Origin of the sequence: Marinomonas sp. S3726 (assembly GCF_000967665.1) — a bacterium.
In the GTDB taxonomy this organism is placed as follows: Bacteria; Pseudomonadota; Gammaproteobacteria; order Pseudomonadales; family Marinomonadaceae; genus Marinomonas.
Window position 1 is genome coordinate 230685 of sequence record NZ_JXYC01000012.1, and the last position, 115343, is coordinate 346027.

Annotated in this window: 93 protein-coding genes (2 of these 93 cut by a window edge); 58 read left to right on the top strand and 35 right to left on the bottom strand. The window is 38.1% G+C overall.

The window, feature by feature from the left end:
* The 5 genes from TW85_RS11700 to TW85_RS11720 form a co-directional block, all read right to left on the bottom strand.
* Positions 1-63, bottom strand: the start of a protein-coding gene (locus tag TW85_RS11700; RefSeq protein WP_046017293.1) for a type III PLP-dependent enzyme. 1107 nt of this gene lie to the left of the window's left edge; only the first 63 of its 1170 coding nucleotides appear in the window; the start codon lies at positions 61-63; the stop codon falls past the left edge of the window.
* A gap of 16 nt (positions 64-79) precedes the next feature.
* Entirely contained in the window at positions 80-673 is a 594-nt protein-coding gene (locus TW85_RS11705; protein ID WP_046017294.1) for a GNAT family N-acetyltransferase, read from the bottom strand.
* Between the two features lie 205 nt (positions 674-878).
* Positions 879-2156: a SidA/IucD/PvdA family monooxygenase gene (locus TW85_RS11710; protein ID WP_046017295.1), complete on the bottom strand. Its 1278-nt coding sequence runs from the start codon at positions 2154-2156 to the stop codon at positions 879-881.
* Between the two features lie 6 nt (positions 2157-2162).
* On the bottom strand, positions 2163-3797 hold the full coding sequence (locus TW85_RS11715) for an AMP-binding protein (protein WP_046017296.1): 1635 nt from the start codon (positions 3795-3797) through the stop codon (positions 2163-2165).
* Positions 3798-3831: 34 nt separating this feature from the next.
* Positions 3832-6912 (bottom strand): condensation domain-containing protein, encoded by a 3081-nt coding sequence (locus TW85_RS11720; protein WP_046017297.1) that lies wholly within the window; start codon positions 6910-6912, stop codon positions 3832-3834.
* A gap of 452 nt (positions 6913-7364) precedes the next feature.
* Here TW85_RS11720 and TW85_RS11725 point away from each other — a divergent pair, with 452 nt between their 5' ends.
* On the top strand, positions 7365-8720 hold the full coding sequence (locus TW85_RS11725) for an MATE family efflux transporter (protein WP_046017298.1): 1356 nt from the start codon (positions 7365-7367) through the stop codon (positions 8718-8720).
* A gap of 317 nt (positions 8721-9037) precedes the next feature.
* On the opposite strand, the gene TW85_RS11730 is transcribed toward TW85_RS11725, so the two are convergent.
* From TW85_RS11730 to TW85_RS11740, 3 genes are all read right to left on the bottom strand, one after another.
* Positions 9038-11113: a TonB-dependent receptor gene (locus TW85_RS11730; RefSeq protein ID WP_046017299.1), complete on the bottom strand. Its 2076-nt coding sequence runs from the start codon at positions 11111-11113 to the stop codon at positions 9038-9040.
* Positions 11114-11384: 271 nt separating this feature from the next.
* Positions 11385-12113: a thioesterase domain-containing protein gene (locus tag TW85_RS11735; RefSeq protein WP_046017300.1), complete on the bottom strand. Its 729-nt coding sequence runs from the start codon at positions 12111-12113 to the stop codon at positions 11385-11387.
* A gap of 54 nt (positions 12114-12167) precedes the next feature.
* Positions 12168-13412, bottom strand: coding sequence for an MFS transporter (locus tag TW85_RS11740; RefSeq protein WP_046017301.1), 1245 nt, complete (start codon positions 13410-13412; stop codon positions 12168-12170).
* Positions 13413-14272: 860 nt separating this feature from the next.
* Between TW85_RS11740 and TW85_RS11745 the strand changes: the two genes are divergently transcribed.
* Positions 14273-17746 carry a condensation domain-containing protein gene (locus TW85_RS11745; protein WP_046017302.1) on the top strand — a complete coding sequence of 1158 codons (3474 nt, stop codon included), beginning with the start codon at positions 14273-14275 and terminating at the stop codon, positions 17744-17746.
* On the top strand, positions 17743-20892 hold the full coding sequence (locus tag TW85_RS11750) for an AMP-binding protein (protein WP_052702116.1): 3150 nt from the start codon (positions 17743-17745) through the stop codon (positions 20890-20892). Before TW85_RS11745 ends, TW85_RS11750 begins: the two co-directional genes overlap by 4 nt.
* Positions 20893-20938: 46 nt before the next feature.
* Here the strand turns inward: TW85_RS11750 and TW85_RS11755 are convergent, their stop codons facing one another.
* Positions 20939-22153 carry a phosphoribosyltransferase family protein gene (locus tag TW85_RS11755; RefSeq protein WP_046017303.1) on the bottom strand — a complete coding sequence of 405 codons (1215 nt, stop codon included), beginning with the start codon at positions 22151-22153 and terminating at the stop codon, positions 20939-20941.
* A 571-nt stretch (positions 22154-22724) separates the two neighbouring features.
* On the opposite strand from TW85_RS11755, the gene TW85_RS11760 reads away from it, so the two are divergent.
* Positions 22725-23723: an Ldh family oxidoreductase gene (locus tag TW85_RS11760; protein WP_046017304.1), complete on the top strand. Its 999-nt coding sequence runs from the start codon at positions 22725-22727 to the stop codon at positions 23721-23723.
* A gap of 140 nt (positions 23724-23863) precedes the next feature.
* On the opposite strand, the gene TW85_RS11765 is transcribed toward TW85_RS11760, so the two are convergent.
* Positions 23864-24619 carry an IclR family transcriptional regulator gene (locus TW85_RS11765; RefSeq protein ID WP_157196938.1) on the bottom strand — a complete coding sequence of 252 codons (756 nt, stop codon included), beginning with the start codon at positions 24617-24619 and terminating at the stop codon, positions 23864-23866.
* Between the two features lie 187 nt (positions 24620-24806).
* Here TW85_RS11765 and purU point away from each other — a divergent pair, with 187 nt between their 5' ends.
* Genes purU through TW85_RS11795 form a run of 6 tightly spaced genes read left to right on the top strand, consistent with a single transcriptional unit; the run spans position 24807 to position 31665 of the window.
* Complete coding sequence (gene purU / locus TW85_RS11770; protein WP_046017441.1) at positions 24807-25661, top strand: formyltetrahydrofolate deformylase; 855 nt, start codon at positions 24807-24809, stop codon at positions 25659-25661.
* Positions 25662-25679: 18 nt separating this feature from the next.
* Positions 25680-26543, top strand: a complete 864-nt coding sequence (gene folD / locus TW85_RS11775) for a bifunctional methylenetetrahydrofolate dehydrogenase/methenyltetrahydrofolate cyclohydrolase FolD (protein WP_046017306.1) — start codon at positions 25680-25682, stop codon at positions 26541-26543.
* Between the two features lie 45 nt (positions 26544-26588).
* Entirely contained in the window at positions 26589-27836 is a 1248-nt protein-coding gene (locus TW85_RS11780; protein WP_046017307.1) for an FAD-dependent oxidoreductase, read from the top strand.
* A gap of 9 nt (positions 27837-27845) precedes the next feature.
* A complete protein-coding gene (locus TW85_RS11785) occupies positions 27846-28157 on the top strand; it encodes a sarcosine oxidase subunit delta (RefSeq protein ID WP_046017308.1) in 312 nt (103 codons plus the stop codon).
* A complete protein-coding gene (locus tag TW85_RS11790) occupies positions 28154-31075 on the top strand; it encodes a 2Fe-2S iron-sulfur cluster-binding protein (protein ID WP_046017309.1) in 2922 nt (973 codons plus the stop codon). The genes TW85_RS11785 and TW85_RS11790 overlap by 4 nt, the downstream gene beginning before the upstream one ends.
* Positions 31075-31665, top strand: coding sequence for a sarcosine oxidase subunit gamma (locus TW85_RS11795; RefSeq protein WP_046017310.1), 591 nt, complete (start codon positions 31075-31077; stop codon positions 31663-31665). Before TW85_RS11790 ends, TW85_RS11795 begins: the two co-directional genes overlap by 1 nt.
* Before the next feature lie 161 nt (positions 31666-31826).
* Here TW85_RS11795 and TW85_RS11800 read toward each other — a convergent pair whose 3' ends face one another.
* Positions 31827-32198: a hypothetical protein gene (locus TW85_RS11800; protein ID WP_046017311.1), complete on the bottom strand. Its 372-nt coding sequence runs from the start codon at positions 32196-32198 to the stop codon at positions 31827-31829.
* A gap of 520 nt (positions 32199-32718) precedes the next feature.
* Here TW85_RS11800 and TW85_RS11805 point away from each other — a divergent pair.
* The 8 genes from TW85_RS11805 to TW85_RS26335 all read left to right on the top strand — a co-directional run bounded on the left by TW85_RS11805 (position 32719) and on the right by TW85_RS26335 (position 43662).
* Positions 32719-33033 carry a hypothetical protein gene (locus TW85_RS11805; RefSeq protein WP_046017312.1) on the top strand — a complete coding sequence of 105 codons (315 nt, stop codon included), beginning with the start codon at positions 32719-32721 and terminating at the stop codon, positions 33031-33033.
* 457 nt (positions 33034-33490) lie between these two features.
* The gene (locus TW85_RS11810) at positions 33491-34177 is read left to right on the top strand and encodes a PAS domain S-box protein (protein WP_046017313.1); all 687 of its coding nucleotides are present in this window, start codon (positions 33491-33493) and stop codon (positions 34175-34177) included.
* Between the two features lie 544 nt (positions 34178-34721).
* A complete protein-coding gene (locus TW85_RS11815; RefSeq protein WP_052702118.1) occupies positions 34722-38660 on the top strand; it encodes a protein kinase in 3939 nt (1312 codons plus the stop codon).
* A 2-nt stretch (positions 38661-38662) separates the two neighbouring features.
* Positions 38663-39196 carry a hypothetical protein gene (locus tag TW85_RS11820; protein WP_046017314.1) on the top strand — a complete coding sequence of 178 codons (534 nt, stop codon included), beginning with the start codon at positions 38663-38665 and terminating at the stop codon, positions 39194-39196.
* Positions 39197-39213: 17 nt separating this feature from the next.
* Positions 39214-40407 carry an amidohydrolase family protein gene (locus TW85_RS11825; protein ID WP_046017315.1) on the top strand — a complete coding sequence of 398 codons (1194 nt, stop codon included), beginning with the start codon at positions 39214-39216 and terminating at the stop codon, positions 40405-40407.
* A 4-nt stretch (positions 40408-40411) separates the two neighbouring features.
* Positions 40412-42592, top strand: a complete 2181-nt coding sequence (locus TW85_RS11830; protein WP_046017316.1) for a YcaO-like family protein — start codon at positions 40412-40414, stop codon at positions 42590-42592.
* A 99-nt stretch (positions 42593-42691) separates the two neighbouring features.
* Positions 42692-43549, top strand: a complete 858-nt coding sequence (locus tag TW85_RS25470; RefSeq protein WP_052702120.1) for an FHA domain-containing protein — start codon at positions 42692-42694, stop codon at positions 43547-43549.
* The gene (locus TW85_RS26335) at positions 43525-43662 is read left to right on the top strand and encodes a hypothetical protein (protein WP_202904857.1); all 138 of its coding nucleotides are present in this window, start codon (positions 43525-43527) and stop codon (positions 43660-43662) included. The genes TW85_RS25470 and TW85_RS26335 overlap by 25 nt, the downstream gene beginning before the upstream one ends.
* 53 nt (positions 43663-43715) lie before the next feature.
* Here the strand turns inward: TW85_RS26335 and TW85_RS11840 are convergent, their stop codons facing one another.
* The 5 genes from TW85_RS11840 to bhcA all read right to left on the bottom strand — a co-directional run bounded on the left by TW85_RS11840 (position 43716) and on the right by bhcA (position 49280).
* A complete protein-coding gene (locus TW85_RS11840; protein WP_046017317.1) occupies positions 43716-44576 on the bottom strand; it encodes an isocitrate lyase/phosphoenolpyruvate mutase family protein in 861 nt (286 codons plus the stop codon).
* Between the two features lie 212 nt (positions 44577-44788).
* Entirely contained in the window at positions 44789-45775 is a 987-nt protein-coding gene (bhcD, locus tag TW85_RS11845) for an iminosuccinate reductase BhcD (RefSeq protein WP_046017318.1), read from the bottom strand.
* A 67-nt stretch (positions 45776-45842) separates the two neighbouring features.
* Entirely contained in the window at positions 45843-46991 is a 1149-nt protein-coding gene (gene bhcC, locus TW85_RS11850; protein ID WP_046017319.1) for a 3-hydroxy-D-aspartate aldolase BhcC, read from the bottom strand.
* A 96-nt stretch (positions 46992-47087) separates the two neighbouring features.
* On the bottom strand, positions 47088-48059 hold the full coding sequence (gene bhcB, locus TW85_RS11855; RefSeq protein ID WP_046017320.1) for a beta-hydroxyaspartate dehydratase BhcB: 972 nt from the start codon (positions 48057-48059) through the stop codon (positions 47088-47090).
* Positions 48060-48098: 39 nt separating this feature from the next.
* Positions 48099-49280 carry an L-aspartate--glyoxylate aminotransferase BhcA gene (gene bhcA, locus TW85_RS11860; RefSeq protein WP_046017321.1) on the bottom strand — a complete coding sequence of 394 codons (1182 nt, stop codon included), beginning with the start codon at positions 49278-49280 and terminating at the stop codon, positions 48099-48101.
* Positions 49281-49592: 312 nt separating this feature from the next.
* Between bhcA and TW85_RS11865 the strand changes: the two genes are divergently transcribed.
* The 8 genes from TW85_RS11865 (at position 49593) to TW85_RS11900 (ending at position 59700) form a co-directional block, all read left to right on the top strand.
* A complete protein-coding gene (locus TW85_RS11865) occupies positions 49593-50357 on the top strand; it encodes an IclR family transcriptional regulator (protein ID WP_046017322.1) in 765 nt (254 codons plus the stop codon).
* Positions 50358-50496: 139 nt separating this feature from the next.
* Positions 50497-50928 (top strand): heme-binding protein, encoded by a 432-nt coding sequence (locus TW85_RS11870; protein WP_046017323.1) that lies wholly within the window; start codon positions 50497-50499, stop codon positions 50926-50928.
* Between the two features lie 260 nt (positions 50929-51188).
* Positions 51189-52253 (top strand): linear amide C-N hydrolase, encoded by a 1065-nt coding sequence (locus TW85_RS11875; protein ID WP_046017324.1) that lies wholly within the window; start codon positions 51189-51191, stop codon positions 52251-52253.
* A 225-nt stretch (positions 52254-52478) separates the two neighbouring features.
* A complete protein-coding gene (locus tag TW85_RS11880; RefSeq protein ID WP_046017325.1) occupies positions 52479-53441 on the top strand; it encodes a pentapeptide repeat-containing protein in 963 nt (320 codons plus the stop codon).
* Between the two features lie 186 nt (positions 53442-53627).
* Positions 53628-54899 (top strand): aminotransferase class I/II-fold pyridoxal phosphate-dependent enzyme, encoded by a 1272-nt coding sequence (locus TW85_RS11885; RefSeq protein ID WP_046017326.1) that lies wholly within the window; start codon positions 53628-53630, stop codon positions 54897-54899.
* A 378-nt stretch (positions 54900-55277) separates the two neighbouring features.
* The gene (locus tag TW85_RS11890; protein WP_046017327.1) at positions 55278-57161 is read left to right on the top strand and encodes a methyl-accepting chemotaxis protein; all 1884 of its coding nucleotides are present in this window, start codon (positions 55278-55280) and stop codon (positions 57159-57161) included.
* Between the two features lie 481 nt (positions 57162-57642).
* Positions 57643-58008: a VOC family protein gene (locus tag TW85_RS11895; RefSeq protein ID WP_046017328.1), complete on the top strand. Its 366-nt coding sequence runs from the start codon at positions 57643-57645 to the stop codon at positions 58006-58008.
* 303 nt (positions 58009-58311) lie between these two features.
* Complete coding sequence (locus TW85_RS11900; RefSeq protein ID WP_046017329.1) at positions 58312-59700, top strand: hypothetical protein; 1389 nt, start codon at positions 58312-58314, stop codon at positions 59698-59700.
* 59 nt (positions 59701-59759) lie between these two features.
* Here the strand turns inward: TW85_RS11900 and TW85_RS11905 are convergent, their stop codons facing one another.
* The 4 genes from TW85_RS11905 to TW85_RS11920 all read right to left on the bottom strand — a co-directional run bounded on the left by TW85_RS11905 (position 59760) and on the right by TW85_RS11920 (position 63195).
* Complete coding sequence (locus tag TW85_RS11905; protein WP_046017330.1) at positions 59760-60677, bottom strand: DMT family transporter; 918 nt, start codon at positions 60675-60677, stop codon at positions 59760-59762.
* 126 nt (positions 60678-60803) lie between these two features.
* Positions 60804-61514 (bottom strand): AraC family transcriptional regulator, encoded by a 711-nt coding sequence (locus tag TW85_RS11910; RefSeq protein WP_046017331.1) that lies wholly within the window; start codon positions 61512-61514, stop codon positions 60804-60806.
* A gap of 88 nt (positions 61515-61602) precedes the next feature.
* Positions 61603-62793 carry a DNA alkylation repair protein gene (locus TW85_RS11915; protein WP_046017332.1) on the bottom strand — a complete coding sequence of 397 codons (1191 nt, stop codon included), beginning with the start codon at positions 62791-62793 and terminating at the stop codon, positions 61603-61605.
* Positions 62794-62871: 78 nt separating this feature from the next.
* A complete protein-coding gene (locus TW85_RS11920; RefSeq protein ID WP_046017333.1) occupies positions 62872-63195 on the bottom strand; it encodes a hypothetical protein in 324 nt (107 codons plus the stop codon).
* A 104-nt stretch (positions 63196-63299) separates the two neighbouring features.
* Here TW85_RS11920 and TW85_RS11925 point away from each other — a divergent pair, with 104 nt between their 5' ends.
* The 4 genes from TW85_RS11925 to TW85_RS11940 all read left to right on the top strand — a co-directional run bounded on the left by TW85_RS11925 (position 63300) and on the right by TW85_RS11940 (position 66449).
* Complete coding sequence (locus TW85_RS11925; protein WP_046017334.1) at positions 63300-64031, top strand: WYL domain-containing protein; 732 nt, start codon at positions 63300-63302, stop codon at positions 64029-64031.
* A 157-nt stretch (positions 64032-64188) separates the two neighbouring features.
* Positions 64189-65298 (top strand): hypothetical protein, encoded by a 1110-nt coding sequence (locus TW85_RS11930; RefSeq protein ID WP_046017335.1) that lies wholly within the window; start codon positions 64189-64191, stop codon positions 65296-65298.
* A 189-nt stretch (positions 65299-65487) separates the two neighbouring features.
* Positions 65488-66054, top strand: coding sequence for a flavodoxin family protein (locus tag TW85_RS11935; RefSeq protein WP_046017336.1), 567 nt, complete (start codon positions 65488-65490; stop codon positions 66052-66054).
* Positions 66055-66092: 38 nt separating this feature from the next.
* Positions 66093-66449 (top strand): DUF5329 family protein, encoded by a 357-nt coding sequence (locus TW85_RS11940; protein ID WP_202904858.1) that lies wholly within the window; start codon positions 66093-66095, stop codon positions 66447-66449.
* A 239-nt stretch (positions 66450-66688) separates the two neighbouring features.
* On the opposite strand, the gene TW85_RS11945 is transcribed toward TW85_RS11940, so the two are convergent.
* A complete protein-coding gene (locus TW85_RS11945; protein ID WP_046017338.1) occupies positions 66689-68674 on the bottom strand; it encodes a methyl-accepting chemotaxis protein in 1986 nt (661 codons plus the stop codon).
* Between the two features lie 339 nt (positions 68675-69013).
* Entirely contained in the window at positions 69014-70489 is a 1476-nt protein-coding gene (locus TW85_RS11950) for an HD domain-containing phosphohydrolase (RefSeq protein WP_046017339.1), read from the bottom strand.
* Positions 70490-70849: 360 nt separating this feature from the next.
* Between TW85_RS11950 and TW85_RS11955 the strand changes: the two genes are divergently transcribed.
* The 6 genes from TW85_RS11955 (at position 70850) to TW85_RS11980 (ending at position 76801) form a co-directional block, all read left to right on the top strand.
* The gene (locus TW85_RS11955; protein WP_046017340.1) at positions 70850-71209 is read left to right on the top strand and encodes a nuclear transport factor 2 family protein; all 360 of its coding nucleotides are present in this window, start codon (positions 70850-70852) and stop codon (positions 71207-71209) included.
* Between the two features lie 109 nt (positions 71210-71318).
* Positions 71319-72524, top strand: a complete 1206-nt coding sequence (locus tag TW85_RS11960) for a bifunctional alpha/beta hydrolase/OsmC family protein (RefSeq protein ID WP_046017341.1) — start codon at positions 71319-71321, stop codon at positions 72522-72524.
* Between the two features lie 92 nt (positions 72525-72616).
* Positions 72617-73630, top strand: coding sequence for a YafY family protein (locus TW85_RS11965; RefSeq protein ID WP_046017342.1), 1014 nt, complete (start codon positions 72617-72619; stop codon positions 73628-73630).
* A 122-nt stretch (positions 73631-73752) separates the two neighbouring features.
* On the top strand, positions 73753-74148 hold the full coding sequence (locus TW85_RS11970) for a RidA family protein (protein WP_046017343.1): 396 nt from the start codon (positions 73753-73755) through the stop codon (positions 74146-74148).
* Between the two features lie 854 nt (positions 74149-75002).
* The gene (locus TW85_RS11975) at positions 75003-75719 is read left to right on the top strand and encodes a M35 family metallo-endopeptidase (RefSeq protein ID WP_046017344.1); all 717 of its coding nucleotides are present in this window, start codon (positions 75003-75005) and stop codon (positions 75717-75719) included.
* A gap of 623 nt (positions 75720-76342) precedes the next feature.
* Positions 76343-76801, top strand: a complete 459-nt coding sequence (locus TW85_RS11980; RefSeq protein ID WP_046017345.1) for a DUF302 domain-containing protein — start codon at positions 76343-76345, stop codon at positions 76799-76801.
* 90 nt (positions 76802-76891) lie between these two features.
* Here TW85_RS11980 and TW85_RS11985 read toward each other — a convergent pair whose 3' ends face one another.
* A complete protein-coding gene (locus TW85_RS11985; RefSeq protein ID WP_046017346.1) occupies positions 76892-78937 on the bottom strand; it encodes an MFS transporter in 2046 nt (681 codons plus the stop codon).
* Positions 78938-79344: 407 nt separating this feature from the next.
* Between TW85_RS11985 and TW85_RS11990 the strand changes: the two genes are divergently transcribed.
* Positions 79345-80631, top strand: coding sequence for a DEAD/DEAH box helicase (locus TW85_RS11990; protein WP_046017347.1), 1287 nt, complete (start codon positions 79345-79347; stop codon positions 80629-80631).
* Between the two features lie 68 nt (positions 80632-80699).
* On the opposite strand, the gene TW85_RS11995 is transcribed toward TW85_RS11990, so the two are convergent.
* From TW85_RS11995 to TW85_RS12005, 3 genes are all read right to left on the bottom strand, one after another.
* Positions 80700-82589 (bottom strand): methyl-accepting chemotaxis protein, encoded by a 1890-nt coding sequence (locus TW85_RS11995; RefSeq protein WP_046017348.1) that lies wholly within the window; start codon positions 82587-82589, stop codon positions 80700-80702.
* Between the two features lie 660 nt (positions 82590-83249).
* Entirely contained in the window at positions 83250-84326 is a 1077-nt protein-coding gene (locus TW85_RS12000; protein WP_046017349.1) for an MJ1255/VC2487 family glycosyltransferase, read from the bottom strand.
* 12 nt (positions 84327-84338) lie between these two features.
* Positions 84339-84860 (bottom strand): phosphatase PAP2 family protein, encoded by a 522-nt coding sequence (locus tag TW85_RS12005; RefSeq protein ID WP_046017350.1) that lies wholly within the window; start codon positions 84858-84860, stop codon positions 84339-84341.
* A 176-nt stretch (positions 84861-85036) separates the two neighbouring features.
* On the opposite strand from TW85_RS12005, the gene TW85_RS12010 reads away from it, so the two are divergent.
* The gene (locus tag TW85_RS12010; RefSeq protein ID WP_046017351.1) at positions 85037-85696 is read left to right on the top strand and encodes a peroxiredoxin; all 660 of its coding nucleotides are present in this window, start codon (positions 85037-85039) and stop codon (positions 85694-85696) included.
* A gap of 220 nt (positions 85697-85916) precedes the next feature.
* On the opposite strand, the gene leuA is transcribed toward TW85_RS12010, so the two are convergent.
* The gene (leuA, locus tag TW85_RS12015) at positions 85917-87572 is read right to left on the bottom strand and encodes a 2-isopropylmalate synthase (protein ID WP_046017352.1); all 1656 of its coding nucleotides are present in this window, start codon (positions 87570-87572) and stop codon (positions 85917-85919) included.
* A 191-nt stretch (positions 87573-87763) separates the two neighbouring features.
* Here leuA and TW85_RS12020 point away from each other — a divergent pair, with 191 nt between their 5' ends.
* Complete coding sequence (locus tag TW85_RS12020) at positions 87764-88255, top strand: Lrp/AsnC family transcriptional regulator (RefSeq protein ID WP_046017353.1); 492 nt, start codon at positions 87764-87766, stop codon at positions 88253-88255.
* A gap of 150 nt (positions 88256-88405) precedes the next feature.
* Positions 88406-89020 carry a GTP cyclohydrolase II gene (gene ribA / locus TW85_RS12025; protein WP_046017354.1) on the top strand — a complete coding sequence of 205 codons (615 nt, stop codon included), beginning with the start codon at positions 88406-88408 and terminating at the stop codon, positions 89018-89020.
* A 103-nt stretch (positions 89021-89123) separates the two neighbouring features.
* Here ribA and TW85_RS25475 read toward each other — a convergent pair whose 3' ends face one another.
* On the bottom strand, positions 89124-89939 hold the full coding sequence (locus TW85_RS25475) for a transporter substrate-binding domain-containing protein (protein WP_052702122.1): 816 nt from the start codon (positions 89937-89939) through the stop codon (positions 89124-89126).
* Between the two features lie 61 nt (positions 89940-90000).
* Positions 90001-91302 (bottom strand): DEAD/DEAH box helicase, encoded by a 1302-nt coding sequence (locus TW85_RS12035; protein WP_046017355.1) that lies wholly within the window; start codon positions 91300-91302, stop codon positions 90001-90003.
* A 200-nt stretch (positions 91303-91502) separates the two neighbouring features.
* Here TW85_RS12035 and TW85_RS12040 point away from each other — a divergent pair, with 200 nt between their 5' ends.
* Together TW85_RS12040 and TW85_RS12045 are read left to right on the top strand one after the other, a co-directional pair.
* Positions 91503-92066 carry a DUF1415 domain-containing protein gene (locus TW85_RS12040; RefSeq protein ID WP_046017356.1) on the top strand — a complete coding sequence of 188 codons (564 nt, stop codon included), beginning with the start codon at positions 91503-91505 and terminating at the stop codon, positions 92064-92066.
* Positions 92067-92130: 64 nt separating this feature from the next.
* Positions 92131-92964, top strand: coding sequence for a S1-like domain-containing RNA-binding protein (locus TW85_RS12045; RefSeq protein WP_046017357.1), 834 nt, complete (start codon positions 92131-92133; stop codon positions 92962-92964).
* A 62-nt stretch (positions 92965-93026) separates the two neighbouring features.
* Here TW85_RS12045 and TW85_RS12050 read toward each other — a convergent pair whose 3' ends face one another.
* Entirely contained in the window at positions 93027-94268 is a 1242-nt protein-coding gene (locus TW85_RS12050) for a methyl-accepting chemotaxis protein (protein ID WP_046017358.1), read from the bottom strand.
* A 231-nt stretch (positions 94269-94499) separates the two neighbouring features.
* A complete protein-coding gene (locus TW85_RS12055; protein ID WP_046017359.1) occupies positions 94500-95429 on the bottom strand; it encodes a 2-dehydropantoate 2-reductase in 930 nt (309 codons plus the stop codon).
* Between the two features lie 91 nt (positions 95430-95520).
* Between TW85_RS12055 and TW85_RS12060 the strand changes: the two genes are divergently transcribed.
* Entirely contained in the window at positions 95521-96003 is a 483-nt protein-coding gene (locus tag TW85_RS12060; RefSeq protein ID WP_046017360.1) for a YajQ family cyclic di-GMP-binding protein, read from the top strand.
* 345 nt (positions 96004-96348) lie between these two features.
* Here the strand turns inward: TW85_RS12060 and TW85_RS12065 are convergent, their stop codons facing one another.
* Positions 96349-96651, bottom strand: coding sequence for an MGMT family protein (locus tag TW85_RS12065; protein WP_052702124.1), 303 nt, complete (start codon positions 96649-96651; stop codon positions 96349-96351).
* 46 nt (positions 96652-96697) lie between these two features.
* On the opposite strand from TW85_RS12065, the gene TW85_RS12070 reads away from it, so the two are divergent.
* From TW85_RS12070 to groL, 3 genes are all read left to right on the top strand, one after another.
* Positions 96698-97165 carry an FxsA family protein gene (locus tag TW85_RS12070; RefSeq protein WP_046017361.1) on the top strand — a complete coding sequence of 156 codons (468 nt, stop codon included), beginning with the start codon at positions 96698-96700 and terminating at the stop codon, positions 97163-97165.
* A gap of 130 nt (positions 97166-97295) precedes the next feature.
* Positions 97296-97583: a co-chaperone GroES gene (locus TW85_RS12075; RefSeq protein ID WP_046017362.1), complete on the top strand. Its 288-nt coding sequence runs from the start codon at positions 97296-97298 to the stop codon at positions 97581-97583.
* A 55-nt stretch (positions 97584-97638) separates the two neighbouring features.
* Positions 97639-99285, top strand: a complete 1647-nt coding sequence (groL, locus tag TW85_RS12080) for a chaperonin GroEL (protein ID WP_046017363.1) — start codon at positions 97639-97641, stop codon at positions 99283-99285.
* A gap of 172 nt (positions 99286-99457) precedes the next feature.
* Here groL and TW85_RS12085 read toward each other — a convergent pair whose 3' ends face one another.
* From TW85_RS12085 to TW85_RS12095, 3 genes are all read right to left on the bottom strand, one after another.
* On the bottom strand, positions 99458-100411 hold the full coding sequence (locus TW85_RS12085; RefSeq protein ID WP_343251976.1) for a LysR family transcriptional regulator: 954 nt from the start codon (positions 100409-100411) through the stop codon (positions 99458-99460).
* 181 nt (positions 100412-100592) lie between these two features.
* Positions 100593-101645, bottom strand: a complete 1053-nt coding sequence (locus TW85_RS12090; protein ID WP_046017364.1) for a methionine synthase — start codon at positions 101643-101645, stop codon at positions 100593-100595.
* A 26-nt stretch (positions 101646-101671) separates the two neighbouring features.
* On the bottom strand, positions 101672-102655 hold the full coding sequence (locus tag TW85_RS12095; RefSeq protein ID WP_046017365.1) for a DUF1852 domain-containing protein: 984 nt from the start codon (positions 102653-102655) through the stop codon (positions 101672-101674).
* A 500-nt stretch (positions 102656-103155) separates the two neighbouring features.
* Here TW85_RS12095 and TW85_RS12100 point away from each other — a divergent pair, with 500 nt between their 5' ends.
* From TW85_RS12100 to TW85_RS12155, 12 genes are all read left to right on the top strand, one after another.
* Positions 103156-103881 (top strand): EAL domain-containing protein, encoded by a 726-nt coding sequence (locus tag TW85_RS12100; RefSeq protein WP_046017366.1) that lies wholly within the window; start codon positions 103156-103158, stop codon positions 103879-103881.
* A gap of 165 nt (positions 103882-104046) precedes the next feature.
* A complete protein-coding gene (locus tag TW85_RS12105) occupies positions 104047-106284 on the top strand; it encodes a FimV/HubP family polar landmark protein (RefSeq protein WP_046017367.1) in 2238 nt (745 codons plus the stop codon).
* On the top strand, positions 106277-107104 hold the full coding sequence (gene truA / locus TW85_RS12110) for a tRNA pseudouridine(38-40) synthase TruA (RefSeq protein ID WP_046017368.1): 828 nt from the start codon (positions 106277-106279) through the stop codon (positions 107102-107104). The genes TW85_RS12105 and truA overlap by 8 nt, the downstream gene beginning before the upstream one ends.
* On the top strand, positions 107088-107708 hold the full coding sequence (locus TW85_RS12115) for a phosphoribosylanthranilate isomerase (RefSeq protein ID WP_046017369.1): 621 nt from the start codon (positions 107088-107090) through the stop codon (positions 107706-107708). Before truA ends, TW85_RS12115 begins: the two co-directional genes overlap by 17 nt.
* Positions 107698-108906, top strand: coding sequence for a tryptophan synthase subunit beta (trpB, locus tag TW85_RS12120; protein ID WP_046017370.1), 1209 nt, complete (start codon positions 107698-107700; stop codon positions 108904-108906). Before TW85_RS12115 ends, trpB begins: the two co-directional genes overlap by 11 nt.
* Position 108907: 1 nt before the next feature.
* On the top strand, positions 108908-109717 hold the full coding sequence (gene trpA / locus TW85_RS12125) for a tryptophan synthase subunit alpha (protein WP_046017371.1): 810 nt from the start codon (positions 108908-108910) through the stop codon (positions 109715-109717).
* A 30-nt stretch (positions 109718-109747) separates the two neighbouring features.
* Positions 109748-110608: an acetyl-CoA carboxylase, carboxyltransferase subunit beta gene (gene accD, locus TW85_RS12130; protein WP_046017372.1), complete on the top strand. Its 861-nt coding sequence runs from the start codon at positions 109748-109750 to the stop codon at positions 110606-110608.
* A gap of 4 nt (positions 110609-110612) precedes the next feature.
* Complete coding sequence (gene folC, locus TW85_RS12135; RefSeq protein WP_046017373.1) at positions 110613-111848, top strand: bifunctional tetrahydrofolate synthase/dihydrofolate synthase; 1236 nt, start codon at positions 110613-110615, stop codon at positions 111846-111848.
* A 25-nt stretch (positions 111849-111873) separates the two neighbouring features.
* The gene (locus TW85_RS12140; RefSeq protein WP_046017374.1) at positions 111874-112461 is read left to right on the top strand and encodes an SPOR domain-containing protein; all 588 of its coding nucleotides are present in this window, start codon (positions 111874-111876) and stop codon (positions 112459-112461) included.
* A gap of 74 nt (positions 112462-112535) precedes the next feature.
* A complete protein-coding gene (locus TW85_RS12145) occupies positions 112536-113069 on the top strand; it encodes a CvpA family protein (RefSeq protein WP_046017375.1) in 534 nt (177 codons plus the stop codon).
* Between the two features lie 122 nt (positions 113070-113191).
* Positions 113192-114700 (top strand): amidophosphoribosyltransferase, encoded by a 1509-nt coding sequence (gene purF / locus TW85_RS12150; RefSeq protein ID WP_046017376.1) that lies wholly within the window; start codon positions 113192-113194, stop codon positions 114698-114700.
* Positions 114701-114805: 105 nt separating this feature from the next.
* Positions 114806-115343, top strand: the 5' portion of a protein-coding gene (locus tag TW85_RS12155) for an O-succinylhomoserine sulfhydrylase (protein WP_046017377.1). It continues 635 nt past the right edge of the window; only the first 538 of its 1173 coding nucleotides appear in the window; the start codon lies at positions 114806-114808; its stop codon lies off the right edge, out of view.

Sequence of the window (115343 nt, forward strand, 5' to 3'; positions counted from 1 at the left end):
AGTGCTGATTAAGCGATCAAGGTCTGTCTTAATGTTTGAATGAAAATAATCTGGAAGTTTCATAAAAATACTTACTCCATTACAGGTATTTTTGATAGCAAGGAGACTGACGGAAGTCATCTCGGCTTAAGAAATACAGAGAGGCTTTCTTCTCAGGCAGTTGAAATTTCTTTTGTTCAACTAGGCCCAAATCAGGTGCGGCACGTTGAAAAGGAACCACTTCACAGTCAGGTTCACAGATCATTTTCTGAGTATCTGGGTTGCTACTAAAAATAAATTGAGCAAATAGAGTCAGTACAGGGCGAAAATGGCCCAAACCTAATACATCGAGTTCACCTAGCAACAGGTGTATTCCCATGTCATTCTCATCAGATTCATAATAACGATTCAGACGGTCTCTATGACATTCATAAATTTCTACATAGCCAATAGGTCTGTCATCAATCATGATGAAATAAAGACGCTGATGATCATCAACCAACATTTTTTCAAACATGACTTCAAGCTCTAATTTTGGCTTGTTCATTTGCCATTGTGGAATAACATGTTCTGTATGCATCCATTTATGCAGTAAAGGTAAATCCTCTGGGTAGCTAATTTGCTTTAAGCCATATTTATGATGATTCATCGCAAGGCTGAAATTATTGGGTAATTTGCGTGATATCGTTTGCATAAGTTCTTCTCGATTTTGCTTATTCTTTTTAGTTGCTTAAGTGGCCAACAATACTGTTATGGAAATGTCACTTTCTAAAACCAACTTAAGCGATTAAATGTTTAAACAAGTGCCTGCTTAAACTGTGTCTATTTCAGTTTGAGAGCCAACAAATCCAGTTGTTTTAGGGACTTGTTGGCCTGGATTTATTTACAAAGAGTGATACCTATTCAGGTAAAAACTCTTGGAAACAGATTCGCTTCTCAACTGGATAGACTTCCTTGTTTAAGATTTTGTTGATAATAATGGCGTTACGGAAGCAACTCATACCAAGATCTGGTGCTGAAATGCCATGGGTATAGAGGCCTAGGTTTTGTACAAAAACTGTTTTGTCATCATTGACGGCATAGTCTTCACTTAGGTCTAAACGTTCTTTTTCATCCCAATTAAGATATTGGGCAATAGGCATGAGGCATTTTGGTTTCTTGAACTCATAGCCTAACGATAAAATGACGACTTCAGAATCCATTTCGAAATCTTTTTGAGCATCCTGTCTTGTGCAAGAGAGGGAGAACTTTCCATCTTGATAAGATAGAGAGTTCACCTGTGTATCGGTAATTAAGCGTGAGTCAAAATCAGGCTTTTTGGATTTGATGTACAAGGTGTCATAGATCTGATTAATCAAATCAGTGTTTATGCCTTTATAAAGCATATCTTGGCTATTAATCACCTCATCACGCTTGTTAGCAGGTAGATTATAAAAATGCTTGGTGTATTCTGGCGATGTCAGTTCTAGGGTGAGCTTGTTGACATCGATAGCAAAGAACCTTTCAGATCGTGTAACCCAGTTGAGCTGATATTTATGCTCATCAATTTCATTTAACAGATCATAATAAATTTCAGCGCCACTTTGCCCACTACCAACTATGGTTATGGATTTCTTGTTTTTATAATCAGCTTTGTGTTCTATGTAATCGGCACTTGAATGTAGCTCTTGTTTAAAGCCTTTACAGAAATCTGGAACAATTGGCGTTGTACCTGTACCGACTACAAGGTGCTTAGCTTGAACAACTGTGAGTTCATTCGCACTGTTACGTGTTTCGACTGTATAAATTTTGGATGCTTCATCATAGCTAATGGTTTGAACATCTTGATCGAAACGAAGGTTTTCAAGCTGCTCACATGCCCATTTGCAATAATCATTATATTCAGAACGTAAAATGAAAAAGTTCTCACGAATATAATATTGATAGATTAACCCTTGATCCTTCAAATAATTTAAAAAAGAAAACTTACTTGTAGGGTCTGCAAAGGTAACCAAATCTGCAATAAAAGGAATCTGCAATGTGCTCCATTCGGGCATGATGCCTGAATGCCAATCAAACTCAGGCTTTTTATCAAAAAAGAGGGTTCGCATCTCAGTTAATGGCTCTGTCATACAAGCTAAACTCAGATTAAATGGACCTACACCTATCCCTACAATGTCATAAACTTCACTTTTCATTTTCTGCTATCCTCTAGCTTTATTAGTCGACAGGCCTTTGTTGACCTTTCCAACTTGGGTATATGTGAAATCGTCTACTAATTCGATCTCGTCTGGTAATTTGTATTCGGCAATTTTCTTTTGCATCAAAAATACCCGAACATCCCTGAGTGAAAGCTGGCTAGTTGGCTCCTTTAGAATGATGGAGGCTTTTGTTCGCTCGCCTAACAGAGAGTCTTTTACACCCACAACAGAAACGTCTTTTACCTGGGCGTGAGATAAAATCAGGTTCTCAATTTCACTTGGTGTGATCTTTTCACCTGCTCTGTTGATTTGTTCCTTTTCCCTACCTGTAACCACTATGTTGTTATTACTATCTAGGTAGCCAATATCTCCTGTGATATAAAAACCCTCTTTATTAAAACTACGGGAATTAACCAGAGGGGAGTTGTAATAACCATTGATGGTGTAAGGGCCACGGGTCAGAATGAATCCAGCTGATTCATTAGGAAGAGGGCTCCCTTCTTCATCCACAATGAGAATTTCATCGTCTTTACTTAACGCCTTGCCTTGCGTAAATAAGACGGTATTACTGTGATCATCAAGGCGGGTGAAGTTAACAAGGCCTTCTGCCATGCCATACACTTGTTGTAGTTTGGCTCCAAGCTTTTGATCAATTGCTTCAGCAAGCTCTGGTAATAACTTCGCGCCGCCAACTTGAATAACCTCTAGGGTTTTAAGGTCTGCTTGTTCAAGTTGAGGTGAATTGATCCATAAATTTATCAATGAGGGCACAAGTGACACCTGAGTAATGCCATGCTTTTCTATCAGAGAAAAACAGTTTTTAGGGCTTGAGTCTGTACTTAAAAATACACTCGCACCTGAATAAAATGCCCCTAAAAAGCCTGGAGAACTCATAGTGAAGTTATGCATAACAGGCAAAACGATAAGCTGCTTTGTGCTAGCGCTTAAATCTGTTACTTCAACACTCTTCTTGACTGAATAGAGATAGTCTGCATGGGTTCTTGGGATGAGTTTTGGTAACCCCGTCGTACCACCAGAGAGTTGAAGAAAAGCCACTGAGTGTGGGCTTGCTTCATATTTTGGTACGAGCATTGTTTTGTCATTAATACAGCTAAAAGCCTGATCAATGGATGAGCTACTTTTGATGGTTTGTCTAAACCATAAATTTAAGTTCGGCATAGTAAAGCCAAAACTTATGTCCATCGCATCCGTGGTAGGCTGATTTTCTTGATTGATCTTGATATAGCCTACGGCACGGCTATTAATCGCAATATTTTCAATTTCATAAGCACCATGACCGTTTAAACAAAAAACAGGTCTAGCACCTATGTAATATAAACCGAATAAGACCACGAAGAACTCAACAACATTAGGTGACTGAATCACCACAAAGTCTTCTGCTTTAATGCCTTGCTGGTGCAGATAGCTGCCATAAGAAGCGGCATAGTGATAAAGCTCATCATAGGACAGGCTTTTATCATCTTGGCAAATTGCTAGCTGATTGCCATATTGTTTACGTATCCGATCAAGCAGCTGTATATGGTTTTCGTTCTCCCAATAACCAGACGCTTGGTAATATTCCGCTCTATCTTGAGGGAAAGGTACAAAACCATTTTTAATATCATTCTCTAGGAACATGGTGTTAATCCTTGTCGTTTAGCAAATACAGTAATTACAAAACTTTGTTAGCAAGCGCTCTTCTAACATCTCTAATTGAGATATCCGCCTGCCTTTCTTGATTGGCAAGAGACTCAATTACGGTTTGCGTTGTAGACTTGATCAATTCAACTTGATCCTGACTGTAGCTACTCATGCGATAGGCTAATACCACTCTGAAAGCGGCTTCGATTGAGTTTGGATCCTCATAGGCTTCAAAGTGCAAACCAAATTTGGCTATGCTGCGTTCTGGTTCTAGTAGATCAAAACCAATACTACGGCCGTCGTTTAGTTCAATTGCCGTGTTAAGGACATTTTTTTGATGGTACTGAATATAGACTTCACATAGGTTGTCTGTTGCGAGTTCTTCTGGCTTGGCAGCAACCGCGTGCTCAACAGTGACAAAGGGCACATTACTGTGAGCAAGTGAGCTAATAATCGTCTCTTTTACCTGACAAACTAATTGGTTGATACTCAGCTCTTCATCAAACTGGACCTGATTCATCACGACATTGGTGAAAAGCCCAACAGTATCTTGGAATTTAGGATTATCACGGCCAAAAGCTGACGTGCCTATGGTGATTTTCTTACTGGCGCCAAGGTAGTAAAGCGCAAGCGAGAAGGCCGAAAAAACAACATGGAACATGGATGATTTATTAGACTTAGCCAGCTGATTTAATCCATCGGCAACGTCTTTACCAAATGAGAATTCAATCCAACTGCCTTGATCTGTTACTTGGTACTCTGCACCATCTTGATAGAAAAGAGGGCGAGCTGGTGGCACTTTTCCTAGTTGTTGCTTCCAGAACTCAAGCTCCTGTTCCATCTCAGATTCTTTAGTTTGTTCTGAAACATATTGAGGAAATTGAGCGGGTACGCTTTCCCATTTAGGTTCAACACCACTGACGTATTCTTTATAGGCGAAAAACAGATCGCTTATGAGTATGCCTGCTGACCATTCATCAAAGGTCATGTGATAAATTAGTAATGAGAGGAAGTGTTCACCTTTCTCGTTATGGAGAAAACGTACGCGAACAGGGATTTCATTAATAAGGTCAAAACTGTAATTAGCCTCAAAAGCTAATAGATTTTCTGCCGACTCGTTACCTTGAGTCGCTGATGAGAAAAACCACTGATAATCATCGAGGCGAGTTGCTGGAATAATTCGTTGTAGTACGGTGCCATCTTCTTCAGGTAATAGCAGGGTACGCAATGCATCATGGCGCATAAGCACATTTGTAAAGGCTTTATGAAAAGCATCTTCGTCGACCTCTTCAGCAAACTTAAGTGTAAAAGGAATATTGAAGATAGGATTCTTTCCTAATTCGATTAGGTCCATCCAGGTATTCTGTACGTATGTGTGCGGGACTATGATTTCTTGATCTATGCCTACCTGCGCTAAGTGAGAATCTTGCTCTTCTATTTTTGTTGCATGCTCTGCAAGCCCTATTGCGGTTGGCGCATTAAAAAAGTCTGCAATTTTTACTTCAATTTGATGTTGGCTTTTTAACTTGCCTATGACTCTTGTGGCTAACAGAGAATGTCCACCTAGTTCAAAAAAGTCATCATTAGCTGAGATGTCATTTTGGTCTAAGACGGTTTTGAATTCTTCAATAATAGCTTTAATAAGCTCATGGTTATTAGTTGAACTTTTTGTGTCTGTATTATCCGTTCGATTTACTTCAGATAAATTATCGAAATTGTTATTCGAACTTGTAAATAAAGAGGGTATTACTCTTTTGCTATCAATCTCGGCTTTATCAATAAACCCAATAAATTGTTCTAGTAAAAAGTAGCCAATAGTAGGGGATAGCAAGTCACCGGTTGTGAGTTCGAACCTGATGTGATCGTTTTGCTCAAACTGAATGGCTAAGGTGAGGTCATAGTCAGACGATATTGGTGGTATGGTTAAGTTTGAAACTCTTATACCATCGAGTGTTAGGTAATCGCTTGCATCATCGACTTGTGTTACCAAAATATTAGGTAAATCGTTACGGCGAGTTTTGGTTGCTGAAAATATCTGCTCAATGGAGAGGTTATTCGACATACCGTTAAGCAAGTTGTTTCGTAGATCCAAAATAGCAGTTTGTATATCGGTATTTTCAATTCTAACAGGGATGACATTAGAGCTAGATTTGATCTGATCCAATCCAGTAATTTCTTGATGATCAACGATAGGGATAATGATATCCACTGACGTCTGATCTAGTAATTGATTTAGATAAAGCCCAAATAAGGTTAGCAAAGCCTGGAAGGGTGATGTTTGGCTTGCTTGTGCTAAGGCATCAGCTTTAGTTGTCGATGTTCTGCTATAGAAGCGATTGGCTTTAAAGACCTGTGACGCTTTATCATGACTTGTAACTTGCTTAACAAGCGGAATCTTACCTTCTGCTTTAAAGAACAAAGAGGGAAGCTGAGTTTTATTTAGGCCATTAGGATGTGTGTTAGCCCAATAAGATTCAAGTTTATTTGTATTTTGTTGAGCGTGCTCAATTTTTTTTGTGTTTGCAGTATTAGTGAAATGCACATCTTTATAATGAGAGCTGATAGCATTAAAAATAGGCTGCCAAGCTGTGTCATCAAGAAGAATATGGTGACCAAGTAGGCCTAATACGTTTTCGTCTTCAGTTTTATTAAATAGCCAAAACTTAATTGCTGCATCCTTGGCTAAATCAAGCGGCTGCTTTTGTTGTTCTAGTAAGAAATTTATAACTTCTTCATCGCCTGATGCAGCAACTTCTTCGATAATGATGCTTTCAGGGTCAAGCTTGTGTTTTATTAGCTCGCCTTCTTCATCCAGTTTATAAACTTGATTGAGGTTGGTATTGCCTTGATAAATCTTTTTTAGAGCATTTATTAAGCGTGGAGCATCTAGTGCACCAGATAATTTAAACGCGGCTGTAAAAGGGCCTGCTGAAGAGAGTGGGTCTTGTTGGTGTAACATCCAAGCTCTTTCTTCTGATAATGAGAGCTGGCCATTATTTTTAATTTGGTTAGTTGTATCTATTGCTTGGCTTTCATCAATCAAGCCTAAACTAGCTATTTCTTTTTCAAATTCACTAAGCTCTAGTGGATCTAAAATTAATCCTTCATTCATACCTTTGAACCCTATTAACCTTGTTATAGAAAATTCTTTTTTCTAAGGGTGTTGCATCCTATCTTGTGCAAGTTGCCCCTGATTCCATGTCATTTTTGCTGGGGGTTACCTGACTTAAACGTGTTTTTTGATAAAACGTTTAATGACTAGCTTGAAGGTATATTACTTAATTTTTTTATTAAAAGATAGTGATTCTCATTTGCATTATCGTTTGTATTAGGTGTTTTTTTTAATATAAAATACACAAATGGACTGACTTAGTTCAAAGCTTGATCTAGCTCAGTATTTTGTAGGAAGAAGAGGTAGGCCATGTTGGAACAAGTGATTGCTTGAAAAGTGGTTTTCGCCTGTGTTTTGAAAATAGCTTTGTGATTAGTTGCTTTGAACTGCCTGCCTCCTTTATGCCTTGTTTGTCCAATTTTAAGCACTGTATTATTAAAAGGAAATTTTAAATGTCGGTTTTTTCGAGTACCTATCGGCCATTGTTAAGTCTGGCCTTACCCTTAATTTTTATACAAATATGTCAGGCTTCTTTGGGGTTGGTTGATACCATGGTAGCTGGTCAATACCATTATCATGACTTGGCCGGCGTTGGCTTAGGCAGTGCAATGTGGACTCCTGTGTTCATTCTGTTAACAGGAATAATGTTTGTATTAGTGCCTAAAGTTTCCGGGTTGTTGGCTGCAGGTCAGCATGATGAAGTGCAACGTGTTTTTCTTCGTGGTAAAAAAGTTGCTTTTGTTTTGTCTATCCTTGGTTTTCTCTTGGTTCATTTCCTTGCTTTTGCATCAAGTTGGCTGGTATCCGATTCTGATGTTGCTGCTATTACTCAGGCCTATCTGCATTTTGTAGCATTTGCTATGCCTAGTTTCGTATATATCTTGCTTTATCGTTTTATGAGTGAGGGGTCTAGTAAGCTGATGCCGATTATCAAGGTGTTTATTGCCTTGCTTATAGTCAATAGTCTGTTAAATATCCTATTTGTGTTTGGTGCCATTGGTATTGAAGGCCTTGGTGGTGTGGGTTGCGGACTAGCAACGGCAGTGAGTGCGTATTTTGCATTGTTTATGATGAAGCGCTTAGTTCAACGTGAAGTGCCTGAAGCGATAACTCATTCAGAAATAAATATTGATATGAATGAAGCAACAGAGCAGCTTAAAGAAGGTTTGCCAATTGGCGTAGCTTTTGTTGTTGAAGTGTTGGCTTTGACGACGTTAGCTTTTTTTGCAGCATCTTTAGGCGTTAAGCAAGTCGCAGCTCATCAAATTGCCATTAACTTAGCCATGATAGTCTTTATGATTCCTGTTGCTTTAAGTAGTGCAACAACCATTCGAATTGCAAGTATAACGAGAGCAGATAGCTTTTCTTCAAGAAGGCATGTTGCTAATGCTGCACTTATTATGACGTGTGCATACGGTTTAATTATCGCTGTATTGCTGGTCGGATTAGGGGAATATCTGCTTACTTTATTTAGCCAAGATGAAGGTATTCTTGGGATAACCGCCGGCTTGCTGGTGTATATTGCATTGTTTCAATTTTTTGATGCGATTCAGATTGTTGCGGCAGGTATATTAAGAGGGCTACAAGAGTTTGTTAGTCCATTGTTGGTGATATTTATTGTGTACTGGTTCGCCGTGGTACCAGTTAGTTATTTAGCAGCAGAGAAGGGGTGGTGGTTTTTTTCTGGTGGTATTGATGGCATATGGATTCTTTTGGCTTCTGGTATTGGTTTTGCTGCTTTGATCTTGTGCGTGTTGAGCTTTAAACAGGTGTATAAACCAGATGATTTAGTGCCAGCTGCACCTTAATGAGCACCTTTACAATACTGTTAGAGAATAGATAAATGCCTTGTTAGTTATCGCTTAATTAACGAGGCTATCCTCACAACTCACAACTCACAACTCACAACTCACAACTCACCACTCATGGTTTACGACTTACTGTTTACAAATTCGGTTTCACGGATAGTTTGGTGAGGGTTACGAGCTAGCTGTTTTAATTTTTAAAGGTTGGACTTGAGTTTAGGTTTAAGGGGGGGAGTTATATGTTCAAAGAAGAGGGGAGTGTAAGAAAAAAAGAGGCTCAATTGAGCCTCTTAAAGTCTTGGGTATCTTTAAATGTTAGATTACATGCGATATACAGCGCTAAGACCAACTGTGCGGGATTGAGCTGCAGCTGCAACACTAGACTCTCTGTAATAAACAGCATCTTCATTGGTAATGTTTTTGATATAAGCATTTATTGTTAATTCACCCATTACATATTGGGCTTGTGCATTTGATATTGTGTAATTTCCAGCTTTAACTGAATCTGAGTTTGCTAAATCTGAATGGTATGTTCCAACATAGTTAATATCTGCACCAAAAGACCAGTCATCACCAATGTATTGGGTAAAACCAAGGGCTGCATTTGTTTCTGGAGCGCTTGAAAGGTCATTACCTTCGCTTGATGTTGTGGCGTCGTATTTATCAATGTTGCTTCTTAATAGACCTAATGATCCCCAAAGCTCAAGGTTTTCACTAGCCCATTTAGTTGCTTCAATTTCTGCGCCATAGGTTGTTGCCTCATCAACATTAACTAAGCCAAACCCTGATTGAGCTTGATAATCTGTGTAGTCGTTATAAAAAATGCTCGCATTTACAGTTGTTCCATTCCCGAAATCGCTCTTACTGCTGAATTCGTATGTTGTTACTTCTTCACTGTCATATGACGAAACTGTGTTGCTGTTGAAATTAACATATGTACCACTTGGGCTGTAGCCCTTACGAACAGACGCTCCCAAAGTAGTTGTATCTGAAATTTTATGTGTAATAGCAAGCTTTGGGAGAGTGTAGGATTTATCTATTTTTTCATTAGATACCGAGCCAGAGCCTGTTGTACCACTTTTAGTGGTGTCTTCATTTTCAATGCGTAGTCCTGTAGTTATTTTAGTTTTATCGGTGATTGAATATGTGCCTTCACCATAAAGAGCTGTTGTGGTGGTCGTATAATCTGTAGCAAGAGTTGCACCTTGAGTTGCATCAATGACCGCTTTTTTATCAGATGCAAATAACCCAATAACACCTGTAAGGTCGGAATTAATGTCGTTAAAAATGATGCGGTTTTCAACTGCCTTAGTTTTTTGGTCGATATCATAAGTATGGACACTAGTTCCAAGACCGTAACCATCAGCATAAATATCTGAATCGATTTGGCTGATATGTAGTGAATTAGAAATTCCTTGGCTAATTTGGTAGTCAATATCTGTAGAAAAACTATCTTCTGTAGAATCTTGGACTCGTGTTATTGAGCTATCAGCTGTGTTGGTATCTCGAATTCTTAAGGTGTTTGAATTTATTGCTTCAGTTGTATTACTGGTGAAGTTAGCATGCTCACCATCATTATTTAACTTGCTGATGGTTAATTTTGCAGATAGTTCAGGCATGCTGCTAGGTTTCCAAAGTAGCTTACCGCGAAAGTTTTGGCTTTCTGAATCATCAAGGTCAGGAGTGTCTGCTGTATATCCTGAAGTATCGTAGTTAATCCAACCAGATCCCTTAGTTTGGTCTGCCGCAATGCGGTAAGCCAATTCATCTTCTAGGGCTCCTGAAGACATAATAGCCATATTATGTTTAAAGTTACCATTGTCATAGTTCTCTAAACCTAGACGAATTGCAGCTTCTTGTTCAAAGGTTGGGTCATTGGTATTGATAACCATAGCTCCACCAATGGCGCTGGCGCCTTGAGTGGTGGATTGAGGTCCACGAAGGATCTCTACTTGCTTTGTGTCCCATAGACTTGTTGGCGCAAAATTATAACCAGACCAGTCTTGTGATGTACCGTCAACAACTGTTGAAATACGAGCACGAGCGCCTGTAATTAAAGCCACGCCACCAGTTGCTGCGCCACCACCATTTACTCCACGCATTGATATATGACCAAAAGAATCCGAAATAACGTTCGGTGCTTTTGTTGCTAAGCTTTTAACCTGATTTGTTTCACCTGACTCAAGTTTTTCTTCTGTGAAAACAGTAACAGCCGTAGTGGTGTCCTTAATACTTTTATCTATCTTTTCCCCTGTAACCACAATTTTTTCGAGTTCAACTACTTCTGCATTTACGGCTGAAGAAATCATTAAGCTATTAATGCCAATAATAGATAGGGCGATTAAAGATAGTGAACTGGGTGGTTGTGATGTACTCACTTTATACTTCTGGGTCATTGCTCCGTGCTTCCTTTGTTTAGATGTGTAATAAGCTGTAAGTGGTAATGTTATTAAAAATGATTCTCATTAGCAATAAGTGAATATGCTTAAATGAATAAAAAATTTAATATAAGTAATTGCTTATAAAGGAATAAACCTAAAAAATGATATAAATCATATTTTTAGGTTTGTAGGAAAATAAATATAGTGAGAATTAATTTCTTTATTATGAAAGATTTAATTCATCACTTTATTTGGTTTTTAATTTCTATGACGGCTTTTGCTTTGACTAAGGCTTTATTTTGGAGGAGATATTGAGAATTATGCGACACATTCTTTCTAGCATTACTTGTAATGTTGTTTGATCATTAAAGTAGAAGTGGCCGCCGGTCAGCGGGTAACAACCTTGCCAATTATAACTGTGGTTTTGCCAAGCATTCATTTGATCTAAATTGGCAATGTCTGGATCCTCCTTACCATAAAATGCTAATAAAGGCGTTTTAGTTTTTCTAATTTCATCTTTAAGCATCATGTCATTAAGATGAAAATCATTTCGTAATATATTTAAGAAGAAGTTCATTGCATCTTGGTTTTCTAGCAGCTCGGCTGGAACGCCATTGTAATGCTTGAGAGCCTTAATCATTCCTTCGCGTGTTAGAAACCGCTTTGGGGCCATATTTTTTGTATATTCCAACTCGGGTCTACCGCTTACAACTAATAGCTTAAGCTGATCATTTAGAGGTGTTTCTCTTATTTTTTTTTCTATTCGCCACAAAAGTGCTGCGCCAACACTATGACCAAATATAGCAAAAGCTTCGTCTCCATAGCTGATGATTTTATGAATCAGGGCTTCGGTAAGTATTTCTGGGTCGTGAATAAGTTTTTGCCTAACAAGCGTGCCATGGCCAGGGTATTCGAGAGGAATAATATTAATATTCTCTTGTGTTAGTTTATTCCATGATGAATATAAGGACGCGCTGCTACCTGCCGGTGGCAGGCAAAATAAATTAATTGTCATGATTTTTCCGTCAATCGTATGAGTAAATTTGTGTCTTAGTTAGTAAGAAAGGCTTTATGTTCTTTGTTGGGGAGTAGCTGGATATGCTTCGCTAGCTGCTTCGTCTTGCTTTAGCATCAGCCAGATAAAGATGGCGATAGCAAAAGTGATTATGGCGCCATAAGTCACAACTAGGTTATAACTTGAGTGTTTTGCTAAGGTCATGCTTAATGCTGAATAAGCAAAGCCTAACAAGGATGCATAACTAAACTGTAAAGCGAAGAAGGTGGCCTTGTGAACGGTCGGTGCAGCCTTATCCATTATCATAGTTGCTGTTATAACTAATAAGGCTGGGAAGCTTATAAAATGCACAGTAATTGCACTATAAACCATTAGTTTATCGGTATTTCCAAGTGTAATAGGTATCATGAGAATAAGTGCCAGTGTTTGAACTAAAGTGACGCTGACAAGAGATTTCACTCTACCCAAGTAAGAGATTAGAGGTGTAGCTAGCATTGCAGAAAATAGCCCAATTATTGAGCCGAAAATTTTTGTAGCAAATCCAATGTCTTCTAAAGCCCAGTTGTTATCTACAAGTAGTGGATTGAGTAAAGCGAATCCACAAGTTGAACCAATAGGGTAAAACGACATGACGATAAACCAGCGTTTATGTTGAATTATAAAAGGTTTTATATCCTTAAGAATGCTTTTGTGAATCAAGCTGTTTGTATTATCTATGGCTGTTTCTTCAGGCTCTTTGTAATAAATGATCTGAATTAATGAGACGCAAGTTAAAGTTGCCAATAGCCAAAGCGAACCGTGCCAATCTAGCCATGGATAAAGCATTAGAATGAGGCCGCCACCTATAATATTGCCTAATAAGTTTCCTGAAAATTGGATACTACTTGCAAATTTTCGGCTTGTTTCGTCAAAGAGTTTGCATGAAAGCCCATCAACAGATACGTCTTGGATGCTCATAAAAAATACATACACGCCAAGTGTAATTAGAATCCAGCTAAAATGTGTTTGTAGGTTTATGGCGCCAGCTGTTATTAAAAGCAGTGTCATGAATGCTTGCGCTAGAATGAGCCAACTACGATACCTTCCTTGAAAATGTAAGCGGTACTTATCAATGATAGGAGCGTAAAAAATCTTTCCTATTATTGGAATTGCAATAAGGTTTAACAAGGCTAATTTATCTAATGCGACCCCTTGCTGACGCAATATCGCCATAGCAGCAGAGATAATAAAAGCTAAACCTATGTACTGAGTAATATAGATGCTAGCTAGCATCATCCAAGGTTGCTTTTGATCTCTCATATACCGTTGTCCTTAACTTGATTTTAAATGAATGCTTTTCTAATGAATGGTTTTTGGGCTTCAGAGGAGAATAGATATGCAACAAAAACCCAATGATAATAATTATCATTTATATGATTTGTTTGGTCAATAGTGCATTTGCTAGTTGAGTGTTAAGGATTATAAGAATAAGTCCCTCTATCTCATTGTGTTGATAAAATCTCTAGATTTGTTGTGAGGCGGACAACTTAAAGGCCATTAAATAGATAAGGTCTTTAACTTAAATAAGTTTTTTCTATCACGCTGTTGGCTCTTTGAGAAATGCCTAATCGGCATTTCAGAAAAAGCGTTATTCTGCGTTGTCCCTTCTTGAAAAAATCCTAAATTAGATCAAAGCAATGCTTTCTCCCCTATACCTATAAAGCTAATTGAGAAAGGTTGGCTTAATCGTAGGTTCCTTAATTAATCGCTTTGAAATACGTCTAAGGCGGGGGGTTTTTATGTTACTTGGCTTAGTGTCTTCATTTTAATTTAAGGTCTCACATTTAAAACATTCCTTTAATTTGAGCTTTATTCTTTATTGCTTTGCTTCTCTGTTTTATTCATCCGCTAGATCCAGCTTGACTAGGTTTATGAAAAGCAATAGCATAAACGTCAGTTGCTAATGATTCTCATTTGTATTTAGGTTCAGTTCTCATTAGTTTCTATCAGTCAAAGCTTGAAGCAGTTAATAGAAGGTGACTCTGATAACGAATAGCGGCTTTTAAATTATTGGATATAAGTATTGTTTTTAGTGGGTGATTCATATGAATCAACACACATGATGGATGGGATTATATGTAAAAGTTCGAAAGAGCTTTTACCAAAGTAGGTAAAAAATAATGGAATTGGAAACAACAATAGCTGAGCAAGTAAAGCACACTTTAAACTTAGTTGATCAAACTATCCCACCTGATGCCAGTCTTATCGAGTTTGGCTTGCATTCTCTTGCGATAATGCAGTTAGTTGATGCGTTTCAACAGGAATATGATCGTGAATTAAATTATGTGGATTTTGCATCCATGCCAACGATACAGGATTGGGTTTCGTTACTGAGGGTGCCTGTGGAAACAAATAAAAAGGATGAAAACCTTGCTATTAAACAGGAAGCGAGCCATGACAACCTAGTACTAGCGCCAGCGGAAGGCTTAAAAGAGTCTCATCTATCTGAAATGCAATACTCATTCTGGGCTGGACAACAAGCAACAGATGTATCTGCACATCTTTATGTTGAATTTGATGGGGATAATATAGATCAAATCAAACTTGTTGAATCAATCCGAAATTTACTAAAAATACACCCTATGCTGAGGGCGGCCATTTCTAATACTGGTTCTCAAACAATTGCTGAGTTTGATCCTGATTATCAAATTAATATCGATGATATTCGTGAATGGGAGCCAATTGAAGTTGATCGCTTTTTAGAGGCCAAAAGGTATGATTTAGCTCATCAGGAATTAGCTATACAGCTTGGACAGGTAATACATTTTGATTTAACTCTTTTGCCCAACAAAAAGCATAGGTTACATATTGACGTAAATATGGCAGCAGCTGATGCGCCAAGTATTTTGTTAACTTATCAGAGTCTTGCTGCTTTGTACTCAGGTAAGTATGAGCACCTTAGTATGAGTAATCTAAGCTACTTTGATTATCTTGAGAGAGTTGAACAAGATGAAAAGTTAAAAGCAGCGGCAGAGAAAGACAGGTTATGGTGGCAAGCGCGTTTAGCAGATATTCCTCCACCGCCCAAGCTGCCCCTGATCGCAGAAAAATTTCGTCAAGATACCTATAAATGTGACAGTTTACATCATGTGTTTACTGCTCATGATAAGTCAGTGTTATCAAATTTGGCTCAAAAACATCAGGTAAGTTTATCTACACTGATGCTTACTGTGTTTTCTAATGTGGTAGGTAACTGGTCTAGCAGTAATCGTTTTAGATTAAACCTACCTATGTTTGGGCGTCAGCAATATGATGAAAATATTAATCAACTTGTAGGGGATTTCACCAACCTTATCATTTTTAGTGCTGAGTTAATTGATGAAGAGCCGTTAGGGCAAATGCTGCGACGCTTTGAAGAAGAGCGTGAACAAGTATTAGCCCATAATGCCTATTCTGGCATGAATGTAATGCGAGATTTATCTAAGTTAAACGAAGAAACTGAAGTGGCGCCTATTGTTTACACCTGTGGTTTTGGCCAAGGAGAGGTCGTTTCTGACCTAGTGAAAACTAGTTTAGGTAATCCTGTCTGGTGTGTCTCCCAGGGCCCAATGGTTGATCTAGATGTACAAGTGGCTGAACATAATAATGGTATCTTGGTGAACTGGGATGTTAGGACGGCAGCCTTTAAAGAAGGGGTTGTTGATAGTATGTTCGAGGCTTATTTAGCCTTAATTCATGCCCTTGTGTTTTCTAATGAAAACACAGAGTCAAGACTAAAACCGAAACTACCGCTAAAACAGCGTCAAGCCAGGCATGGTCTTGCTTTACCTAGCTATGAAATTAATTTTTCAGAGTCCTTTTTAGCAACTGGCTTTAGACAGCAAGTCTTTATAAATCCAAATCAAACCGCTCTAGTTATTGATAATGAAAAGCTTACTTATCAGATGCTATCAAGCAAGGTTAACCAAGCGTTAAATAGCCTAAAAGCCAAAGGCGTTGTTCAAGGAGATACCCTTGCTCTTAAACCGGTAGATGTCGCGTTTTATGTAGCTAGCGTGTTAGCGAGTTTGGAGCTTGGGGCTAATTTCATCCTATATCATCATGATGCTGCAGATTCAGAAAAAGCTAAAATACTGTCATCAGCTAACTATTTACTTTGTGACGAACATGATGAGCTTAGCCATGAAGCAGAGATAATTATCTATGAAGATATGTTTGATAACAGTGTTAGTCATGATCTTATTTGTGAAAATGACTTAACAGAATCTAGCTTAAATATCGCTAAATCTCATGCCTATTCTGTATATGATACAGAGGTAAAGTCATTAGTCGGGGTTAGTTATCAGTCATTAAGTGAAAAACTTGAAGAGGTAATTGATATATTCTCTTTTGACCAATCAAGCTGTTTGCTCTCTCTACATGAATATACCAATAAATCTGCATTAATGGATATTCTAGTTAGTTTGAGTAGCGGTGGCTCATTAATCTTGATGAGTGAATTGCAGCAATCGGATACGAATCAATGGCTAAAATTAATTAAAAATCATGCTATTAATTGCATCCATTGTCCGTCATTACGTTTGAGTGAGATGCTACTGAATGCTTCAAATAAAGCGTTATCACCTATTTCATTGGTGCTTTCGACAGGGCAAACCTTATCTTCTCATTGGGAAAAACTGAAGCGTCACAATAAAACTATGAATTTAGTGGCACTCCATGGTAACGAAAAGTATTTACCTTATATGAGCTACCAGGTTTGTGATGATTTAATTGTTAGTAAAAATGACTATCTTCCTATTGGTAAAGCCTTTGCTAATGCGTCATTTAAAGTGATAAATGAGCAAGGTGTTGAGTGCCCTGATTATGTTTTAGGGCAATTATGGGCGACACATAAAGGTATTAGTTTTGAGCGAGCTCATCTAGAAGGGGAGTGGCTGGCAACACATCAACATATGACTGCGTTTGATTGGCATAATACGGGTGAGTTTGCTTACTACCAGACGGATGGAAGTCTTGTTTCATCTGGCATCGCTGAAGATTTAATTACAATTCAAGGCTATAAAATTGAACCAAGCGAGTTGACCTCATTAGTTTTGACGCTTGAAGGTGTGCTTGATGCTAAATTTGTGAGTCAAACTGATCAAAATCAAGTCTTTAAAATGGTTGCAATTATTGCTGAAGAAGGCGTTGTCGACAGCAAAAAGGTGCATGCCAAGCTAGCCGAAGTTTTACCAAAGCATGCGTTACCTGATTACTACTATATAGCTGAGTCCCTGCCTTTAACACAAGATGGCGCTTTAGATAGTCACACTGTATTGAATCTATGTTTAAAACAAAGCCAAACACAGACAAGCATAGAGAATGAGTCTCCTCTTGAAGAGGCGGTTAGTTATATCTTTTCTAAAACCATTGGTGTTGATGTGAGTATAACGCGTCTTGATGATGATTTTTTTGAAAGTGGTGGCGACTCTTTATTGGCAACTCACTTAACCGCTACCTTGAACCAATATTTCAAAGGTAGCGAACTGACCATAGTTGATATTTTTGTCGAAAGAACACCAGAAAATATAGCTGCGAAAATTAAGGATAATATCCCTGAACTTGCTGACAAAATTGCGCAAGTTTTGCTTAAAGTATTAAGGAAGAAACAATGAGCATCATAACAAAAGAGCCTCTAAACCCGTTACAAAGAGCCTATTTGATGGGGCGAAGTGCTGCGGTTCCTCTTGGTGGTGTTGCTATGCATGATTTTAGAGAATTTAGATGTCAGATGAGTGAGTCTGAACTTAAAGAGATAATGCTGCCTCTAGTTAAAAAGCACTCTGTTTTAAGGACTTATATAGATGATGTCGCCTTAGAGAAACATGTCTATGACGAGGCTAATTTAAATATAAACTTTCATGATTATAGCCAAAATACGCAAGCGGAAGCAGATAAAAAAATAAACGAGTTAAGACAGCATTCTAGTCAATCTCAATTACCACTAGAAAAATCATTATGGGAAATGACACTCGTTCAAATACCTGTGCAAGACTGTGAGGGTAAAGCAACTTCAATTCTGTTCACTCGTTTTGATGGCTTAATTGTCGATGGCTACGCTATCTCTATTATTTTGAATGAGTTATTTAATGGTGAAGATAAACATAAGCCGATTAAAATGAGACAAATGCCGGTTAGCTACTTTGAAAATTTAGAATCTGATAAAGGTTACTGGAAAGAAAAGTTAGATACGATCGAAGAAGTTATTTCTCTACCTTGGAAGCAGGATTTAGATAGGATTACATCGCCAAGTTACAAACGAAAGGGCTTTGTGATTTCAGAGAGAAACTGGAAATCAATTTTGGCTCTCGGTGCAAAACAACGCTTATTACCTAACTCAATTCTGACAACGGCTTTATTTGAAGTATTAAGCTTATGGACGAGTGACAATTCTGTATTAGTGTCTATGCCAATTTCAAATTCAATTTTGCATTCAGACCTAAGCAATCATTCAAGCTTCATTGCATTAGCATACGAAAACTCAGAGCAAATAGGCTTTATTGATAAGGCTCGCGCTCTTCAAAAAGATGTACTTGAGGCAATGGGACATACAAGTTTTTCTGGGATCGAATTAGGGAAAATGTTACTCAAACAAACAGGTAAGCTTGTTAGCTTGCCTGTTGCCGTAACTAATGGTCTTAGTTGGGGAAGCAGTGCTTATCAAAATGCTGAATATGTGTCAGGCATTACACAAACACCCCAACTAGCGTTAGATATTCGTATTCATCAGACTGCTAATAATGATATAGCCATAGATTTTGATTTTGCCGAACAGGCTTTATCAGACTTGTTAATTAATGAATTGCTTCAAACCCTTGAAGGCTATCTCATTCAATTATCAGAGATTGATGATTTGGATAAGATTGGTTTACCAAATGTCGATGTTAAAAAAGCCACAGAAATGGCAAAACCATGGCAAGATCTAAAAGCGGATAGTGAACAGGTGCAAGATTACCTTGAGCAAATAAAGCAAAACTTGTATGAAAATCATATTGAAAATACCGCTTTAATTTATGACGACAAAGTAATTAGTTATCGTGAACTTGGTATAAATGTCGCTAAAATAGCGAATAAATTATCCTCTCTTAATGTTAAAAAGGGCGATGTTGTTGCTATTTGCTTAGTGAAAAGTCCTGAGCATATTGCGATTACTTTAGCTTGTTCCTTGGCTAACATAATCTGGTTACCTATTGATATGGATTCACCGACAGAGCGTATTCAATTTATGCTCAATAATTGTCGTGTAGATTTAATTATTAGTGATCAGGAATTGGGGTATGGTATTAAGACGCTAAATATTCATGAAACGCTTAATGACGAGAACCTTAGCGACACATTAGTTTGTGACCTTGTGTTTGATGGCCAGCCTGGATATTACCTTTATACATCCGGCAGTACAGGTACTCCAAAATGTGTTGTGATGAATCATCTTGCTACCGCAAATGTCGTAGAAGAAACAAATAGGACTTGGAAGCTTACGCGTAATGATGTGATGTTTTCCGCAACACCATTTCATCATGACATGTCCGTTTATGAGTTGTTTGCAGCAATGTCATTAGGGGCAAGTTTGGTAGTACCAACGAAAGAGCAAGCTAAGAGTGGCATGGATTGGGCGCGTCTTGTTGAAACTCATAAGGTATCAGTTTGGAGTTCAGTGCCCGCCATTGTCGATATGTTGCTTGTCTGTGCAGAACCCCACCAGTTAACGTCTCTTAAGCTAGTCTCCCAAGGGGGAGATTACGTGAAGCCTACTGTGATTGATAAGCTGCGCAAATATCTACCAAACACTAGACTGTTTTCAATTGGTGGACCAACAGAAACAACGATTTGGAATATCTGGCACGAAATCACTGCGCAAGATATTGATATCATTCCTTATGGAAGTTCCTTTAAATTTAATCGTTACTACATAATGAATGACAAGGGCCAACATTGCCCTAGCTTTGTCTCTGGTACCTTGTGTGCCTCTGGTGTCAACTTAGCAAATGGTTACTTAAAGGATGGTGTGATTAATCAAACTGATTATGAAACCTTAACAACGCCTGAAGGGCAGCAAGTGCGGGTATTTAAAACCAGTGATCGTGGCTTCTTCCGAGAAGATGGTAAAATTATTTTTTCTGGCCGTAAGCAAGGTTATCTTAAAATTAGAGGTGTAAGGATTGCATCATCTGAAGTTGAATTAGGTATGACTAAGCATCCATTAGTCAGAGATGCAATTGTAATGGCCTGCACTAATCCGCAATACCAGACAAATGAAATGGTTGTAACCTATGTCACAGAGGGTGATGCGGACATTTCAGTGACAGAGTTACGTCACTTTCTTAAAGGTAAATTACCAAACTCACATATTCCTTCAAGATGGCTGGCATTAGATGAATTTCCATTAACACGAAATAAAAAGGTAGATAGGAAGCGTCTTAAAGAAATGGCGGAAGCGAGATTTTACGATAATGAATTGCCAGCTGATGTGATTATAAATACGCAAAGTAAGTCTCAAACAAAGCCTGTTAGCAGCTTAGAGGCTCAAGTTATAAATGCTTTTTGTGATGTGCTTGATTTGAGTGCAGAAAGTATGACAGGTGATACGGAAATTTTAAGTTTAGATATAAGGCCAAAACAATTGGGTTTAATTGCTAAGCATTTATCGAAAAGTATGAATCTGGATGTGAACTTATATACATTAGCTAAAGCAACAAGCTTAACTGATGTTGCGAGTGCTTTATCAAAAATGCCAGCGCCTAGTTTAGATGCGGTGAATTAAATTTTACCCCTCTCTCACGAAATTTTCGTAAGAGAGGGGATAAATCTTAAACTTTCTTCAACTCATGTAGCTCTTCACTAAACCAAATTTTGCGTTTGAAGCGAGGGTTCTTAGAAGACATATCTATCTTGTAAGGGTTTTGCTCAGGGCTTTGAGGTAAATCTAGAATGTTACACAGTTCTTGAGCTAACCATTTTTCTACTTTAAGTACGACCATCTTCTTACGTAGACGACCTTGTACATCACGGTTAAGAATAGTTGGTAAAGTATTAAGGGTTAGGATTTCACCAAGTGCAGGGTGGGCCATTTTTTGACGACCTTCTTCACTAGCATAAAAGTGAGAAACAGCAAAAACCATACGCTCTGGGTTGATCTTTTGTAAGAACTGGCATGATTTAACAACGGTAGAGCCTGTACGTACCATGTCGTCAAATAAGATAATGCTAGCACCATCTAGACCATCAAATGTGTGCTCACTTTCTTTATGAAGAGTGATCTCAACTTTACGTTCAGCAGTACGTTCTTTATCTAGCATGATAAATTTCGCTTTGCTAAGACCTAATGTATTAAACATTTTTTGTACAAAACTACGAGCGCCTTTGTCTGGTGCACAAAGTACTAAGCCTTCACCATCTTCTCCATAATCCAAAATATTTGAGTTAAGCAGGTAGTGTGAATAAATTTCGTAAGGAATTAGGTTGTGAAAATCACCATTGAAAACTTCAGTGAAAATTTTCTGAACTGAATCTGAGTGGTTATGAATCGTCATCACGGTATCCACGCCAGAAAGTTTTAGCATTTGTGCATATAGCTTAGCGGTGAAAGGCTGACCATCAAACTTTTTAATATCGTTGATATCACGATCAAAGCTTGTTTCTCCTAGGTCTTTAGATGGGCCACGATCCTGTGCGCTGTAAAATAAATCTGGCTCAACCAAAATGACACGCGCTGCACCATTTTCTTTCGCTGCCCTAGCAATAATTAAGTTTGTCATTGCTAATTCTTGACGACTTTTAACTAGGCTACCTGTACTCACAATAACAACAGACTTACCTTTTAATTTGAAGCCAATATTCTCGAAATCTGACTCGTCAGAAATAAAACGAGGGCAGAACTCTGAGTTCATAAATTGCTTCATACTGATGATATCAGCGATGTCATCGTGCTGGCCCATGGCATAGGCTACATCAATAGCAAAAGGGTTATCGGAAGAGTTGCTTACTACTACGACATTAGATGACTGTTTTGTCGACAAAGTCATGAGAGATCCTTTGTTAGGGATAGGAGATTTGCGCAGATTCTAATACTTGTTAGCCTTATGCGATAGGGTCATTTTGCAGAAAGTTTAAAATTTTATTTAAGTTATTTAAAGAATTAATGAGTTAGCTTAAAAGTTTGCGAAACTCTTGATATTACTGACCTTTAGGTCAAATTTCTAATTGGTGTTTTAGTAGACAATTTCGCAAAGTAGCGAAGTGTTTTGAACATAGTTTACGTCGCAATAAGAGTTATATCGTGGGAATACAAGATTTATATATGAAATTTATCTTTGTATCTTAATATTCGTTGCTGATATAGCGGTTCACATTCTTACATTTTACATTGAATATAAATTCTCATACTTAAGCTCATACCCCTTAAATAAGGGCTTGTTAACCTACTTATATAAGAAGAAGCTAAAAAACGGATTTGTTTTATAGTGATGCTTATGACGCAATAAAACTTTCTTATTTGATAAGAGATTAAGCTTTCCTATTAAATCGATTGATTAAATTCGCTAATTTTTTGCTTAGCAAAGACTTTTTAGAACACTATTTAAAATCGAGGAACAGATGGCTGAAGAAAAAATAATTATACCTCTAGACGAAATTGAGCAGAAAACAGCGCAAGCTTTAATCGCCCATGGCGCGGTAAATTGGGTTGCAGCTGAAGTAGCTAAGGCAGTAAGGCAAGCAGAGTCTGTGGGTAACATGATTTGCGGTCTTTTCTATCTAGATAGTTATTGTACACAACTTAAAACGGGCAGAGTGAAAGGGGATGTAGACCCGATTGTAAGCCAACCAAAATCATCTGCGGTGGAAGTAGATGCACAACTTGGTTTTGCTCAAGCAGCCTTCGCAAAAGGTTTTGAAAAAGCGATTTCAGTGGCAAAAGAAAATGGTATCGCTTCTTTAGCCATTAGACATTCACATACTTGTACCTCAATGGGGTATTTTACTGAGCAAATTGCTAATGCCGGTTTAATTGCGGTTGGTATGACGAATGCCCCAGCATGTGTTTCTCCACCAGGCGGTTCAAAAGCAGTACTAGGAACCAACCCTATTTCGATGGCGGTTCCAGCAAAAGAGGGTGGTATATCATTTAAATTTGATCAATCGACCAGTGCGATAGCAATTGGCAAAATTCGTATTGCTGCAGCGGCAGGTGAGAAGATTCCTTTTGGTTGGGCTGTCGATAAAAATGGTGAACCAACGGATGATCCGGTAGCAGGCCTTGAAGGCTCGCTTGTTTCTGCAGGTGGTTATAAAGGATATGGCTTCGGTTTGATGGCGGAAATTTTCGCCGCTGCTGTAACTGGATCAAATAATAGTGTGAATACGCCGCCGCTTAAAGCTGCTGAGGGTGGTCCACATGATCTTGGCCAATTTTACTTCTTATTAGACCCTACCGTTTATTCGGGTGATGCATTCTGGGATAGACTCGAAACACTAGAAGAGGCAGTAAGTAGCCAATCAAATGCAAGATTACCTGGCTCTAACAAAGAAGCCGTTTCTGAAGTTGCTATAAGTAAAGTTCTTTGGGATACCGTGCTAGATTTAGCATCTAAATAATGGTTTGAAATAACCAAGAATTTATTTAAGTATGCTTAGGTAATTTTTACGTAATCTCTTAATCCCAGTGTTTTGCACTGGGATTTTTGTTTTTAAGAGTTATACAAATGATTTAGAAGGAGTGAGTTAAAAGGATAGAGCTAAGACGCTAGCCTAGAAATGGCGCTAGCTGTTGCGAGTAATTGTTCTTTTGCATTTTCAAACTGGTCTTGGTTGTTCATGATCTGATCAGCACCTGAGATATTAATTGCCGCTATTGTCTGGCCAAGGTAGTTGGTAATAGGCGCTGCAATGGCTGTGGCATTATCAGAGCGATTACTGGAGAAACCTTGCCCCCATTCTACTTTTAAAAGTTTTTTAAGCTCAGGTAGGGACTGCGGATGTGGTCCTGGATAAATATCAAGCTGAAGCGTTTGATACATAGCATTTAATTCAATATCACTAAGCTGCTGCAATAAAACACGACCCATAGCATTAGTATGACAAGGTAGTCTTGAGCCAAGAGGAATATTAACGGATAAGCGTTGAGATGCCTGAGCGCGATAAATGTATATGGTTTCTAAGCCATCACGAATACCAAGGTGACAAGAAATAGAGGCATTGTCTCTAAGTTCATTGATGTATGGTGATGCGATATCAACTAAATCTCTACCGGCTAGGAATGCAAAGCCACGGGAGACAACTTGTGGTCCTAGTTCATAGGCATTTCTGGTTACCTTCTTTAAATAGCCCATATCTAACAGTGTTTGCACAATACGGTAGGTTGAGGAAGCACTAACACCAAGATGTTCAGCAAAATCTTGCGTATTTAATACTCTTTTATCTCTATTAAACATCTCAATGATCTGTAGTCCTCGAGATAATGCTGGTACGTGGTATTCAGGGCTATTACTCATAGTTAATTCCATATTTGATCAAAAATTTCATATATAAATTACTTTTTGCATTTTATGCCATTTTTTGAGTTTTTACTTTCAAAAATGATTTATTTAAATATATTTGAATCTAATGGAATTGAAAAGCATGATTTTTGTGTTTTTAAATTCATATTTGAATAAAAGCTTTATATGTGGGGATATTGTTGTGGCTAAAGAGTTCGTATTAAAAGCATCTTGTGATGCAGCTAGCGGTATTGTGGCTGCTGTTTCAACTTACTTAGCAGATCATGGTTGTTACATTGCAGAAATGCACCAGTTTGACGATGAAGATAGTCAGCATTTTTATATGCGCGCTGTTTGTCGAATTGAAGGTGACGACAACACGATTGCATCAATTCGAGATGGTTTTAATGAGCAGGTCTCTCGATTCAATATGGACTGGGAAATCGTTGGTAGTGATGAGCCGGTTAAAGTGCTGATCATGGTGAGTAAATTTGACCACTGCTTGGACGATCTTTTATATCGCCATCGTAAAGGCGAGTTGCCAATGGAAATTACTGCGATAGTGTCGAACCATAAAGACCTGAGACCTATGGCAGAGCGTGAAGGGATTCGTTTTGTTCACTTACCTGTTAATAAAGAAAATAAAGCGAAGCAAGAAGCGGCTTTGTTAGACATTATTTCTGAAACAGAAACAGATCTCGTTGTATTAGCCCGTTATATGCAAATTCTATCTGATTCGCTTTGTCAGAAACTAAACGGTAAAGCGATCAACATCCACCATTCATTCCTACCAGGCTTCAAAGGTGCTAAACCATATCACCAAGCACATGAGCGTGGCGTTAAGCTTATTGGTGCAACTGCACACTATGTCACATCAGATTTAGATGAAGGTCCAATCATCGAACAATCTGTACAACCTGTTGATCATACTTATTCTCCAGAGCGCCTTGTAGCAGTTGGTCGTGATACTGAAACAGTTGCACTTGCAAATGCGGTAAGAATGCATCTTGAACATCGTGTTTTCATGTATGGCAATAAATCTATTGTTTTCAAATAGGCTTGTGGGGTAAGTGTTATGACAGTTCGGATTGATGGTAAAGCCCTGGCCGATGAAATTGTTGAAAAAGTAGCGCTCGATGTTGTTGCTTTTAAACGTGACCATAAGGTTACGCCTGGATTAGCTGTTGTGCTGGTGGGTGAAGATCCTGCAAGTGCAGTGTATGTACGAAATAAAGTAAAGAGAGCCAATCAGGCTGGCTTGAACTCAACAGAGCACTATTTGGCAAAGGATACCAGTCAAGAAGAGCTGGATAACCTAATTAGCCAGCTTAATAACGATGAAAGTGTACATGGTATTTTGGTACAGCTGCCTTTACCAAAACATCTAGATGAAAGCCATGTTATTGAAGCAATTTCACCAGCTAAAGATGTAGATGGTTTCCATCCGCAGAATGTCGGTAATTTAGTGACTGGTCAGAAGTCACTTATTCCATGTACCCCTTTAGGTTGCATGATCATGCTTAATCGCGAAATTGATGATTTATCTGGAAAAAATGCGGTGGTAATTGGCCGTTCAAATATTGTTGGTAAACCAATGGCAAGTTTGCTTTTACAGGCAAATTGTACGGTAACGACAGTCCACTCTAAAACTCAAGATATTGAGTCGATTTGCCGTAATGCAGATATTTTAGTTGCCGCAGTAGGTCAAGCTCTTCTTGTAAAAAAAGAATGGGTTAAGCCTGGTGCAGTGATTATTGATGTAGGGATAAATTCAGTTGAGGTAGAGGGTAAGAGACGTTTGTTAGGGGATGTTGATTACGATCAAGTCTCAAGCATAGCGGGAGCGATTACACCTGTGCCCGGCGGTGTCGGGCCAATGACAATTGCATGTCTGATGCAAAACACTTTAACCGCAGCTCAGCACCAATTAGGTGTTTAAAAAGACTGATGTTAATTCGATTTTTTCTTTAACGAGGATTTTTTCATGCCTTTTTCCTTGCTGAAATATGGTTTAAAAAACGACTATCCATTTGAAAATGATGTGGATTTACCAGCACCAACAGATTTAAAAAAACATTATGACGTTGTCATAATTGGTGGTGGTGGTCATGGTGTTGCAACTGCTTATTATCTTGCTAAGTATCACGGTATTACAAATATCGCGATTCTAGAAAAAGGATATCTAGGTGGCGGTAATACGGCACGTAATACGGCGGTTATTCGATCTAATTACCTAACCTCAGAAGGGGTGAAGTTTTATACCGAATCAGTTGATCTATTTAAACAGCTATCGAACGAGTTTGACTTTAATATCATGTATTCATCTCGCGGTCAGTTAACACTTGCCCATACCGATGCTGCGGTAAGATCTTTTAGGCAGCGAACTGAAGTGAATACACATTTTGGTGGCAAAACTGAGCTGATTGACCCACAGCAAATCAAAGAGCTTGTACCCACTTTGAATATGAATCCAGCTGATATGCCCGTCTTGGCTGGCTTATGGCATATCGATGGTGCGACAGCTCGCCATGATGCTGTGGCTTGGGGTTATGCAAAAGGTGCGACTCAAAGAGGTGTTGAATTGCACCAACTCACTGAAGTTGTTGATGTTATTACTGAGAATAACAAGGTTACTGGCGTTAAAACTAACCGAGGCACAGTGAATTGCGGTTGCGTTGTGCAAGCGGTAGCAGGGCATAGCTCAATTGTTGCTGCAATGGCAGGCATTAAAATGCCAATTACCACTTATCCCCTGCAGGCTATGGTAACTCAACCGATTAAACCATTTCTTGACCCGCTAGTTAGCTCCTCTGCGTTGCATTGCTATGTTCAGCAAACTGGTCGAGGTGAAATTGTTTTTGGTGGTGGCTCAGATCCTTATCCTCTTTATAACACTCGCTCTACCTTAGATTTGAAAGAAAGTTTGCTGGCTAGTGCGATTGAAATGTTCCCTTTCATGGCGAATTTGAAGCTTATGCGTCAATGGGCGGGTATCACAGACATGACATCAGACTACAGCCCAATTATGGGGTTAAGTCCTATTGATAATTACTACCTAGATGCAGGTTGGGGGACTTGGGGCTTCAAGTCGACACCTATTTGTGGAAAAACAATGGCAGAACTGGTCGCAAGTGGTGGCAAAGTGCCTGATTTAATTAAGCCATTTTCTATGGATAGGTTCGATGTTTTCCGCCAGGTAAATGAAATGGGCGCAACGGCTGCTAGCCATTAAGGGGTTATTATGAAAATTATGAATTGCCCACTAAACGGACCTCGAAATATCAGTGAGTTTGTTTATGGTGGAGAAGTTAAGCCTATGCCTGACATGGTTAATTGTTCAGATAAAGAATGGGCTGAATACGTTTTCTATTACGACAATACGATACGCATCGTACAAGAGTGGTGGTTTCATTCCCCATCTGGGTATTGGTTTATTGCGGAAAGGCACACTGCAAGTGATGAGATTTTGAAAACTTATGATCCTTCTGAAATCTTCAAAGAGAGGGTTGATTTCGAGATGAAGGCTAAGCCAACTCAGGAGGTTGTATCATGAGAGGCTATAACAGATTACCAAATTCAGCAGGTTTATTTATTAATCCTGCGAAGCCTGTCAACTTTACTTTTGAGGGTAAAACCTATCAAGGCGTAGAAGGTGACACAATAGCCAGTGCTTTGATTGCTAATGATCAATGGCTAATGTCTCGCTCATTTAAATACCACCGCCCACGTGGGCCGTTAACAATGGCAGGGCAAGATGCTAATACACTCGTTCAGTTAGAAAATGAGCCAAATGTACTAGCCGATAGATCAAGTATTGTTAATGATATGAATGTTTTAGGCCAGAACTATAATGGTTCCCTAGAGCATGATAAGGATGACAAGCTGGGATATGCAGGCCGCTTTATGCCTGTTGGTTTCTATTACCGTGCTTTTTATAAGCCAAAAGGTGTTTGGGATAAATGGGAGCCCTTCATCCGTAAAAAAGCGGGTTTAGGTTATGCTGATTTAAGTTTTACGCCTACCTATCATGATAAAGCGTATCTGTTTTGTGATCTTGCAGTTATTGGTGCTGGTCCTGCTGGTTTAGCGGCAGCCTTGAAAGCAGCTGATGCTGGTGCAAATGTATTGCTTGTTGATGAGAACCCAATTATTGGTGGTGCTCTAACTTATCATAGGTTTGATATTCCTGGTAAAAAAGCACAAAGCCTAAGAGAAGAGTTAACAGAAAAAGTTCTTAATCATGCCAATATTCAAACACTGACGAATGCGACTTGTAATGCCTGGTTTGCTGATAATTACTTACCAATAATTCAGGGCAATCGCATGTATAAAGTGCGAGCTAAACAATGTGTGATTGCTTCAGGCGCTTTTGAGCAGCATGTAGTATTCCGTAATAACGATGTACCTGGCGTTGTGATGTCTAGTGCAGCAATGAGACTGATGTCTCAATATGCTGTTAAACCTGGTAATAAAGCGGTTGTATTAACGGGTAATGATGATGGTTACTACTGTGCTCTAGAGCTTGCTAAGAATGGTGTCGATGTTTCACTAATCATTGATATGCGTAAAGAGGGGGCTTCACCAGAGTTACAAAGTGCTGTTGCGAGTATTGGTTTAGAAGTGCGTCTAAATTCGACTGTCTATGAAGCACTTCCAAGCTCAGATAAAAAGCATTTATCTGGGGTGATGGTTCATGACATTAGTGGTAAGGGAAGCGTATCCCAAAAAGGTGTTAAAGTAGACTGTGACTTATTATGTATGTCGTCTGGCTACATGCCTGTATACCAGCTTTTATGCCAAGCCGGTGCTAAGTTAAGCTATAACGATGACTCAGCTTTATTCTCCCTAACAAACTTACCTGATAACTGCCAAATTGCTGGATCTGTAAATGGTATACATGATCTCGATGCAGTCGTAAGAGATGGTGAGCTTGCGGCTCACTATAGTTTGTTATCTTTGGGCTTGGAAACAGTAGAACCTCAACCTGTTCACTGCAAGGTTAAAACTAATTTTGAATGGCCAATTTTCAAACATCCAAAGGGTAAAGACTTTGTTGATTTTGACGAAGACCTTCAAGCTAAGGATATTGTTAACGCGACACGATTAGGCTACAGGGATATTCAGTTAGTTAAGCGCTTTTCAACCGTTGGTATGGGGCCGTCCCAAGGCAGGCACTCAGCACTACCAACAGCCCGCTTGGTTGCTGATGCAACGAATAGAACGGTTACTGAGACAGGTGTTACCACAGCAAGACCACCATTTGTACCCGAAAAGCTGGCGAATATTGCTGGTCGAATTTTCAACCCGCATAAATATACGCCTATGCATAAACGCCACCTAGAACTTGGTGCTCATATGATACCTGCTGGTGTGTGGCGTAGACCTGCTTACTATGGTTCTCCTGCTGAACGTGATGATGTTATTCAGCGTGAATCAGTGATGGTACGCAATGCTGTTGGCATGATAGATGTGAGTACCTTAGGTGGGTTAGAGGTTAGAGGCCCTGATGCGGCTGAGTTTGTAAACAGAATATATACCTTTGCTTTCTTGAAGCAGCCTGTAGGTAAGACTCGTTATGCAGTCTTAACTAACGAACAAGGAGTCGTGATTGATGATGGTGTTGCCTGTCGTATAGAAGATGATCACTATTATATTACTGCGACGACGAGTGGTGTTGATGCTGTTTATCGTGAAATGACGAAGTGGAATGCTCAATGGCGCTTAGATGTTGATATCGCAAATGTAACCTCTGCATTTTCGGCTGTAAATGTGGCTGGTCCGTTGTCTAGGAAAGTGCTTGAGAAAGTCTGCTCAGACGTTGACCTTTCTAACGAAGGTTTTCCTTATCTTGGTTATCGTGAAGGCACGATACAGGGTGTGCCAGTGAGACTATTGAGAGTGGGTTTTGTCGGGGAGCTTGGTTATGAGATTCATATGCCTAGTCTATTTGGTGAAGCACTTTGGGATCTCCTAATGGAAGTGGGTAAAGAGTTTGATATGAAGCCTTTCGGGGTTGAGACTCAGCGACTTTTGAGATTAGAGAAGGGTCATATTATTGTCAGTCAAGATACTGATGGTATGTCTCATCCAGGGGAGCTGTCATTAGACTGGGCAATTAGTCGTAAGAAACCATTTTTTATCGGTAATCGTTCAGTTGATATCGTAATGGCTCGCGAACAAACCCGTAAACTGGTTGGTTTTAAATTAGATGCTAAATCAAGCCGACCTAAAGAAGGCCACATAGTGTTGGCTTCAAATACACAAGTAGATTGTGCTATTACGGGTAATGTTACCTCATCTGAATTCTCAACGACTTTAAATGCAAATATCGGTATGGCGTTTGTTGGCATTAATCAGCAAGAAATTGGTTCTAAGTTCCCAATACGTGTTGATAATGGTGAGCTTGTTATGGCTGAGGTTGTGCCTTTACCTTTTTATGATGTAGATAATGCCCGTCAGGAGGTGCTGTAATGGATTTCTATAACCTAAGTTCGGCTGCAGAGCTTCGTTGCAGTCAATTGGCTGTTGGCTCACCTGAATTAATAAACTCAAAAATCAGTATGCATGATCAAACCTTATTCTCGAGAGTCGGTTTTAGAGGAAGGGGTGTAGCGTCTTTTTTGAGAGAGCAAGGTATCAGTGTACCTACTGTTCCAAACCAATCTGTTGTAACTGCAGCTGGCGTGCTTGTATTGCGCCTCAGCAACACAGAGTTCTGGCTAATTGATACAGATAAATCACAGCACGAGTTCATTGAAGCATTAGAACTTGCATCAAAGGGTGTTGCTAATGTTTATCGTTTATACTGTCAGCATAGTCACGGATGTTTTTTGGTTAAAGGCAAAAATACACCGAATATGTTTGCCAAAGTGTGTGGGGTTGATTTGAGCGAGAAAGTATTTGAATGTTCAAGTATTGCTCAAACTTCTGTCGCTAGAGTTAATGCAATTATTGCTAAGCAAGTTATATCAGATGAAGAAGGGTATTTTGTTCTATCGGATATCGCTGGCTCACAACACTTGTGGAATGCTATTTCTGATGCGAGTGCGGAATTTAATTAATGCTACAAGGTTGATGCGAGTAGCTACTTAAGCATAGACACTATCAGAAAGCTGTATAAAAAAGCCTGATTAATAATTATTGATCAGGCTTTTTTTATTATATAAGTTAGCCTTAACAAGGCAGTTAACTAGTCTCACTCATTTCAAATAAACTGAAAACATTACTTGTTTGTGTGTTCTCTGATATCGGTAAAATCAAGTTTATGAGACTTCATTAAAGCTACTATTTCCTTGGCCTTATCTCTCTTAGAGTTAATTAAATCGACAGACTCAACAAAAATAGACTTAAGTTTATCAATTGCTGCTTGTGTGTAATGTTCTGCGATGAATTTAATTAGTTTGTTTTGCTCTTCTCTTGAAAGCTTACTTACATCAAAAAGTACAGTTTGAGCGATTAATCTTAAAGGTTGTGTTTTTAAGTGAGGGTCGGAATAAGAATTATCAGTTTTAGATTTGTTACCCGCTTTATCAAGTAACTTTATAAAGAGTGTGTAATTAGCATAATTATCAATCGATTTTGATAAATGCAACACTGTAGACTCGTAAGAATGCAATCGTAATACGCTTTCAAAAAGGTGTATTAAATTTGAATGGTTCAATGATCTAGCCCTTTCACTTTTAGTGAGAATTCCATTAATGGTTACATTATTAAATGGCTGCTTTGATGAATTAAGTTATTTCAAAGAGCATTAACTGGATTATCCTTAAGCAATAAGTTGTCTATCCATAAAACAATATACTTACTGAAGTTGTTAAGTGCGTGCAGAAGAAGCTATCTGAGGCCTCTCACACTATTTTAATAGAGTTTTAATAAAATGCCATTAAGTAGAGCCTACTTAGCGAAAAGAAGCTTTAAGAGGCTTTTGCTGCACGAAAATTTCACAATATCTCAATTTGACACGCTAAATATTTGCTATATGTTAAAATTCTATTGCTTTCAGGTCAAACTAAAATATATAAATCAATGAGTTAGTTGTTACTAACATGATGTGGCTTGATATCTTAGTTTGGACTATAACTAAAGTATGTGTATTAGATTGTTGAGGTACATATATGTCAAAAGTTGTCCAGATCCATCCAAATAATAGCTATAATTGGCTTTACTTTAGCCAAAGTCTTACTACATTGCTTGCCAAGCAAAATTTTTCTAATGAGTTTCAAGCTTTATTGCTCGAAAGAATGGAGTCAGCATTCAATGAATTTGATTTCAGCTATAGCATGAATATGAATTTACCCGCCGAACATATAGATCAAGTGACTGAGCAAGTTGATATTTTAGCCAAACTATTACAGCAAAGGACAACAAGGCTTTTAATAAGTCGATTAAGCTTGGAAATTGAATTAGCGCAATCGCAAGGTTATCAATAGGTCACATTTCTAAATTGTTGATGAACTCCCTTAAGTGTCGGTTGTGGGCTATCAAGAAAACAATATAAGATTATTTTATCTATCATAAGGGACAAATGAAAAGGGTGCCTTTATCAGTATCATTAAGGATGTTTGTAGCACTAAAGTAGTGTAGAGAAAATAAAAAGATTCTCTTATAAATATACGCTAGATATTAACTGAGCCAGAAAGCAGGAGGCTATAGGCTGGTCTACCCATATGGGCTATATCTAGGAGGTTTTTTGATAAATATGAACGAAGGAACGTGTGTTAAAGTTAAACAAATTTTGTAAGTGACTGAATTTATGTAATAAATTTTGGATATAAATGTAAATTATCAGAAAAATATTACACTTGTTTGGTGTAATAACTAAAGTTTTGCAGTAAAATATTGTAAATTAAAAAGGATTTTTAGTTACAACTTATGCAGGAACCTCGAATGACTCAAGCTATTCAAGAGCAAATTACTTTCGGCAAGGATGTCGAGTTAATTACAATCACTGACCTTGATGGTTTTATTACCTACACGAATGATGAATACCAAAAAGTACTCGGTTATCACTCAGAAGAATTGATTGGATTAAAGGTAAATAGTTTAGATCATGCAGATATGCCAAAAATTGCTGGTTTGAATCTAAAAACAAAGAAAAAGCAAAGAAAAAGTTGGACCGCAGCTGTCAAAAAACAACACCTTAATGGAAGCTTTTATTGGGTTAAAGAAGTGTTAACCCCAATTTATGAGAATTCTAGTGTTGTTGCTTATCAATCTGTCTGTAGAGGGTTATCTGCGATCGAGCAGGCAAACGCAGAAGCAATTTACAGTGAAGTAAGGATTAGAAGCTCAGTAGTTTACAGCTGGGAAAATTTTTATTGTAGGCTAGCATTATACGCTGCAGCTTCAATTTTTGTTTTTTCTGCTGGTTTGTTTTCTTCATTATTATTTTCTTTATTTATGCTTATGCCTTTTATTATTTATTATGGAGAAGTAATAAAATCGGAAACTTTTTTCGAGAGTACAACAGGTAGATTTGAAGATATAACACGTTCTATTTTTAATAAAAAGATGGAAGGTAATCAAGATATCCAAGAAAATTCAAATGACTTGGCGATAGGTTCCTCTTGCTAGCCACATAAAATACATCATGATTAGTTAGATTTACTTTAAGTCAACAGATTCAAAACCGCCGATAAGAGCTTTTCTTATCGGCGGTTTTTTGTTTTCTGCTAGGTGTTACTGGGATAAACTCTGAGATCAAAGTGGGCCTTGCTAAGCATGAAGTCTGGCTTTGTGAAAGGTGCAAACGCACGTCATTGATGCACATCATTTTATAAGTTAATTTGCTTATCTTATCGAAAAAAATTGTTAATCTGTTTAGGTCTTTTGCATACACATAGATGTTACAACTAATAACAGAATTTTTGTTGTCAGTATTTCAATGTGAATTATTTTGTAACTTTATTCATTTTTATGTTTTTTTTATTTAAAGTAATCTTTAATCTTATGATTCAAATGACGTTTTTGTGCAAATATATGCAAATGGGTTGACTTTTCTTGCACATTTCGAGTCTCATAGGGAAATTGAGTTAACTATTAAAACTATAAGCACATGAATATGGTTGAGTAAAAAATTACGATTTAACCACTGAATGTGATGATTAAGGATGATCAGGTGACATTAGATTCGTCTATCAAAAACCGCTTTCACTCTAGCAATTACCAATTGATCGAAATGATAGGTCAAGGTGGTTTTGGTATGGTGTTTAAAGCAAGGCAAATTAGCACTGATCAGACCGTAGCAATAAAATTTCTAACTCTTTCCTCTGAGTTTGATAGTGAAAAAAAGCAAAGATACCTTGAGCGATTTCAAAGAGAGACGGCTTTAAGTAGTCGTTTACAGCATCCAAACATTGTTCGCCTTTTAGATAAAGGAGTTTGTGATGAAGATTTGGTGTATGCCGTATTTGAATATGTTGATGGAAAATCACTAAAAGAACTTCTTTCTGAAAAAGGTGCACTGCTTCCTGCGGATACTGCCAACTTAATGGGCCAGGTACTCGACGCTTTATCTCATGCCCATGAGCAAGGTGTTATACATAGAGATTTAAAACCAGCCAACATTATGCTTAGTAAAGTTGGTACAAAAGAACATATTAAAATCTTGGATTTTGGTATTGGTACTCTCAGTAATGAGGTGCGACAGCACGACTATAAATCTATCACCCTAACTAACGAGACTCTAGGCACCCCTTCTTACAGTGCACCAGAACAATTGCGTGGTGAATCACCCTCTATTAAAAGTGATATTTATGTTTGGGGGTTGGTATTTATTGAATGCTTGACTGGTGAGCCTGCAATAACTGGAAACAGTCTCGCTTCAATATTTCATAAGCAATTAAGCCTTTCGAATGTTCCTATACCAACAGCAGTAGCTGGTCATCCTGTAGCAAACTTATTAAGACGAGTGCTTAATAAAAAAGTAAATGAGAGGGCTGGAGATGCTGGACTTATTTACAATGACTTAAAGCAGATTAACATAAACTCTTTAGTTGGGGATTTGTCATTAAAGCAAAACTCTAATGACAGCGAATACGTTAATGAATTTAATCAATATGGTGATAAAAACAAAGATTTTGCAATTAGTAATTCTATATGTACTGATGATTTTAATAAAAAAAGTGTTGCACTAGCTTTACAAGAAACCCAAATCAATACTGCTATTGAAATGAGCTCCAGTATTATAGAGCAAAAACAAATTTCTGTTTTATGTGTCACATTGACATTAAGCGGTATATTGCATTTTGACAGTAGTGAATCAGATTTAGAGTTATTGGATGTTATACATAGAGATAGTCGTTCTCAAGCGATCGATATAGCAATTCGTTATGGGGCTTATCATGCTGGAACGCTTGGTGATACTTTGTTGTTTTATTTTGGTTATCCATCTGTAAGTGATAATGACAGTCGTCTTTGCGCTCGAGCTGCTCTTGATATAACAAGTAATATTAACCAAAGAAACTCATTATTAAAGCAAAGTGAAAAGCTTGAAATTGTAGCTAGAATGGGAATGCATACTGGTATTGTTAGTCATTATTCAGATGCAATGCCAGAGGGGGCGGCTATAAATATAGCAATGGAACTTTCTAGATTAGCAAGACCCAAACAGGTGCTTTGCTCGCAAACAAGCAGAAGGTTACTTGAAGGATATATTGAATTTAAGATGGCTCTTAATACATCTTTAGGGGTTAATAGTTCTCAGGCTGTACACCAATTGATTGGTGAAAGGCTTAATGAGGCTTTTGGCTTTTTAAGAAGTACACGAACTGCTAATGCTTTTGTAGGGCGTGATGAGGAGTTAGAGGAGCTAAAAAGTTTTTTTAATGGATTACATTCTTCGAAAGCTTCTTATGTGCATATATATGGTGAAGCTGGAATTGGTAAGTCAAGGTTGATTTATGAGGTTAGAGGTTTAGCAAATAGCTTTCAACATTACTTATCTCAATGCTTACCAGAAAACCAGCATAACGGACTATATCCAATTTTAACAATAATAAAAAATAAATATAACATTCAGGATGTATCAAGTGAGTATCATGATAAAAACTTTCTTGAAGCAGTGAAGGTTGCATTGAAAGAGTGTGATGAAATTGATTCTGATATTTCTATTCCGATTCTTCTAACTTGGTTGAATATGCCAATACCTGAAGAAATGTCAATAGCACCTTTGGCTGCTGAAGTTCAAAAAGATATTTTATTTAAAGTATTAACATTTTTGTTATTAAAACCTAGTGAAGGTGGTAATGAGAAAATATTATTCTTTATAGAGGATGTTCACTGGTCAGATCCAATTAGTATAGAGTTTTTTTCGATTTTTTATAAAAATAAAATGTTTGATAGGAAAAAACATTTTGTTATTTTTACTTCCAGAACAAGAGCTTCCGAAAAAATAAGTATGAGTGATTGTTGCTTGATTGAACTAGTCGGCTTGAATGCTGATAAGAGTAAACTATTTATTAATGAATTTTTTAATAGAGATAGTATATCGGCTAGGGTTTATGAAGCTATTATTAGGAGGACTGATGGTATTCCTTTTTATATGGAAGAGCTTATTAGTATGATGCTTAATAAAAGTATAGTTCATCACTTTAATGGTGTTGTTGATTTTGTTAGTGATAGAGCTATTAGTTATATACCTGATACATTGTTAGATTCTTTGCAAACTAAGATTGACAGCTTGTTATACTCAAAAGATACTGCTCAAGTGGCCGCCGTTATAGGTCGAGAATTTGATTATAAACTTCTTTTAAATGTATCAAATAAAAATAGCTTTGAATTGCAGCGAGATTTAAATGAATTAGTTGCTAAAGATTTGCTATATAAGCAACGTATTATTGAAGGTGATGTTTATATTTTTAAACATGCTTTAGTAAGAGATGCAGTTTATGGTGGTTTAAATGCAACGAATAAAAAAAGCATACATAATGCTATTGCTAATTCGATTGAAAAAGATAAAAGTAATGATGATGTAAATAATTTGCTGTCATTTCATTATTCATCAGCTGAAAATTATGAAAAATCTGCAGTTTATGCAAATGCTTCAGCAGTTGCTTGTATGCAGAGAAGTCAATATGAACAGGCTATTCATTATTCAAAAGTGGCCTATGACTCGGCGTGTCATTATGACTCAACTTATGAATTCAAGGTTGAAATTAATCAAATTTTAACAACTGCAACAATGATGACCCTAGGTTGGGGCGGAGAAGAGGTTGAAAAGCTAGTTTCAAGGTCGCAAAAACTAATTGAAAATCTTTCAGAAAAATCAAATGATTTAAAAGCAAGAACTTATCTTAGTCTAGCTACTTATAATAATGTGCGTGGTAATCATAATAAAGTTTATGGGATTATTCGACTGGCATTAAGTATTAATGAACTTGATACTGGTTTAAAGTCTGCTCTATATGCACTAAAGGCGCATTGTTTATGGTGTCAAGGGAAGTTTGATAAGGCACTTAGTTATACAGAAAGGGCAAGGAGCTTATATGATGATAAATTGCATTATGACCACGCAGAGAAGTTTGGGCATGACACAAAAGTTTTTGCATTAAGTTTAGAAGCATTAATTTATGCTAGTTCATCGATGCATGAAATAGCTGAAAAAACTATTCAAAACTCTATAAAATATGCAGAAGAAATAAATAGTGTTCACAGTTTATGTATGTCAAAGTTTTATTGGTGTTGTTGTTTATACTTAAATAAAAATTTTGATAAATTAAAAAGTACCTCAGAAGAGATTTTATCAATTTGTGAGCTGAATAATTTAGCAAATTGGGATGGGGTGACGAATATTATGTTCTCCTTAATCAGCGGTGATGCAGATAAGGCAGAAGATAGTTTACGAGATTTGCTTAAGGCTGGAGCATCTCAAATGCAGGGTTTTTGGAATTCTATAATTGCTGAAGTTGAAATTGAAAATGGTAATGAAATTAAAGCTATTTCAAGGTTAGAGGCTTCAATTCAGCAATCAAGAGAAGTAGAGGATTATTTTTTTGTTGAATTACAACAAAAGATAATGTGTAAGTTAAATCACAATAAATGGAATAGAAGGAATTAATTATGTCAGGATTTAATATTGATAACACTAGCGGAATGCCTCATGGTGATGAGCCATTATTGCCTGCCTTAGATATTATTTATAGCTGGCGCTCAACATGGTTAAGAGCTATTGCTGTTGCTTGGTCTGATGATAACTTTAAGTCAGTACTGCTTGAAGACTCTCAAAAGGCGTTTGCAATGCTAGGCTTTACTGGTGAGTCTGAAAACGTAAGTTTGTGGAACTTGTTGCATATCAAAGTTGTAGAGTCTCCAACAGATGCTTCTAATCCTGATGCAGGTGTTGTGCAGGTAGAAATCCCAGTAAACCATCATATTTATTCACCTAAATATGAAGACGTTATGACGAAGGTAAATGGCACGGATAAAGTTGTTCAAAAAATCGAAGAAAATGGTTGGAAGGAGTCTGTTGTAAATGGTGCATTAAAAATGTATCTAATTCTTCAGCTACCACCTAAGCCGCTAACTGACTCTAAAGATCTAGCGCTCATTGATTATGATGCTGCAGGTAAAATATACCCATTTACAGCATCATAAGTTAATAGGCTTGATTTATGAAATATATATTGATTGACTCGGATAGACATGTAGTTGAACCATCCGCTGTATGGAAAAATGTAGATGGTTATGAGGTTAATTATGTTCATGATACATATGAAAAAATGGGAGAGAGAGCTGAAAGGTTAGGTCCTGATGCAGCAATTCAATTACCTCCAGATATTTATATTGGTAAATTTCTTATTTTAAATAGCTGGGGTGAAAATGAAAGATTAGCTTCAGCTTACAAGAGTAAGAATATACAGAAAAAGCTAGGTTCAGGCATGACACCTGAAAAGCAGATCTTATCTATGAATGATAGTGATATCGAGCAGGCTGCAATATTTCCTAGTTTTGCAATGTATATAGTTAATCATGAAAAAATACCTCCTAGAGTTTCATTGGAATATGCTTGTTCTTATAATAAGTGGTTATATGAATATTGTTCCATTAGCCCCAAAAGGCTAAGAGCTGTTGGAGTAATTAGCCGTCACGAACCATCAAACATGGTAGAGCAATTGAAGAAAGTTATAAGCAATGGCTGGACTTCAATCACCTTGAGACCTGAAGTGATTTGTGGTCGTACATTAGGGCATGAAGATTATAATGATTTCTGGGCTGCATGTGAAAAGCATAATATTGCTGTAGCCTTTCATGGAGGAACTAATCTTCATGCGCCAACGGCTGGAACGGATAGGTTTACTTCTCGTTTCGCTATGCATGCTTGTTCACACCCAATGGAGGCTCAAATGGCATTTGTCTCTTTACTTGAGTCAGGTGTATTAGAACGATACCCAAGATTGAAGTTTGCCTTTTTGGAGGCGGGTGCATCCTGGGTGCCTCATTGGTTGTGGCGACTGGATAATATTTGTTATCCAGAATTCCCTACTTTAGTTGAAGAAAATATTAAGATGCTGCCATCCGAATATTTTAAACGTCAATGTTGGGTTGGAATTGAGCTTGGTGAGCCATGTTTAAGAGAGGTTATTGATGTAATAGGTCATGACAAACTTTTGTATGGTAGTGACTTTCCTCATCCTGATCATTTGCAATTTACGACTGAAGATATAGCTCAACAACTCGAAGAGCTGACTGAGATTGAATTGCAAGCAGTGTTAGAGCAAAACGCTAAAGATTTTTATGGTTTTGAAGACATAAAAAATGAAGAGGTTTTGTTTAAATCTGAAGATCGGCTGGCTGAGGTAAACTAGTTACATGGAAAAATCGTCTAGTGTTTATCATTGGCATGGTCAATTTAATGTCTATGTGTTGAAAAACAAAGATGTCTTGCTGCTGTCCTCTGGGCAGCAGCTTTTATTGCCACAAGAGCAGTTTCCTTTTGTTGATGAGATCGATGGAAAAAAAACGCTTGATGACATCTTGGTAACTAAGACAAATTTGGATGAGAGTGCGTCGCTTTTCTTATATCAAATAAACAAACTGGTTGAACTCAACGTAATTGATAAGAGTGCTGGAAATAATGTTTATCAAAAGCCTTCATTTGTGGGTGGGCCAATTTCAAGGCTGATACAAAGTTCAGAATCAAATATAACCCTCAGCTCCTTAAGTCTGTGTCATGACGCGGTAATAAAGCAAATTGAGCAAAGCCTAACTGCTAACCTAAATCAAGGTTACAATACTGATAAAGACTTGCAGGTAATAGTTGTTGATGATTTATTAGATAAACGAATCGAAGATTGCATTAAATCTAATAATTTTCTTGTGCTTAAAGTCTCAGGCGAAGCAATTAGTGTAACTTCTATCTTTAGTAAGCATGAGCTCTCTTTATTTATCAAACTACAAGGTCAGCTTCTAGAGAATCAGCCTGTACGTAAAACTCTAGAGCTTTGTTATCCGACTGATAGTCATGCTTATCCTTTTGAGTTTCTTGAGCAGCTTAATAGCAAGTGTATAAATGCCATTGACAGGCTATTAGAAGAACAGTTCTTTGCATTTGCTAAGTGCGACAATAAAGTAATATCAATTTATAGGCCTAATACTGATTCGTTTGAATCTCATGTTATTAATAATGCTTTAGGCAACAATGTTGAATTTTCAAATCAGATCGATAGTCCTATAGAGTTAGAGTCGTGCATTAGTCGATTTAATGTCGATGGCGGTTCTAGGAGTGTTACAGCAACACAAACGGTAGAAAAATTAATACCGTTAGTCAGTCCTATTACAGGTGTAATTAATCATCTTGAGGTGATAGGCGAAAACCCGAGCTCGCCGATAAAAATTTATCGAACTGGATTTTTTAAAACACCAAATAAAGCTGAGTTAACTGAGTTTGATCGAAATAGTTTTGTTCAGATATGCTTAGGTAAAGGTGTAAGTCACGATCAATCTAAAGCGAGTGCCTTATCTGAGGCAATTGAAAGATATGCTGCCCTTTATCAGTTTGATGTGGATTTTTTGGAATTAAGACACTCAGAGCTTTTAGATAAGGGGTTTAGAGCAGTTAATTTTCAGTCTTTGGTACCATATAGTGCCGACCAGTATCATAAATTTAATCAAGCTGATCATCCGGACTCCAAGCTTAAGCAGGCTGCGAAACCTTACAGGGATGAATTGATACACTGGTTACCAACTTGGTCTCTGACACTATCGGAGCAGGTATATGTGCCGCTTTCCCAATGTTTCAGTAATATTCCTTTTTCAGATGATGAATTTGGTCGTTGGCATTCAAATGGTTGTGCGGCTGGAAATACGTTAGAAGAGGCTATTTTACAAGCGCTTTTTGAGTTGATAGAAAGAGATGCAACTGCAATTTGGTGGTATAACAAGTTAGTTTGTCCAAGGTTTGATCTCGATAAGTTAGATCCAGACAACTTACAGAAGCTTGATAGGTGCTTGAGTCCTGATAGTGAAGTTGGCCACGACTACTGGGTTTTGGACTTAACATCTGACTTAGGAATACCCGTTATGGGGGCTTTCGGTAGAGATAAGGTGACAGGCGGCTTAGTAATGGGCTTTGGCTGTCATTTGATTCCAGAAATGGCGGCTCAAAGAGCTTTGACAGAGCTTTGCCAGTTGATTCCGATTAGAGATCAAAATGCAGCACCTTTTGACTTTGATTTAATTGAAGTGGGAGAGCACCTCGAAGGTTCAAGTGAGTTAAAATCTAATACCTATGCTATTAAGCCTAGTTCAGATATTAAAGATGATATTTCGGCTGTCGTCTCGCAGTTAAAGCTAAATGGTATGGAGGTGATGGCGTTAAATTATAGTCGTGCTCATATTCCATTATTTACTGCGAAGGTATTTGTGCCAGGTTTGTGTCACATTTGGCCCCAGTTAGCGAATGAACGTTTGTATCAAGCGCCAATAAAAATGGGGTATTTAGCGGTTGCGAACACAGAGCAATCAATTAATCAGCAAGCCTTGTATATATAAATTTTACTTATAGGTTTGTTTAAAACTGTAATTATCTGTAATGGTGTCAGTGTATGGGCGTTGGTACAGTAAAATAACTTAAGGATGAGGGGAAAGGGTATGGCAATTCTAATTAACGGCAGTACAGGTGAGAAAGTCATCATACAGCCTCAACATATTTTTGGTCGTCACCCAACGACTGAAACAGAATTGACTCAGCCTGAAGCGTCACGTACCCATGCAGTTGCGATTTGGGATGGCGAAGGCTGGGTGCTTCAAGATATGAGTACAAACGGTACTTTTATTAATGGATCTAAAATTGTTCGAGGTGAAAAAACACGAATCAATTTAGATGACGAGATTCAGTTTGGGGGTTTAGAGGTTTCATCTTGGTATGTTAAAAACCTTGAGCCACCAGCTAGTATGCTATTGCCTGTTACTAAAGGCCTGCCGATTATCTATTTGAATGGCATTAATGTGCTTCCATCAGAAGAAAACCCAGAAGTAGCTATTTATCAAAATTCTCGTGGCATGTGGATGTGTGAGAATGACACTGGCCCTTATGAGCTTAAAATGGGCGATAAAGTCGGTAGCTATGACAAACAATGGAAGTTTGTAGATGGTGAAACAAGTATAGAAACAAGCTTTATGGCTGACAATATTGCTCAAGCGCCTAAGAAGATCGCTTTTAACTTTGATGTTAGCCAAAATGAAGAGCATGTTTCTATCAAACTAATGCTTGATGATAAAGAGGTCGATCTCGGTTTAAGGAATCACCATTACTTAGTTTTGATGCTGGCACGCAAGTTTAAAGAAGATCAATCGTATGGTATGAATTTATCCGAGTGTGGATGGTTAGATAAAGACCTTCTTTGCAAAATGTTAGGGCAGAATGAAAATCATATAAACATTCAAATTTATCGATTCAGAAAGCAATTTTTAGAAGCATACCCGTGCCTGAGCAAATGCCTCAAGTAATAGAAAGAAGAACAGGGGAGATTCGTTTTTTCTCTACTGATATTCAAATTATCGGCGGTATGAAGTTGCGTGAGCTTGATGAATATACAAATAAAAATGTATTTTTGAATTAGTATCTTTAAAGAATATAAAGGGCTTTAAGTTTATTACTTAAAGCCCTTTTTTATTAGTTTGGATAAATGTATTGCTGGGTTAGCTTAGTTTTTTGTTCTGAGTCACTTAATCTTTTTATTAAGGCTTTAGCGTCTACTTCTTCATCTTTGTAGTTGTCGCCTTGATGTAACTTGAGCAAAGAAAGGTAACTTGCTTTAACAGATTCTTCATATGATTTATGGCCGCTTAAACGAATTCGAACGCCTAGTTTTATAAGTTCTTCGGCTTCTCCTAGGTCAGGGTTTCCATAACTGATGAGCATAATAGGTAGGTGAGTAACGTCACTTATTTGTCTAAGGGTGTTATTGTCAGTGACACCAAATATACAAATTCCATCAATTCCTGTTTTACTGTAAGCCTTGATGCGTTCTAGCATGTCTGTGTTGTCACCCTCATTTAATGCATGGGTTCTTGCGAAAATAGATAGATTTATGTCTTTTCTTGCAGATACTGCTGCTTCAAGTTTAAGTTTGGCTTCTTCAAGGCTAATTTGACTAAGAGCGGGTTCTTTATAGCGGCAAGGTAGAATGGTATCTTCGATTGTTACCAGTGATGCACCAGCATATTCAAGCTCTTCAATTGTTCGCATCACGTTTAGTGCATTTCCATATCCATTATCTCCATCAACAATAACGGGTAAATCAGAAGCTTGGCATACACGTTTAGCATGTGCTGCCAGCTCTGTTAGTGTTAATAGATTTATATCTGGTGCCCCTAGTGCGATAAGAGAAGCAACTGACCCTCCTAGGATGCCAAGTTTAAAACCAATCTCCTGCGCCATCCTAGCAGATAGAGGGTCATAGACTGATGCGCACACCATAATTTCAGGTGTTGTTAGTTGCTTTTTTAAATTTGTTCTGGCGATGTTTTGCATGTTATAACCTAGGAATTGATATATTTAGAATAAATAAAATAATTAATTTATTAATGATGTTTTTAAGAAAAAAATGCCCACTTAGGGAGTGGGCATAATCGCTACAAAATTCGACGCACAGTAGCCAAGGGAAATAAAACTGGATAAACAGTTTTGTGTGAGACTAAGCATAGGATTATGCTCAATGGAGCTCACAAATGATTCATAGAAACCTATAAATCAATAAAGTTAGCTTTACCTTGTGCTTCGGCTAAATCAGCAGCAGCTGAGGCAACAGCTAAATCTTGAAGACCAACACCTGTTCCATCGAACAAGGTGATTTCATCTTCAGAAGTACGACCTTGGTGGGTGCCATTAATGACTTCACCAATTGGTGTAATATCACTTATTTGAATCAATCCAGATTCGATAGCATGCTGAGCTTCACCTAGAGAGATAGATTGAGCTACCTCATCCGTAAATACAGTTGCAGCTGCTAATAAGTCTGCATCAACTTCCTGTTTACCTTTAGTATCTGTCCCCATGCACGCAATATGAGTACCTGGCTTAATCCAATCTTTTTGCATAAGTGATTCAAAAGCAGAGGTAATAGTGATGATAACGTCTGCTTGCGCACCTAGCTCTTCACGGCTTACCGCTTCGAATGGTAGGCCTAGTTCAACACATACTTTCTCAAGATTAGGTAGCATGTCAGGGTGGAAATTCCAAGCGACGACTTTTTCAAAATCACGTTGCTCAACCGCTGCACGTAATTGGAATGTTGATTGATGGCCTGCACCAACCATTCCTAAAACCTTAGAATCTTTACGGGCAAGGTGAGCAATAGATACCGCAGAAGATGCCGCAGTACGAACAGCTGTTAAATAATTACCACCCACAAGAGACTTAATTTTACCTGTGTCTGGATCAAACAAAATTACGGTAGATTGGTGATTTGTAATACCTTGCTGTGCATTACCAGGCCAATAACCACCTGCTTTAACGCCAAGCACCATGCCGTCGCGATCGAAACCAGATTTAAAGCCGTATAAAGCATCGGCATGACCGATAGCTTCACGAACAACAGGAAAGTTGTAGGCTGAATTTTTTGCCATAGCAGCGAACACATTCTCGACAGCAGTAAATGCTTCAGGTCGGCCGACAACTGCTTGGCATGTTTTTTCTGAAACGATTGATACACCTTTATTTTCAGTGCTCATAGTGATTCTCCAAGTAATTTATAGAACTCGCTAGCAGGTAGGATGCTAGCGAGCAAGGCTAGCCGTATTAGTAAGCTTTACCACGTGCAGAAACAGGCCATAGAGTTTCAACTTTGCCGTTACGAATACCAACATAGTAATCATGAACGTTACAGGTTGGATCACAGTGCCCAGGAACAAGTTTAAGTTTCTCATTCACTTTTAGGGCATTGTTTGGATCAGAAATTACACCATGCTCATCAGAGCATTTGATGTATTCAACATCGTCACGACCAAAGATGTAAGGAAGGCCACTATCAACAGATTGTGCTTTAAGACCTGCATCACAAATAGCCTTGTCTGTTTTAGTGTGGCTCATTACAGATGTTAGGATGAAAAGTGAGTTTTCGAATTCAGAAATACGCTCGCCATTTTCATCGTGGATACGTTGGTAGTCAGCATCCATGAATGCATAAGAACCACATTGTAGTTCGTTAAATACACCTGAGTTACCTTCAAAGTAGTAAGAACCTGTACCACCACCACCAACGATATCGCACTCCAAACCTTCTGCTTTAAGCATTTCGATTGAACGAGCTACCATTTCAACAGCGATGTCGATTTTCTCTTTACGGTCAGCATAGCTTTCCATGTGCTGCATAGCGCCTTGGTATGCTTGAATACCAGAGAATTTAAGACCAGGTGTGGCAGTAATTGCTTTTGCGATATCTACAACAGGTTGACCTGCTTGAACACCACAACGGCCCGCGCCACAATCAATTTCCACTAGGCATTCGATTTGTGTGTCGTGTTTGGCAACTGCAGCAGCAAGTTCTGCAACGTTTTCAATATCATCTACACAACAAATAGTACGAGCACCAAGTTTAGGCATACGTGCTAGACGATCGATTTTAGCTGGGTCACGTACTTGGTTTGATACCAATACATCTTTAATACCACCGCGAGCAAATACTTCAGCTTCTGAAACTTTTTGACAGCAAACACCACAGCTATCACCTAACTTTTCTTGAAGTAGAGCGATATCTACAGATTTATGCATTTTGCCGTGTACACGGTGACGAACACCCATGTCTTTGGCGTATTGCCCCATGGTTTTAATATTTTTTTCTAGTGCGTCAAGGTCAACAACTAGGCAAGGTGTTTGAATATCTGCTACGTCCATGCCTGGCAATGCAGGAACATCAAAACCAACTTCTAAATTATCTAATGTCGTCATTTTATTCCCCTATAGGAGTTAAGTAATGGTTTAACCTAGGCTTAAGCTGATGAGCGGAAAGTGCCTAGGTTAAAACAATTTTTTATTTGAATTGAATTAGTTGTTAAGCCAAGGAAGCTTGTCTAGGTCGACGTTACCACCTGTGATAATGACTCCAACTCGCTTACCTTTAAAAATTTCTGGGTTTTTCAAAATAGTGGCTAATGGCACAGCACTGCTTGGTTCGATTACAATTTTCATTGTTTTCCAAACCAACTTCATAGCATCTACAATTTCTTCTTCTGTTGCTGTTAAAATGTCGGTCACATGGTTACTGACAAAGTGCCAAGTTAAATCTTTTAAAGGTACTTTTAGACCATCTGCCACCGTGTTTGGTGCATCATCTGCAATGATATGGCCAGCTTTAAAAGAGCGGGCTGCATCATCCGCATTCAGAGGTTCAGCTGCATAGATTTTAACGTTGGGCGCCATGTTCGAAATGGTTAAACATGTACCTGAGATCATTCCGCCACCGCCAATAGGTGCAATGACTGCATCAAGGTTTTCAACCTGACTTAGCATCTCTTTTGAGCAGGTTGCTTGCCCCGCGATTACTCTTGGATCATTGTAAGGGTGAACAAAGTCAGCACCTGATTGAGCAACTACTTCAGCAAATGTCGCCTCTCGTGAGCTAGTCGATGGTTCACACTCGACAATGGTTCCACCGTAGCCTATTACCGCATCTTTTTTAGCTTGAGGCGCTGTTCTAGGCATAACCACAGTGACAGGAATGCCGCGTTGTCCTGCTGCATAAGACAAAGACAGTGCATGGTTGCCAGAGGAGTGTGTTGCAACACCAATTTTGGCTTCTTCGTCAGTCAAACCAAATACCGCATTAGAGGCACCACGTACTTTAAATGCCGCTGCTTTTTGCAAGTTTTCGCATTTAAAGAATAGTTCTGCACCTGTTTGTTCGTTTAAACGTTGGGATGTCAGAATAGGTGTTTCATGTATATATGGTTTGATTCTTTCATGAGCGGCAATAACGTCGTCATAAGTTGGGATCACTAAATTTTCTTCAGAACTCATGCTTAACCTCGCAATTCATCGGATTAAAGACCAGCGCGGTTAGGCGTTGGCTTTTTTAGCTGTTTTACGAAAATACTCTTGTGCTGCAGCAACACCTGCACCTAATTGGATCGGGTAATCAAGATCGGCCATAGCCATCTCAATGGTCGCCAATCCAGAAAGAACCATTACATCTGTTAAAGAGCCAAGGTGACCAATACGGAAAGCTTTACCATTCATTTCACCAAGGCCAATACCAAAAGATACGCCGTACTTATCAAATGCATGTGCAGTTAATTCGTTACTGTCAAAGCCTTCTGGAACATAGATGGCACTTACACTGTCAGACGCAAGTTCTGGTGTATTAGCGCATAACTTAAGGCCCCAAGCTGCAACAGCTTGACGAACGCCTTCTGCTAAACGGAAGTGACGTGCATAAACGTTTTCAAGACCTTCATCAAACAACATGTCTAAGCTTTCTTTCATGCCGAAGATTAACTGTAGTGGCGGTGTATAAGGGAAGCCGCCATTCGCATTCGCACCCATCATATCTCTGAAATCAAAGAAGGTACGAGGTAGATTAGCTGTTTCCATTGCTGCCAATGCTTTCTGGCTAACACCTAAGATCGCCATGCCAGTAGTCAGCATGAAACCTTTTTGCGAACCTGAAATCGCAATATCAACTTCCCAGGCATCCATTTCAAATGGCATAGAGGCTAGCGAACTAACGCAGTCAACAAATAACATTGCAGGGTGGTTCACATTGTTCATCGCTTTACGAACCGCTGCGATATCACTGCGTACACCTGTTGCTGTCTCGTTATGAGTTACTAGAACCGCTTTAATGTCGTGATTGCTATCTTCGTTTAATGCTGCTTCAAAAAGGTCTGCTGGTGCACCGTCGCCCCAAGGGCATTCGATTACAACAACTTCAAGTCCATGGCGTTGACAAAGGTCGATCCAACGGTGAGAAAACATACCGTAACGAGCGATAAGAACCTTGTCACCAGCAGATAATGTATTGCTGATAGCGGCTTCCCAACCACCTGTACCTGTTGAAGGGAATGTGATGACTTCGCCTGTTGTTGTGCCAAATACTTTTTTGCAACCTTCAAGTACTGGAGTCAGTGTTTCCACAAAGTTTGGTGATCTGTGGTCCTGAGTCTGAATGTGCATCGCATTTAATAAGCGATTAGGAATGTTAGTCGGGCCAGGAATGAAAACCGGGTTCTGTTCGGACATAGGAAATAACTCCATAAGGTTCATGTAAAAAATTTAAACAGCGTAAAAATACAACGATGTTTCTTGGTATGCATTTACCTTATAAATTTAATTCTACGACCGCAATGTGATGTGGTTTCATAATATGAAAACGAGGTTTTTTTAAGTCTAAATTTTTTAACTAATTGTTTTTTAACATTTATTTTTAAATAAATGTTAAAAACACTGTTTTCATAATGTGAAAGTACAATTTTTTCATTCGTTATATGGTTTTTATACTTTTTTACCCTTATATTCTTAAGCATTGTTCAGTTTTAGAGAATGGTAAGTCTTATGAATAAAGTTAAACCAGAATCACGCATACAGGTGATCGATAGAGCGGCTTTATTGCTTGATGCAATTTCACGTTACACCAAGCCAGTAAAGCTAAAAGTATTGAGTGCAGACACAAATCTGCATCCTTCAACGGCATATCGGATTCTTCACTCTTTAATTGATAACAAGTTTGTAGACCGTGATGCTGGTGGAGAATACAGATTAGGGCAGAGGTTGTTACAACTGAGTAATCGACAACATTCAGAGGTAGATCTTCGTGCTGTTGCTATGCCTTACATGGAAAAACTTAGAGATAAAGTAGGCGAAACGATTAATCTGACTATTCGAGAGGGTGACGTGGTTATTTATCTCGAAAAAGTGACGCCTAATCGCATGATGCATGTTCAACAGGTTGTGGGTTCACGTGCCCCTTTACATGTAACAGGGGTTGGAAAGCTTATGCTTGGTATGAGTGGAGAAGAGGGGATTCGCAGTTACGAACAAAGAACGAACCTTCCTGCATATACCAGAAATACCTTTTCATCTTATGACGCTTTATATGATGAATGCATGTCTTGCATTGATAGGGGCTACGCTTTTGACAATGAAGAGGCAGAAATAGACGTAGGCTGTATTGGTGTTCTTTTATACGACAGGTCTGGTGGTATCACGGCAGGTTTATCTTTATCAGCACCGATTGATCGAAGAAAAGATGAATGGATTGCTGATTTAGTTGAGGCAGGCAAGGCCATTTCAGCTGAACTTGGCTATTCAGCAGAATAATATTATTCATCGCGGCTAACACTGCTAAATGGCTTAACCATGTTTAGTGTCGGCCGTCTGAAGCCTCTAGTTTGAATACATACTTTTTATTTGAGACCAACACACTTTTTTTCTTTTTTTGTATTTAGGAGTAGAAGCTATGCTATCGGTTAATCGATTGAGTCAATCTGATGCAAATGTATTAATTGCTGGGGCGGTTAATAAAGCCAAAGAAATTGGTGTACCAATGTGTATTGCTGTCACTGATGAATCTGGTAATTTAATTGCATTTGAAAGAATGGATGGAGGGAAAATTCATAGTATCACCTTAGCGCAAGACAAAGCCTTTACCGCAGCCTCTGCGCGCAAAGGGACCCACGAATATAATGAAGCCTGTATTCCTGGTGCTGATAACCATCTATTTGGTATTCACACAGGGTTAGGAGGAAGATTGTGTATAGTGGGAGGTGGTTTGCCTGTCAGTGTTAATGGAGAAGTTGTTGGTGGTATTGGGGTGAGCTCTGGCGCACCAAGCCAAGATTTAAGTTGTGCTAAAGCAGGAATTGAAAGCTTTAATCATTCTTGCCTGTAATATTAGCTGTAATAAAAGAAAAGTGAGCCCTGTAATAGTGCTCGCTTTTTTTTAAGTGTTTTTTATGCGAGTCTACAGTTTTTAGAATAACGCTCACTTTTGCAATTTGATGCATTAAAATTGCGTTATTTTACTGTTTTATAAAGATAAAATTCATCAAATAAAAATGTAATATCCGGTAATATTTTTTGTAATCTCAGGGATGTAGTCTCGGATTTATCGATTTTGTAAGCAAAATCTAATAAATTAAAGGACTGCTTATGTGTACTCGCGTATTCAATAATTCTACCAACGATTTCCTCACAACCGCTCGAAATATGGATTGGGAAACTCCATTAACTACTCGTTTATTTTGCTTCAATAAAGGCTTGAGTAAGGTAGGTTGTAATAAAGTAACTAGCAAAACACTTAGATGGGAATCTCAATATTCGTCAGTGGTATCTATGATAGGCGATGGCAGTGAAAAAATTGCGAGTGAAGGGATAAATAGTGAAGGTTTAGTAGCCAATGCGTTATTTAATACCAGCGCAAGTTATCTCTCTAGTTATGCATCATTTGATAAGCAACTTGAAGTGACTCGCTGGGTACAATATGTATTAGATACTTGTAAGTATGTCAGTGAAGCAGTTGATAAATTTGCAGATGACAGTGAAATCAAAATTCAGTTAATTAATAAAAAAATGCCTGATAGTAATCAGGATGCCTTATTACACCTAGCTGTATCGGATATTTATGGCGACTCAGCTGTTATTGAAGTGAAAAATGGCATTTTTAATGTTTATCAAAGTGACAACTTTAAGGTGATGACTAATCAACCAGATTATGAAACACAAATCCTTTTAAATATGACTACTAGGTGGCAATGGAGTGATGAAAACCCAACACCTTCACAGGCAATTCCTGGTGGTCCATTCTCAGCTGATAGATTCCAGCGAGCGGCTTTCTATTTAAACAACCTAGCTGAAGCGGATTCAATGCAAGAATCAATTGCACAATCACGCTCTATTATTGCAAATGCCTCTGTTCCTCTAGGCTTTAATTTAAAAACACATGATATTTCTACCCCTGAGACTCAGTGGTCAAGTGTGAGTGATCATAATAACCAAGCCTACTACTTTTATAATAATCGTACTCAAGACGTTTGTTATTGTGTTTTAACGGATATTAACTTTGTTGATGATGTCTTACAGCTAGATCTGATTGAGAATAATGATGGTAAAGTTCAGCAGAACGTTGTCGCAGGTTTAATCAATCATAAGTTTAAATTGGGGAGTGATCCTTACCAAGCTCCAGTAGAGATGTTAGATAATAAGTTTATTGCATAATCCTGCTCTTCAAGATGGTCTAGGGAAGCTACTTAATCACAGCTTCCCTAGAAGTGGTAAACAGTGTCTAAATCACCACTTTGTTCGATATCTTTTCCTCCCTTTAATACTCCCTATCACTTCAATCATATTAATTTCGGTTAACTAACATTACACATCTCATGGTTTTGTAACTTTTAATAAAGTTTGTACGAGTAGTATGAAAAAGTTTCCTACACTTTGCGTATGAGCAAGTGTAAGTATGTTTGTACGAATGGAATCCAGTGTCACCATCATTCTGAAAATGATTCAAACCTGTGCTATTGGCATAATGACGAGTTAAAACAAGAAACTAATTTAACTCATTTATTAGAGCAAAGGGCGAAGGATAATTTCCCTATGTCTGGCTTTCAGCTTAGAAAAGCCAATTTAGAGGGTATTAATTTAGTACATGGTGGTCATAAAGAAGGGTACAAGCTTATTCATGCAGACTTGTATCGCGCTAATTTGAAAGAAGCACACCTTTTCGGCTGTAATCTCACCGGCACATCATTAATGAAAGCGGACTTACGCTATGCCAATCTTCATTGTGCAAAATTAGATTCATGTAATCTATTAGGCGTCAGGCTTGAAGGTGCTCGCTTAGAAGGAGCGACCTGGGGAAAAGAAATTATTCAAGAAAAGATGGCCAGAGAAGCAAAAACACAAGCAGAAAAAATGGACTACTGGCAGCAATCCGAAGAAATCTATCGCAACCTTAGAAAAGCCAGCGAGCAAGCTGGGCTATTTGAAACCTCAGGTCACTTTTTTGAACGTGAGATGGTTATGCGGCGCTATTTAATGCCTATGTTTTCTTCAAAACGGTTTTACTCTAAGGTTGTTGATATTTTCTGTGGTTACGGTGAAAGACCTATACGTGTTGTGATGTTCTCACTCCTCGCAATTATAACCTTTGGACTCTTATATGCTGGCATAGGTGTTCATGATGGTGAGGAGGTACTAAAGTGGCGAGCAAATTACACCTTCTCTGAGAATATTATGCAGCTACTGACATGCCTGTATTTTAGTGTCGTGACATTCACTACCTTAGGTTATGGCGATTTAACCCCGTTTGGACTATCTCGCTTTTTGGCGGCTATTGAAGCGTTTATTGGCAGCTTTACCCTGGCTTTGTTCGTTGTTGTATTCGTAAAAAAAATGACGCGTTAAATTATCGTTTAACTTTCCTCAATTTAGTTAATGCATTTATCTATTTTTACCAAAGTAAATTAAATATATTTCATTTCATCTTGTACCGTCTAACATTCCCTCATTTTGCTTTAGTATGATAATCTCGAAATTATCATACTAACTGATTGTTTTTAAAAATAAGCTAACTGACTTTTTGAGGCACAAATGAAACTGGAATCTATTGCGCTACACCATGGTTATGAATCTGAAGCGACTACTAAATCTGCAGCAGTCCCTATTTATCAAACAACATCTTATACCTTTGATGATACTCAACACGGGGCAGATCTATTTGATTTAGCTGTGCCTGGTAATATCTATACAAGAATTATGAACCCAACCACCAATGTTTTAGAGCAAAGAGTTGCTGCGATGGAAGGTGGAATTGGGGCTTTAGCGGTTGCTTCAGGTATGGCTGCTATTACTTATGCAATTCAGTGTATTTGCCAAGTAGGTTCAAATATTGTCAGTACTAGCCAGCTTTACGGTGGCACTTACAATCTATTTGCTCATACCTTCCCAAGGCAGGGTATTAATGTCCGTATGGTGAATGGCGATGATTACGAAGGCTTTGAAGCGGCTATAGATGAGAATACAAAAGCCATTTTTTGTGAGTCTATAGGGAACCCTGCAGGTAATATTATTGATATTGCTCGCTTATCTGAAATTGCTCACAAACATGGCATTCCGCTTATTGTTGATAATACAGTAGCTACCCCTGTTTTATGTCGACCTTTTGAACTTGGTGCTGATATTGTTGTTCACTCTCTAACGAAATATATTGGCGGTCATGGCACTTCAATTGGTGGCATTATTGTTGACTCTGGTAAGTTTGATTGGGTCGCAAACAAAGAACGTTTTGCTGTAATGAATGAGCCTGATCCTTCATATCATGGCGTTGTTTATGCCGAAGCATTTGCTGAGGCAGCTTATATTGGTCGCTGCCGTGTTGTACCACTACGAAATACTGGTGCAGCGATATCTCCTATGAACGCATTTCAAATACTGCAGGGGCTTGAAACACTCTGTCTTAGAATGGAAAGGCATTGTGAGAATGCAGAGCAACTTGCTCAATACCTATTACAACATCCTAAAGTGGATTGGGTAAATTATGCTGCATTAGAATCAAGTCCATATCAAGCGACCTGCCAAAAAATCTGCCAAGGTAAAGCGTCAGGTATTTTAAGCTTTGGTATTAAAGGTGGTATCGAATCCGGCACTAAATTTATTGATGCATTACAAATGATTCTTAGGTTAGTAAATATAGGAGATGCTAAATCACTTGCTTGCCATCCTGCTTCAACCACTCATAGGCAGCTTGATGCTGAAGAGTTAGCCAAAGCTGGTGTGAGTGAAGACCTAGTGAGAATATCTGTAGGCATTGAAAATATTAAAGATATTATTGCCGATGTAGAGCAGGCTCTTGATGCTTGTTAAGGCGTAATAAAAGCGTTTGATAAAAAACCTGCTTCGGCAGGTTTTTTTATGTCAAACAGTAAATCATAATGTAATTTTCGGATAAGAATCAGATATATAAAAATTAGAAAATGAGAGGAAATAATCGAGATTAAAAGCCCTTAGTGTTCAATTTAATGCTTTTATCTTCAAAAATTATTTAAAACATAGGCTTACCTAAAATTTAATGCGGGGTAATCTATCAAATGACATAACTTTAATGTATAAGTGTGTTGAGCTATATCAGCTTTGTGAATTGTTAAAAGTGCTAATTCAATCAATAAAGTTCACTTTAGAATCTAACTTTCTGCTGGACTAAAGCTGTTTGGGCCTTGTCTACGAAAATTAAAAGGGGGTTATATGTTGGCAAATATGAGTTTCAAACTAAAGTTAATTACCTTATTTGTATCTGCTATTTCGGGTTTTATTATACTAACGCTGGTGGCGTTAGATGGTTTGAAAATGTTGAATGAAGCAAATGCTGAACAAAAAATATTTTCAAATTTACAGCTTAAAACCGAACATGATTATGTTGGAATGATTCGACTGTCTGATCAATTGCAAGTATTGGATGAAAATACCGCTCAAAGCTTCATATCATTAATTCAAGAGCGTGAAATGGCGCTAAACCTTGAAAGCAATCAAACAGAGCAGGGCATATATTCTGATGTTATGCTGGAACAGCTGAATCAAGGTAAAGTGCTAAATCTAAATTATTATCAAGAACTAAAAGGCTTAGTTTTAGCAAAACAAGTGCTTGGCTTTAGCCAAACAACAGGTTTAAAAGCCAGTGTTGCCTCCTTAAGTGAGCAAATTCATGGTCAAATAAAGTCGGTAAGTTTTGTCCTCGCAAAATTTGATTTGATGAATAAAAAAGCGACAAACTACCAACTTGATTCTTCAGCTGAAAATCTCGAAATATTTATCAAATCCTATGATGATTACTTTGCTCGATTAAAGAACTTTGGTCTATTAAAAAAGTTTGGTGAATTACCACCAATTTACTTACAAGCTGTTAAAGATTACGGTGCTGCGAATAATCAATTAGAAAATTTGAGTGCTAGCTTTTCTGCTACAAAAAAAGCACTTGATGAACAAAGAGATAAGATTTCTATCATGCTAGCTGAGCAGGTTAAAAGAGCTGAAAAAGTATCTGCACAAGAATCTCAAATGGCGAGCTTTAGTTTAATTATTGCCAGTTTAGTGATCGCTGTATTTGCCTCAATTATTCTTTTTGCCATAGTGAAAAGTGTTAAATCAAACCTAAGGCATTTAAGTATCGATTTAGCAAAAGTTCAAGCTGGAGATTTAACTGCTAGAGCAAAAATAAATAAGAAGCGAAATGATGAATTTGATGCTTTGGCGACATCATTAAATGGAATGACTGATGGGCTAGGTAACGTGATATCAAACGTTGTACTAACTAGCCAAGATGTAAATGCTATGGTCAAAGAGCTAGATAATGCTGTTGCACACATTAGTGACAGCAATGGTTCAATAAGTAATCAAACAAGTACCTTGGCTACCGCCACTGAAGAAATATCCCAAAGTGTTTCAAGTGTGTTTAGTGTGACGCAAGATATGAAAGAGCAAGTGCAGCAAACTTATGAATCTGCACAGAATGGATCAAAAACCATTAAAGAAGTACTCGGTAATCTCGGTGAGACAGTGTCTATTGTGGGAGAGACAAGTGCGCAGCTTGACGAGCTAGGCAAGCTTTCAGCTGATATAGATGGTGTAATAGGCATGATTAATGAATTGGCTGGTCAAACCAATTTGTTAGCGCTTAATGCAGCAATTGAAGCAGCTAGGGCAGGTGATGCGGGACGAGGTTTCTCTGTTGTCGCTGATGAAGTTCGTTCACTTGCGAGTAAAACGGTTGATGCGACTTCTCAGATATCTTCCATTGTTGGCAGTATTCAAACCGCAACAAAAGCCGCAATTGATAAAATGGCGAGTAGCCAAGAAAACCTTGATGCCATAGAAAAGTTTAGTGAACAAGCAGAAATAGCTATGCATGATATCGAATCAAGTGCTCATAAAGGCTCTAGTGCAAGCATTGAAATGGCCGCTTCAATTGAGCAGGTGGCGCAAACTACCACAACCATGAGCCAAGATATGGAGCAAATTGCAACTCAGTTAAAAAATGATACTGGTGCAATTAATCGTATTGAAGATAATGCTCGTAATATTAGCGGCAAGGTAAGTTATTTAGCTGAACAAGCCGAAGTATTTACTGTTTAAGATGTGCTCATATACGTCTAACTCGTTGTAATATTTGGTAATACTAATGATAAGTCATAATGTTTAACCTAATCATGTACAAACAAGTTAATTGTCTTTGTACGATCGAACATTTAAATAGCTCGCCTGTGAGTTGCATGGAAAGCTCAATGAGTATGGAAATTAAATGTCTGATGGATGCAGTGGAATTAATTAGGTTACGCCTAATTAGGTTTAAATTGTTTATATGTTGATTTGGTTGATTTACTTTTTAGGCACCTACTTAGGTGCCTTTTTTTATGTCTAAAAAATGTGAATTAATAGAAATGAGTTTAAATGTGCAAATGCATAAATAGTATTGGTAATCATTATCGTTTTGGTTATTCTAAAATCCAATCGGTAATATGAATCAATTCAGGATGATGGCGCTTTATTAATTGTAGAGTGAGCATGAGCTTTATTGATGTTCATTACTACTCTCAAGTTTAATAAGGAAGCTAACATGGCAAATTTATCTGTTATCGCTCTCAAAACCTTTGTTCCCTCAAAAAACTACACACAATCAAAAGCCTTTTATTCTGAGATCGGTTTTACAAAAGCATCTGATACTCAAGGTGTGGCTTTTTATCATTTAGGTGACGTTAGCTTCTTGTTACAAGATTTTTATGAAAAAACATTAGCTGAAAACCTAGTAATGCATTTATTAGTTGAAGATATAGGTGCATGGCATCAAAACTTAATTGAGTCAGGTGTTGTAGAAAAATATGATACTAAAATCACTGATATCACAGAACAAGAGTGGGGCATGTTAGATTTTATTATGCTGGACCCAAGCGGTGTTATGTGGCGCATTGCTCAGAACTGTTAGAAAAATGAAGGAAACGTTAAGAGTCCTTCGTTAATTTATTACCTTCAAAGGGCTTCATTTAATAATAAATAAAAAGTCTAATATTTAGGTTTTCTAAGTATTGGTTAATGAGACTTTTTTGCCTTGTTAAGGCCAGGCCTCAATTAAAAAGGTAAAAAATACCCTCTCAGTTTTACAAATTACAATGATTGATTAATTAATGAAATGGCCAAGAAATAACCAAAAATATAGTATGTCCAACTTATATATAAAATTGATTGATAACGCGTTATCGAATTAAGGTAAAAAAATAAGGAACATACAATGGTTAAACGATTTAACGCCTTTTTAGTGTTTTATTTTTGTATATTTTGCATGTCATTATCAGCCGAAACGCTTGAAGAGTGGGGGATAAGAAGTCTTTCACTACAAAATAGCCTAGATAATGATGCACCACTCAATCAGTCAACTTGGCCAGGTACGCACAACTCTAACTCTAATAATGACGACGATGATATTCATAGTTCTGTTTTAAATCAAAGTCGAGGATTAAAGGAGCAGCTTGATGAAGGTGTAAGATCTCTTGTACTTGATGTTCATTATACTTGGAGTGAGGTGCGTGTTTGCCACAACAATGTTGATATGTGGGGAGCCTGTATTGAAAACTTTACTGGCAGTCGTAAATTTGAAAATGCATTATCAGATATTATTGAATGGATTCAAGACAATCCAAATAATGTGATTCTGTTGAAGCTTGAGATGATGGCAAGCGCTGAAGACAACATAAATAAAGTGATTAAAAAAGTTGATGAATTTGATGACTTTTATTTTATGCCAAATTCTCTAAATGATGTGAGTTTCCCTGACCTGAATGGCAAGGGTTGTAAGGATCTCCCTTCAAACTTAACAAAATCTAAAGTGCATGCTTCAGGTAAAAAAATCATCCTCTATACAGATAAATGCTATGAGAATACTAAGACCAGTGATCGTATTTTTTCATTAGGTGATGTTGAAAATGCTAAAGATGAATCTGACATTATTAATAAAGATAAGTCTTTGATTATTCGTGTTAAAGACGGTGCTACTAAATCTGGCAACTCTGATCCGAGCATGTTGCCGAGTAACATTGTCAATTATATGGATGAAGGGATCAATATCATCGAGACATATGGTTATGGTGCAACAGGTTCACAATGGAAGAAACAAGGGGAATACCCTATATCAGCTGATGATTTAGTTTGGAGCTGGGATAAATATGAGCCATTAAGTACTGTAATTGATGGTACTGCTGCAGTGCTTTCTAGTGAAACTGATAAATTTCAAACGGAACAAAGCGCCCATTTACTCAGACCCGCTTGTCGTAAATTGGTAGAAGAAGACGGTACCAGAGCGGAATTAAATTGGATCGTTGCGCCAGATATGGTGAGTTTTGATCAAGCTGAAAGTGCTTGCTTGAGCGCAGGAAACAATGAATATTATTTTGCGACTCCAAGAAATAAAATGGAGTTAAATGCATTAATTAGTTATCGCAATAAATACAATGCAACGGATGAAGCCATATGGCTCAATTATCAAAAAGTCTTTGGTGTTTGGATGGCTGACATAGGAGAGGCTGATGATCAGATGAGTCTTCTTTGTCAAAACCAAACGGCTAAGGTTTGTAGCCAACTAGATCATTATCAAAACCTCATTAATGACAGTACTGACTTTTAGTTAGTTGCACCCTAACTTAGTGACTTAATCAAACTAAGTTAGGGTGACATTTCAGGTAGTTAACTCAATATTCTTTTCTTCTTCAACTTCATGATTAAAAAGCCACTGAAATTAGAAATACAGGCACCCACTAAAATCATCACAACAGCGATAATAATATTGATTGTCCAAGTACTTAACCCGAGTGAGGATAAAATAATGGCGGTGAATAATGGAGAACAATAGCTTAAAGAAGATAAAAGTAATTGATTGCCTGATTTAAGAGATAGTTGCCACAAATAAAATGCACCACCAACAGGGCCAAGTCCTAATAAGGTTGCACCTAACAATTGCTGAGAGCTGAACTGCCATTGACTCGTTTCAAGCATAAAATGTGATGCCAAAGAAAGAATACTAACAAATATTGAGAAGTAACCAATTTCATGAATACTTTGTGATAGAGACTCCTTTTGCTTATTTTCACCTTGTTTGTTTTTAGCACGATTTGAAAAATACCAGGAGTATGATGACCAAATTAAGGCACAGCAAAACGCTAATAAATAGCCTGCTAAATCGTTCCAATTAAAACTGAACATTTTTGAGGGCGAAAGAATAAAGCTAATGCCGATAAATCCTGTTATACCGCCAATAATTGCCTGAATTTGTTTATCTTTTGTTGCCACAAAAATTGCAAACAACAGAGGCCATAAATAAGCAATTAAACTGACTTCTAACGGCTGAGCATACTTTAGTGCCATGAAATAGCAAAAGTGGAATCCGTATAACCCGAATATGCCCACCAGCCAATCCTTTAGAGTAAGATCCGTTTTGATTAGCTTAAAGTTTCCTGTTACAAGCTTGTATAAAACAAAAATGAGACTTGAGATAAAGAAACACATAAATAGCAGCTGAAAGGCTGGTATTTCTTTGGTATAGGTACCTAATAGAGCTAAAACGCCCCACATCATGATTGCAATAAAACCATATAAAGTTGCCATAGTGCTTACTTCTATTACCTTGATTGAAGTGCTTATGGTATAGCTTCAAGATTATTAGAATGTGCTGAAAAGACGTATATCTAGACTGAAAGGACGCAATTCGATCTTTTGAAAAAAACTGAGTTTTTATGGAGACAAGGCGCTTGGTGTTTGACCAAAATAATCTTTAAATTTACGGCTGAAAGCGGAAGCATTCTGGTAACCAACTTTTTCTGCAACAAGTTGTACTGGCATATCTGAATGAACTAATAGTGACTTAGCTTTTTCCATTCTAAGGCCGGTGATATAAGTTTGAACCGTCATATTTGTATTTTCTTTAAACACCTTTTTAAACTGGGTAAGACTTAAATGTGCGAGTTTACTAAGGTGTTCTAAGGTATGTTCTAAAGCAATGTCTTGGTTAATATACTGAATCGCTTTCTCAATTCGTTTGTCATAATTCTTAAAACATACCTGCTGGGCTAGTAATTGCTCAAAAAGACTCAGACTACTTTTTTCTATTTCGGCATCAACAGAATGTTCTAACTGCAAATCAACATAATTCAAAAATGCGGATAATGGTTTTGAAATAGTAAAGACGGCTGAACTGGTCTGCATCAAGTTTTCAGGTAGATGATGTAAATCTGCAACAATAAATCTGGCATTTTCGTGAGCTTTAAAGCCATGAATCTCATTTACCTTAATAATCAGACACTGTCCAATTTCAACAAAACCATTATGCCTATTAGTATTGATATCTAATGAACCGCGAAGGGGAAATACCAGTTGATGATAACCATGACTATGTTGTTTTAAGGTTGGACTATAGTGCCTGATAGATATGGTGTTTCGAAACATGCTTTGATCTTTAATGCTTAATAAACTGTGCTTTGATGAAACTACGTTTTAATCTAAGGTGCAAGTACATGAAAATGTGAAGTTAGTCCTACACAAGTTCAAACTCTTCATAACCATAGTCTTCACCGTTAATTCTGACAGAAATTCCATGCCTGCCAGGGTGATATTTACGTGTGGTAATAATCTTAAATGAATGAGCTTTATTGAACGTTTGGCACTCTTCGTCCGCTAAAGTGACACTTTTCCATTTAAAAACCTTAGGCGATAGTTTACCGTTCGCTTTCTTATGATGAATGAGATAATCAATGACAAGTTTTTGAGGGGCATTAGAAAGGGATTTAACTGCAATCTCAAAGTTTAAATAATCTCCCACATTAATTTTTTCATCTAATACATTAAGTTGAGTAAGCTCAATTTTAGCTTTATTGATACCAAAAGCCGCTAAGGTTTTTACGTGCCCTTGTTTAATGAGAGTACGACAGGCATGTCTAACCAGTTTTTCCCTATTCTTCTTTATTTTAGAATCTAACGTATTATCTTTTAACCATTCATGAGCGGTATCGGCGACGAGCTCTGGGTGGTCTTTTGCTATATCGTTAAGGTGGTTAGCAACAGAGCGCCTTACATATTCTTCTTTATCATCTTTAAGCGCTGATAAAAGTGCCATCATAGGAGTCGGGTCATTAATAAGGGAAGGGATTTGCATTGCCCAAGGGAGTCTAGGTCTTGTGCCTTCACTTAATAGTCTGCGCACATGGTAGTCCTCATTATTGACCCATTCAGACATGATAGAGAGGGCTTTATCTTGGTCTTTTATAATGAAAGGGCGTACATCGAACTCACAGCTGAAGTAGGCTGTCATCTCTTTTAATAAATTCAGGCTTTTATCAAAATCAGTCAGTCCATGTTTAGCTACAATCGGCCCTATACACATCATAGCCCAACCACATATACCATTTTCGTCACTTTGCTGTGAAACCTTTAGGTTAGAGTGGGGTTTTGAGTGCAGCATTCCTTTTATTATTTGGTATTTGAAAGTTAGGTCACTTGGAAGCTTTTTATGTATCTCATCAGCAATAAACTCAGCTCTTTGTTTTAGCTCTAATGCTTCAAGTTTTTTAGAAATATCAAAACAGAATGTGTCTTGATCAAGAGGTGTAATAAGCACAGGATTTGTCTTTGAAGCTTGCTGTTGAATTAAAATATCTATTTGCTTAGCTAGGTGAAAGGCAATGACTTTAACTAAATCCATCGACAGTTTATTTTTAAATGCGTCCATATATAACTCTTATTCGTTTGGGCTTATGGGTAAATGCGGAGCATATACAATGCTCCGCTATCATAAAAACGATGATACTTATGCTGGATGGCTTGATAGAGACTGATAAATTGGCATAGGGGTAGCTAGCTCTTCTTCAGTGAATGACATCAAAGCAAAAAAAGCTTGGCATACAGGGTGACTTTGCTCCTTTTCCATTATGTCATATACACTTTTTTCATCAGTAAATTGTACGATATCAAGGTATTCAGTATCACTTTTTTTAACAAGTTCTCTTCTCAAAATACAAGCTTCTTGATCAACAAACTCCTTTTGAAAAGTATTTGATGCTGCGAGTAAATCTGCTTCTGTCACCCCTTGGGCTAATTTGATCGGAGCGAGAATAGTCACTGGATTTGACATGATATTTTCCTTTTAAACATGGGTTGAAGTGTCATCTCATTCGCGAATTTAGAGAGTAAATTGAGTTTATCGACAAATATGACATTTAGTGTCATATTTGTTTTATGAAACGATCAAATACTTTAGAACGAATACAACGCTTGGATATCCTTAAAGCCCGGATAAAGTCGGGAGATGCCATGACTGTCGCATTAATTGCTGATGAGTTTAAAGTTAGTGCTAGAACCATAAGTCGTGATATTCAAATTTTGCGTGATCAAGGTCTACCGATTGATGCGGATAGAGGGCGAGGTGGAGGCATTCGCTTACAACAAAATTGGTCAGTGGGTCGAATTAAATTGAATTATACCGAAGCGGTTGATTTGATGATTAGTCTCGCTATTGCAGAACAAATGCAATCCCCCATTTTTATGGCCAGTTTGAAATCAATTCGTCATAAGCTAATGGCGTCCTTTTCTGCGGACATGAAACATAAGGTAACGGGTCTAAAAGAAAGGATTAGAATAGGCCAAGGCGTTTCATCTATGGTGTTAGCAACGCTTGAATCTAATAATGTGCAACTTGTCGAGCAGTTACACCAGGCCTTTTTGATGCAAACCGCCTGTGAAATCCAATATCAGGACCAAGCCGGAACACTAACAAAGCGTATTATTCAACCGCATTATTTATTATTAAACTTTCCTGTTTGGTATGTACTTGTTTGGGACGAGCTAAGGCAGGATGTTCGTACTTTACGTTGTGACAGGATTAAACAATTAAATGTATTGGATGATGAATTTAAACTCTTTCCTCTGTCTCGTTTTGAAGCCTGCCTTGAGGGTGTTGATGCTATTTAAGCCTTAATAAAAAAATTGTGCTGATTAAAGATTGATCAAATTTGGCTCGTATTTGGCTTTCACACATTTTATTCTTTATTTAAGTAAGAAAATAAATTAAAGAAATTCAGCAAACTCACATTTCAAGAAACTGACATGATGACAAGGAATGTACACAATGATGACCAAGTTGAACCTGTATTCTTTCATGTTTTGCCTCACGCTTATTTCTCAACAAGCTTTTGCTAACGATTTAGAGCCTGATGATCAATTGGTTGTTAATAGAGGTCATATTCTTTATGTTCCTAAAACGCCTCATATAAGGGCGTTTATCGAGCCTGGAAGCTTATTGAAAAAGGTTAAAGTTGATTATCAAGACAGGTATAAAGGGCGCTCAAGAGTCATAACACAAGGTGGCATCATGGGTGAGATGAAGAGCCGTGATTTAACCCTATATGACGATATTAGTAAGCCATTAGCCTACTTGAGAAGGCCTCTTAAGTTAGGTGAGTTAAGCTTTAGTCCAAGAGATGTATTTAAATTAGACATAGTTGAAAACCCCAGAACTTATGAGGATGAATATAAAGTTATTTATCCGTCTCCATATTATAGTTTCAAAGACAATGCTTATTATGTTGCTCATGGGCATCAAGTTTATTCTGAAAAAATTTTTAATTACCACTTTAATTTGATTCAAACATTAGAACAAAAGCCTCGCTTTCCTTTCTGGCCTGAACGATCAACTGAGTCTATACAATGGGGCTGTGAGGATTCAGAAGAGAATAAAACTCGTATTCACCTTGGAGCTGAAGGCAAGATAAGTACAGGGTTTTCATTGTTTAAGTTATTTAATACAGAAGCGAGTGCGACAGCTAATACAGACAAAGAAACAGTTAGAACTAAGTTGTTAAAAGATGAAAATTTTTACCACAAAGTATCAAGGTGGGCGCTATATGCATCATATGAGAAACGTGTTCCCATTCTAGAAATTGCTTTAGAGAAAACTTGGCCATGTAACAATAACGGGTCTCATGAATACAACTATACATTACACTTTCAAGAGGAGATGGACATAAACCCAATCGTCATCAACCGCGTCTGGTCGAATAAAAAAGGCATGAGTGATGGTGGTGCGTCTCCTGTAGGTCTGCATACTTTAGAAGACTATCGCAAGTTTGAAGAAGCGTTAAAAGACTTTAAGTTTCATCATTATATCCAAGGATATGATATGAGTTATATTTTAAAACACTTCCTGATGCGCTTTACAGTCAACTTATCCACCCCCTAACAACTTGTTTAATAAGCAATGCCGTTTTTAAAAATAATTTTTATTGAGCCAAATAACTTATAAAGTTGTCAGAAAATGTGGAAAGAAATCACAATCACTAAAATTTAGCTTCAGGTTACCAGTTTGTATTAGGTATTTTTAAATAAGGCAATTAGGATCGAAAGGATTAATCGTGTTTAAGGTGCTGAAATGATAAAAATTGGTATTGTGTATTTCACTAATACAGATGTAACTGGCCAGCTTGTCAGTGCTGCTTGTGAGGAGGTCGCTCTTCAGAGCACAAATGTTGAAGTCATCTGCCACAGAATTTTAGGTCAAGAAATTCAAGCTGGTAGATTTGTTAACACTGCAATTATGGAAAAATTAAAAACCTGCAATGGAATAATTTTTGCGTCTCCAACATACATGGGAAGTGTCGCAGCTCAGTTTAAGGCCTTTGCTGATGCAACCAGTGACTTTTGGGAGAGTCAGCAATGGTCGGGGAAAGTAGCAGCGGGTATGACCTGTGGATCAGGCCTTAATGGCGACCAAGCAACAACTTTACAATACCTTATGACCTTAGCCAGCCAACATGGCATGTTATGGGTCGGATTAGACGCACCTTTCAGTGATGCAGATAAAGCAATCAATCGTTTAGGCTGTCAATTAGGTGTTACGGCTCAAAGTCTTGATGGCAGCCTTGATGAGGTTGATCTTAATAGCGCTAAGTATTTGGTGCGTCGAGTGTTAGAGATAAGCAAGAAGTTAGCACTTTAATAAGAAATTAAATTTTTACTGTAACGGAGAAGATGTTTTTGCGAGTAATTAAAAATGCCTTACTTTTACCTTTTGTATTGGCTTTATCAACACAGGTATTTGCTGTTCAAAGTGATGAAATAAAGCATTTACTAGCCTATGTTGAAGCAACTGACTGTCAATATGAAAGAAATGGTAAGCATCATAATGGCAGTGAGGCGCTAGCTCACATTAGGAAAAAGTATGATTATTATCAGGATGATATCCAGTCAGCAGAAGACTTTATAAAATATGCAGCAACTAAAAGTAATCTGTCTGGCAAGCACTATAAAGTTCACTGTGATAATCAAAAATCAATCAAGAGTAGTGACTGGTTAAAAGCTGAACTAAGCGCCTTTAGAAAAGCACAAAATTAGCCTGATACCTTTTTTTAGGCTGTGTGTTTTTTTGAAGGAGCAAAACAGTCCACAGTTTCTGTGTGTATTTCTTTCAAAGGCTGTGGGCTTTTTCTTAAACGTCTTGTTGATAAAAATTCTGAGCTTATTCATAAGAGGCGTTTATCAAAGAAATCCTCCCAATAACCATGTAACTAAACAAAATGCTTTACATGGTTATTGCATTGTTGAGGATGATCGAACTTAAATTTTGTTAGGGGTTAAGCTATAAATTTAGCGGCAAGTTTATTTAAATTGTCTGCAATATTCGCTTGTTCACTCGCAACATTCGAGACTTCTCTCGCGCCAGACGTGACACTTTCAGATTTAACATCAATGTCACTGATCTTATGGTTAATTTCCTCGGTTACTTTTACCTGTTCACCGGCAGTAGAGGCTATCTGCTCAATCATCAGAGTAACACTTGAAACAGACGTTACTATGCTATCTAAAGCAAGCTCGATCTGATGAGTGCCTTTGATACTGTCAGCAGCACGTTTTTGAGTAGCTGATACTTTATTGTTTGCAATATTAGTCTCACCTTGAAGCTTATTAATAATATCCTCTATTTCAATAGTGGAGTCTTGTGTCCGTTGCGCTAAGGTTCTTACTTCATCTGCAACCACGGCAAATCCTCGGCCTTGTTCGCCTGCTCGTGCGGCCTCAATTGCTGCATTTAACGCAAGTAAGTTGGTCTGTTCTGCGATTCCCTTAATAACATCGATTACTTGAGTAATATTAGATGCGGTTGAATTCAGGCCAGCGATAAGACCCTCAACTTCCGTAACTTCAGTTACAAGCTCATTAATGGTTTGTAATGCACCACTAACAATCTTTTGGCTTTCAACAGTTTTACTATTCACTTCATGTGTTGAGTTCATCGCTTCATCAGTATTTTTTGAAACTTCTAGAGTTGTTGCCGACATTTCTTCTACAGCACTAGCCACTTGAGAGGTTTCATGTCGTTGACCTTGTAAACTATCAACATTGTTATTGATAATGTTGCTTGATTGGTGGGCAGAAGCGGATAGAGATTGGCTATTATTTTTAATTTCTGAAATAGCATGAGAGAAGGTGCTTAGTGCTTTATTTAACCCCTTAGCAACATTTCCAAGTTCATCATTGCTAAAGATTTCTGTTTGCGATGTTAAATCAAAGTCATTATTCAGGCTTTCAACTGTATTAGATAGGGCTTTAAGCTGTTTTAATAAATTCGATAAAATGCTGGTGATTATGATTGCAGTTAATACTAATACGACTAACACAATGATTATTTTTGCGATGACATCATTATTAGCAGTATTCAAGGACGATGCTATTTTATCTTTGATTTCTTTTGTCTGAAAATTTTCGATGCTCTTCAAAAGGTTAATTCGTGTGGTTGCATTTTTAAACCATACTGAAGCGTCTGTATTAAATGGCCCTTGTTGGCCAATATCACCAATAAGCTTCCTCATCTTTTCGACGGCAATAACACTTGGGTCTGATAAGGTCGTCTGGAATGCTTTGACTGCTTCTACGGACGCTTTAACCTCAAACTGTTCTAGATAGGTGTTTTGTAATGCAACTAAGGTTGTGAATTTCTGAAAAGCCGCGGGCGAGAACTTATCTTGAACAAAGCCCCCACTTACAACGGCTCGTTCAATACCAGCACGTTCTTTCGCCTCAAGAAAATTGTAATAAGCGATAAAGTTAGTCACGGTTTCTGTAGGACTTAAAGTAGGCAGAAGGCCGTTTAAACTAATCATAACCTTGTTCTGTGATGTGTAATATCCAATGGCTTCTGGTAGCTTGATAGATAAGTTATCAGCTTTATTTCGTATGTTACTCAGTTGAGATAACTTATTTTTGATATTAGCAATAATTGAATTTACTTGTACATTATTACTATTATAACTTTTGAGATAGGCATCAAAATTTTCTTTGGCTTTATCCGTTAATTTTCGCTGAGCGTTAAGTTCTGATTTAAACTTTGTGCCGTTACTGCCAAGAAAGACGGCACTTGCGCCTCGTTCTTTTTGTAGCTCGTGTACTAAAGCATTATTAGCAACGGTAAGGCTTAATAACTGTTCGATGTTTGATAATTGACCCTGAGACTCTACAAGTAAACTTATTTTTGCATAACTGAAATATAAACTTGCAAGAAGAGGGAAGATCACAAGAAGTATCAATTTCTTTTTAAAAGATAAGTTGTTAAGTAAGTGCATAATCCCTCGCAAATAAGTCATATAAGTAAAAATTGAATCTAATAGTAGCAGCTTAAATTGATCGACACTGTGTATTCTTTATATGATTCATGGCTATCTAGTTAAAAAATTGTAAGTTGGTTTTCATCTTTGATATCAAGAGATTGCATAAAATTAATGCAGTTAAGTGAATACTATTTCAAGGTTTTAGGGCTTAATACTCGGCTGGTAGTGGCGATGAGCTTAATGAATAGAAAGTAAATAGGGGAAGTAAACGGTTATTGAAGATTAATGACACAAATAAATATAAAGCTAAGCTATTTAAGGCCCACTTATAAAATAGGCCTTATTGATATTGTTTTACTCCATGTCTTTTGCGTCTTTATAGACAGCTGCAATTCTTACAAATTGATCTTCAACTGCTAGAAACGCTTTAACCACTTCTGGGTCAAAGTGAGTTCCATCTCCCTCCAAAATAATACTTTTAGCTTTGTCATGACTAAACGCTGGTTTGTACACGCGTTTAGAAATCAGAGCATCATAAACATCTGCTAGTGCCATTAATCGGCCCGATAAAGGTATGTCTTCTCCTGCTAGTTGATTTGGGTAGCCAGAACCATTCCATTTCTCATGATGAGTAAGTGATATCTCTTTTGCGACACGTAAGAATGAACTACTGCCAAGCTGTTTTTCGGCCGTAGAAAGTGCTTCAGCACCTATTTGTGGATGGGTTTTCATGATTTCAAACTCATCGTCCGTTAACTTACCCGGCTTTAATAAAACATTATCAGGAATCCCAACCTTACCCACATCGTGTAATGGTGCCGATTTATAAAGTAATTCGATATAGTTAGTCGTTAGAAACGATGCATATTTATCCGTTAGGCTTAAGTGCTCAGCAAGGACTTTGACATATTCTTGCGTTCTAATAATGTGAGCGCCTGTTTCATTGTCTCTTGATTCTGCTAAAGCGGATAAACTTACAATTGCTACGTCTCGCGTTGTTTTAACTTCAGACTGAGCTGTCTGTAAGCTATCAAGCATACTGTTTGTGAGTGATGCCATAGAGCCTAATTCATCATGAGAGAAGATAGGTAATCTGACATCTATATTGCCTTGAGTAACTTGTTGTAAGGAATGCTCTTGAGATAAGAGAATACGTTTGATGAGCTTGCTCCAAAGTAACATGATACTAATCGCATAACCTGCAAGCACAGCAGATAAAAAGACGAATTCTTTGATAACACTTATTTTACCACTGCCATCTAATACTCTTCCTGGGTTTTGTTCTAACCAAAAAACATCTTTTACTGCAACCATGGTTAGCATGAAGGAAAGGGTGATTAGAAGAAGCACCACAATCCAAATCATTTGTTTAACAAGGGAGCTTCTTTGGCCGACTAGGTTGAAGTCGAACTTTCCTGACTTATCCATTTCGTCCATCTGCAGCAGTTTGCTTGAAAGTTGAAGTATTGTGCCAGTAAAAAAACCAAATAAAGTCATACCAAATAGCACTTTTAAATTGCTATCTAGGGGAAAGCTATAACTGAAGTTGTAATACAACGCGACGGGGAGGCTCGCGATAAGAAAGAGGCCGCTGTCTAACTTGGCTAACCGTGTCTCTTTTACAAGCGTATGGTTTTTAAGCAAAAAGTGACGAGTTAAAAAGAGAATTGAAAATATAATACTGACATGTGTAAAAATTTCTAAAGCAGATAAACTTTCTAAAAATGGACAAACACGACTCCCGTACAAGCCAAAAATAATGCCGGCTATAATATAGAGCTTTAGTGTTAAAGAAGCATTGTAATGCGTGTTGATCGTATGTGAGCCCATATATGAGTCCGTAGTTAGTTTTACTAGCATAAAGTCGAATGATGAGAAATATTATTGTTTAATCAGACATGAAGTCTATCAAGCTCATTACATCGCCATTATCGTAAAATTTTAATTCAATACTAGGTAAAGACCGTGAATTCTATCCCTAGGTTCCCGGTGAGGATATAAAAAATTAACAAACTGAATACTTAATCGACTATTTAGTGAGTTTTTGTGTACTTGTTGAGTGTCCAACTCAGTTTTGAATAGTCTTAAGCCAATTTCTACAAATAATAGGAAGCCATCTATAGTTAATTGAGGTCTTGCTTATTTAGTTTTAGACCCATAATGCTTTTAGTCGAAGCCTAGGAGGAAATGATGAGCTTAGCTGATGTAGTGCAGTCTGGGTGGGAAGCGTTAGCCGCAGATGATTTTGAAAACTTAGTAAATGATTATACTGATGAAATGACATTTGTAATGCCTGGACAGTCTGATCAGCTTGAAGGAAAGCATAATTTTAGAGCGGCTTTAAACCATATTGATAAAATACTGCCTCCAGGTTTTGAGATTATGGGTTTGCGGCATATCGAAGGGCAGGGCGAGGTCGTTTCATTAGTTGAGTGGCGATCAGATAAAGTGACAGAATCTCAATTAGTTGTCCTCTTTAAATTTGATGCCAATAAAATTTTTGAAGAACGTTGGTTTATCGATACAGAGCAATGGAAGTCTGCTTTTTAATTCTATGGTGTCCGTCTTTATGAATATTGAATCTTAGGGGAACTTTGGGTGCCTTAATGGAATCACTAACTAGATAGATTTAAATGTTAAAACTAATAGGGGACGTTTGATGAGAACAAAACTAGAGTTTTCAAGCCAGGGACAAACACTTGCAGGTTTGCTTGAAAGCCCAGATCAGGCTATTCGTGCTTATGTACTATTTGCCCATTGCTTTACTTGTGGAAAGGATATCGCTGCCGCTTCTCGCATAAGCCGCTACCTAGTACAACATGGGTTTGCTGTTTTTAGATTCGATTTCACCGGTTTGGGCAACAGCGATGGTGATTTTGCCAATACAAATTTCTCATCTAATACTCAAGATCTATTAGCAGCAGCAAGCTTCTTAGAAGAGAAATATCAGGCACCAGAGCTTCTTATTGGCCATAGTTTAGGTGGCGCTGCCGTTCTTGCTATGGCGTCAGAGCTTCCAAAAGTAAAAGCGGTGGTGACAATAGGTGCACCCCATGAAGCGGGTCATGTGATTCACAATTTTGATGCGCATATAGAGACCATTGAAAGTACAGGCGAAGCGAAAGTAAGCCTTGGTATGCGTGAATTTACTATAAAAAAACAATTCTTAGATGATCTTAATAATCAAACCACTGAGCATATTAAACATCTAAATAAAGCATTATTAGTTTTACATTCTCCTGTGGATCTAACGGTTGATATTAGTGATGCTGAGAAAATTTATAAAGCAGCTAAACACCCAAAAAGCTTTGTGAGTCTTGATACTGCGGACCATTTATTATCTAAACCTGCTGATAGTGAATATGTTGCCCAAACCATTTCGGGATGGGCAAGTCGCTATATTCCTATCGCTGAGACAAAAAGGCCAGATGTAGCGAGTGGCCATGTTAGTGTGGCCGAGTTAGATCATAAATTTCAACAACAGGTCTTTAGTGATCATCATCAATGGTTTGCGGACGAACCAACTAAGGTGGGAGGGCAAAACTCTGGTCCTGACCCTTATGAGCACCTTCTAGCCGCGTTAGGTACATGCACTGCTATGACTATTCGAATGTATGCTAATCATAAAAAGCTGCCACTTGAGCATGTGGAGGTTAGCTTATTCCATGATAGGAATTACTTAGACGATGCAGACCATGCGGCAGAAAAGGGAAGTCAGATTGAAGCATTAGTCAGGAAAGTCCAGCTAGTTGGCGCTCTAACAGAAGAACAAAAGGTAAGGTTGATGGAAATCGCTGATCGATGTCCTGTTCACAGAACTCTGCATAATAATCCAAAAGTGGTGACTCATTTAATTGAAGAGTAAAAGGCTCTGGTAAACTTTTGAGGTCGTGGCATTATGTGTTCTTGCTGGTTAGGATAACCATAAGCCACTTCTTCAGATTAAATTATAAAATCATGAATCGTTTTGATCGCGTTACTTCCCTCTTATTGTTATTACAAACCCGTTCAGTCGTAACTGCTCGCTTTTTATCTGAGCATTTTGATGTCTCTGAACGCACTATTTATCGAGATATAAGAACCTTAGAGAATGCCGGCGTCCCTATTGGGGCAGAAGCGGGTGTTGGCTATTTTATTGAACAAGGTTATCGATTACCGCCAGTCAGCTTTACATTGGATGAAGCGGCCTCTCTTTTATTAGGAGAAAAGCTTTTAGTCTCAAGCCTAGATAATGATTCCTTAAAAGACTTTAAACTTGCGCTAAATAAAATCAGATCAGTTATTGATAATGCTGATAAAGATTTCTTAAATGCTTTTGACGGTGATATTGAAGTCTTTCCGACAGGAAGTCAGTTTCCGATGGATGAGATCCAAAAAACAAGCGAACAAAATAAGGAAGAAGTAAATCAAGGAGGCATGTTAGCGAGTAGTGATAAGTGGTTAAGAGAGTGTCGTACTGTCCTGATTCGACGACAAGTTGTAGCAATTGATTATATGGCTTTGAATAGCGATCAAATAACGCTTAGGAATATCGAGCCAATTGGTTTGTTTTATTATAACTGGCATTGGCATCTCATTGCTTGGTGTCGTCTACGCCAAGGGTATCGTGACTTTAGATTAGATCGTGTCAGTGCTTTTCAACCTCAATCAGAGCAATTTGCTAAACATAGTCGATTAACCTTGCAAGAGTATTTGAATGAGAAACCAGGGCGAGATGAATTAGAAGAAGTAGAGATAATATTTAGTTCTGACATTGCTCGTTTTGTGGGTGAGCAGCGTTATATGTTTGGTTTTATCAGTGAAGAAAGACATGAAAGAGGGGTGTTAATGCGATTTTTAACCCCGGTGCCAGAGTATATGGCCCGTTGGCTTTTACAGTACACCCATGATATTGAGGTAATTAGTGGTGAATCGATTAAATCAGCGCTAAAAGACTTTTCGGCGCAATTATATAAACATTGGCATTCATAAAGGTTACTGACATAGGGTTGTCAGTCGTCAGTGTCACTATTGTTTCAACGCAAATATAGCGTGAAGGGTGCGGATGAAAAACTTAAACATCGCATCGATCAATCAACAATAGGAGACTCATAATGCAACGTACGGCTGTTAACCCATGGAACTGGTCACAAGCACTTGGTTATAACCAAGGTGAAATTATTCAAGACGTTAAAAGACAGTTAATCTGCTCAGGACAAACCAGCGTTGATGATAAAGGCAATCCACAACATCTTGAAAATATGCGTATGCAAATGGATTTAGCGCTAAATAATCTAGACGCTGTATTAAATAATGCAGAGATGACACTGACCAACATTAGTAAGCTATCTATTTTCACAACAGATGTGGATGAAACGATGAAGAACTTTGATATTTTAGGTGCAAAGTTCGGGCAAGTTAGTGCAACCCCAACGATGACATTAGTAGAAGTGACGCGCTTTGCTGTTCCTGGTTTGATGTTTGAAGTTGAAGCAATTGCATTCGACTAAATACAATTAAAGATTGTTTCATAACAAAGTAAAACGCACGATAAATATCGTGTGTTTTAAATTAAGCATTATTTAAATTACTTACCTTAAAAGCCATCACTAACTTCATTGAAAGGATCAATCTCAGGAGTAACAGACTCTACATCTTCAGCATGCTTTGGTGATTTCAAAATAATCATGACTGAATTAGTTAAGTAGCGGCAGCAGGGCCTTCATCCGTAAAGTTCACAACAAACATCCAGCTTGAACCATAGTTTGTGACAACCGCTTGCCAAACATAGTAGTAGCCCCAAAGACTCTTCAATTTCAATTTCAGCTCCTTACGCACGCACATCACCCCCTAAAGCTAAATGCTATTAGTTTATTGCAGTGACAGTGATTCGTTCTGGTCTATAACTGCTTTCTGCCTCACAAGCTCGCTCAAGTGTCGCAATCAATAAAAGGCTTAGTTAAGCCTGCCAAAGCGGTAAATGGGGTGACGATTAATGATAACTCTGTGCTGTAAAGCATAAGAAAGTTTGGGTACAAAGGGCGTTAATTTTAGCTGGAGGTAATTAAGCGGTTTGCCTGAATAATGAAGAGGATTACATGAGTTTTATTTGGGGGGTGAGTTAGAGTTATAGGGACAGTAGCGTTAAAAGAGCATGGCTCAATAACACCCACATCGAGTGTTATTGAACCATAAAGTGATAATGAGATAGCTCGAATAAAATCCACCGCCCTATTTGGGGGGATTACTGGGATGTTATAGGTAATGAAGGAAAGCCTAGACCGATAGGGATATCGGAAATGCTAAAACGCAGGAGCACTTTTAAGCGAATAATGACAAAAATCCAATTAAAAAGGTATGAGATATGTATGCACAAGTAGAGAGGCTAAAAGAGAATAAAAGTAGGGCTTTTGCTCATTCGGTTGTTCAGAAGAAAAATGATGTAAAGCAAGCATTTGGGTTTGTGGATAATCGACAAGAAGCCATATTGCAAAGAAAAATTCCGGCAATGGTAAACAATTTCTCACTAGTGAGGCCGCTGAGGGCCTTTCAAGGCAAAATAGGTACGAGCGAATCTAAGGCTGTAGTTCAACGAGCCACATATGCGTTAAACCAAAGTCAGGCTAGAGACGTTAGAGCAGGTAAGCAAGCAGCTATAAGATCATTGAAGGGAGTAATAAGTCAATTAATGGATGGTTCAGCTGTGGATTTAGCTCAGTTGTATTTAGGCGTTTCTACACAACGTCAATTAGAGATCGTTGCTGGGCAATACCAACAAATACTCGATTTTTTGTTGAAATTTGATGGCTTTATGTATGATGACGATAATGATGGTGCTTTTGGATGGACATCATTCGGAAATCCAAATATATACTTACAGGATGCATATTTTGCAAGCCCACTTTATGGGGCAGACTCAATGTCTGGAATAATCATACATGAAGCCTCCCATAATGTACTTAATACTGATGACCATGCATATGGTAATGTGGCAGCTCTAGCACTTGCACGGGCTGAGAATAAACAAAAAGCAAAGCAAAATGCTGATAATATGGAATTCCTTATAGAGCAGCAATACTAAATAGAAATAGGAGGAAGGGCACTCAATCATTCCCTGCCATCAAGCCCATAACAAAACCTAAAAGCCATTAAAAACGTCTTTTAGCCCAATTGTTATAGGTAATAGAAAAACCTATAACACCGAATAAAGCCAATTTAATGAGGCTTGAGATATGTATGCACAAGCAGAGAAGCAAATAAAGGAAAATGGTACGGTAGGTGATTCAGTCGCATAAAAGAAAGTCTCAATGGTTAATTGTGCTTGCTTAGTTATCTTTGGTGTTGGGTGTTAAGCTGGCGCAATTAATCTTGCTTATGAGGAATCAGTGTAAAAATAACCCGGCTAGGCCGAGCATAAATATCAACTCATAGTATTTAATATGTCTATTTTGATTTGATTTAGGCACACACCTTTCATAAATGCTTTCTTCTGTGTTTAGGGTTTTATGATGGATGTATAATTTAATCTCCTTCTTACCTCTGTTTGCAAAGACAGATCATGCCACTTTTTACAATAATGTTAACTATCTGCTGTTAAATTAGAACTAACTTAACTAAATAACATCCAAGGTTAAATCTGAGCTTTTTAGTACATTCTAAATTGCGATTGAATGAGGTTAAAACAAACAAAAGGATGTTAGATCTATGATTAAATACATTTCAGCGAGCATTTTGGCTCTCTCACTTTCTTCTGGGCTTATTGCGGATGATCATGGGGTAGGCTTAGTGAGTATTAAAAGCCAGCATACGGTGAAGCAAACAGCAGACCGTTTTGAAACTATTTTAAAGAAGAAGGGGATTAATGTATTTGCTAGGGTAGATCATGAGCAAAATGCTGAGAAGGTGGCGCTTAAGTTGGTGCCAACTCAGGTAATTATTTTCGGTAACCCTAAAGTTGGTACACCCTTAATGCAATGCTCTAAAACCGTCGCAATAGACTTGCCGCAAAAAGCCTTGTTTTGGCAAGATGATAAAGGCCAAGCTTGGGTAACTTATAATGCACCAGCTCATCTCAAAGAGAGGCATGCGATTAAAGGTTGTGATCAAGTAATCACTAAAATTTCTAATGTATTAGCAAATCTTACCCGTGCGGCGGCGAATTAAACTGAAACCATTCTTTTAAAAGGGCTTAACCAAAAACGCCTGCTCATGTGAGCAGGCGTTTTTGTTATTTTCAGGTTAGTAAGCCTAACGCTAGCTTTTAGGCTCGTCTTTTTTGTCTGAAAGCGCTTCTTTAGAGTCACTGTTTGAATCTAATGAAACATCATCTGGCGTATCTGTTGCTGATCCTTTAGAAGCTTCTTCAGATGCTTCTGTTGCAAGTTCCTCAGATTCAGTGCTTTCTTCTTGATCGAGAGACGCTTCTTCTTCGGACTCAGCTGGTTGGTTATCGTCCGAGTCAAGGTCATCACTCACTTCAACGAAAGGATCAATGTCAGGAATAACCGCTTCTACATCTTCAGCATGCTCAGGTGCTTTCTCTGCAATCATTTCAACCATATCCGTAATGGTCTGCTCCACATCACCATCATCGGCAAGACGATCGGCATAACGCATTTCTTCAAGGTTAGTTGCCGCGCTCGTTGCGTAAGCTTCGGCGATCTCGACAACCACTTCTGGGTTATCTTCGATAACTGCCTCTGTTGCCGCTTCGATAATTTCCAAACTGTGTTCAGGGTCAGCTTCTGTCATCACAGTGGCAAGTTCAGCAATATCTTCAGACTCCGCTTCTTCAAAGACCATATTAACCAGGTCTGTGGTTGAATCTGGTGTTGCTGTGATAATGGTTTGAATCAATTCCTGTTGATTATCAGGGTCTTCTCTATTTACCCTTTGATATAGCTCTGTTACATCAACCCCTTCAACACCAGCCACCGCTTTAGCAATGTCTAGAATATGATCAGGGTCCGCTTTGGCTAAAATACTCACCATCTTTAAAGCAAGCTTTGGATCTATCATGGCGATATCGACAGCAGTTTGAGCCTCTGGGCTCAAAGTAACGGTATCAACATATTCAGTACGAGGGTCAAGCTCGGTACTTACCCAACCGGTTGCGCCACCTTGTGCAACGAAAGCCTCTTGTTGTTCGGTTGGAATCGAACGTCGAACTCGGCTTCGATAAACAATGAAGAAGGCAAAAACTAGCTGCATTATTGCTAAAGAGGTGAAAAAGTAGTCCACGCCAATATGCTGCATGACCAAACCAACAGTATAAGGCCCTATGATACCTCCACTGGCATATATAATAATCATGGCGCCAATGGCACTACCCATTTCATTCTGTTGCAAACGGTCGAAGGTTTCAGCAATGCCTAACGGGTACAAGCTTGAAACAATGCCACTACTTAAACTGATTAACACCAGAGACACAATGAAAAGGTCAAAGTCTAAAATATAAGGCGTTATTAAGGTACAAACCATTGAGAAGAGCACGATATTAAGCATGACTTTACGACGCTCAAATCGATCGGCTAAATAGCCTATTGGAAGCTGTAAAACCACACCGCCAATGATCGCTGCACCTACAAGCAAAGATAGGTTTAACCCTGCAATACCTTTAGACCCCGCATAAACAGGTAACATGCTTAATAATGACCCTAAGACAAAGCCACAAATAAGCACAGCTGTCACACCAACTGGTGACGTTTTAATTAACTTTATTATCGGCATAGGTGCTGTATCTTCGACTTCTGGTGCTGTGGCTTTACCCATAGCAATAGGAACGACGCCACCACAAAGTAAAAGACCGGCAATGATATACAAAGTGGCATCACTGATATCTGCCAAGTTGATCATGAAAGATCCGAGGAACATGGCTAGCAAGACAACAATTTGATTGGTCGCCAAAATACGTGCACGTGTTTCGCTGGTGGCTCTTTCACTTAACCAACCATCAGAAACAATGTTGGTAGAAGCAATACAAAAGCCCATTAAAATACGCATAACCGCCCATACCCACTCATTAAGCCATAGGTAGCATATCAAGATACTAATAGCAGCAAGTGCAGCACAGGCGCTGTAAACTCGAATGTGACCGACACGAATAATCAATCGTCGCGTGTAAATGCCGCCTAACAATAAGCCCACGGAAAACATGGACATAATCATACCGATACTACCGGCGCTGGCGTTTTCTATACTCAATCTTAATGGCAATAGGATATTGATTAATCCATGGCTCAAAAAGATCACAAAACCACTGGTAAACAGTGCGAGTAAAGAAAGAAGTGTTGCAGTCATGGGCTAAGATCTCAACAGGTAATGGGCCGATGGCTTTGGTTGATGGGTTAAAATTTTGGCAAATGTACGCCCTAAAGAATCTCCGAGTCAATCATTAAATTTAACATCAGCTCAGAATAGTCTGAAAGCGACAAAATAACAGTTTCTAAAGGGGGAAAAATAGAAAAAATACGCGAAAATCTAATTGTCATATATAGATTTAGGCTTGCGAGCCAGGCTAATTTCACTATGACGTTTTTAGGTAGATTTTTGATAAATGAAGTGATTAAGAGTTAACCATATTAATAGGAAGGATATTCATAAAATGCTTTTGTAAAAAGCGATAACTTTTTGCTTAAAATTAGCTGGTGAGGCACTAAATAAGATAGAATGCGCGCCTATTATTTTAGCTTTGAGCCCTTATCTAAATGAACACAAGTGTAGTAACTAAGTTTGCCGAATTAAATCTTATCCAACCTTTGCTTGATAGGCTGATTGAATTGGACTATCAGCAGCCAACACCAATCCAAATTGATGCGATTCCTCATATCATTGCAGGACGAGATTTGATCGCAGGAGCCAATACAGGTTCAGGTAAGACCGCAAGTTTTGCTCTGCCTTTGCTGCAAAATACTTATCGTTCAAAACAAGATATAACAAAGAGCAAAACGAATAAGGGAAACTTTGTAACCAGTTTGATCTTAGTGCCTACCCGTGAGCTTGCCAAACAGGTTGCGGATAGTATTAAGTCTTATGCTAGCCACCTTAATGGTGATGTTAAGACTGTTTGTGTTTTTGGTGGCGTATCTATTAACCCTCAAATGCTGGCTTTACGAGGTGGTGCGGATATTCTAGTTGCAACACCTGGGCGATTGTTAGATTTAATTTCTTCAAATGCAGTGAAGTTGGATAAGGTTTCAACGTTAGTGCTTGATGAAGCTGATCGCATGCTTAGCTTAGGTTTTACAGATGAAATCAATGAAGTGTTAGCGCTTTTGCCTAAATCAAGGCAAACCTTATTGTTTTCAGCAACTTTTCCAGATCAAGTTAAAACATTAACCCAAACACTACTCACAGACCCTATTGAGATTCAATTACAGAGTGCAGATGCAAGTTCACTAGTACAACGTGTGTTTAGCGTTAATCAAGGACAAAAAACAGCATTACTCGCTCATTTGATTAAAGAGCATCAATGGCAGCAGGTACTTATTTTTGTCAATGCAAAAAATGCTTGTGAGCACCTTGCTGACAAACTTTCAAAACGTGGTATTTATGTTGATGTTTTCCATGGCGACAAGGGGCAGGGCGCTCGTAATAAAGTGCTGGATGCCTTTAAAGCAGGTGAAATAGATGTCTTAATTGCAACCGATATTGCTGCCCGTGGACTCGATATTGAAAAGCTTCCAGTGGTTATCAATTATGACTTACCTAGAAGCCCCTCTGACTATATGCATCGTATTGGTCGGAGTGGTCGTGCGGGTGAAGTCGGTTTAGCTTTATCTTTAATTGATCATGAAGACTATCACCACTTTAAAGTGATAGAGAAAAAGAACAAAATCCGTTTAGAAAGGGAAGAAGTGGAAGGTTTTGAAGTGGACCAAAGTCTTATTCCTAAGCTTGATAAACCAATGGCTAAGCCAGAAGGAACGGGGAAGAAAAAACGTAAAAAGAAAGCCGCTCAAGCTACTGATGTATGGTTGAACGCTACTGATTAAGGTAAATCGACTGTAATTAAATAAAAAGGGAATAGAGCAAATGTCTATTCCCTTTTTTTGACATCAATTTATACAACAAATTTACTGGTTTCTTGTTGTAAGTTTGATGATAAACGATTTAATTCATCTACTTGGCTTTCGGTTGATACTGCTTCATCTGACAGTTTATCGGCTAAGTCTCTGATATTGGTTGTACGAGTACTAATGTCATCACGGACTCGGACTTGATCTTGAGTCGCAAGCGATATTTTTTGTGTCATCTGTTCAATTTCTTGTACAGATATCATAATGCCATCAATCATTTTCTGAGCTTGATCCGCCTCACTCACACTACCTGTCGCAAGTTCAGCACTGTCGCGCATGAGCTCTGCCGCTTTCATAGAGGATTGTTGCACATTGGCAATCATAGTTTGAATTTCTGTTGTCGAATCACTTGTTCGACTTGATAGGCTACGTACTTCGTCTGCAACGACAGCAAAACCTCGGCCAGCTTCACCCGCTCTAGCAGCTTCTATAGCAGCGTTAAGTGCCAATAAATTGGTCTGTTCGGCGATATCATCAATGGTTGAAACGATACCCGCTATACTTTGTGCTTGAGTATTAAGTTCAGTCACAACTTCGTTGGCATCGGTTAGTTTATTTGCGAGGTAGTTTATAGACTGTTGACTAGACTTCATTTGCACAATCCCTTCCTCACTTAGACGTAAAGTACTAGAGATTTGCTGAGTGGTTGTCTCGACATTGTTACTAATTAGGTTGGTCGACTCATTAAGCGTTTCAGCAGCATTAGAAGCCTCATGGGTATTTTGCATCTGCTGTTGAATATGCTGACGGTTTTCAATAACTGAGTGGGAAAGTGAATCTGCTTGTCCTGCAACCCCTTTAGATACTTCGCCTAAGTGTTGAATGATCTGGTGAACATTATCAGTAAAACGGTTAAAGTCGTTAGCAACTAGACCAACTTCATCACGGCTTTTTATATTAATTCTTCGTGTTAAATCTCCATCACCATTAGCAATATCATTTAACGCTTTGCGTAGAGAGAATAGATCTCTAAATAGAATATTGACTAACCAATTAACCATAAAGACAGCAATTAACGTAAAGCCAATACTAATTAGCATTAGGGTATAAAATGTTTCCCAATACTCAGCGAGTTCTGTTGCTTGATCTGCTTCTACACCAAGTACCCATGAAGAATCCTTAATCGGTAAGAAATGAAGAATCTTATTACCTGATTGGCTATTCAAAGTTAAATAAGCGCTTTCATTAAGTGCTGCTTGATACTTCTCTTTGGAGAAGGCTTGATATAAATCAGCGACATCTTTTTGAATGAGATCTTTTTGTTTGTGGGCGATAACTTGGCCTTCGCCATTAAGTAAAAAGATATGGCTATTTTTACCTGTCTCAACATTGGTGATTGCTGAGAATAAATCTTTAATTTTTAAATCGACACCCATAACCCCTTGTATCTTGCCTGACTCGTAAATCGGTCTAGCAATGGTAAAGGTCATTTCTTGTGTATTAACATCTTTATATGGGCCAATCAGCTCTATTTCACCAGAAGATGTTACCTTCTTGTACCAAGGGCGTTGGCGTGGATCATAATTGTTGACGAACTTTGTGAAACCATTGGTTCCAACTCGAGTTCCATCATTTAAACCTGCATAGATAGAAGAAAAGTTACCCGCCGTGATCGCCATTGTAAGCTGCTTTACAAAGACTCCTTCATCTAACGGTTGCTCAGCAAGAGAGCTAAGTATTTGATGCTTGGAGTTTATCCAGGTTTCAACACTATCACTTACTGTATTGGAGATGCTTCCAATACGTTGGTACATGCTATGTTCCATCGCAGTTGAAAGTTTTTGCGTAGAAAACAAGGTGAGTACAACACTGGTAAAAAGAACGGCAGCAGTTGCGATTAGACTAATTTTTATTTTTAAAGAATGGCTAAACATATTTCTCTCTAAATAGATCCTTGAGGGAAAGATATAAATAGACCTAATTCACCTTAGAAAAAGTTAATTGCAATTTTTATGGCTGAAAGAGAGTAAATTTAAGCTTTCCTTAGATTAAACTTATTTTGCACTGAACGGTTTTAACTATGAGTTTTTGCTATAGATTTGGCTGGGAAAAACCCTATAAAAAAAGTGTTATTTCATCTAGCAGCCATACTTTATTGTATAAATTTTTCTAAATCTACATGATTTCATTAAAATTATAATAAAAGTTATAAGCAACTTAAAAAGTACGTATTTAGCCGCATTTAGGATAAATTATGTAATATTTAGCCTTAATTTTTGAAAGTATGTGAATGGGATTCACTGATTGTTTTTATTGATAAATATCAAATAAAAGGTGTTTTCTAAGTTGGGTTTTAGGAAGAAATTTATTTGTAGCCCTTACTATAAAAGGGGTTAGTGATTTTAAAGCCTATTAAAAGTGATTTTATTTTTTATTTGAGTTGTGATTTTCAGGTAACAAAATGTAGTTCTTGCTAATACAGTGTTTCGCAAAGAGGAATATGTTAAAAGTAAGAAAAGGTCTCATAATGAATGTCATTAGAGACACTTTATACATATGTCCGTCTGTAGAAGGTTTAATGTAAAAATAATTGTTTAGGTTATTTTAGTATCGTGAATGCCAAGTTTATTTTTGACTGAAGTTGGGAAGTGCACGTTTTTCCAAAGCTGTTGGCAGATATTTTTCGTATTATGCCACTCTTTGCTTACTATCCAATCGATTAATAAAGCTGGATCAGATTGAAACCCAACTGCTTCAGGCTGATTCTCGGTTAACCAAGCTTTGACTGAGTCTGAATCCAGCGTTGGCATAGTATGACAAAGCCCCATTTTTTGCAGTGATACAATATTTGAGTATTGTTCGAATTGACCATGCAGTGGTTTTATCAAGAGTTTCTTTCCTAGCTTTAAGCATTCACTTGAAAGCTCAAAGCCTCCATTTGCAATGACGCCACCGCAAGATACCAGCTTTTCATGAAAGCCTTCTTTACTGGTTTTACGCCAGTGGATATGGCCTTGATCAAAGTCTTGTTTTAATTCTGGGTGAAAACAATGAAATCGATAGCCTGTAAAAGGGAGCAGTAGTCGGCGGATCTCTTTTAAATTTTCAAATGGGAAATAAACAAGTATATCTTTTTCAGACCTCTCATCACTCCCTTGATCATCAACAAAAGGAGGAATGATAGGGTGACCAAAGTGGTAATAATGTACACCTAACTTAATGTCACAAGGAGCAAATTGTTTTAACAATAATTGACTATATAAAAAGTTACCCTCTTGTGGAATTGGATTAAGAAAGGCAGCTTGGTGACTTATTGCTATTGAAGGGATTTTCTGTTTTTTTGCTGCCCAAGCACTAATAGGTTCAAAATCATTTAAGACGAGATCATAACCCGTTAAATCAAGTGCTTTGATGTCATTAAAAAATTGGTTTGGTTTGAAAGACTGTAAGGTTTTCCATTTAGCTATGGTGCCATTTTCAGTCTTAAAACTTAGACCTTGTCGAGTTTGGTAATTGCCAAATACCTGCATATCAAAGTATTTATCCGAATCACGACCTGTAAATAGGTAATCGACTTCTATGTCATCTCTTTGGTTAAAGGCTTTAGCTAATACTCTGGCACGACTGATGTGGCCATTACCTGTACCTTGAACACCATAAAAAATTTTCATACAACTCCGTCATTAAGTCAGGATAACATATAAGTGAAGGCCTGCTGCTGACATGCTTAAGCCAAGAATGGCTCCAGCGAGAATGTCAGTAGGGTAGTGAACCCCGAGCAATACACGTGATAAACCAATCAAACTGGCCCAGGTATAAACTAAATAGGTAACAGATGGGTAATAATGTGCCAGTAAATAGGCCATCAGAAAGGCCGCTGCAGTATGCCCAGATGGCAGGCTAAATTTATCAGAAGGTGAAATATGAGCACTAAGGTTAGCTAAACTGTCGCAGGGTCTATCCCGTTTAAAGAGCTTTTTTAATACCAGATACAGGGGAAGCTCTAGCGCATAAGCTAACAGTGCTGTGTAAAGAAAAATAGCACCATCTTCTTGTTCAAAGAGCCAAAGCACTATCCCTAATATTAAGTAATAGTGGCCATCACCAGTGTGAGAAACTGCTCTAACTAAGGTGCAATTCTTATGGTTTGTTTTTCTAAACAACCAATGAAACAGGTGCATATCTGTACGGCTGATAATATTCATAACCTGTCCTACTCTCTCGATTATATTGGTATATTAAAAAGGCAATATGAATAAAAAGTGACAGTTCTAAGAAGGGTTTATGACAGCCTAAAAAAGCTGACGCCTTTTAAAATAAGCGTCTATAGTTAAGAGCTTACAAATAAAAATAATAGTTTAACTAACCCAAGGATAAGACGATGTCATTACGTATTAACGATCAAGCGCCAAACTTTAAAGTAGATACAACCCATGGAATGATAGATTTTCATGAATGGATTGGTGATCAGTGGGCGGTTTTATTTTCACACCCTAAGGACTTTACACCTGTGTGTACGACAGAGCTTGGTTATATGGCAAATATTCAGGAAGAGTTTAGCAAACGTAATACTAAAATTATTGCGCTAAGTATCGACTCAAAAGAAGACCATGAAAAATGGCTAAAAGATGTTGAGGATGTTGGTGGTGCTGGCGTCAAATACCCCGTTATCGCAGATACAGATTTAAGTGTGGCCAAGTTATATAATATGTTCCCTGCTGATGAAACTGGCTCTGCTGAAGGTCGTACAGCCATGACAAATGCCACTGTGCGGGCAGTTTATGTTGTAGGGCCAGATAAAAACATTAAGTTAATCTTGATTTACCCTATGACCACGGGCCGTAACTTTGACGAAATTTTGAGAGTAATAGACTCAATGCAGTTAACTGCAAAACATAAAGTTGCAACTCCCGTTAACTGGCAACAGGGTGAAGATGTGATCATTGTGCCAGCAATAAATAATGAAGAGGCGGCAAAAATTTATCCTAATGGGTGGGAAACGGTAAAACCCTATTTAAGAAAAGTAAAACAACCAGATTAAGTCTATAAAAAATGAGATGTAATTAAAAAAGGTCGCCTTGTGAGCGACCTTTTTTATGAAGTTTTTAACGTCCTGTTTAAACTTAAAAACTTGTTATGCTACCAAGCATTCTTTTTTTACCTGCCCAACCTTTTAGATTGAGCCGGTGATAGTTTTTAAGCTTTGTACCTAAAGGCAAATGTCTATGTAAGTAACAGATAGCCTAGGCAACATTTTGAGCTTAATTGGCAATTGTATATTGGTTAACAGTCGCAATTAATGCCTGCATTGATGCTGATACGATATCTTCATCTATCGCGACACCGTTATAGCGTTTACCATTAATGTTAGTTTGAACATAAGTGATAGCTTGAGAGTCTGTGCTACCAGTTAGAGCATGCTCTTGGTATTGAACAACATCTAACTTAAGATTGAAGTGTGTACTCAATGCTTGACTGAATGCGGATAGGGCACCATTGCCTTGACCATGAATACTGATAATCTCTCCATCAATAGCCAAGTCTGCACGAACTGTATCTAAACCATCTTTTTGCAGTTCATACTTACCTAGTTTATAAGGTGAATTACCTGTTAAATAAGTATCTTCAAACAATTGCTTCATGGTATCGCCATTTACAACGCCACCGTCTTGCTCTGCAAAAACTTGAACAACAGGGCTGAACTCAACCTGCAACCAACGAGGCAAGGCTAAACCATGCTCTTGTTCTAGGGTGTAAGCAACACCACCTTTACCAGATTGACTGTTTACACGAATCACTTCTTGGTATGTACGACCCAAATCTCTTGGGTCGATTGGTAGATAGGCAACATCCCAAGGCTTATCCGCTGTTTGGTTAGCCAAGCATTTATTGATAGCGTCTTGATGTGAACCTGAGAAAGCAGTGAAAACTAATTCGCCTGCGTAAGCGTGTCTTGGGTGAACTGGTAAGTTTGTAACTGCTTTAACAACGCTTACTATACGGTCCATATCACCAAGTTGAAGTTCTGGATCAACACCTTGGCTATACATATTCATTGCCATGGTAACAACATCCATATTACCAGTACGCTCACCATTACCTAATAATGTACCTTCAATACGGTCAGCACCCGCCATCATGCCAAGCTCGGCAGCGGCAACGCCACAACCACGGTCATTATGTGTGTGCAAGCTGACATACATACAATCACGCTTCGCAACATTACGGCAGAACCATTCGATTTGATCTGCGTAACGATTAGGCGTAGAGACTTCTACTGTAGCAGGAAGGTTAATAATGATTTTATTTTCAGGTGTTGGTTGCCAAACCTCTGTTACGGCATCAACAACTTCAACCGCATAATCCATTTCTGTGCCAGTAAAACTTTCTGGAGAGTATTGGAAAACCCATTCAGTATCCGGGTACTTCTCTGCGAACTCTTTAACACACTTAGCCCCGTTTACAGCGATGCTTTTTACGCCTTCTTTATCCATGCGGAAAACTTGTTCGCGCTGAGTTGTCGAGGTCGAATTGTAGACGTGTACAATGGCACGACGCGCGCCAATCAAAGATTCATATGTACGTTCGATTAACTCTGGGCGAGCTTGAGTTAATACTTGTAAGGTTACATCAGCAGGCACCTGATCTTCTTCAATTAACCAGCGACAAAAGTCAAAATCTAATTGAGAAGCAGCAGGGAATCCAATTTCAATTTCTTTAAAACCAACATCAACCAATAATTTAAACAGTTCTTTCTTCTGTTCTACCGTCATAGGTTCAACCAGTGCTTGGTTACCATCACGTAGATCAACACTGGTCCAAATAGGTGCTTTAGTAATGGTTTTATCAGGCCAAGTACGATCAGGCAAACTGACTGGTGTAAACGGACGGTATTTTGTGTGGTCGAAGTTACTCATTATTTTTCCTTTATCCCTTTAGATAGTCATTCTTGAGATGGATAATCTCTTTAAACTCATATGCTTATGTTGTGTAAGCTAGTTTAACCTTTTTTTATGGATAAAAAATTGCGTTTTTATAAAAATAATAGTTATTTTGGCAATATTATTGCGGTATATTTTTAAATGTTGAAATTTTATGGTGATAACCTATGTTGGATGCAATGGATATACGAATACTTGAGGTACTTCAGCAAGATTCTAGCTTAACTAATCAGGAATTGGCCGATAAGGTAGGTTTATCGCCGTCACCTTGTTTAAGGCGGGTTAAGTCACTCGAAGAGTCTGGTATTATCACTAAATCAGTTACCTTGCTTGACCAGAGAATGTTAGGTTTAAAGCTAACTGCATTTATTCAAGTGAGTATGGATCGTCATACACCTGATAGGTTTGAGTTATTTGAATCAAGTTTAACCTCTTACCCTGAAGTAAAATCTCTGAGTTTGGTTACAGGACATTCTGCTGATTATTTAGTTGAAGTTGTGGTTGAAGATATGGACAAGTATCAGGAGTTTCTATTGGTGAGATTACTACGTATTCCTGGTGTGACCGATGTGCATTCAAGCTTTTTGATGCAGAAGGTAATTGATAGAACAAGTTTACCATTGGAGCACTTAACGAAGACAGTCAAGGTAACTCCTTAGTCTAAGTATGATATGCGATGTTTTTATAATGAGCTAAGGCCTTATAAAGCTAAGTAAAATGAAATTACGACTTTAAAAACTAAAAATGAACCCCATTATGCCTTCATTAGATTAATTGCATGTCATGGCAATCAAGGTAGAGATGAATATATGAGTGAGTTGAAAGAAAGACGTCGAGTCGTCATTCCGGTCCGTGCAGGTGATGTTATGGCCGAGTTTATTTCCTTTTCTGGTGATGAGACAGGTAAAGAACATATTGCTATTCATTTTGATGGCAAAGAAAAAAACAACGAAACACCCTTAGTAAGAATCCATTCGGAATGCTTAACGGGTGATGTGTTTGGTTCGGGTCGTTGTGATTGCGGCGAACAGCTAGATGAAGCAATAGATAAGATTGACCTTGAAGCTGGCTATATTCTTTATTTACGTCAAGAGGGCCGTGGGATTGGCTTGTATGCAAAACTTGATGCTTATGACCTGCAAGATCAGGGCTATGATACTTACCAAGCTAATGAAATGCTGCATTTGCCTCAGGATGACAGGGATTTTGCGATTGCAGCAAAAATGCTTAAAGCTGTTGGTGTTACTAAGATTCGTCTTTTGACCAATAATCCTGATAAAGCAAAGCAAATGGCAGAGAATGGTATTGATGTCGTTGAGATTTTACCAACAGGTGTTCATGTAAACGATCATAACCGTCTTTATCTTGAGACTAAAGCACAGAAAATGAATCACACATTAGATTCAGAAAAGCTAAAGAAATAAGGCTTTGCTTTTTAATTAAGTTAAAAAGCAAGCAAGTTTAAAAAAAGGCACTCAAACATTTTGAGTGCCTTTTTTAGTCCTCTCGACCTGAAAAAATCAAGCATTAATTGGCTCTTGCAAGATTACGACACTGCTCTTGGTTCCATTTCTCTATAACGTCATTTTGATGTGTTTCATACCAATTCGATTGACTGATTTTAAGCATTTCATGACGAGTTGAATTGATGACTTTTTTATCAGTGTTATGGCTAAACGCCGCCCACAAAGGGTTGGCAAACTCATTAATCGTAAAGTTATACTTTAACCTTTCACTCGGGTAGCCACTTCGACATAAGGTGCCTTTAGCCAAAAACTCTGTTAACGGCAAGAAATCGATACGACCAGCGAATAACATTTTTATTGCAATTAAATAGTGTGGAACAGGGTAAAGTTGCTCATCTAGCATGGCTAAATCTGTTGAAACATAGTTTTGAAGCTGACTACCGGATTGTATGGCAAGTATTCGGTGAGAGTGGACTAGTTCTTGCCAGTTATTAAAGGGCGTTTCTGATTGGTTTCTGTCTGTTTTTTCTAATGAAAAGATCGCTTGGCGATAAGGTGAAACTTCAGCCATCCAGATAAATTTGTTTTCTCGCTGTGGGGTTCTCGATAGAGAGAAAAAGAGGGTGTTTTTATCATTCGAGGCTATTTGAATTGCTCGGCGCCATGGGAAAAACTCAATATTACCTAATTCAATATTATGCTTTTTAAGTAAAATTGGCCTGAGTTTATCTAAAAGGTCTACAACATAGCCTTTTGGGTTGTTATTGCCGTATTGAAGAGGGGCAAACTCTGAAGTGACTAATCGTACTTTTGTCGTTTCTGCGCTAGCTGTAACGGAAAAACATAATGCTAAACAAATTATTAAGTAATGAATCATAGCGATAGAATTAGCTTAAAGTGAGAGTGAAATATCACCCTCACTTATAATTGGTTTATGACTAATCTTTCAGTGCTTTCTTCATTTTTTGAAGATTAATTTTGCGCTGAATTTTACGTTGTTTTTTCTCTTCAGCTGTTGCTGCCGCTTTAATTGCTTTTTTATCAAGTTTCGGCGCTTTTTTCTTTTTGCTTTTTGCAGCAGGAGAACGAACTTTTGTTTTGGCTTCTAAGCCTTCAATGCGACCAAACTTGATAGACGATTGCATGTATCGTTGGATCTTCTCCATCATAGCGAGATCCGTACTATCCACTAAAGATACACAAGTGCCAGGGTTTCCATCACGAGATGCACGACCTGCTCTGTGTACATATGAGTCTGACTTTTGCGGTAAGCGCAGGTTAATGACAGTATTTATCTCAGGTAAATCTATACCTCGCGCTGCGACATCCGTTGCAACCAAAACCTGAAGACGTCCTTTCTGCATTTGTTTCATATGCTCACTTCGATCGCCTTGCTTCATTTCACCATGTAATCCACTACACATAATGTGAAGGGCTCTGATTTTATTAACCCATACGTCAACGTGGTCTCTATTTGAAACAAAGAGTAATGCTTGCTGAACACCTTCCTGCTTAAGAAGATGTTTTACTATGGCTTCTTTATGAGCATCATCATCAACACGGTAAGCAACTTGCTTAATTTGAGAAGGAATAGTACGTGTTGAGTCATTAATTTGCAGCGTTTCTGGCTCTTGTTGAAAAATCTTATCAGCAAGCTGACCCAGTTTATCGCCATCCAAAGTCGCTGATAACATTGCTGTCTGACGGTTTTTTGGCAATTCTTTAACTAATGCCGTAATAGTGTCAGCAAAGCCCATATCAAGCATACGGTCAGCTTCATCAATGACAAAGTAGCTAACATCACTTAAATCAAGCCATTGTTTGTCATCTAATTCTTTTAATCGACCCGGTGTTGCCACAAGAATGTCGCAGTCTTCACTCAGTTGTTGCTGTTGCATGCCGTAAGGTGTGCCGCCAACGATAAGTTGAGGCTGAATACGAGTATGGATTAATAGCTCACGTACCAAATTAAAAATTTGACGAGCTAGTTCACGACTTGGCGCAAGAATAAGTACCTTAGGTGCATTAGTTGAAGCCTCATCACGATCCAGAATATGCTGTACTGCTGGTGCACAAAAAGACAGGGTTTTACCTGTACCTGTAGGTGCACTCGCCAATAAATCTTCTCCATCCATTAACACAGGAATTGCTTGGTTTTGAATTTCTGTCGGTTCTTTAAAGCCAAGTTGAATGATGGCTTGTTCGATGGTTGGATCTAATTCTAATTCTGAAAAGGACATTAATGGTCTCTATAATGGTTTGATCTGACTAAATAAGGTTGCGGATAATACCCTTTTTTTTGGGCTAAATCAGCATATCTAATGTAAATGAGGCCGGAGAGTTTACTATTCTATTAAAACCTTACAATTGTTTGAAAGATTATTAGACCCACGTAGGACAAATCCACTAAAATGCCCACATAAATTTTAGAGGTAATTAAATGCAAAACTCAGATGAGTTGGTTAGCAAGCAAACATTAAAATGGGTGACGTCTTTTATCGTTGATCTTAATGTTTGTCCTTTTGCTAAACGTGAGGTAGAGCATGACTCTATTCGTCTATCAGTTGTTCGATCAAAAAAGACAGCCTTTGCTCTTGAAGAGTTGATGGCAGAAATTGCATGGTTAGATGAGAACACAGAAACAGAAACTAGTTTAGTTGTGTTCCCAACTTTATTTAGTGATTTTGAAAGCTATTTAGACTTTGTCGCTATGACAGAAGATATTATGTTTGAACAAGGCTACGAAGGTACTTATCAAGTTGCAACTTTCCATCCGGATTACTGTTTTGATGGTGTTGAGCAGGATGATGTCTCAAATTATACCAATCGCTCGCCTTACCCAATGATTCATTTGCTTCGAGAAGCGAGTGTTGAAAAAGCCATAGAATTTTATGGTGATACAACAGGTATTCCAGATGACAATATTGCCTTAATGGAGGAGATGGGGCTTGAGAAAGTAGAAACCATCTTACAATCTTGTCTAAAGCCTGAAAGCGCAGAATAAACGAACATTTGATTGCTAATTAGTAATCAAAATAGATTTAAATTTTAAAAATGCCGGAGAATTCATGGCTGCAACTATTGGTCGTCAACAAACATTGACCGTAATAAGAGAAAAAGATTTTGGTGTGTATCTAGATGCGCACCAGTTTGGCGATGTGTTATTGCCAAAAAGGTATGTGCCTCAAGGAACAAAAGTCGGTGATGATTTAGAGGTTTTTATATATCTAGATTCAGAAGATGAGTTAATCGCAACGACGCTTGAACCTAAAGCACAGGTAGGTGAGTTTGCCGCATTAACCTGTGTTGCAAATAACCGTGTTGGTGCATTTTTTGATTGGGGTTTACCTAAAGACTTATTGGTGCCATTTAGCCAGCAAAAAAATACAATCGAAGAGGGTGAGACCCACTTAATGTTTGTTTATCTAGATCAGAATACAAACCGTTTAGTAGGTACAACTCGTGTTGACGCACTGTTAAACAGAGAGGAACCACCTTATAGAGCAGGCGATAAGGTTCAAGCCATTATCGGTGATAAAACAAACATAGGTTTCAAGTGTGTCATCGATAATCGTTTTTGGGGTGTTTTGTTCTTTGAAGATGCGTTTCGTCAGTTACGCAAAGGCGAGAAAGTTACAGCGTTCATTAAGCGTGTTCGTGATGATGGTAAAATTGATATCAGTCTACAAGAAGTTGGTTATAAGAAGGTAACTGGTATTCTAGGTGATATTTTGCAATATCTTGATGATCATAATGGTGAGATGCCAATTACGGATAAAAGTAGCCCTGAAGCAATTTACGCCGTATTTAAAGTAAGTAAGGCGACTTTTAAAAAGGCCTTAGGAGCACTTTATAAAGATAAGAAAATATTACTGACTAAAGAAAAAGTAACTAAACTTTAGTGCTTCTGTGTTAATAAAAAAGGCTATGTTCATATGACATAGCCTTTTTAGTTTCTGAGCTATTAGTTGCTGTGATTGTACTCATCTAATGCCACTTCTAAATGGCTTGCTGTATCAACTAAAACAACCTTGGAGTTAATAATCTCATTCATGTTTTGTAGGCAAGATTCAGATCTCTCTTGAATTTGCTTAACATCATGGTACATCTTATCAGACGCTTCCCTTTGCGCTGTTGCTGACCGGGCACTTTCGCTATTTAAATCCGCTAATGTTTTAATAAGCTCTGTCATTTGAGTCAGTTTGCTCTTAGAACCGTTTACATTGTCTGAAATATGTTGAACTTCTCTAGCACCACTTTCTACTTTTTGAACAAGCTCTTCAGAGGTTTTTTCTAGGTTTTCAATCATGCTTTGAATTTCAATTGTCGCTTCTTGAGTTCTCACAGACAAACCACGTACCTCATCAGCAACGACTGCAAAGCCACGACCTGCCTCGCCAGCACGTGCCGCTTCTATTGCTGCATTCAGCGCTAATAAGTTAGTTTGTTCGGATATACCATTAATGACATCAAGAACAGATTTAACCTCATGGGAGGTGTTTCTCAGCTCTGTACTGGCTTTTGAGGAGCTTTGCATTTCAGTACTAAGTTGCACCATTAACTTGATAAGCTCCTCTGATTGAGTATTCACTTCCTGCATATTGCCGTGTAAGTTTTGTGCAACCTCATCTGCCTGTTCTGAATATTGAGCGGAATCATTAGCTGTTTGAGTCGACTGTAAAACAGCATCGGAGCAGCGTACCAACTCTTCATGTTGGCCTGACAGGTGAGTTTGAGATGAGTTAGAAAGCCTATCTATTTCTTTTGTTTGGTTAGCGACTTGTTTTGAAGCAATCGAAACCGATTCTATTAATTTCACGAGTTTATTGATTGTACTATCAACGGCACCACCAATAAGGCCAAATGCATCACTTCCAGAAAACCCGATTCTTTGATTCAGATCTCCGGCTTCAATTTGCTGCATTACGCGAATAATATGTTTCAATAAAGGCATGATGTTTTGAGCAATGGATATTGCCAACAAAAAGATAAATACAATTGCTACAGTGCTGAGTACGGCAAGGCTTGATGATGACATAGCATTGTGTGCTATTTGATTTTCTTTTAGTAATACTTCTAATTGGTAGTGTTGGTAAAGCTGGAAGAGTGTTAGTAACAATGCACAGATGGAAGGTAAAATGAACTTAGTTTCTAAACTAATATTCATTAAAATGCGGTCACGCCACCCAATTTTTACGTCAGCCATAAATCTATTTCAACCTATTTTTTAAATATTCTTATCGGTAGTAAATCTGAGTCGTCTTGTTACAGGTCCGTACTCAGATTTACTAACTCTAAATAGACCTATGTTTTTTATCAATTAATAAAGGCGAATATACGGTAAAGAAATTTCATTATGTGAAAGTTGAAATATATTGCTCGCATTCTGAACTGAATTGGTGTTATCCACTTGATAAGTATATGTTTGTTTTTGTTGCTAAAAGGAGATTAAGCCAGATAGCTCATTAAGCTTTTTGGTGTGATCCAGCTTTTTCTTGATGCATTCAAGTAAAAACGACTGAATTGGTAGCCGTAATTCAGTTTTATCGACCTCAGCAATTAGAAATCCGCAAATATAGTCAATCTCAGTTTCGCGTTGAGAAGAAAAGTCTTGCAGCATGGATGAACGGTTCTGAGCCGTTTTTTCAACAACTTGATCAATCAGATTAGCTAAGTCTGATTGCACAAAACCCTTAGCAACTAAAAAGTTGCATACCTCATCACGGCAAGCTAGATAGAAGTGGGAATACTGAGCATTCAAAAGTTGACCATTTTTAATATCGAAAAATGCAGTTAATGGATTAATAACTGCATTCACTGCAAGCTTTGAATAAAGCTTCTTAACTATATCGCCTGTATAAAAGCGAGAAAATGGCTGTGGTGGCCGTTTTGAGTGATCTAAAGCACCAATATAAATGTCACCTTCACCTGTTCTTTTAATTTTATTAGGTGCAAGCTTAAGCGCGCCTTCACTTGTCGTTGCAATAAAGAGTGTTTGTGTGGGCTTAAGTATCTCTGCGAGTTGGTGTTGAGAGCCCATGCCGTTACATAGTGTGATAAGTTGGGCGTCAGGGCTAATCTTCGCCATGTTTTCTTTATAGGCATTAATTAGGTCGAAAGATTTGGTGCAAAACAATATACGATTGAACGTCTGCTCAGTGTTGCCATTATTCAACCATGAATTACTTAACTCCTTAAGCGGGTAGCTTTTTGCACCTAGATTATTCTCAAGGATTAATGTTTCAAGCTTTTGTACGCTTCTATGCAATAAGGTAACGCTAATTTTAAGGTCAGCAAGCTTGCTATACCAGAGTAACCCAATGGCACCAGCACCTATGATCAACCAATTTTCGTTGTTGCCTTTCAAAGTTAATAATCCTGTTTAAATCACTGTAATTAATAAAATTTACTGTTATTATCGCCGCAATTAATAAGATTTAAAATGACAGGAGTGAAAAATGCCTTCTTTTGATGTGGTGAATGAACTGGATTGGCACGAAGTGTCAAATGCTGTAGATCAAGCTAATCGTGAGCTTGGAACCCGTTATGACTTTAAAGGTGTAGAAGCTAAGTTTGTTGTCAAAGACAAATCAATTGTAATGGAAGCGCAATTTGAACCGCAACTTCAGCAAATGTTTGAAATGCTTTTTCAAAAAATGGTAAAGCGTGGTATCGACCTTAAAAGCCTTGAAAGAGGTGATGCTACCCTTGGTAATATGCGTGTTAGCCAACCAATCACGGTTAAGGAAGGCATCGAAGCGCCTGCTGCCAAGAAAATGGTTAAGATGATTAAAGACGCCAAACTGAAAGTACAAGCTCAAATTCAAGGTGAACAGCTTCGTGTAACAGGTAAGAAGCGTGATGACTTGCAGCAAGTTATGGCGTTATTGAAAGGTGCAGAATTAGATGTACCTGTTCAATTCACAAACTTTAGAGACTAAGTTATTGTGATTTAAAAAAACGCACCATTAGGTGCGTTTTTTTATGCCTTAAAAGAATAGGGCGTTAAGAAAATTTGCGAATAAGTCTTCTCGCTTTATTGCGTTTATAAAATCTTTAAATTTATGGTGAGGGAGGTAACTGAATGGTTATTCTTTTGATAAGGCTACCAACTTTATAGATAAGGCTTTTAGGGTATGCTTTTTGAATGCTTGAATAATATCTACGTGAAGCTCCAGAAAAACGATATCTTATGCTGCAGTCTCTCGAAAAGTACTTAGATTACGACAATGCTACGATTTGTTTGATACTCTTTTTGAGTCGGGCTTTTTTTTATCTTAGTTTCACTAAGCTTTTTTGATTTTTTGACCTTTTATTAGCCAGCCTTCTTCCTCAAGGTGTGCTTTTTGTCTGTTGTATGCGTCAGAATCTTGTTCAAAAGCGATCTCAAAGTTAGATTTAACGACTCTAAACCAAGGTAACTCTGTGTCTTTTGGCAACATTTTGAGTATCCTGCCAACTTGCCTCGCATAATTAGCTTGCCCTGAACGTTTTGCTAGACCACCATAAGTAATTAATTCACCTTTGGGTATGTGATGTAATTGAGTGAATAATATTAATTTAAACTGCTCCATCGCTTGATTACTCATGGTTCGGCCTTACATAGAAATAAAGAATGTTTAAGAGAAGGTATATATGCGAATTGCACTGATTGTTTTTATATTATTTCCAATTGTCGAAATGATGCTTTTAATTGAAGTGGGAAGTCAAATTGGAACACTAACAACAATTGCTTTAGTTTTCTTAACTGCCATTTTAGGCGTCAACCTCATTCGAAAGCAAGGTGCGCAAACCATGATGCGTGCTCAAGAAAAAATTCGTCAAGGTGCATTGCCAGCTAATGAAATGTTAGAGGGCCTTATGCTGGGCTTAGCTGGTGTATGTTTACTTGTACCTGGCTTTGTTTCTGACACAATTGGCGCTTTATTGTTGTTACCAATGTTTCGAAAAAGCATAGCAGCAATATTTTTGGTCAAATTTATTAGTAGCCGTGTCAATATGCATGCTGCTTGGAATAAAAACGGATCTGCCTTTGACCAAGGTGGGGACACCTTTGAAGGTGAATACCGTAATGAAGACAAAGACATGCTAGATAAAAAATAATTTTAACTATGGGGTTGAAAAGCATTTTGGCAGCCTCATTATCAAAAAACAGTAACAAACTCCTGCTTTTAGGTAGGCTTTAAAAAACCAAGAAAACTTGGTATTGATTTAATATTGGAGAAAAAGATCAATGAATATTCGTCCGTTACACGATCGTGTTGTTGTACGTCGTAAAGAAGAAGAAACAACAACAGCTTCTGGTATTGTTTTACCAGGTTCAGCAACTGAAAAACCAACACAAGGTGAAGTTGTTGCAGTAGGTACTGGTCGTATTCAGTCAAACGGTGAAGTTGCTGCACTAGCTGTAAGCGTTGGCGAAACTGTTGTTTTTGGTCAGTACTCAGGTCAAACCATCAAACTAGATGGTGAAGAACTTTTGATCATGAAAGAAGAAGAGATCTACGGCATTATCGGCTAAGTTTTAAGCCTAATACGTAAATAAATAATAAATAATCGAATTTTAGGAAATAAAGATGTCTGCTAAAGAAGTTAAGTTTAGTGATAGCGCACGCCAGCAAATGCTTAAAGGCGTAAATGTTTTGGCTGATGCTGTAAAAGTTACTCTTGGACCAAAAGGTCGTAACGTAGTAATTGAAAAATCTTTCGGTGCGCCTCTAGTAACTAAAGATGGTGTATCTGTAGCGAAAGAAATCGAATTAGAAAACCGCTTTGAGAACATGGGTGCTCAAATGGTTAAAGAAGTTGCTTCACAAGCAAACGATGTTGCTGGTGATGGTACAACAACTGCGACTGTTCTAGCTCAAGCACTTGTTACTGAAGGTCTTAAGTCTGTTGCTGCGGGTCGTAATCCAATGGATCTTAAGCGTGGTATCGATAAAGCAACTCAAGCTGTTGTAGCGCAAATCGCTTCACAATCTCAACCATGTGCAGATACAAAAGCAGTAGAGCAGGTTGGTACTATTTCTGCTAACTCTGATTCAAGTGTAGGTAAAATCATTGCTGAAGCAATGGAACGTGTTGGTAAAGAAGGCGTTATCACTGTAGAAGAAGGTTCTGGTTTTGATGATGAGCTAGATGTAGTTGAAGGTATGCAGTTTGACCGCGGTTACCTTTCTCCATACTTCATCAACAACCAAGAAACTATGAGTGCTGATTTGGAAAACCCATTCATCCTTATGGTTGATAAAAAGATCACAAACATTCGTGATTTGCTACCAATTCTAGAAGGTGTTGCTAAAGCGTCACGTCCTCTTTTAATTATTGCTGAAGATGTTGAAGGTGAAGCGTTAGCAACACTAGTTGTAAACAGCATGCGTGGCATTGTTAAAGTTGCAGCCGTTAAAGCACCTGGTTTTGGTGATCGTCGTAAAGCGATGCTTCAAGATATTGCTATCCTAACAGGTGGTGAAGTGATTTCTGAAGAAGTTGGTATGAGCCTAGAAACAGCGACTCTTGAGCAACTTGGTACAGCTAAGCGTGTAACTTTGACAAAAGAAAGCTCAACAATTGTTGATGGTGCTGGTAATGAAGCGACAATTCAAGGTCGTGTAGCTCAGATCCGTGCTGAAATTGAATCTTCAACTTCTGAATACGATAAAGAGAAGTTGCAAGAACGTGTTGCTAAGCTTGCTGGTGGCGTTGCAGTTATCAAGATTGGTGCGGCAACTGAAATTGCAATGAAAGAGAAGAAAGCACGTGTTGATGATGCGCTTCACGCAACTCGCGCAGCAGTTGAAGAAGGTGTCGTTGCTGGTGGTGGTGTTGCTCTTGTTCGCGCACTTTCAACTGTTTCAGCTATCGAAACTGACAACGAAGACCAAGAAGTTGGTGCTCAACTAGCGTTACGTGCAATGGAGGCGCCTATGCGTCAGATTGCAACAAACGCAGGTGACGAAGCCTCTGTTGTTGTAGATAAAGTTAAGCAAGGTGAAGGTAACTATGGTTACAACGCTGCAACTGGTAACTACGGCGATATGCTTGAAATGGGTATCCTAGATCCAGCGAAAGTAACTCGTTCAGCACTTCAAGCTGCATCTTCTGTTGCTGGTCTTATGATCACGACTGAAGCTATGATTGCAGATATCCCGAAAGAAGAAGCTGCTGCTATGCCTGATATGGGCGGCATGGGCGGAATGGGTGGTATGGGCGGCATGATGTAAGAGCTAGGCTCTTATTCTGAAACCCAATATCATAATAAAAACCCGAATATCAGTATTCGGGTTTTTTTATGTCTAAATAATAGCTTTATTATTTAAACTCTAGTCGGCTAATGTTGATATTCAGTTATTTCAAAGTGCTTGATCTCTAAGCAAGCTTAGCTTCTAGAATTGATTATTTTGTCTTTTGAGCTTGGGTGATAAAGTCTTTTAAATAATTGATATGCTGCTCATCTTTTCTAACGCCAACAAAAATCTGTTTGCTGATACCATTTTCCCCAAAGCGAATACTCTTTATGGGCATTGTTTTAGCGTATTCATCTACTAGCCAACCTGGTAGGGCGCAAACACCACGTCCGGCTGCGACCATTTGCAGCATGATTTCCGTTGTTTCAATGTATTTATGTTTTTTTACTGTGGACTTTGCTGGACTAAGAAATTGACTGAAAACATCAAGTCTTTCAGGTTCAACAGGGTAACTAAATAAAACCTCTTGAGTAAGTTGTTCGGGTAAAACATATGCTTGGTCTGCAAGTTTATGGGTTTCACTCACAACAAGTTTATGCTCATAGTCAAAAACAGGAATGTACTCAATTTTTGGTCTATAAAGAGGGTCGGGGGTTATAAGTACATCAATCTCATAACTTAGTAATGCGCCTAAAGCACCAAATTGGAATTCTTGTTTTACATCCATATCTATATCTGGCCATTGCTCCAGATAAGGTTGTATCACTCTGAGTAGCCATTGATAACAAGGGTGGCACTCCATGCCAATACGCAGAGCACCAGCCTCGCCTTTAGCGATTTGTTTCAGTAATAGCTCTGTGTGTGAAAATTGAGGTAAAACTCTGTTGGCAAGGGTTTGAATGCGCTCACCGGCTGTAGTTAGTCGTAAATTTCGTCCATCTTTTTTCCATATTGGAGTGGCTATCTGGCCTTCTAGTTTTTTTATGCTGTGACTGAGCGCTGATTGAGATAAATATAATGAATCTGCAGCCTTGGTGAGGGTTCCATGTTCTTTAATGGCGGTTAGTATTTCTAAGTGGATTCTTTCAAGCACTGGTTGGCTCCAATATATAATTTCATGAGTAAAACTCATCGATTCTAAAATACTATCATTTTTATTCATCTTTTAGTTCTTTGAGTGAGAAGGGGGGGGTGGTAGCAAAAATTGAGGCGTTCATTTAAGTGAAATTATTTGATCCAACCTTTGTTAAGGGATGGTTCAAGATGTGTACTTGTAAGATAAATTGATTCTATGAAAAAGGCTTGGCTTAATGTTTTTATAAGCCAAGCCATGAAGAGTACCTTTATGAGTTTCTAGATAGAATCTCTTTTCTAATTATTTCAGCCCCCGCACTTAGCGCATTTAATTTATCTCTTGCAACCTGTCGAGATAAAGGTGTCATGCCGCAATTTGTTGAAGGATAAAGTTTATCAGCATCAACATATTTGAGTGCTTCACGAAGTGTGTGAGCAACTTCATCTGGTGTCTCTATAGTGTTTGTTGCAACATCAATGGCACCAACCATGACTTTTTTGCCACGAACAAGCTCAAGTAACTCTATTGGGGCTTTTGAGTTATGGCATTCTAACGAAATGATGTCGATATTAGATGTTTGAAGTTTTGGAAAAACCTCTTCATATTGGCGCCACTCAGTACCTAATGTTTTTTTCCAATCTGTATTTGCTTTAATGCCATAGCCATAACAAATGTGTACGGCTGTTTCACATTTAAGGCCTTCTATGGCTCTTTCTAAGCAATCGATTCCCCAGTCGTTCACTTCTTCGAAAAATACATTAAAAGCAGGTTCATCAAACTGGATAATATCTACTCCGACAGCTTCTAGCTCTTTTGCTTCTTGGTTTAATATCTTTGCAAACTCCCAAGCAAGCTTCTTTCGACTATGATAATGATCGTCATACAGGGTGTCTATCATGGTCATTGGGCCCGGCAAAGCCCATTTGATCGGTTTATTAGTTTGTTGGCGTAAAAATTTAGCATCTTCAATAAAAACAGGCTTAAGTCGAGAAACCTTATCAACAACAGTGGGGACGCTAGCATCATATCTATCTCGTATTTTTACAATTTTACGTCGCTCAAAATCAACGCCTGATAGATGTTCAATAAAAGTGGTTACAAAGTGTTGGCGACTTTGTTCTCCGTCGCTAACTATATCTATACCGGCTTGCTGTTGTTCTTGTAATGAAACACGAAGTGCATCTTTTTTGCCGTCAATTAAGTCTTCCCCATGTAGCTTCCAAGGGGACCAAAGTGCTTCAGGCTGAGCAATCCATGAAGGTTTAGGTAAACTGCCAGCCGTTGATGTTGGTAGCAATGGCAGGGTTTTGTTTGTATTCATAATATAAGTACTCTGTGTCAAGGCAATTAAAGTGCGAAGTTAGCCGACCATTGTTCTAGTTTAGATTGATAAGGTTTAATGAAGTTTTCTTCAGCGAACTTGCCTTGTTTAATCGCTAGCTTGCTTCTTTCTTCACGATCATAAACAATTTGAGTTATTGAATGATCTAGGTTGTTAAGGTTTGGTTGATAGCAGCTACCTGCAACCGCGTTGGCATTATAGATTTCAGGGCGATAGATTTTTTGAAAGGTCTCCATTGTGCTGATAGTGCTAATCAGCTCAAGATTGGAGTAGTCGTTTAGTAAGTCGCCAAAAAAATAAAATGCCAAAGGTGCTGCGCTATTTGGTGGCATGAAATAACGAACTTGTAACCCCATTTTTTTGAAGTATTGCTCAGTTAGAGATGTTTCGTTGGCTTGATATTCATAGCCCAGTAATGGGTGTTGATTTTCGCATCTATGATAGGTCTTACTGTCTGAAACACTAAGGCAAATAACTGGTTGCTTAATAAAATGTTGTTTGTAGGTATCAGAGTTAACGAAATATTTAAAAAGCTTTCCGTGCAAGTCGCCAAAATTATTAGGGACAGTAAATTTGTTTTTGTCTTTATTATGATTGGGTAATAAAACACTGAAATCATAATCTCTAACGTAGGATGAAAAGTTGTTTCCTACTATGCCCTCAATATATTTATTAGTCTGCTTGTCTAAAATATTGGTTTTTAAAACTTCAATGCTAGGGAAGCTATGGTTAATGCCTTCAATATTCATATCAACAGAAACTATTTCAAGTTCAACAGAATAGCGATTGCCCTTAGGATTGTCCCAATTGGCTAATGCATTAAAGCTATTGTTGATCATGCTTAGGGCGTTGCGTAAATTTTGCTGACGATGCTCACCTCTAGCCAAGTTGGCAAAGTTTGTTGTAATGCGAGTCTTGTCTGATGGCTGATAGTTCTCATCAAGACAAGCCTTTCTAATTGAAAAATTGAAAGCGTTATTTGTGTTCATCTGGTATCCATTTTTCTGCAATATATCCTGAATTTAAAATAAGCCTTTGTGAGGCCTGCTGTACTCTTCTTTGAGCATTTAACTTTATTAGCAATGAACACTTGAAGGAGAAGTGTTAGTTAAATGCGCATTGATTTTCACTTTTGTGTGAAGCGATGAATAATTTATAAGGTTTTTAAAGCATGAAAAAAATCGATTTTATTTCATGGATCTATGATCAAGTTTCATAGGTTTGTGTTTTGAGTGATAAGAAGCACAATCTGAATATTTGTTTTGGCTTTCGAAGCAATAACTTCATGTCACTAATATCGGCCATGTTCTTGTTAAAGTTGTTAGAGAGAAGGTTGGTATAACTTGTAGGTTAAAAAATCACTCACTTTATTGATCTAGCTGATAATGGCGAAACTTAGCAGCGTCTTTTTTCGTGAGAATGAGTGTCATTAAGGTAAGGGTTTGTTACTATCTATAAAGGTAGAATGTTGATTTAGTTGGGATTTTGGATGAGTTCATTAAGTAATCAGTTGGTTTTGGATCTGTTACAGAATAAGCGTTATGGCGTTGAGTATCAGCCTATCGTTTGTGTATTAACAGGTGAAATTATTGCTTATGAAGCGCTATCAAGATTTTACACAGCAACTGGTGAGTCATTGAGGCCGGACCTCGTCTATGCTTCATTACATCATAACCTGCTAAGCCTTTATCAGGTTGAATATGAACAAAAGAAGATTCAACTTGAGCATGCTCCATTAGATAAGACAATCTTTGTGAATTTAGATCAGGATGCTTTTTTTGCGAGTGGTGTTACTGGAATAGATAATCCATTCGTGCAATTAATTCGCTCTCACAAGCAAAACCAGGTGATGGTTGAGTTAATCGAAAACTCTGAGCTAAATGATGCACTAATGAGTTTGTCTATGATCGAAACATTAGCAGCATACGATATAGGGACGGCAATAGATGATTTATGCAATCCAAAATCAATGATATCAGTATCGGTTATGCAGTTAGTTGATGTGATTAAGCTAGATAAGCATGTGGTCAAAAAGGCAGATGATGAACGTTTTATGCTTTTTACTAAGAAAATGATTGAGTTTGGACGACAATCAGATAAAAAAATTGTACTTGAAGGGATAGAAACCGAGAGTGATCTTGATTTCGCTAGGGAGTTAGGGGTTGATTATGTACAAGGTTATTTGTATCGATCACAGTTTATTCAGCGCCCTTGATTAAAATATCAACAATCAGGCTCAAAAAAGAATGGAAACTGGCTTGTATTTGCTCAATCACAAAGATTAGCCAAACCATTGATTCTAAAGCTATTGATAAATCCCTATCCCTGTAAGATACTTATGATACTTTTGATTAGTAGTTTGGTGAAATAAGGGAAGCTTATGCTCAAGAAGACGCTCGTTAGTATCGCTGTGGCAAGCACACTATCCATTACGTCGGCACATGCTCTAGAACTTGGCGAGCTAACCGCCATATCTAAGGCAGATGAGCCTTTTAAAGCTGAGATCCAATTATTAGATGTTAATTCGCTAAAACCAAACGAAGTTAGAATTCGTCTTGGTAGTGAAAGTGAATTCAGACAAGCCGAAATAGTCCCCAATAGAATTTTATCCCGCTTAAGATTTCAAGTGAGACAGCCAAGTAATGGCAAGTTAGTCATTGATGTTGTTAGTCGCGATAAGCTTGATGTCGATAACTTAGACTTTGTACTTTCTGCTAGATGGCCAAGTGGCAAGGTTGTTCGAGGTTATAAGGTACCATTAAAAGAAAGTGTACTTGTTGAGAGCGGTGGTGGAGAAGTTGTGCAATCTAGTAAGGTTGCAAAAGCCAACAATACGATCAATAGAACAACATTTGTTGATGCACGTAGTTTATTAGAGTCTATGCCTACTGAAGGCACTTACACAACGTCTCAAGGTAATACTCTTTGGTCGCTTGCCGATAGAAATAAGCCAAACAATCAGTTAACTGTTTATCAAACTATGATGGCAATCCAAGCATTAAATGAAGATGCTTTTTATGCCAACAATATTAACTTGATGAAAGAGGGAGCCATCCTAAGGCTTCCTACAAAAGAACAAATTGCTTTATTTAACAAAGCAATGTCTAAGCAAGAGTTTGAAAAACAAAATCAAGCTTGGATGGATTTGAAACGAAATGGTCGTATTGCCAAGCAAATTGAGTCTGCTCAATTAAATACTCAAGCTAATTCAAAACCAGCGAGTAAAGTACGCGGCATTTCAGAGGATACTCTGTCATTAATTGCTGGTGCGAGTGTTTTACCAGAAGGCGCAGCAAGTTCGAATGACGGTGGTTCTGAAAAAATTGCTAAACTTGAGCAAGAGCTATCTTCAACGAAAGAAAATTTAGATAAAGAAAGTCGTGAAAAAGTAGAGCTTGGTCAGAAGTTAAATGACTTGAACTCACAATTGGCGACTCTTGAAGAGCTCATCAGCCTTAAAGATGCTCAGCTTGCTGAATTGCAGCAGCAGTTCATGTCAGCACAAAATGCGCTACAAGAACAGAAAAACACTGTTGATCAACTCCTTGAAGCAGATCAATTAAGACGCGAGAAAGAAATGGCCGAAGAAGCTTCTTTTGTTAATCGCTTCTTTGGGAACCCTATATTTGTCTCTATTGCCTCAGTATTACTTCTCGTATTCGGTTTCTTAATAGGTTTCTTAATAAAGAAGTCTGGAAAAAAAAAGGAAGAGGGTGATGAGTTAAGTGATTTTGATTTAGCAAGCGAATCACTTGCTCCTGTTGCTCTTGCAGAAGCGGCAGTACCTGAAATGGCTCCTGAACCAGAGAAGGAAGAGGAAGATGACGATCCTTTCTCTTTCGACTTTGATGGTGCTGTAGATGATGATGCTAATATCGATACTGACTTAGATATGGATATTGCAGATGATCCATTTGCTGAAGACCTTGATGCCAATGAATCAGTTGAAGAAACACCTGCTGAAGATGAATCGTTCGGTGATGAAGCTTTTGGTGATGACATCTTTGATGATAGTGCTTTTGCGGATGATCTTGATCTAGAAGAAACGAAAGAAGAAGTTGAAGAAGACTTTGGATTAGATATTGATGATGTTGATGACCTTGAGGTTGTTGATGAAGAAGACATTCCAACAATTGAACCTGAACCAGAGTTAGAAGAAGATATTTTTGATGACGCTCAAAATATCCTTGAAGCGGATGACGTTGAAGATTCTGAAGAAGCAGACTTTGTTAACAACCTTCTAAATGACACAGAAGAGCAAGACGATATAGATGAAACAGCGATCTTTGATGAAGACCCGAATGAAAGTCTAGCTAATAGCATTGAAGAGTCTTTAACAGAGGCGCAAAGTGATCTAGATGATGATTTAGCCGTTCCTAGCTTCACAGAAGAAGATGCAAAAGAAGATGATGAAGCCAGTGATGAAGAGGAAGAGTTTGACTTCTTCGATGCCAGTGGTGATGAAGTTGCAACAAAATTAGACCTAGCGAGAGCCTATATGGATATGGGTGACGAAGAAGGTGCTCGAGTTATTCTTGAAGATGTTCTTACCTCAGGCAATGAAGCCCAAGTTTCAGAGTCTCAAAGTATGATAGATCGGATGTCACCAAGTGAGTAAAAAGAAAGTCGCGTTAGTTGTTGAATATAAAGGAACAGAATATAAAGGATGGCAAGCTCAAAAATATGACGTACCAACGGTACAAAAATATCTAGAAACTGCTTTATCTAAAATAGCTGCACATACTGTAAAAGTAGTATGTGCCGGTAGAACAGACGCTAGTGTTCACGCCAGTGCGCAAGTGGTTCATTTTGAAACAGATGTTGAGCGTAGTGAAAGGGCTTGGACCCTTGGTGTAAATTCGAATTTACCTAAAGATATTGCTGTTGTAGCAGCAGCGAATATGCATCCAAGCTTCCATGCTCGTTTTAGTGCTGTTAGTCGCCGTTATCGTTATGTGATTTATTCCAATCCCTTACGTCCTGCCATTATGTCTAAAGAGGTGACCTGGACACACAAAACGCTTGATATTACTAAAATGCAACAAGCTGCCAAGGTGTTTGTTGGTAAGCATGATTTTAGTTCTTTTAGAGCGGTTGGTTGTCAGGCTCATACGCCCGTTCGTACTATTTTAAATTTTCAAATTTACCAGTCTGGTCAATACATAGTGTTGGATATAAGGGCGAATGCTTTTTTACATCATATGATACGTAATTTCGCTGGAGTCTTAATGACTATTGGTGCTGGTGAAGAAGAGGTATCATGGGCAAGCGAAGTGCTGGCTGCTAAAGATAGAACAAAAGGTGGGATAACAGGTCCACCAGAAGGGCTCTACTTTGTCGATGCTGAATACCCTAAAGAATTTAAAGTTCCTAAGGTAGCGCTAGGGCCGCACTTTTTACCTTATTTTGAAGAGCCAAGTTATGAATTGCCGAGTTAAAATTTGTGGTATTACAAATCTAGAAGATGCCTTACATGCGTGTGAGCAAGGTGCTGATGCTCTAGGTTTCGTTTTTTATAAGAAATCTCCACGCTATATAGAACCTGAAAAAGCAAATGAAATAGTTAAGCAGCTTCCTCCCTTTGTTGTGCCCGTTGCGTTATTTGTTAATGCTGAATATGAGCTTATTCACTCAGTGATTGAAAAAAATGATCGATGGGTAATTCAATTTCATGGGGATGAAAGTAATGCAGAGTGTCAGAAGTATAATCGTACTTTTATAAAGGCACTAAGAGTGAAACCTGATGACAATATTAATTTAGAAATTAAAAGCTATCCTGATGCAAGTGCAATTTTACTCGATGCATATAAAGCTGGTGTTCCCGGTGGTACAGGGGAGAGCTTTAACTGGGAGTTGGTGCCAAAAAATACCAACAAATCAATTATATTAGCAGGCGGATTAACGGTAAGTAATATTCGTCAGGCCGTAGAACAAGTACAACCTTATGCAGTCGACGTCAGTGGGGGCGTTGAGTTATCAAAAGGCATTAAGGATCATAATAAAGTACAACAATTTATAACTGGAGCTAAACGTGGACAATAAAATAGCTGATAACCTACCAGATCAAAATGGCCGTTTTGGTCAATATGGTGGTGTTTTTGTATCTGAAACGCTAATGGCTGCGTTGGAAGATCTAACTGAGCTTTATGAGAAAATGTCAAAAGATGAAGAGTTTCAGTCAGCTTTTGATAAAGATCTTGCTCACTATGTTGGTCGTCCGTCACCTCTATATTTTGCTGAACGACTGACTGAAAAAGCTGGCGGAGCAAAAATCTATTTAAAGCGCGAAGACCTTAATCACACAGGTGCGCATAAGATCAATAATACAATTGGCCAGGCGCTTTTAGCTAAGCATATGGGTAAGCCAAATATTATTGCTGAAACAGGTGCTGGACAACATGGTGTTGCATCAGCAACTGTTGCGGCTCGCTTAGGATTAAACTGTAAAGTATTCATGGGTGCTGAAGATATTAAGCGTCAATCCTTGAATGTCTATCGCATGAAATTACTAGGAGCAGAAGTAATCCCTGTAGATTCAGGTACACAGACTCTGAAAGATGCTTTGAATGAGGCAATGCGCCATTGGGTTAGTCATGTTGATGATACCTTTTACATCATAGGCACAGCAGCAGGCCCACACCCTTACCCTAAATTGGTAAGAGACTTTCAAGCTGTTATAGGACGTGAAACTAAAGTTCAATGCATTGAGCAGGAAGGTCGTTTACCTGATGCTGTCGTTGCATGTGTTGGCGGCGGCTCAAATGCCATTGGTATGTTCCACCCATTTATACAGGATGAATCTGTTGCTATGTATGGTGTCGAAGCTGGCGGTAATGGTGTTGAAACAGGTGAGCACGCAGCGCCATTAACAGCCGGTAGACCAGGTGTACTTCATGGTAACCGTACTTATATTATGGCTGATGAAGATGGCCAGATTAGCGGTACTCACTCTATTTCAGCAGGTTTGGATTATCCTGGAGTAGGTCCAGAGCATGCTTGGTTAAAAGATATTGGCCGTGCTAATTATGTCGCAATCAATGATGATGAAGCGATGGACGGTTTCCGTGATTTAACGCGTCTAGAAGGAATTATGCCTGCATTAGAATCAAGTCACGCTGTTGCTTATGGTATGAAATTAGCTGCCACTATGGATAAAGATCAAATCGTTGTTGTGAATTTATCTGGTCGTGGTGACAAAGATATTTTAACTGTCGCTGAGCTAGATGGGGTTGAGGTTTAAAATGAATCGTATAAAAAACTGTTTTGCTGAATTAAAGCGTACTAATAAAAAAGCATTGATTCCATTTGTAGAGGCGGGTGATCCGAGTCCAAAACACACAGTTGATATTATGCATGGGTTAGTCGCTTCGGGCAGTAGTATTATTGAGTTAGGAATGGCTTTCTCAGACCCTATGGCAGATGGCCCTGTTATCCAGTTAGCATGCGAAAGAGCTTTGGCCGCTGGTATTACTGTGGCTAAAGTGCTTGAGATTGTGGCGGAGTTTAGAACTAAAGATAATACAACACCTGTTGTTTTAATGGGCTATTTAAACCCAATTGAGTTCTTTGGTTATGAAAAATTTGCAAAAGCAGCAAAAGAAGCGGGTGTAGACGGTATTTTATTGGTCGATCTGACTCCAGAAGAAGCGACAGATGTAGTAGAATGCTTTTCGCAGAATGATATTGATCTGATTTATTTATTAGCGCCGACGACAACAAAAAGCAGAGCTAAAAAAATCTGCGAGCAGGCTTCGGGCTATGTTTATTACGTGTCAGTGAAGGGGGTTACTGGTTCTGCAGCTTTAGATGTAGACAGTGTTCGCTCGCACGTAGAAAGTTTAAGAGAAATTACTGACCTACCTATCGGTGTTGGTTTTGGTATTCGTGATGCTGAAACAGCAAAAGCTATTAGCCAATGTGCTGATGGCGTTATTGTTGGTAGTGTTTTGGTGAATGCAATTGCAGATAACCAAACGCAACCCAATGACGTAGTTGTTAAAGCTTTATCAAATATCTTAACGCCTATGCGTACCAGCATGGACAGTGTTTAAGTTAGTTTAAAAGACAGAATTGGAGTTTAAATGAGTAGTTGGCTAGATAAATTTGTTCCTTCAAACTTTAGAAGTGAAGCAAAATCTCGTAGTTCAGTACCAGAAGGTCTTTGGAAAAAGTGTCCAAAATGTGAAAATGTTTTGTACCGTCCAGAGTTAGAAAAGAATTTAGATGTTTGCCCTAAATGCGATCATCATATGCGTGTAAGTGCACGTCGTCGTTTAGACTTATTCTTAGATCAGGAAGGCCGCACTGAAATTGCGTCTGACTTAGAGCCAGAAGATAAGTTGAAATTTAAAGATTCTAAGCGTTATAAAGATCGTTTAGTTGCGGCGCAAAAAAATACTGGTGAAAAAGATGCCTTAGTAGCGATAGAAGGCACACTCAACGGCATGCCTATTGTTGCTGTTGCTTTTGAATTTAGCTTCCTAGGTGGATCAATGGGTTCAATTGTAGGTGAGCGTTTTATCCAAGCTGTTAATGTTTGTTTAGAAAAACGTATTCCATTAGTTTGCTTTTCAGCAAGTGGTGGTGCTCGTATGCAAGAAGCTTTGATCTCTCTAATGCAAATGGCTAAGACAAGTGCTGGTCTTGAGCGTATGAAGCAGCAGGGCATTCCATATATTTCTGCTATGACTGATCCAGTCTTTGGTGGTGTTTCAGCCTCTCTTGCAATGTTGGGTGATTTAAATGTTGCAGAACCAAATGCATTGATTGGTTTTGCCGGTCCTCGCGTTATCGAACAAACTGTTCGCGAAAAGCTTCCTGAAGGTTTTCAGCGCAGTGAGTTCTTATTAGATAAAGGTGCGCTAGATATGATTATATCGCGTCATGATTTGCGCGATCGTTTATATAACATTCTATCTATCCTTACTAATAAGGCTGCTTGATTTAATGCATCCTAAGTCTCTTTCTGAATGGCTTTCTTATATAGAAAGCCAACATCCAAATAATATAGAATTGGGTTTAGATCGTTGTTCAGCTGTACTAGATAAGCTGAATTACGATCGACCAAAAAATGATATTTTCACTATCTCTGGTACCAATGGCAAAGGTTCAACCTGTACCTTTTTAACCCATTTTTTAGGCTTGAATAGTTTAACAGTAGGTACTTTTACTTCCCCTCATTTTGTTCGTTTTAATGAGCGAATTGCGATAGATGGTGAACCAGTATCGGATGAAGTTATTTGCCAAGCTTTTGCGCATATTGAAGAAATAAGAGGTGATATAGCGTTAACTTATTTTGAGTTTAATACGCTAGCAGCCATTTATATTTTCTCTAATGCAAACTTGGATTACTGGGTGTTGGAGGTTGGCTTAGGTGGTCGTCTTGATTCAGTTAATATGATAGATGCTGATATTACTGCTGTAACTTCAATATCATTGGATCATATAGATTGGCTAGGCGATTCATTAGAAGTGATTGCAGAAGAGAAGGTAGGTATCGCAAGACGGGGTAAGCTTTTGGTTAGTGGTGTTAACAACCCACCTAAAAGTTTAGCTGCAAAAGCTCAAGAAATAGGTGCAAATTTAAAGCAAAAAGGGAGTGATTTTCACTTTAGCTTAAATACGAATAGCACATGGTCTTGGCAAGGTAATGGGCAAACTGTTACTGATCTGCCTATTCCAAGTTTACCTGTTGAGAATGCAGCTACTGTTTTAGCGATTTTAAGTTACAGTGGTTTTCCATTAGAGTTTGAAACCCTTAGTAAATTAATGCTGGATGCAAAGTTAACTGGGCGTTATCAAACATTAATGACATCACCTAATGTAATTTTAGATGTCGCTCATAACCCTGAGGCTGCTCAAGAACTGCAGCGCAGAATTAAAGCATCCAATAAGGATGCTGTTGCTGTCTGTGGAATGCTACACGATAAAGATATTGAATCAGTATTAACTTGCCTAAAAGGAAGTTTTAAGCGCTGGTACTTAGCTGATTTGGAGGCGCCAAGAGGCGCTAGTGCAGCTCAGTTATCTCAATATTTAAATGTTTCAAAAGAGTTTGAAAATGTTGCTCAAGCATTTGATGCAGCGATTGAAGATGTTGGAACAGATGATACAAATATTATTGTATTCGGTTCGTTTGTAACCGTTGCTGATTGTATTTCTCATCACGAAGATAAATATTAACTCAATTTAAACAGGTTCAGGATTAATGCTGGATAAAAGCTCTACACATAGGCTCATTGGTGCTGGCATTATGCTAGTTGCCGCCGCAGCATTACTTCCCGTTATTCTTGATGGTGAAAGACCGCCTGAACTTGATCAAATTATCAAAGTATCAAAAGCACCAGTTATACCCGAGGTTGTCATTAAACCTGTGCAGCCTCTACCTAGTGTCGATAAGCATGTTGAGTTTAAGAAGCTAGAGAAAGCAAAAGATGTTGAAATAGCTAAAGGTGTTGATACAAAGTCAAATGAGCCTGCTTCTAAGCCTGTTAAACCAGCTAAACAAGAAGAGAAACAGGTTAAGGCGCCTGTCGTTGTAAAAAAATTAGAAAAAACCAGCAAGAAGGCAAAATGGACTCTTCAAATTGCTAGCTTTAAAAGTAGAGAGAATGCTAATGCGCTTGTTAAAAAGCTTCAAGCTGCTAACTATCCTGCCTACACGATCACAACCAAAACCTTGTTTAAAGTTTATGTTGGCCCTGAAATTAAACGATCAAGATCCGAGTCTTTGAAACAAGAGATTAAGAAGAAATTTTCTCTTGATGGTTTCATCGTTAAATATTCTGCAAATTAGATTTATTTAAAGTTTTATGCCTTGGCATTTAATCGACTTCTGGTAAACTTCACTGCGGATTAGATGAGGCAAATATGGATCAGATTAGTTCTATTGCGACCCTTGATTGGGTTGTTTTCGCAGTCATAACACTATCAACGCTATTAAGCCTGAAACGCGGTTTTATTAAAGAAGTACTATCCTTAATAACATGGGTGTTGGCCTTTGTTATTGCCGTGAAATTTTCATCTCAAATGCAAAGCCTTATTGTTGATCAAGTACAAAATGATCAAATCCGTTATATAGTCGCATTCGCATCGTTATTTGTTGCAAGCTTATGTGTAGGCGCATTAATTAATTTTTTACTCGGCTCCTTAATCAAGATTACTGGCTTATCCAGTACAGATAGGGTGTTGGGAATGTTGTTTGGATTTGCTAGAGGCACACTTATTTTGGTTGCCTTTACATCTTTGTTAAGTTTAAGTCCTGTTGTAACTGAAACAGACTTTTGGAAAGACTCTAAGTTGGTACCCAAGTTGGTCGTACTTAAAGATTGGGCGCGTGATGTGTTAGGCAAGGGTTCGGATTATATAGATCCATCCCTCATAGAACGCGCTCTTGGCAGTTAGAGAAACAGATTCAATAAGTAACAAGTTTGTTGTGATTTATTGAATCCCAACAAACAGCTTAACGAGAACTGTTTCTTGAGTTTTAGGTGAATTTCACCACCCCAAACACGAGGAATTTAAGCATGTGCGGTATAGTTGGTATCGTGGGTACTTCATTGGTTAACCAGGCTATCTATGATGCGTTAACCTTACTACAGCATCGTGGACAAGATGCTGCAGGTATGGTGACAAGCCATAATGGTAAACTTTGTTTACGTAAAGATAATGGCAGTGTTAGTGAAGTTTTTAGAACACGTCACATGAAGAAGCTCCTGGGTAATATAGGCATAGGTCATGCTCGTTACCCAACCGCTGGGACTTCTAGTTCTGCTGAGGCTCAGCCTTTCTATGTCAACTCACCTTATGGTATTTCACTTGCTCATAATGGCAATCTGACTAATACAGAAAAGCTTGGACAAGAAGTTTTTGAATCAGATTTACGTCATATTAATACCACTTCTGACTCAGAAGTATTGTTAAATGTGCTTGCTCATGAATTACATCAAGAAGGTAAATTAATCCCTAAGCCTGATGATATCTTTAATGCGGTTGAACGTGTTTATAATCGAATTGAAGGTGGTTATGCCGTTGTCGCGCTGATTACAGGTTATGGCATACTTGCTTTTCGTGATCCTGATGGCATTCGTCCTCTTATTTATGGTTCACGTATTACTGAAGCTGGTGATACTGAATACATGATAGCTTCAGAGAGCGTTGCTCTTGATGCAGCGGGATTTAAAGTAGAGCGTGATATTAAGCCTGGTGAAGCCATCTTTATGGATCTAAATCAGCAGGTTCATTTCAGACAATGTACACCTGAGACAATCTCTCGCCCTTGCTTGTTTGAGTATGTTTATTTTGCTCGACCAGATACAGTTATCGACAATATTTCTGTTTATAAAGCTCGTATAAATATGGGTGAAAAACTGGCGAAGAAGATTGCTGTTGAATGGGCTGATTTAGATATAGATGTGGTCATTCCAATTCCAGATACAAGTCGTACTGCGGCACTGCAAATAGCACAAGAAATAGGGGTTCCATTTCGAGAAGGCTTGGTTAAAAATCGCTACATCGGCCGTACTTTCATTATGCCAGGTCAAGAGGTTAGACGTAAATCAGTGCGTCAGAAACTAAACCCTGTCCCATTTGAATTTAAAGATAAAGCTGTTTTGTTAGTGGATGACTCTATTGTACGAGGCACCACCAGTAAAGAGATTATTGAGATGGCTCGTGATGCCGGCGCTAAGAAAGTTTATATCGCGTCTGCTGCACCTGAAGTTCGTTATCCAAATGTCTATGGTATTGATATGCCTGCGGCAGAAGAGTTAATTGCACATAAGCGTGATGTTGGCGAAATTTGTGAATTAATAGGTGCTGACGGTTTAATCTTCCAAGATCTGAATGATCTTATTAATGCTTGCATCGATGAAAAGCATTCGGATGTAAGAGAGTTTGATACATCTGTATTTGACGGTAATTATATAACCGGCAATATTGATGAATCTTATTTAAATCGATTAGAAGCATCAAGAAAAGACACGCAAAAGCAAGAATCACAACCGCAATCAAATGACATGATGCGTCCATTCTAGTAACCTCTAATAAATAAGAGAGTTTTTCGATAACTCTCTTATTTATCTCATTTTTTTTGATTTTCTGGAGATTTTCTACTCTCCATCCCGTGTTAGGAATTTATTATGTCGGAATATAAAGATGCTACCCAAGCGATTCACGCTGGTATCAAACAAACTAATGAGCAGGAAAATAGCGAAGCGATTTTTATGACTTCTAGCTTTGCTTACTCTAGCGCTGAAGAAGCTGCTGCTATGTTTGGTGGTGATATGGATGGCAACGTATATTCTCGATTCACAAACCCAACAGTTGCTTTATTTGAAAAGCGACTTGCCAGCCTAGAAAAAGGTGAAGCAGCGATAGCGACAAGTTCTGGTATGGCTGCATTAATGACACTAGCATATACCTTGCTTAAATCTGGAGACAGAGTTGTTTGCTCTAGAAACATTTTTGGTTCATCAATAAAGTTCTTTGATGCTTACACCACAAAATTTGGTATTGATGTTGTTTATGTTGATGCAACTGATTATGACGGTTGGGCTAAGCTAGTTGATGATAATACGCGTCTTTGTTACTTTGAAACGCCTTCAAACCCTCTGTATGAAGTAGTTGATGTGCAAAGAGTCGCAGATATATGTCATGCTAAAAATGCGCTCTTATGTG

Bases quoted from the DNA above. Each gene is read 5' to 3' on its own strand.
- TW85_RS12090 (WP_046017364.1), bottom strand. From the start codon at position 101,645: ATGAATACAAACAAAACCCTGCCATTGCTACCAACATCAACGGCTGGC.
- TW85_RS11925 (WP_046017334.1), top strand. From the start codon at position 63,300: ATGAAACGATCAAATACTTTAGAACGAATACAACGCTTGGATATCCTT.
- TW85_RS11730 (WP_046017299.1), bottom strand. From the start codon at position 11,113: ATGACCCAGAAGTATAAAGTGAGTACATCACAACCACCCAGTTCACTA.
- bhcD (WP_046017318.1), bottom strand. From the start codon at position 45,775: ATGAGCACTGAAAATAAAGGTGTATCAATCGTTTCAGAAAAAACATGC.
- TW85_RS11755 (WP_046017303.1), bottom strand. From the start codon at position 22,153: ATGACTTTGTCGACAAAACAGTCATCTAATGTCGTAGTAGTAAGCAAC.
- TW85_RS11980 (WP_046017345.1), top strand. From the start codon at position 76,343: ATGATTAAATACATTTCAGCGAGCATTTTGGCTCTCTCACTTTCTTCT.
- TW85_RS11880 (WP_046017325.1), top strand. From the start codon at position 52,479: ATGAGCAAGTGTAAGTATGTTTGTACGAATGGAATCCAGTGTCACCAT.
- TW85_RS11910 (WP_046017331.1), bottom strand. From the start codon at position 61,514: ATGTTTCGAAACACCATATCTATCAGGCACTATAGTCCAACCTTAAAA.
- TW85_RS11810 (WP_046017313.1), top strand. From the start codon at position 33,491: ATGACTCAAGCTATTCAAGAGCAAATTACTTTCGGCAAGGATGTCGAG.
- TW85_RS11945 (WP_046017338.1), bottom strand. From the start codon at position 68,674: ATGCACTTACTTAACAACTTATCTTTTAAAAAGAAATTGATACTTCTT.
- TW85_RS12070 (WP_046017361.1), top strand. From the start codon at position 96,698: ATGCGAATTGCACTGATTGTTTTTATATTATTTCCAATTGTCGAAATG.
- TW85_RS12145 (WP_046017375.1), top strand. From the start codon at position 112,536: ATGGATCAGATTAGTTCTATTGCGACCCTTGATTGGGTTGTTTTCGCA.
- TW85_RS12060 (WP_046017360.1), top strand. From the start codon at position 95,521: ATGCCTTCTTTTGATGTGGTGAATGAACTGGATTGGCACGAAGTGTCA.
- TW85_RS12045 (WP_046017357.1), top strand. From the start codon at position 92,131: ATGGCTGCAACTATTGGTCGTCAACAAACATTGACCGTAATAAGAGAA.
- bhcB (WP_046017320.1), bottom strand. From the start codon at position 48,059: ATGAGTTCTGAAGAAAATTTAGTGATCCCAACTTATGACGACGTTATT.
- TW85_RS11820 (WP_046017314.1), top strand. From the start codon at position 38,663: ATGTCAGGATTTAATATTGATAACACTAGCGGAATGCCTCATGGTGAT.
- TW85_RS12005 (WP_046017350.1), bottom strand. From the start codon at position 84,860: ATGAATATTATCAGCCGTACAGATATGCACCTGTTTCATTGGTTGTTT.
- TW85_RS11710 (WP_046017295.1), bottom strand. From the start codon at position 2,156: ATGAAAAGTGAAGTTTATGACATTGTAGGGATAGGTGTAGGTCCATTT.
- TW85_RS11920 (WP_046017333.1), bottom strand. From the start codon at position 63,195: ATGTCAAATCCAGTGACTATTCTCGCTCCGATCAAATTAGCCCAAGGG.
- groL (WP_046017363.1), top strand. From the start codon at position 97,639: ATGTCTGCTAAAGAAGTTAAGTTTAGTGATAGCGCACGCCAGCAAATG.
- TW85_RS12020 (WP_046017353.1), top strand. From the start codon at position 87,764: ATGTTGGATGCAATGGATATACGAATACTTGAGGTACTTCAGCAAGAT.
- TW85_RS11895 (WP_046017328.1), top strand. From the start codon at position 57,643: ATGGCAAATTTATCTGTTATCGCTCTCAAAACCTTTGTTCCCTCAAAA.
- TW85_RS11765 (WP_157196938.1), bottom strand. From the start codon at position 24,619: ATGAGTAATAGCCCTGAATACCACGTACCAGCATTATCTCGAGGACTA.
- TW85_RS11840 (WP_046017317.1), bottom strand. From the start codon at position 44,576: ATGCAAAACATCGCCAGAACAAATTTAAAAAAGCAACTAACAACACCT.
- TW85_RS11745 (WP_046017302.1), top strand. From the start codon at position 14,273: ATGGAATTGGAAACAACAATAGCTGAGCAAGTAAAGCACACTTTAAAC.
- TW85_RS11875 (WP_046017324.1), top strand. From the start codon at position 51,189: ATGTGTACTCGCGTATTCAATAATTCTACCAACGATTTCCTCACAACC.
- TW85_RS11735 (WP_046017300.1), bottom strand. From the start codon at position 12,113: ATGACAATTAATTTATTTTGCCTGCCACCGGCAGGTAGCAGCGCGTCC.
- TW85_RS11785 (WP_046017308.1), top strand. From the start codon at position 27,846: ATGAAAATTATGAATTGCCCACTAAACGGACCTCGAAATATCAGTGAG.
- TW85_RS12050 (WP_046017358.1), bottom strand. From the start codon at position 94,268: ATGGCTGACGTAAAAATTGGGTGGCGTGACCGCATTTTAATGAATATT.
- TW85_RS11870 (WP_046017323.1), top strand. From the start codon at position 50,497: ATGCTATCGGTTAATCGATTGAGTCAATCTGATGCAAATGTATTAATT.
- leuA (WP_046017352.1), bottom strand. From the start codon at position 87,572: ATGAGTAACTTCGACCACACAAAATACCGTCCGTTTACACCAGTCAGT.
- TW85_RS11890 (WP_046017327.1), top strand. From the start codon at position 55,278: ATGTTGGCAAATATGAGTTTCAAACTAAAGTTAATTACCTTATTTGTA.
- TW85_RS12095 (WP_046017365.1), bottom strand. From the start codon at position 102,655: ATGAACACAAATAACGCTTTCAATTTTTCAATTAGAAAGGCTTGTCTT.
- TW85_RS11725 (WP_046017298.1), top strand. From the start codon at position 7,365: ATGTCGGTTTTTTCGAGTACCTATCGGCCATTGTTAAGTCTGGCCTTA.
- TW85_RS11930 (WP_046017335.1), top strand. From the start codon at position 64,189: ATGATGACCAAGTTGAACCTGTATTCTTTCATGTTTTGCCTCACGCTT.
- TW85_RS11960 (WP_046017341.1), top strand. From the start codon at position 71,319: ATGAGAACAAAACTAGAGTTTTCAAGCCAGGGACAAACACTTGCAGGT.
- TW85_RS12085 (WP_343251976.1), bottom strand. From the start codon at position 100,411: ATGAATAAAAATGATAGTATTTTAGAATCGATGAGTTTTACTCATGAA.
- TW85_RS12075 (WP_046017362.1), top strand. From the start codon at position 97,296: ATGAATATTCGTCCGTTACACGATCGTGTTGTTGTACGTCGTAAAGAA.
- TW85_RS11915 (WP_046017332.1), bottom strand. From the start codon at position 62,793: ATGGACGCATTTAAAAATAAACTGTCGATGGATTTAGTTAAAGTCATT.
- TW85_RS11720 (WP_046017297.1), bottom strand. From the start codon at position 6,912: ATGAATGAAGGATTAATTTTAGATCCACTAGAGCTTAGTGAATTTGAA.
- TW85_RS11995 (WP_046017348.1), bottom strand. From the start codon at position 82,589: ATGTTTAGCCATTCTTTAAAAATAAAAATTAGTCTAATCGCAACTGCT.
- TW85_RS11865 (WP_046017322.1), top strand. From the start codon at position 49,593: ATGAATAAAGTTAAACCAGAATCACGCATACAGGTGATCGATAGAGCG.
- ribA (WP_046017354.1), top strand. From the start codon at position 88,406: ATGAGTGAGTTGAAAGAAAGACGTCGAGTCGTCATTCCGGTCCGTGCA.
- TW85_RS11825 (WP_046017315.1), top strand. From the start codon at position 39,214: ATGAAATATATATTGATTGACTCGGATAGACATGTAGTTGAACCATCC.
- TW85_RS12105 (WP_046017367.1), top strand. From the start codon at position 104,047: ATGCTCAAGAAGACGCTCGTTAGTATCGCTGTGGCAAGCACACTATCC.
- TW85_RS11795 (WP_046017310.1), top strand. From the start codon at position 31,075: ATGGATTTCTATAACCTAAGTTCGGCTGCAGAGCTTCGTTGCAGTCAA.
- TW85_RS25475 (WP_052702122.1), bottom strand. From the start codon at position 89,939: ATGATTCATTACTTAATAATTTGTTTAGCATTATGTTTTTCCGTTACA.
- TW85_RS11790 (WP_046017309.1), top strand. From the start codon at position 28,154: ATGAGAGGCTATAACAGATTACCAAATTCAGCAGGTTTATTTATTAAT.
- trpA (WP_046017371.1), top strand. From the start codon at position 108,908: ATGAATCGTATAAAAAACTGTTTTGCTGAATTAAAGCGTACTAATAAA.
- TW85_RS11760 (WP_046017304.1), top strand. From the start codon at position 22,725: ATGGCTGAAGAAAAAATAATTATACCTCTAGACGAAATTGAGCAGAAA.
- folC (WP_046017373.1), top strand. From the start codon at position 110,613: ATGCATCCTAAGTCTCTTTCTGAATGGCTTTCTTATATAGAAAGCCAA.
- TW85_RS11715 (WP_046017296.1), bottom strand. From the start codon at position 3,797: ATGTTCCTAGAGAATGATATTAAAAATGGTTTTGTACCTTTCCCTCAA.
- TW85_RS11705 (WP_046017294.1), bottom strand. From the start codon at position 673: ATGCAAACGATATCACGCAAATTACCCAATAATTTCAGCCTTGCGATG.
- TW85_RS11780 (WP_046017307.1), top strand. From the start codon at position 26,589: ATGCCTTTTTCCTTGCTGAAATATGGTTTAAAAAACGACTATCCATTT.
- TW85_RS11750 (WP_052702116.1), top strand. From the start codon at position 17,743: ATGAGCATCATAACAAAAGAGCCTCTAAACCCGTTACAAAGAGCCTAT.
- accD (WP_046017372.1), top strand. From the start codon at position 109,748: ATGAGTAGTTGGCTAGATAAATTTGTTCCTTCAAACTTTAGAAGTGAA.
- TW85_RS12035 (WP_046017355.1), bottom strand. From the start codon at position 91,302: ATGTCCTTTTCAGAATTAGAATTAGATCCAACCATCGAACAAGCCATC.
- TW85_RS11970 (WP_046017343.1), top strand. From the start codon at position 73,753: ATGCAACGTACGGCTGTTAACCCATGGAACTGGTCACAAGCACTTGGT.
- TW85_RS11885 (WP_046017326.1), top strand. From the start codon at position 53,628: ATGAAACTGGAATCTATTGCGCTACACCATGGTTATGAATCTGAAGCG.
- TW85_RS11805 (WP_046017312.1), top strand. From the start codon at position 32,719: ATGTCAAAAGTTGTCCAGATCCATCCAAATAATAGCTATAATTGGCTT.
- TW85_RS11950 (WP_046017339.1), bottom strand. From the start codon at position 70,489: ATGGGCTCACATACGATCAACACGCATTACAATGCTTCTTTAACACTA.
- TW85_RS11900 (WP_046017329.1), top strand. From the start codon at position 58,312: ATGGTTAAACGATTTAACGCCTTTTTAGTGTTTTATTTTTGTATATTT.
- purF (WP_046017376.1), top strand. From the start codon at position 113,192: ATGTGCGGTATAGTTGGTATCGTGGGTACTTCATTGGTTAACCAGGCT.
- TW85_RS12040 (WP_046017356.1), top strand. From the start codon at position 91,503: ATGCAAAACTCAGATGAGTTGGTTAGCAAGCAAACATTAAAATGGGTG.
- TW85_RS12010 (WP_046017351.1), top strand. From the start codon at position 85,037: ATGTCATTACGTATTAACGATCAAGCGCCAAACTTTAAAGTAGATACA.
- TW85_RS11935 (WP_046017336.1), top strand. From the start codon at position 65,488: ATGATAAAAATTGGTATTGTGTATTTCACTAATACAGATGTAACTGGC.
- TW85_RS11985 (WP_046017346.1), bottom strand. From the start codon at position 78,937: ATGACTGCAACACTTCTTTCTTTACTCGCACTGTTTACCAGTGGTTTT.
- TW85_RS11990 (WP_046017347.1), top strand. From the start codon at position 79,345: ATGAACACAAGTGTAGTAACTAAGTTTGCCGAATTAAATCTTATCCAA.
- TW85_RS12000 (WP_046017349.1), bottom strand. From the start codon at position 84,326: ATGAAAATTTTTTATGGTGTTCAAGGTACAGGTAATGGCCACATCAGT.
- TW85_RS12115 (WP_046017369.1), top strand. From the start codon at position 107,088: ATGAATTGCCGAGTTAAAATTTGTGGTATTACAAATCTAGAAGATGCC.
- TW85_RS11905 (WP_046017330.1), bottom strand. From the start codon at position 60,677: ATGGCAACTTTATATGGTTTTATTGCAATCATGATGTGGGGCGTTTTA.
- TW85_RS11975 (WP_046017344.1), top strand. From the start codon at position 75,003: ATGTATGCACAAGTAGAGAGGCTAAAAGAGAATAAAAGTAGGGCTTTT.
- TW85_RS11965 (WP_046017342.1), top strand. From the start codon at position 72,617: ATGAATCGTTTTGATCGCGTTACTTCCCTCTTATTGTTATTACAAACC.
- TW85_RS12100 (WP_046017366.1), top strand. From the start codon at position 103,156: ATGAGTTCATTAAGTAATCAGTTGGTTTTGGATCTGTTACAGAATAAG.
- TW85_RS11830 (WP_046017316.1), top strand. From the start codon at position 40,412: ATGGAAAAATCGTCTAGTGTTTATCATTGGCATGGTCAATTTAATGTC.
- TW85_RS12140 (WP_046017374.1), top strand. From the start codon at position 111,874: ATGCTGGATAAAAGCTCTACACATAGGCTCATTGGTGCTGGCATTATG.
- bhcA (WP_046017321.1), bottom strand. From the start codon at position 49,280: ATGTCCGAACAGAACCCGGTTTTCATTCCTGGCCCGACTAACATTCCT.
- TW85_RS11955 (WP_046017340.1), top strand. From the start codon at position 70,850: ATGAGCTTAGCTGATGTAGTGCAGTCTGGGTGGGAAGCGTTAGCCGCA.
- TW85_RS11740 (WP_046017301.1), bottom strand. From the start codon at position 13,412: ATGAGAGATCAAAAGCAACCTTGGATGATGCTAGCTAGCATCTATATT.
- folD (WP_046017306.1), top strand. From the start codon at position 25,680: ATGACAGTTCGGATTGATGGTAAAGCCCTGGCCGATGAAATTGTTGAA.
- TW85_RS12065 (WP_052702124.1), bottom strand. From the start codon at position 96,651: ATGAGTAATCAAGCGATGGAGCAGTTTAAATTAATATTATTCACTCAA.
- TW85_RS25470 (WP_052702120.1), top strand. From the start codon at position 42,692: ATGGCAATTCTAATTAACGGCAGTACAGGTGAGAAAGTCATCATACAG.
- bhcC (WP_046017319.1), bottom strand. From the start codon at position 46,991: ATGACGACATTAGATAATTTAGAAGTTGGTTTTGATGTTCCTGCATTG.